Below are 115,343 nucleotides of genomic sequence, written 5' to 3' on the forward strand. Positions count from 1 at the left end.
GCCGCCGTAGATCGGCAGCACGTTGACATTGAGGTGCGACCCGTAGCGGCCGAACGCCTCGGCGACCTGCAGCGCGAGCTCGCGGGTGGGCGCCAGCACCAGGGCCTGGGTGGTCTTGCTGGTGGTGTCGATCTTGGACAGGATCGGGATGGCGAAAGCCGCGGTCTTGCCGGTTCCGGTCTGGGCGAGGCCCACCACATCGGAGCCGTTCAGGATGGCCGGGATGGTCTTCGCCTGGATCGCCGACGGTGACTCATAGCCGACCTCGGTGACGGCTTGTAGCACCGCCGGGTGAATTTGCAGGTCAGCGAAGGTCAGCTCGGCAGCGGGGGTGGATTCATCAGGCAACGTCATTTCATAAGCAGTCTAGAGTGTGTGCGGCGCCACGCCAGAACCGATCGCCGTGCCGGGTACGGTTCGATCTCGTGAGGTGCCCTGCGTTGCGATTTCGAGTTCTGGCGTCCGCTCCCCTTCTGGCACTGGCATTGGTCTCCTGCGGGTCCAGCGACTCGACCGTCTCCAAGACCCCCGACGCGCGCACCACCGAGCCTGCACCGGTCAGTCAGAGCGTCGCGCCCCCCGCGCCGACGGCCCTGCCTGCCGAGACGCCGGCACCCGATCCGTGCGCGGTGAACCTTGCCGCGCCCGAGATCGCCCGGGCGGTGTCCGAGCTGCCGCGGGATCCGCGCAGCAACCAGCCGTGGAACCCGGAGCCGTTGGCGGGCAACTACAACGAGTGCGCGCCGCTGTCGGTCGTGATCGTCAAGGCCAACAGCAACGCCTCCAACGCCAACACCCGTGCGGTGATGTTCCACCTCGGCAAGTTCATCCCCACCGGGATTCCCGACACCTACGGATTCAACGACATCGACGAGACCGTCAGCACCGGCGACACCGTCGCGCTGAAGTTCACCAACGGGGTGCCCGGCCTCGACAGCGTCGTGCGCTTCCGGTGGAACGGCGCCGGCGTCGAACTGATCGGCAACACCGGCTGACACCCCACCCCTGCGCTGGCGAAACTCGCGTACCCGTCGTGCGCCGGCGCGGAAAAGCAACCGGTACGCGAGTTTCGCCACGATCAGGTGGGCCGCGATAGATGGGCCGCGGTGTCGGTCCTCTCCCCTAGCCTGGGTGCGTGTTTGTCGCCGAGGGACGGGTCATCTACAGCGCTTCCGATCTCGCGGCCGCGGCGCGTTGCGAATACGCGCTGCTGCGCTCCTTCGACGCGCACCTGGGCTGGGGCCCGAAGGTCAGCACCGACGACGATCTGCTGGCCCGCACCGCCGACCTCGGCCAGGACCATGAGCAGCGCCACCTCGACGAGATCCGGGCCCGCACCGACGTCACGGTGATCGGCCGGCCCGCCTACACCGTGGCCGGGCTGACCACCGCCGCCGACCAGACCATGGAGGCGGTGCGCCGCGGTGACCCCGCGATCTACCAGGCCGCCATGTTCGACGGCCGGTTCGCCGGGTTCGCCGACTTCCTCACCCTGGAACCCGGCCCGGACGGGCAGCGCTACCGGCTGCGCGACACCAAACTGTCCCGATCGGTGAAGGTGGAGGCGCTGCTGCAGCTGGCCGCCTACGCCGACACCCTGACCACCGCGGGGGTCCCGGTCGCCGACGAGGTCGACCTGGTGCTCGGCGACGGCGCGGTCTCCAGTTACCGCGTCGACGAGTTGCTGCCGGTGTACCTGCCGCGCCGCGCCGCGCTGCAACGCCTGTTCGACGAGCACCTGGCCGGCGGCGCCCCGGTGTCCTGGGCCGACGAGCGGGTGCGGGCCTGCTTCCGCTGCCCGGAATGCAGCGTCCAGGTCAAGGAGACCGACGATCTGCTGCTGGTCGCCGGCATGCGGACCAGCCAGCGCGCCCGGCTGCTCGACGCCGGCATCACCACCGTGCACGAGCTGGCCGCCCACACCGGGCCCGTCCCCGAGCTGCCCAGGCGCACCGTCGCCGCCCTGACCGGTCAGGCCCGGCTGCAGATCGCCGACCGGGTGGACGGCCGGCCGCCGTTCGAGGTCGTCGACCCGCAGCCGCTGATGGTGTTGCCAGACGCCGACAAGGGTGATCTGTTCTTCGATTTCGAGGGCGACCCGCTGTGGACGGTCAACGGCCACGAGTGGGGCCTGGAATACCTGTGGGGCGTACTGACCGTCAACGACGAGTTCACCCCGTACTGGGCGCACGACCGGGCCAGTGAACGCCAGGCCCTCATCGACTTCCTGGACATGGTGCGCAAGCGGCGCAGGCGCTACCCGCGGATGCACATCTACCACTACGCCGCGTATGAGAAGAGCACGCTGCTGCGGCTGGCCGGCCGCTACGGCGTCGGCGAGGACGCGGTGGACGACCTGCTGCGCAACGGGGTGCTCGTCGATCTGTACCCGTTGGTGCGCAAGAGCATTCGGGTGGGTACCGAGAGCTACAGCATCAAGTACCTGGAACCGCTCTACATGGGCAACGAGTTGCGCAACGGTGAGGTCACCACCGCCACCGACTCGATCACCCAGTACGCCCGCTACTGCGCGTTGCGGGAGCAGGGCCGTATCGACGATGCGGAGGTGGTGCTCAAGGAGATCGAGGACTACAACCGCTACGACTGCCGGTCGACCCGCCGGCTGCGGGACTGGATGGTCGCCCGCGCCATCGAATCCGAGGTGCCGCCGCGTGGCCCTCAGCCGGTGCGCCTTGCCGAACCCGGCGGCGCCGCAGAGGTATCCGACGCTCTGCACCGCAAGCTGATGAAGTTCGCCGGTGACGGGGTCGAGGAACGCACGGTCGAGCAGAGCGCGGTCGCGATGATCGCCGCGGCACGCGGATTCCACAAACGCGAAGATAAACCGTTCTGGTGGAGCCACTTCGACCGGGTGAACAACCCGGTCGACGAATGGTCGGACAACTCCGGTGTTTTCGTCGCCGATGCCGCCGAGGTGGTCAACGACTGGCATCAGCCGCCGCGCGCCCGCAAGCCGCAACGGCACGTGCGGCTGACCGGCGAGTTGGCCAATGGTGAACTCGCCCATGACATGTACGCGCTCTACGACCCGCCCGCACCGGCCGGCCTGTCCGACGACCCGGACCGCCGCGCGTTCGGCTCGGTGGCGGTGCTGGAATGCGATGACCCCGAGGTGCCCACCGCGGTGCTCATCTGTGAGCGCCAACCCAAGGACGGCGAGGTGTTCGAGCAGTTGCCGTTCGCGCTGGCCCCCGGCCCGCCGATCAACACCCGGCCGCTACAGGTTTCCATCGAGGCCACCGCGGCCGTGATCGCCGCCGCCCTGCCCGCCCTGCCCGCCGACGCGGTGACCGATGTGCTGCTGCGCCGGGCACCGCGCACGCGCAGCGGCGCCCCGCTGCCCCGCCCGCAGTCCCCGGCCGACAACGCCGAGGCCATCACCGCCGCACTGCTGGACCTGGATGGCTCGTATCTCGCCGTGCACGGGCCGCCCGGCACCGGCAAGACGTTCACCTCGGCGAAGGTGATCGCCGGACTGGTCGACGAGCACGGCTGGCGGGTCGGCGTGGTGGCGCAGTCGCACGCCGTGGTGGAGAACCTGCTCGACGGGGTGGTCGCCGCCGGGGCCGACGCGGCGCGGGTCGGCAAGAAGAAGGCCCGCGACGGCGTGGCGTGGAGCCAGGTCGCCGAGAAGGACTACCCGGCCTTCATCGCCGAAGACGGCGGCTGCGTGATCGGCGGCACCGCATGGGATTTCGCGAACGACGGCCGGGTGCCCCGGCAGAGCCTCGACCTGCTGGTGGTCGAGGAGGCCGGGCAGTTCAACCTGGCCAACACCATCGCGGTGGCATCCGCGGCGCGCAACCTGCTGCTGCTCGGCGACCCGCAGCAACTGCCCCAGGTCAGTCAGGGCACCCACCCGGAGCCGGTCAACGAGTCCGCGCTGGGCTGGCTGGTCGAAGGCCACCACACGCTGCCGCCCGAACGCGGGTATTTCCTGGAGGTGTCCTTCCGGATGCATCCCGCCGTGTGCCGGCCGGTGTCCCGACTGTCCTACGACGGCCGGCTGCAACCCTATGAGAAGGTCAGTGCCGCACGGCGTCTGGACGGGGTCGCGCCCGGCGTGCGGGTGCTGGCCGTCGAGCACAGCGGTAATTCGACGGAGAGCCCCGAGGAAGCCGATGCGATCATCGCCGAGATCGGCGCGCTGCTGGACACCCCGTGGACCGACGAGGACGGCACCGTCGCGCTGGCGCAGCGCCATATTCTTGTGGTGACGCCCTACAACGCACAGGTGGTTCTGCTGCGCCGCCGCCTCGACGCGGCCGGACTGCCCGATGTGCAGGTCGGCACCGTCGACAAGTTCCAGGGCCGGCAGGCCCCGGTGGTGTTCGTGTCCATGACCGCGTCCTCGATCGACGACGTCCCGCGCGGGATCGGCTTCCTGCTGAACCGCAATCGCCTCAACGTCGCGATCAGCCGCGCCAAGTACGCGGCGGTGCTGGTGCGCTCCGCGCAGCTCACCGACTACCTGCCCGGCCAGCCGGACGGGCTGATCGACCTCGGCGCGTTCCTCGCGCTCACCGCATGTGATACACCACCGGGGTGACCGAACCGCCGTCCGCTGCGCTGATCGGGGCGCTCGCCGCGATCGTCGGCGCAAGCCAGGTGAGCACCGATCCCGATGTGCTGGCCGGCCGCGCGGTCGATTACACCGGGCGCTACCGCGGCACCGCCGGCGCGCTGGTGCGCCCCGGCTCGGCCGATGAGGTGGCCGCGGTGCTGCGCGCCTGCCGCGACGCCGGGGCGTATGTGACGGTGCAGGGCGGGCGCACCTCCCTGGTGGCGGGCACCGTGCCCGAACGCCAGGATGTGCTGTTGTCCACCGAGCGCCTCACCGCCATCGAGGCGGTCGACACCGTCGAGCGCCGGGTGCGGGTGGGCGCCGGGGCGACCCTGGCCGCCGTGCAGCGCGCCGCGGGCGAGGCCGGGCTGCTGTTCGGGGTCGACCTGGCCGCCCGGGATTCCGCGACGGTGGGCGGCATGGCCTCCACGAACGCCGGCGGTCTGCGCACGGTGCGCTACGGCAACATGGGCGAACAGGTCATCGGGCTGGACGTGGCGCTGCCGGACGGGACAGTGCTGCGGCGGCACAGCGAGGTCCGCCGCGACAACACCGGTTACGACCTGACCTCGTTGTTCGTCGGCGCCGAGGGCACCCTCGGCGTCCTCACCGCACTCGATCTGCGGCTGCATCCGGTGCCCGCGCACCGGGTGACCGCGGTGGCCGGTTTCGCCGACCTGGACGCGCTGATCAGCGTGGGACGCCGGTTTCGCGACGCCGACGGGATCGCCGCGCTGGAACTCATCGACGCCCGCGCCGCGGTGCTGACCGCCGAACACCTGGGCATCGCGGCCCCGGTGACCGGGGCCTGGATGCTGCTGATCGAACTCGCCGGCGACACCGACCACACCGAGAGCCTCGCCGCGGCGCTCGAGGACGCCGATCTGGCCGCCGAACCGGCGGTCGGCATGGACGCCGTCGCCTCCCAGCGACTGTGGCAGGTCCGCGAATCCGTCGGCGAGGTGCTGGGCGCCTACGGGCCGCCGCTCAAATTCGATGTGTCGCTGCCGCTGGCCGCGATCCCCGGGTTCGCCGGCGCTGCGGTGGATCTCGTCGCCGGGCACGCCCCGGAGGCGATTCCGGTGCTGTTCGGTCACATCGGTGAGGGCAATCTGCATCTGAACCTGGTGCGGTGCGCGCTGGACGGGGACGCCGAGCATGCGCTGTACTCGGCGATGATGGCGCTGATCGCCGAGCACGGCGGCAACGTCAGCTCCGAGCACGGGGTGGGCACCCGCAAAAGGGACTACCTGTCGATGGCCCGCACCGAGGCCGACATCGCGGCGATGCGCGCGGTCAAGGCCGCGCTCGATCCGAGCGGATATCTCAACCCGGCTGTGCTGTTCGGCTGAGAGCCGGCGGCCTAGCCTCGCAGGTATGGCTATCGACGTTCCCGCCGCGCGTCGCTTCATCTACCTGTCCGCCCGGCTGCTGGACCGGCACCGCATGGCCGCGCTGCTGGACGACGGCCCGGTCGAGCCGGTGCTGAAAGCCCTTGCCGCATATCGCAATCCCGACGGCGGTTATGGTCACGCACTGGAGCCCGATGTCCGCGGGCCCAACAGCGAGACGACCTCGACCCTGCACGCCCTGGAGGTCCTCGACGAGGTCGGCGCGCTGTCCCATCCGCTGGCCGCCGTATCGGACTGGGTCACCGCGGTGGCCGACGCCGACGGGGGTGTGCCGTTCGCGTTGGCCGGCTCGGCCGACTACCCGACGGCCCCGTGGATGGCGCCCATCGGCGGTTCGCACCTCACCTTCGGCCTGGCCGCGCTGCTCGGTGCGGCCGGGGACGATTCGACGTGGCTCCGGGCGGCCACGCACTGGTGCTGGCGCAGAACCGAGGACGTCGGCAATCTCGGTGGTTACACGCTGAAGTTCGCGTTGTCTTTTCTGGACCGGGCCGCCGACGCCGACCGCGCGGCGCGGGTGATCGAGACGCTGCGGCCGCTGGTGCGCCCCGACGGTTCGGTGCCGGTACAGGGCGGCACGCCCGACGAGGCGCTGTCCGCGCTGACGCTCTCCCCGCAACCCGGTCTGCGCAGTCGCGCGCTGTTCAGCACCGAGCAGATCGAGACCGGACTCGACGCGTTGGCGGCCGGCCAGCAGGACGACGGCGGTTGGCTCTTCGACTGGGCCGCATGGGCCCCCGCGCAGTCCACCGAGTGGCGTGGGCTGGTGACGTTGCGGGCGCTGCAGACACTGCGGGCCAACGGGCGGATCTGAGGGTCAGTCGCCGCGGGAGTGCCGGCCGCGGGTCCGGCGGGTATGCGAGCCCGCGGGCAGGTCATCCTCGGTGACCGAGGCCGGCGGTTCCGTCGGCTGCAGCCAGCCCTGCTGATCGCTGTGGAATCCGGTGCGGACCGGCTGTTGCTGCTGCGGGCCCAGCCAATCGTCGAGCATGCCGCGCCAGGCCGGCTCCGGTTCGGGTTCCGGTTCCGGTTCCGGTTCCTCGGTGGGGTGTGACCAGGTCTCCACCGGGCCCGGATGCCAGACCTCGGCCGGGGCGTGCAGCGGATGCTCGACGTGGTCGTAGATCCGGTCGGTGATCGGGTCGTCGGTGACTGCCCGGACGATGTCGGTGGGCGGGTCCGCGGCAGGGAGCACGGGCTCCCAGTCGACGGTGTACTCGATGTAGTCGTCCTCTTCGTCCCAGGTTTCGTCGAGGGAATGCTGTTCCTCGACGGGCGGGACCCGCGCCGGCACCGGGGCCGAGGGCGTGGCGAACCCACGCAGGAAGATCGCGCCCGCCACCCCGAACAGCGCGACGAAGGCCGGCAGCAGCAGGGATTGCGACAAGGCCTCGGAGAACGGGCCGAACAGGAAGCGCGGCAGCTCGGGGACCGGCCCCTCGCCGCGCACCGGCGCCCCCGCAGCGGACAGTTCCGCGCCGATCCGGCTGGTCATGAACGCGGCCATGGCCGCGCTGCCGAGCACCGCGCCGACCTGCCGGGTGGTGTTGTACACCCCGGAACCGGCGCCCGCCGACTCCGGGGGCAGGTTGCGGGTGGCGGTCGCCGCCAGCGGCGACCAGACGAACGCCATGCCGACGCCCATGAAGATCAGCGGCAGCACCAGCCGCCAGATCGGGGTGGCCGGCGTCAGGTCGATGGACAGCCACGTCAGCCCGATGGCCAGCATGGAGAACCCGAATCCGATGATGGGTGCGGGATGGGCGCGGTCGACGATCCGGCCGACCAGCGGGGCCAGCGCGCCGGAGGCGATCGCCATCGGCGCGGTCAGCAGCGCCGAACGGGTGAAGGACAGTCCCGCCACGATCGGGGCGAAGAACATCACCGGCAGGATCATCGCGGTGACGGCGAAGCTGATGACCGCCACGCCGACGGTGGACAACGTGAAGTCGCGGTCGGCGAAGATGCCCAACGGGATGAGCGGCTCGCGCGGGTTGACCGACTGCCAGTAGACGAACACCACCATGAGCGCGGCCCCGGTGGCCAGCACCGCCCAGATCCACGGCGCCCAGTCGTGCGACTGACCCTCCTGCAGCCCGAACACGATCAGGAACATCGCCAGACCCGACAGCGCCACCCCGAGGATGTCGAAATGGTGGTTCGTGGTGGGCAGTGCCGGCACCAACCAGTACGCCAGTCCCAGGCCGATGATGCCGATCGGGACGTTGACGAAGAAGATCCACTGCCAGCCCAGCCCGTCGACCAGCAGGCCACCGGCGATCGGGCCGACCAGCGTCGCGACGCCCGCGGTCGCACCCCACACGCTCATCGCCACACCGCGCCCGGCGGCCGGGAAGATCCGGGTGATCAGCGACAGCGTCTGCGGGGTCAGCAGCGCGGCGCCGAACCCCTGCACCACCCGCGCCGCGATCAGCATCTCGATCGACCCGGCCAGCCCGCACCACAGCGAGGCGGCGGTGAACACGGCCAACCCGATCAGGTACAGGTTCTTGGGCCCGAACCGGTCGCCGAGCCGGCCGGCCACCAGCAGCGGGACGGCGTAGGCGAGCAGATAGGCGCTGGTCACCCAGATGACACCGTCGTAGTCGGTGTTGAACACCTCCATGATCCGCTTGTTGGCGACGGCCACGATGGTGGAGTCGACGAGGATCATGAAAAACCCGATCAGCATCGCCCACAGGGCGTGCCAGGGGTTCGCTGAACCGGCCCCTCCGGTCAGCCGGGGAGCCGCGGGCGCGGGTCGATCAGAGCGGTACTCGGACATCAGCTTCGTCATCGGGGAGATCGGCGTGATCGGACAGATCAAGGATCTGCCCGACGGTACGGACCCGCCCGAATCCCGACAAGTCAGAGCCGGTCACATCCCGGCCGCGAAACGCACTCAGGCAGGTTCGGCCAGCGGGTCGCCGAGCGCCTCGGCCTCCGCGAGCTCCTCGGCCGCGTGGGCCGGACCGGAGGAGGTGCCGACGAACAGCATCGCGGCCAATGCGATCCCGGAGCCGACCAGCATCACCAGGGCCAGCGCGAACTCGTCATTGCCCAGCACGCCGACCACCGGCGCGGTCACCGCGCCCAATCCGAACTGGGCCGCGCCCAGCAGGGCGGCCGAGGTGCCTGCGGCGTCGTGGTGCCGGGACAACGCCACCGCGGACGCGTTCGGCAGCACCAGGCCCATCGCGCCCAGGATGACCATCACCGGCGCCAGGAAACCGGCCAGACCGCCGAAGCCGGTGAGTGCGAGCACCACGAAGCCGGCGCCGGCGATGACCGAGACGATCAGCGCCACGCGCAGCACCGCCTGCGGTGAGAACCTGCGCAGCAACACCACATTGGACTGCGTCGCCCCGATCAGGACGATCGCACCGGCGGCGAACACCAGCGCGAAAGCCTGTTGATCCATCCCGTAGTCGCCCTGCAGCACGAACGGGGCCGCGGAGATGTAGCCGAACAGACCGGCCATGCTCAGCGCCGCCACCAGCACCAGGGTGACGAACCGGAGGTCGCGCAGCAGTTCGCCATAGGTCGAGACGATGGAGCCCATGTGCAACGGCCGCCGGCGGGCCACCGGTAGCGTCTCGGGCAGCGCCAGCGCTGCGAGCAACAGCAGCAGCCCGGCGAGCACCACCAGCACCGCGAACACCCAATGCCAGGACGCCTTGAGCAGCACCACCGCACCCAGCGACGGCGCGATGACGGGGGCGATCCCGAGCACCAGGATGAGCCGTGACATCACGGTGGCCGCCGCGGTGTCCACGTAGAGGTCGCCGACGACGGCGACTGCCACCACCGCGGCCGCGGCGGCGCCGAAGCCCTGCACCACCCGGCCCGCGCCGAGCACCTCGATGTTGGGCGCGAACAGGCAGACCAGTGAGGCCACCATGTGCAGCACGATGCCGGCCATCAACGGCAGGCGCCGGCCCAGCGAATCCGACAGCGGCCCGATCACCAGCTGGCCGAACGCCAGCCCGGCGAGGGTCCCGGTGAGCGTCAACTGCACCACCGACGACGAGACCGCGAGGTCCTCGGCGATACGCGGCAGCGCGGGCAGATACATGTCGATGGTCAGGGGGCCGAGCGCGACCATCAAACCCAGAACGGTGATCATCCGGAGCCTGCTGGGCGCCGCTGGCTCGCTCGTCACGCCCAGGGATGTTGCCACGCCTAGGCGCAGCGTCGCACACCGGTTTTTTCTTCCCGGATCGCGCCGTGACCACCGTCACCCCAAGAGGGGTTGACGGCCGGGCACCCGGAGTGGGTACCCGCTCGTTGACGGAGCACTAGCCTGGGTAATCAGGATGCGCCGTGGGAGCCGATCCCGGGGCCGCGAGGGGAGATCGCCATGAACGCTCGTTCCAGCAGGAAGAACCTGCCCGCGGTACGCGACGGGGCCGACGAGGACCCCAGCGCGGTCGCCAGGCTGTTGTCCCACGTCCTCGAGCGCAGTACCCGACTGCAGGGGCCGGCGGTCACCGCCTACATCAACCGGCTGCGCGCCGGCCGGCCCGATGCCACCCCGGCCGACATCACCACCGCGCTGGAGAAGCACTACCTGGCCGCGGTGATGGCCAGCGGGGCGGCGGTGGGTTCGGCCGCGGCGTTCCCGGGCATCGGCACGCTGGCCGCCATGTCCGCGGTCGCCGGGGAGACCCTGGTCTTCCTGGAGGCGACGGCGGTGTTCGCGCTCGCCGTCGCCGAGGTGCACGGCATCCCCGCCGATCATCGCGAGCGCCGCCGCGCGCTGGTGCTGGCCGTGCTGGTCGGCGAGGACAGCAAGCATGCGGTCGCCGATCTGCTCGGCACCGGCCGCACCAGCGGGGCGTGGATGGCCGACGGCGCCGCGACGCTGCCGCTGCCCGCGGTCGCGCAGCTGAACAACCGGCTTGTGCGGTACTTCGTGAAGCGCTACACGCTCAAGCGTGGCGCGATCGCGTTCGGCAAGTTGCTGCCGGTCGGCGTCGGCGCGGTCGTCGGTGGCGTCGGGAACCGGTTGATGGGTAAACGAATCATCTCGAATGCCCGCCTGGCGTTCGGCAACCCACCAACGAGATGGCCGTCCAGCCTGCACGTGCTGCCGTCCGTGCAGCCATGAGAGACGCCCGCTCACGTTCACCTATCTAGATATGTCGGCCGGTAGCTCGAGGCGTTAGCCTTAAGCGGCCGAGTGCGGAAAAACAACAACCAGCGGCGGGTGTGTGTCAGACGAGGATCTGCCGCGACGGACGGAATCGAGGCGAAAAGCTGCTGTGAGCAGTTCACCTTCCCCCTTTGGACAGAACGAATGGCTCGTCGAAGAGATGTATCGCAAATTCCGCGACGATCCTTCGTCGGTCGATCCCAGCTGGCACGAATTCCTGGTGGATTACGCCCCCGAACCGATCGACAACTCGGCAGAGGCGGCCCCTGCCAAGACTTCCGCGCCGGCAGCGCCCGAGGCCTCCCCGACCGGCGATGCCAAGAACGACGCTCCGGCCAAGACGGCCGAGCCCAAGAAGTCTGAGGCGAAGACGGCCGAGCCCAAGAAGCCCGACGCGAAGACGGCCGAACCGAAGAAGCCCGAGCCCAAGAAGCCCGAGGCCAAGCCGGCCCAGCCCGCGGCCAAGGCCGCCACCGACGGCAGTGAGAACGCCGTGCTGCGCGGCGCCGCCGCGGCCGTGGTCAAGAACATGAACGCCTCGCTGGAGGTGCCCACCGCGACCAGCGTGCGGGCCATCCCGGCCAAGGCGATGATCGACAACCGCATCGTCATCAACAACCACCTCAAGCGCACCCGCGGCGGCAAGATCAGCTTCACCCACCTGCTCGGCTACGCCATCGTGCAGGCGGTCAAGAAGTTCCCGAACATGAACCGGCACTTCGCCGAGGTGGACGGCAAGCCCAACGTGGTGACGCCGGCCCACACCAATCTGGGTCTGGCGATCGACCTGCCGGGCAAGGATGGCAACCGCACGCTGGTCGTTGCGGCCATCAAGCGCTGCGACACAATGAAGTTCGGCCAGTTCATCGCCGCCTACGAGGACATCGTGCGGCGCGCCCGGGACGGCAAGCTGACCGCCGAGGACTTCTCCGGGGTGACGATCTCGCTGACCAACCCGGGGACCATCGGCACCGTGCACTCGGTGCCGCGGCTGATGCGCGGCCAGGGTGCCATCATCGGCGCCGGTGCGATGGAGTACCCGGCCGAGTTCCAGGGTGCGAGCGAGGAGCGCATCGCCGAACTGGGTATCGGCAAGCTCATCACCCTGACGTCGACCTACGACCACCGCATCATCCAGGGCGCGGAATCCGGCGACTTCCTGCGCACCGTGCACCAGCTGCTGCTCGACGACGAGTTCTACGACGAGATCTTCACCGAACTCAGCATCCCGTACGAGCCGATCCGGTGGCGCACCGACAACCCCGACTCGATCGCGGACAAGAACGCCCGCGTCACCGAACTGATCGCGGCCTACCGCAACCGCGGGCACCTGATGGCCGATATCGATCCGCTGCGCCTGGACAAGACCCGCTTCCGCAGCCACCCCGACCTCGACGTGCTCACCCACGGGCTGACGCTGTGGGATCTGGACCGCGAGTTCAAGGTGGACGGCTTCGCCGGCGCCGAGTACAAGAAGCTGCGCGACGTGCTGTCGGTGCTGCGCGACGCCTACTGCCGGCACGCCGGCGTGGAGTACACCCACATCCTGGAACCCGAGCAGCAGCGCTGGATTCAGGAACGCGTCGAGACCAAGCACGACAAGCCGACGGTCGCCGAGCAGAAGTACATCCTGTCCAAGCTGAACGCGGCCGAAGCCTTCGAGACCTTCCTGCAGACCAAATATGTTGGGCAGAAGCGCTTCTCACTGGAGGGCGCGGAGACCGTCATCCCGATGATGGACGCCGCGATCGACCAGGCCGCCGAGCACGGTCTCGACGAGGTCGTCATCGGCATGCCGCACCGCGGCCGGCTCAACGTGCTGGCCAACATCGTCGGCAAGCCGTACAGCCAGATCTTCGGCGAGTTCGAGGGCAACCTCAATCCGTCCCAGGCGCACGGTTCCGGCGACGTCAAGTACCACCTCGGCGCGACCGGCACCTACCTGCAGATGTTCGGGGACAACGACATTGCGGTATCGCTGGTCGCCAACCCGAGCCACCTGGAGGCCGTCGACCCGGTGCTGGAGGGTCTGGTCCGCGCCAAGCAGGACATGATCGACTTCGCCTCCGGCGACGAGCAGGACGCGTTCTCGGTGGTGCCGATGATGCTGCACGGTGACGCCGCGTTCGCCGGCCAGGGCGTGGTCGCCGAGACGCTGAACCTGGCGCTGCTGCGTGGCTACCGCACCGGCGGCACCATCCACATCATCGTCAACAACCAGATCGGTTTCACCACCTCACCGCACGACTCGCGGTCCAGCGAGTACTGCACCGACGTCGCGAAGATGGTGGGAGCGCCGATCTTCCACGTCAACGGTGACGATCCGGAGGCCTGCGTCTGGGTGGCCAAGCTGGCCGTCGACTTCCGCCAGAAGTTCAAGAAGGACGTCGTCATCGACATGCTGTGCTACCGCCGACGCGGGCACAACGAGGGTGACGACCCGTCGATGACCCAGCCCGGCATGTACGACGTGATCGACACCAAGCGCGGTGTGCGCAAGACCTACACCGAAGCGTTGATCGGACGCGGTGACATCTCGATGAAGGAGGCCGAGGACGCGCTGCGCGACTACCAGGGCCAACTGGAGCGGGTGTTCAACGAGGTCCGCGAGCTGGAGAAGCACGAGATCGAGCCGAGCGAGTCGGTCGAGTCCGATCAGCAGACCCCGAAGGGGCTGAACACCGCCGTGGACAAGGCGGTGCTGGCCCGCATCGGCGACGCACACCTGGCCGCACCGGAGGACTTCAACGTCCACCCGCGCGTGCAACCGGTGTTGGACAAGCGCCGCGAGATGGCCTACGAGGGCAAGGTCGACTGGGCGTTCGGCGAGCTGCTCGCGCTGGGTTCACTTGTCGCCGAAGGCAAGACGGTCCGCCTCACCGGCCAGGACGTCCGCCGCGGCACGTTCACCCAGCGCCACGCCGTCATCATCGACCGCAAGACCGGCGCCGAGTTCACCCCGCTGGACCTGCTGACCACCGATGCCGACGGCAACCCCAACGGGGGTCGTTTCATGGTCTACGACTCGGCACTGTCCGAGTTCGCCGCGGTGGGCTTCGAGTACGGCTACTCGGTGGGCAACCCGGACGCGATCGTGTTGTGGGAGGCCCAGTTCGGCGACTTCGTCAACGGCGCCCAGTCGATCATCGACGAGTTCATCTCCTCCGGTGAGGCCAAGTGGGGTCAGCTCGCCGACGTGGTGCTGCTGCTACCGCACGGACATGAGGGCCAGGGCCCCGACCACACCTCGGGGCGCATCGAGCGGTTCCTGCAGCTGTGCGCCGAGGGCTCGATGACGGTCGCCATGCCGTCGACACCGGCGAACTACTTCCACCTGCTGCGCCGGCACGCCCTGGACGGCATCAACCGGCCGCTGATCGTCTTCACCCCGAAGTCGATGCTGCGCAACAAGGCCGCCGTCAGCGAGGTGCGGGACTTCACCGAGGTCAAGTTCCGGTCGATCCTGGAGGAACCCACCTACGAGGACGGCATCGGCGACCGGTCGAAGGTGACCCGGGTGCTGCTCACCAGCGGCAAGATCTACTACGAGCTGGTGGCCCGCAAGAACAAGGAGCAGCGCGACGACGTCGCGATCGTGCGGATCGAGCAGCTCTACCCGCTGCCGCGGCGCCGGCTCAACGCCACCCTGGAGCAGTACCCCAATGTGTCGCAGTATTTCTGGGTGCAGGAAGAGCCGGCCAACCAGGGCGCCTGGCCGACGTTCGGGCTCTCACTGCCGGAGTTGTTGCCGGAGAAGCTGACCGGGATCAGGCGGATCTCGCGGCGTGCCATGTCGGCGCCGTCGTCGGGCTCCTCGAAGGTGCACGCCGTCGAACAGCAGGAGATCATCGACGAGGCGTTCGCCCCGTAACCACGCTCCAAAGTGAAGAAGCTCGCGAGATTTCGGTGAAATCTCGCGAGCTTCTTCACTTTCGGCGGGGATTTAGAAGCCCAGCAGCCCCAGCGGGATCGGCGACTCGCCGTTGGCGATCGAGGCCACCGCGCCCGGGCAGAAGGCCGAGATCGCGAAGCCGGTGAACATGGTGGCCGGTCCGAGCGGGCGGCCGATGGTGTCGGCGACGCGGCCGGCGACGTCGGCGGCGTCCTGTCCCCCGTCGGCCAGCATCGGGCACACAGACTGGCCGGCGGAGATCGCGTCGGCCGGGTTGATACCGCTCAGGACGGTGCCGTCGAGGGTGTTCAGGAAGTCACCGGCGGGGTCCGCCTGGGCCGGGGCCGCGGCGAGCAGGCCAGCGGAGAGCGCCGCAGCCGCGGTCACCATGAATCGCATACGCATCATGCTCGGTAAATCGGCCCGCACGCTCGGTCCGTTACCGGGGGTGCGCACACAGTGCACCATCGGGCAGGCAACCCGGTGCGGACATCACTGGCGACCGGGGAGATCGTCGTCACATGATGGTCGACGGGACCCGACCTGTCCCGATACCGGCGGTAACGGCTAAGGTCGATGGCAATCGAGCAACCAGTACGTCATGGAGGAGTGTGCATGGAGGGCTTTGCCGGAAAAGTTGCCGTCGTCACCGGGGCGGGATCGGGCATCGGGCAGGCGCTGGCCGTCGAGCTGGGGCGCTCGGGCGCCAAGCTGGCGATCAGCGACGTCGACACCGACGGTCTGGCGGTCACCGAGGAACGGCTGAAGGCCATCGGCGTCCCGGTCAAGGCGGACCGCCTCGACGTCACCGAGCGCGAGGCCTTCGAGCTGTACGCGGCCTCGGTGAAGGAACACTTCGGCAAGGTCAACCAGATCTACAACAACGCCGGCATCGCGTTCAGCGGCGACGTGGAGGTCACCTCCTACAAGGACCTCGAACGGGTGATGGACGTCGACTTCTGGGGCGTCGTCAACGGCACCAAGGCGTTCCTGCCGCACCTGATCGAATCGGGTGACGGGCACGTCGTCAACGTGTCCAGTGTGTTCGGGCTGTTCGCGGTGCCGGGCCAGGCCGCCTACAACTCGGCGAAGTTCGCCGTCCGCGGGTTCACCGAGGCGCTGCGCCAGGAGATGGCACTGGCCAGGCATCCGGTCAAGGTGACCTGTGTACATCCCGGCGGCATCAAGACCGCGATCGCGCGCAACGCCACCGCCGCCGAGGGCATCGACGTGGCCGAGATGGCCAAGGCCTTCGACACCAAGCTCGCCCGCACCAGCCCGGAGCGCGCCGCCCAGATCATCATGGAAGCGGTCCGCAAGGACCGGGCCCGCGTGCTCGTCGGCGCCGATGCCAAGATCCTGGACGTGATCATCCGGATCACCGGCGCCGGCTACCAGAAGCTGTTCTCGACGGTGGCCAAGGGTCTGATCCCGAAGTAGTCAGTGCCCCAGCGGGTTGGCGTCGAGCCAGGCGGTGGCGACCGCCCCGGGCTCGGCGCCGGCCGCCACCGCGGCGCGCATCTGCGCCAGCGCATCGGTGTCGAGCACCCCGGCCAGCTCGTTGAGCGACCGTAACTGCATCTGGTTCAACGTGTTCCGGCGGAACACCGGCACCACGTTCTCGGCCCGGATCAGTGCGGTCCGGTCCGAGAGCATGGTCAGGTCCTCGGGAAAATCCGGTGCCGCCGTCGACGTCCAGGCGATGTCGACCTTGCCGCTGCGCAGCGCCGCCCACAGCGCGCCGGCGTCGGCGAACTCCCGTGCCGGCCGCGGGGTGCAGGTGCCGAACGACTCCGGTACCCGCGTCCCTTCGGCCGCACCGGGTGTCAGAGCGGCGCACCGCTCGATCAGTGCCGTCACATCACCGGCCTGCCAGTCCCGCGCGGTGCCGGTGGTGACCGCCACGGCGGGCTTGTCCGAGGTGCTGTCGGCGTAGTCACCGGCGCCCAACCCCTCGGGCAGCGCCCCGATCATGGCGCGGTACACCTGCGCCGCCGATCGGGCCGCGGAGTCGGGGGCGAACCGGGTGAGCACCTCGCCGGTGAACGCCGGGGCCACATCGACGTCACCGGAATCCAACGCGCCCAACGGATCCGGGGTGTCCCGCACATGCGCAGGGCTGCCGTAGTAGCGCAGCGCGGCGGCATACAGGTGAGCCAGCAGCACCGACTCGGCGTCGGCGCCGACCACCACCGACGCCGGCACCGGCGGGGACCCGCCGCAGCCGGCGATCAGCAGCGCGGCGAGTACCACCGCCAGCCGGCGCATCGTGGTGCGAACCTCAGACCCCGGACGCCTCGGCCACGGCCTTGGCGACGGCCGGGCCGACCCGCGGATCCAGCGCGCTGGGCACAATGTGGTCGACGGCCAGGTCGTCCCCGACCACCGAGAAGATGGCATGCGCGGCAGCGACTTTCATTTCCTCGGTGATGCGGCGTGCACCGGCGTCCAGCGCGCCCCGGAAGACGCCGGGGAAGGCCAGCACGTTGTTGATCTGGTTCGGGAAGTCGCTGCGGCCGGTGGCCACCACCGAGGCGTACTTGCGTGCGGCATCGGGATGGATCTCCGGATCAGGGTTCGACAGCGCGAAGACGATGCCCTTGGGCGCCATCGTCGCGATCAGCTCCTCGGGCACCAGGCCGGCGGACACCCCGAGGAAGACATCGGCACCGTTGAGCGCCTCGGCCACCCCACCGGACAGGCCGCGCGGATTGGTGCGCTGCGCGAGTTCGGCCTTGAAGGAGTTCAGGTCGCTGCGACCGGTCTCCACGATGCCCTTGCTGTCCAGTACGACGATGTCGTTGATCCCGCTGTTGAGCAGGATGTTGGTGCAGGCGACGCCGGCGGCACCGGCACCGGACACCACCACCTTGAGCGAGGCGATGTCGCGGTCGAGCGCCTTGACCGCACCGAGCAGGGCGGCGAGCACCACGATGGCGGTGCCGTGCTGATCGTCGTGCATCACCGGGCAGTCCAGCGCCTCGATGACGCGGCGCTCGATCTCGAAGCAGCGCGGCGCCGAGATGTCCTCCAGGTTCACCGCACCGAAGGTCGGGCGCAGCCGGATCAGGGTCTCGACGATCTCGTCGGGGTCCTTGGTGTCCAGCACGATCGGGATGGAGTTCAGCCCACCGAAGGTCTTGAACAGTGCGCTCTTGCCCTCCATCACCGGCAGCGAGGCGGCGGCGCCGATGTCGCCGAGGCCCAGCACGGCGCTGCCGTCGCTGACCACGGCCACCAGCCGGTTGGCCCAGGTGTACTTCTTGGCCAGCGCCGCATCCGCGGCGATGGCACGGCTCACCTGAGCTACGCCCGGGGTGTAGGCGATGGACAGCGCGCGCTGGGTGTCCAGCGGCGCTTTCAGCTCGACCGAGAGTTTGCCACCCTCGTGGGCCGCGAAAATCTCCGCGTCGTCGATGACAACCTGAGGGGTCTTTACCAATTCAGCCACGCCGTCACGTTACTTCAACGATGGAACTCACCGGCACCCCCTTCCCCCTGGTGAGAGGTTGGAAATACGACTGACGAGTAACATTCTCCGCACGGGAGACGCGTTTGCGCCCCCCAGATGATGGAGGTCGCGATGCCGTCTTTCCGCCCCCTGCCACCGTCGATGACGAAACCCCCCGGACGCCGGACGGCACACGATCCGGATGCGTCCGGCATCCATGTCCCGGTCTCGCAGGCCATGGTCGACTGCGCGGTCTACTGCGACGGCGCCCGGCTGCCCGGTAAGTACGCCCACGCCGCGGCGCTGGACAAGGTGCACGAGATCGAGGCCCAGGGCAGCTCGGCGTTCGTCTGGATCGGTCTGCATGAACCCGACGACCATCAGATGCAGGCGGTCGCCGATGTGTTCGGTCTGCACGTGCTGGCCGTCGAGGACGCCGTACACGCCCATCAGCGCCCGAAGCTGGAGCGCTACGGCGACACCCTGTTCCTGGTGCTCAAGACGGTGAAGTACGTCGAGCACGAATCGATGGCCAATGCCCGCGAGATCGTGGAGACCGGGGAGATCATGATCTTCGTCGGGCCGGACTTCGTGGTCACCGTCCGGCACGGCGAGCACGGCGGACTGGCCGGGGTGCGTAAGCGCCTGGAGGAGTCGCCGTCACATCTGCGGCTCGGCCCGTACTCGGTCATGCACGCCATCGCCGACAGCATCGTCGACAGCTATCTGGATGTCACCGAGCTCATCGAGACCGACATCGACGCCATGGAGGAGGACATCTTCTCCCCTCTCCAGCAGACCAAGATCGAGACCATCTATCTGCTCAAGCGCGAGATCGTGGAACTGCGCCGCGCGGTCAGCCCGCTGGCCACCGATCTGCAGCGCATCGGCACCGACCACGCCGACATCGTCAACGTCGAGATCCGCCAGTACATGGGCGACGTGCTCGACCACACCATCAAGGCCGCCGACCGGATCGCCAGCTACGACGACATGCTCACCTCGCTGGTGCAGGCCGCCCTCGGCAAGGTCGCCATGCAGCAGAACGTGGACATGCGCAAGATCTCGGCGTGGGTGGCGATCGCCGCGGTGCCCACCGCGATCGCGGGCATCTACGGGATGAACTTCGAGCACATGCCCGAACTCGGCGCCACCTGGGGCTACCCGCTGGTGCTGCTGGTGATGCTCACCGTGTGCACGCTGCTGTACCGGACCTTCCGCCGCAACCACTGGCTGTAGCGTTTTGCGGAGTCTTACCCGCGCGGGTTACGAGGGTTCGGAAGCGCGGCGGCCCGCGTCGAACACGTCCACCCCGTCGGCGCGCCACGCCTCGCGCATCGCCTCGGCGCCCTTGAGCCGCACCCAGGCCGCCTCGGTCGGGGTGATGGGGGTGGCCTGAAGCACCGTCACCGCCGAAAGCGGTTCGGGCAGAACGATATCCTCGACCGGGCTGGGGCCGAGCAGGAATGCGGTGAACGGCGCGGTCCGCGGCCCGCCGGGGGTGTCGACGGAGAACAACGGGGCACTCAGATCGACCAGGGCATCGGGTTCGAGCACCAGCCCCTCCACCGAGGGCGCGGCGGCCAGCACCGCCATCGACCGGGCCAGGCCGGTCGGGCTCGGCGGGCGCAGCGACACGACCAGCTCGGCGCGCGGCCCGAGCTGGGTGTCGGTCACGAAATTCGTCGGGTCGACCATCGGGTAACGCGAACACCCGAGCGTGACAAAGTGGTTCACACCGTCGGCGTCCGGCCCGAAGCGCAGCACCGAGATCCGTTCGGCCCCCAGGAAGGTGACGCTGGCCTCGGCGGGGTCACCGACCACACCGGCCGCAGTGAAGTGCTCCTGCAACCGGTGGCGTACCTCGGCGAGGACGTCAACCACCAGCAGATACTAGCCCGCCGGCGGGATGGACAGATTGACCCCACTGTCGGCGTCGAACAGGATCAGCTTGGAGGTGTCCACCGCCAGCTCCGCCTTCTTCCCGGCGGTCGCCTTCGAATCGGCCGAAACCCGTGCCACGAACTCGTTCTCACCGGCACCGGATTCCGCCGCCAGCTCGGCGAGCTGCGCCGCCTTCGCGCCCGATCCCTCGGTGCGGAAGTGCAGGTACTTGTCGGCACCGAGGGACTCCACCAGGTCGATGTCGACCTCGAAGGTCAGCCCGCGGATCCGGGTGTACGAGTCGATCAGCGTGGAATCGTCGAAATGCTCCGGCCGGATTCCGGCGATCACGTTGGCGGGCTTGGGATGCTGGTCGAGCACCCGCTGGGCCTCGTCGGTGAGCACCACCTCGCCGAACGGCAGCTTGATGCCGCCGTCGGTCAGCGTGGCCGGGAAGAAGTTCATCCCCGGAGAGCCGATGAATCCGGCGACGAACAGGTTCGCCGGGGTGTGGTACAGCTCGTCGGGGGTGCCGATCTGCTGTGCGACGCCGGCCAGCATCACCACCACCCGGTCCCCCAGCGTCATCGCCTCGGTCTGATCGTGGGTGACATACACGGTGGTGGTGCCCAGCCGGTCCTGCAGCCGGGCGATCTCGGTGCGCATCTGCACGCGTAGCTTGGCGTCCAGGTTCGACAGCGGCTCGTCCATCAGGAAGGCCTTGGGGCTGCGCACGATTGCGCGTCCCATCGCCACCCGCTGACGCTGTCCACCGGAGAGCTGGGAGGGCTTGCGGTCCAACAGCTGCGACAGGTCGAGGATCTTCGCGGTCTCCTCCACCTTGCGGTTGATCTCGTCCTTGGACAGCTTGGCCAGCGTCAACGGGAAGGCGATGTTCTGCCGCACCGTCATGTGCGGGTACAGCGCGTAGGACTGGAACACCATGGCGATGTCACGGTCCTTGGGCGCCTTCTCGTTGACCCGTTCCCCGCCGATGCGCAGATCACCGGAGGTGATGTCCTCCAGGCCGGCGATCATGTTCAGCGTGGTGGACTTTCCGCACCCGGACGGGCCGACCAGGATGATGAACTCACCGTCGGCGATGGTCAGCGACAGGTCCTTCACCGCCGTGGCGCCGTTGGCGTAGCTCTTCGACACCCGATCCAGCACGATTTCGGCCATGGATTACCCCTTCACCGCGCCGGAGGTCAACCCGGCCACGATCCGTCGCTGAAAGATGAGAACAAAGATGATGATGGGCACGGTGATGACCATCGCGCCCGCCGCGATCGACCCGGTCGGCTCCTCGAACTGCGAGCTGCCGGTGAAGTTGGCGATGGCCACCGGGGCGGTGATCGCCCGGTCGGTCGCGGTCAGCGACAACGCGAGAAGCAGGTCGTTCCAAGCGAAGATGAACACCAGGATGGCGGCGGTGACGATGCCGGGCGCGGCCAGCGGTGCGATCACCTTCCGGAAGGCCTGCCCGGGCGTGGCGCCGTCCATCTTGGCGGCCTTCTCCAGATCCCACGGGATCTCCTTGAAGAACGCGCTCATGGTGTAGATCGCCAGCGGCAGCGCAAAGGTGATGTACGGAATGATCAGGCCGGGCCAGGTGTCGAACAGCCCGAGCCGGCGCTCGATGTTGAAGATCGGTGTGACCAGCGAGATCTGCGGGAACATCGCGATCAGCAGGGCGACGCCGACCAGAATCTTCTTGCCGGGGAACGCCAGCCGGGCGATCGCGTAGGCGGCCATCCCGCCGATCGCCACCGCGATCACGGTGGTGATCAGCCCGATACCGATCGAGTTGACCAGCGCCGAGGTGAACATGTTGCCCTCGAAGATGGCCTTGTAGTTGGCGAAGGTGATCTCCGACGGAATCAGCTTGCCGTCCTTCACCGTTGACGTCGGCTTCAGCGACAGCGACAGGATCCACAGCACCGGGAACAACGCGTACAGCACGACGAGCACGTTGACGACCGCCCAGCCGGCCGCGCGGCGGGCACCCACGTTGTCCGCCATCTAGCGACCCCCCTCGGCAGTGTCGTCGCTGCCGGGCGCGGCAGCTCCGAAGATCTTGATGAAGATGAAGGCGATGACGGCCACGCACAGGAAGATCAGCACGCTGATGGCCGAACCGAGTCCGAGGTTGAACGCCTTGAACAAGTTGTCGTACCCCAGGATCGACACCGAGCCGGTGTCGTTGGCACCCCCGGTCAGCACGTAGATGTTGTCGAAGATCCGGAACGCGTCCAAGGTGCGGAACAGCAGCGCCACCAGGATGGCCGGCTTGATCAGCGGCAGGATGATCCTGGTCAGCCGCGTCCAGGCGCCGGCCCCGTCGACCTGGGCCGCGTTCAGCAGGTCCTGGGGCACCAGGGCCAGACCGGCCAGCAGCAGCAGGGCCATGAACGGCGTCGTCTTCCACACCTCGGCCAGCACCACGATCGCCAGCGACGGAAGCTGTTCGGTCAGCGGCGCGCTGCCCTCGGGCAACAGATTGGCCAGATAGCCGGTGCCCGGCGTCCACGCGTAGTACCAGCTGTAGGACGCCGCGACGGTCACGATGCCGTAGGGCACCAGGATCGCCGTGCGGACGGTGCCCTTGCCGAAGATGGTGCGGTGCATGACCAGCGCCAGCGCCATGCCGAGCGCGAACTCGATGGCCACCGAGACGATGGTGATACCCAGCGTCACCGCGAACGCCGTCCACCAGTACCGGTCGGTCAGGATGGTGACGTAGTTGTCGAGCCCGACGAACTCGGTGTCATCGGGTGCGGCCAGGTTGTAGCGCTGCATGCTCAGCCACACCGCATAGATGATCGGGTAGGCCGTCACCGCGAGCATCAGCACGACGGCGGGGCTGATCAGCCAGAAGGCGAGCCGCCGCTGCGAGGCGAGGTCATCGGTCTGGGTCGTCGTACTCATGCGCGATCCCGCTTCCCCATGCGCGATCCCGCTTCGCTTTCTCGCTTGGTCACGGAATGAGCCCCTTGCCGTCGATGGCCTTCTGCACCTGCTCGGCCAGCTCGTCGGCGGTGCGCTCGGGGTCGATCTGGTCGATCGGCGCCAGCGTGGCCGAGATGCGGGTCGACACCGACTGGTACACCGGCGTCGCCGGGCGGACCGCGGCGTTGGTGAGCTGCTGCCGGATGATGTCGTACTGCGGGTACTTCTCCTGGAACGCCGGGTCGTCGTACAGCGACGCACGCACCGCGGGCAGCCCGCCCTCCACCGAGGTGTAGCGCTGGTTGTCGACGTTGCGCAGGCACCGGATGGCCTCGAAGGCCTCGGCCTTGTGCTGGGTGTTCTTGCCGACCGCGAGATTCAGCCCGCCGAGCGTCACCCGGGCAGGCTCCCCGTCACGCACACCCGGGAAGGGCGCGAACCCGAACACCTTCTTGCTTGCCTCATAGGCGATGTCGAACTGCTCGTCGGTCGGCGAGAAGCTGCCTGCGTCGTTGATCGCGCCGCCCAGGGCCGGATCCTCGTTGAGCGGCAGGAAGGCCACGCCGCCCTTGACCGCGTTCTCCAGCATCGACGGCAGCACGAACGGCCAGTTGACCTCGAGTGCGGCTTTGCCCTGCTCCAGCGCCAGGCGCGCGGTGCCCTCGTCGGTCTGGGTGATCGAGGGGTCCGCACCCGGCGCGGTGGCAACGTCTTTGATGATCTGCAGCGCCTTGACCGTGGCGGCCCGGTGTTCGGGGGTGTCGGTCAGGGTGACGGTCTTGCCGTCCTCGGAGAGCACCCGACCGCCGGCGCTTTCCAGCAGGGTGTTGAACCACACCACCAGGCCCTCGTACTGCTTGCCCTGTACCGCAATCCAACTGGGGCCGCCCGCGGCGTGCAGCCGCTTGGCCTCGGCCACCGTCTGATCCCAGGTTGTCGGCGGGGCGGCCATCAAATCGGCGCGGTACCAAAGCAATTGGGTGTTCGTGGTGATCGGCGCGGCATACAGCTTGTCTTGCCACTTTGCGGTCTCCAGCGGGCCGGGCAGCGTGTTCTCCGTCGCGTCGGCCTCGGCCTGACCGGCCGGATCGTCGGACAGCGGAAGCGCCCAGCCGGCCTCGGCGAACTCCGCGGTCCAGACCACGTCGAGGGCCATCACGTCGAGCGACTTGTCGTTGCCGGTGAGCCGGCGCGCCAGTTGCAGCCGCTGATCGTCGGCGCCCTTGGGCAACGACACCTGCTTGACGGTGAACCGGCCGCCGAATTCCTCGTTGCACTTGTTCGCCACCGCGGTGAACGTCGCCATCTCGTTCGCCGGGGTGTAGAAGCTGATGACGATGCCGTCGTCGCCGGAGCCGCACGCGGTGGCCACCGACCCGGCCGTCACCGCAGCCATCACCGCAGCACAGAGTCGTCGATTGAGCACTACCGGCCTCCGTCTGCATCGATATCGCCGGGATAACCCCCGCGGGGCAAACCGTAGAGCCCTAAGCACGCAATTTGCAACCGTTTCCCCGGCGCGTTGCCTTTCAGATCGTCAAGCGCGCCAGCAGATCCCGCCCCTGCTCCGCGCTCTGCGGGTCGCAGATCACGTCGTAACGGCCCGCCACCAGCTGCATGGTGGAGCTGAAATCCCTTGTGCCACGGGCCATCGCGTACGGAATGGCCGAGGTGATCAGGCCGAAGAACACGCCCGCGATCAGGCCGGTGGCCAGCGCACCCCAGGGGCTGGGGCTGAAGAAGCCCAGGATCAGGCCGATGAACAGACCCAGCCAGGCACCCGAAAGCACCCCACCGCCGAGTACCTTCGGCCACGTCAGGCGGCCGGTCACCCGCTCCACCTGCATCAGGTCGACGCCGACGATGGTGACCTGCTGGACCGGAAACTGTTGGTCGGAGAGGTAATCCACCGCGCGCTGAGCCTCGGCGTAGGTCGGGTAGGCCCCGATCGGCCAGCCCTTGGGCGGGGTCGGCAAGGCCGCCGGGTTGCGGCCTCCCGTCCGCGCGCCGGGGGTCTGGCGGGGCTGCAATGGTCCGCTCATGACTACTCGTTCTCCTTCGTTCGCGTCGGCGCTGGGCGACGTGCGCAGACGGGTACGCGTCCCTCGGTTTCGATCATCAACCCTAGCCCCAACCAGGCCCGCATGCGGCCAGCCCCGGACACGAATCATGGCGGGGACCAGCACGTACGCTACGTTTGCAGGATGAGCAATCCGGGTGAGGACACAGGCGCGACACCACCATCGGATGAGGGTTCCGGTTCCGAGCCGACCGCCGCCGGGTACGAGGCGCCGCCGATCGAGCAGACCCCGCCGCCCGCCCCGAGTTACCCGCCGCCGCCGGCGTACGGCAACTACGACCCGCCGCCTGCCTATCAGCAGCCCGATCCCGCGCTGCAGTTCCCGCCGCCGGGCCAGGACGCCGCCGGCTTCCCGCCGCCGTTCCCCCCGCCGGGACAGGTCGCACCCGGCTACGGGGCGACCGGCTATCTCCCGCCGCCGCCCGGTTACGGTGCGCCGGGTTTCGGGGCACCGCCGTTCGGCACGCCCCCGGCGCCGGGTTATCCCGCGCTGCCACCGCCCTACGGTGCGACCCCCGGCTACGGCGGTTACGGCCCGCCGCCGCCGTCCGGCACGAATTCGTTGGCGATCGGATCGTTGATCGCCTCGCTCGTCGGAGTCATCTGCGGCATCGGGTCGATCATCGGGATCGTGCTCGGTGTCATCGCCCTCAACCAGATCAAGCAGAGCAACCAGGGCGGCCGCGGCCTGGCGATCGCCGGCATCGCCGTCGGCGGGTTCTCACTGGTGATCAGCCTCGTGTGGGCCTTTTCGCTGCTGTGAGCGACGGCCCGCCGCAGCCCGCACCGGGCGATCCCGGGGGCCCGGTGGAGTATCCGGCCGACGCCGTCCTGCCGCCGCCGGTGTACCCGGGCCCGCCCGGCTATCCCGGTTGGGACCCGTACCGCGCCCCAAAACCGCCGGGCACCAACGGCAAGGCCATCGCCGCACTGGTCTGCGCCCTGGCCGGATTGGCGTTCTGCGGACTGCCATCGGTGGCCGGGCTGGTGTTCGGGGTCATCGCGATGCGCGAGACCAGGCGCACCGGCCAGGACGGTTACGGTCTTGCCCTGGCCGGAGCCGTCATCGGCGGCCTGATCACCGCCGGGCTGGTGCTGCTGACGCTGCTGTGGATCGGCGTGGTCGTCAGCGGCTTCACCCTGGTTTAGGCGGGCGGCCGGTACGGCGCGGTCGTGCGCGACATGCCCGCGGCCCGGCCCTTGCCCGCGACCACCAACGCCATCTTCCGGCTGGCCTCATCGATCATCTCGTCACCGAGCATCACCGCGCCGCGCGCTCCGCCGGCCACCGAGGTGTGCCATTCGTAGGCCTCCAGGATCAACTCGGCGTGGTCGTAGTCGGCCTGGCGGGGGCTGAACAGTTCGTTGCCCGCGGCGATCTGATCCGGGTGCAGCACCCACTTGCCGTCATAGCCCAGTGCCGCCGATCGTCCGGCCACCCGGCGGAACCCCTCGACGTCGCGCACCTTCACGTACGGTCCGTCGATCGCGTTGATGCCGCGTGCCCGGGCGGCGACCAAGATTTTCATCAGCACGTGATGGTGGGCGTCGCCGAGGTCATAGCCCTCGGGTTGCCCACCGACCTCGAGGGTGCGCATGTTCAGGCTGGCCGCCATGTCGCCGGGCCCCAGTACGAGGGCCTGCACCCGCGGGGCGGCGGCGATGGCGTCGACGTTGGTCAGCCCGAGCGCGTCCTCGATCTGCGGTTCGATCCCGATCCGGCCCACCGGCAGGCCATGGATGGTCTCCAGTTGGGTCAGCAGCAGATCGAGCGCATGCACGTGGGTGGCGTCGGACACCTTGGGCAGCACGATGATGTCGAGCACCGAACCGGCGGTGGCAACCACGTCGATGACGTCGGCGTGCGTCCACGGTGTGGTCCAGTCGTTGACCCGCACCCCCTTCAGCGATCCGGCGGACCATCCCGGCTCCATCAGGGCGGCGGCCACCCGGGACCGGGCGTCGGCCTTGGCGTCGGCGGCGACCGCATCCTCCAGATCCAGGAAGACCTGGTCGGCGGCCAGCGTTTTGGCCTTCTCAATCATCTTGTCGCTACTGCCCGGAACCGACAGACACGTCCGGCGGGGGCGATACACGTTGTCCACGCCCCCAGTCTCTACGCTCTAGTTCATGGCGGCGGTAACCAGGGTCTATGCGGCCCGCCTGGCGGGGATGGTCGTCCTCGGCCCGGATGGCGAGTCGATCGGCCGTGTCCGCGATGTGGTGGTGAGCATCAGCATCGTCCGCCAGCAGCCGCGCGTCCTCGGCCTTGTCGTCGAATTGCTCACCCGCCGAAGGATTTTCGTGCCGATCCTGCGGGTCACGGCGATCGAGCCGCACGCCGTCACGCTCACCACCGGCAACGTGTCACTGCGCCGGTTCAGCCAGCGCCCCGGTGAGGTGCTGGCGCTGGGCCAGGTGCTGGAGACCCGGGTCCGCGTCGACGACCCCGATCTGGAGCAGCTGGCCGGACTCGACGTGGTCGTCGTCGATCTCGGCATCGAGCAGACCCGCACCCGGGACTGGGTGGTCACCAAGGTGGCCGTGCGCCCGCAGCGCCGGCTCGGCCGGCGCAGCAACGTCTACGCCGTCGACTGGCAACGCGTCCAGGGCTTGACGCCGTCCGGTCTGGCCATGCCCGATCAGGGGGTGGCCCAGCTGCTGGAGCAGTTCCAGGGTCAGCGCCCCGTCGAGGTCGCCGACGCCGTCCGCGAGCTGCCGCCCAAGCGGCGGTTCGAGGTCGTCAACGCCCTCGATGACGAGCGACTGGCCGACGTGCTGCAGGAATTGCCCGAGGACGAGCAGGTGGCCGTGCTGCGGCAGCTGAAGACCGACCGGGCCGCCGACGTGCTGGAGGCGATGGATCCCGACGACGCCGCGGACCTGTTGGGCGCGATGACGCCGGCCGACGCCGAACAGTTCCTGCGCCGGATGGACCCCGAGGACTCCGAGGATGTCCGACGGCTGCTGAGCCACTCCCCGAACACCGCCGGCGGCCTGATGACCTCCGAGCCGGTGGTGCTGGCGCCGGACACCACGGTCGCCGAGGCGCTGGCGCGGGTGCGCGACCCCGACCTGACGCCGGCGCTGGCCTCGCTGGTGTTTGTGGTGCGCCCGCCCACCGCCACCCCGACCGGCCACTACCTGGGCTGTGTGCACCTGCAGCGGCTGTTGCGGGAGCCACCCGCCACGCTGGTCAGCGGCATCATCGACACCGATCTGCCCAACCTGCGACCGGAAGAGACGCTGGGGGCGCTGACCCGTTATTTCGCCGCCTACAACCTGGTCTGCGGGCCGGTGGTCGACGAGGAGAACCACCTGCTCGGCGCGGTGTCGGTCGACGATGTGCTCGACCACCTGCTGCCCGACGACTGGCGCGAAGGTGAGACCGAGCCGGTCATCACGCCCGCGGGGAAGACGTCATGACCGATAGCCGCCGCATCGACACCCCGCGGGTGTCCCGCCGGCGCTTCACCCCGCAGTTCGACGTGGAGGCGGCCGGCCGCTTCGGTGAATCGTTCGCCCGGTTCCTGGGAACCGGGCGCTACCTGGCGATGCAGACGGTGTTCGTCATCGTGTGGATCCTGCTGAACCTCTCGGCGCTGACCCTGCAGTGGGATCCGTACCCGTTCATTCTGCTGAACCTGGCGTTCTCCACCCAGGCCGCCTACGCGGCGCCGCTGATCCTGCTGGCCCAGAACCGCCAGGAGAACCGGGACCGGGTGGCCCTGGAGGAGGATCGCCGACGCGCCGAGCAGACCAAGGCCGACACCGAATTCCTGGCCCGCGAGTTGGCCGCGCTGCGATTGGCCATCGGCGAGGTTGCCACCCGCGATTACCTCCGCCGGGAACTCGAAGAACTGCGCGAAATGCTGGTCGAGTTGTCGCCGCCGAAGCCCAAGAAGCAGAAGGGCAAGCGGGCGAACGAGGCCGACGGTGGCGAACCCGAACCCGGTCCGGACGCGCCGTGACCGCCATTGCACCCCATTGCCGCACCACGGCGGCAGCCGAGTAGGTATGGTGACCTGGTTCACAAGCGGTCGGGTCCGGCAAATATAGGACGGTTGAGTGGTCAAAGGGGCAGCCTCCGCCCTCGCCGCAGTGCGGCATGGCGCAGGGCGGGTGATGCGTACGGTGGCTGATTCCGCGCCGAGTACCCGGGGTTTGCTGGGTCTCGCCGTCATCAGCCCGTTGGTTCTGACGCTGGGCGTCGGCGCCTCCGCGCCGGTCGCGAAGCCGGTCCTGGAGACGACGGTGACCCCGCTCGCGGCCGTGGTCCCCACACCCGACGGCGAGTCCGGTGTCAGCGTCGTCGCGGCCAAGAAGGTCCCGCGGCCGTTCCAGACCGCGGGCAGCGCGCTGTCCGCCCCGCCGCCGACCGCGGTGGTCACTTCCCCTGGCAGCCTTCGCATTCCGACGGTCGCCCTGAACGCCTACCGCAATGCCGAACGGATGATGGCCGCCTCGGCACCCGGCTGCGGGATGAGCTGGAACCTGCTCGCCGGTATCGGCCGGATCGAATCCATGCACGCCAACGGCGGCGCCACCGACGTCAACGGCACCGCGGTGAGGCCCATCCTGGGGCCGGCACTGGACGGCACCCTGCCCGGCAACGAGATCATCGTGCAGAGCCGCAGCAACGACCGGGTGACCTACGCCCGGGCGATGGGCCCGATGCAGTTCCTGCCCGGAACCTGGTCGCGGTACGCCTCCGACGGCAACGGTGACGGCAAGACCGAGGTGCAGAACCTGTACGACGCGACCCTGGCCGCGGCCCGCTACCTGTGCAGCGGCGGGCTGAGCATGCGTGATCAGAACCAGGTGATGACGGCGATCCTGCGCTACAACAACTCTGTCGCCTACGCCCGCAATGTGCTCGGCTGGGCCGCGGCCTACGCGACCGGTGTGGTCCCGGTGGACCTGCCGCCCATCACCGGGTCGGTTCCGCAGCTCAGGGATGCCAATGTGCATCTGAACAGCGAGGCCGAGGGTCTGGGCCCCGGGCTGCCACTGAACGCGCTCGGATTGCCGTCGACCGACCCGATGGCCGTGATGCCGTTCTTCGACCTGGGCCGGGCCAACGTGGCCGACCGGCTGCCGGTGCCGCCCGGACCGGATCAGCCCGCGGCGGTCCCGAACTGCGCGGTGTTCTGCATCGGGGAGAACACCCCGGCCCCGGCACCCGCCGCGCCGCCGGCACCGTTCAACCCGTTCGCCCCGCCGCCACCCGCGGCACCGCCGGCGCTGTTCAACCCGTTCGCCCCGCCGCCACCGGCGGCCGCGCCTGCGGCGCCGTTCAATCCGTTCGCGCCGCCACCGCCCGCCCCGGCGGCACCGGCGCTGCCGGGGATGACCGGAACCGGCGCGCTGCCCGGCCCCGTGGACTGAGCGTCCGGTACGGCCCCGCGGCCTGAGCGTCCTCCCCGAGAATCCGGGTCCGCGGGCGCGGCCTACACTCGCGGGTGATGTCCTCGCCTAATACCGACCTCGAAGCTGCGGTTCGCTCCGCGCTCGCCAAGGTCGTCGACCCCGAACTGCGCCGCCCGATCACCGAGGTCGGCATGGTCAAAAGCGTCACCATTGCCGACAACCAGGCCGTCGGTGTCGAGATCTACCTGACCACCTCGGCCTGCCCCAAGAAGGCCGAGATCGTGGACAGGGTGACCGCCGCGGTCACCGACGTCCCCGGCACCGGCGCGGTCAAGGTCAGCCTCGACGTCATGAACGACGAGCAGCGCGCCGAATTGCGCAAGCAGTTGCGCGGTGACTCCCGCGAACCGGTGATCCCGTTCGCCCAGCCCAACTCGCTGACCCGGGTCTACGCCGTGGCCTCCGGCAAGGGCGGAGTCGGAAAGTCCAGTGTCACCGTCAATCTCGCGGCCGCACTGGCTGCCCGCGGATTGTCGGTGGGCGTGCTCGACGCCGATATCTACGGCCATTCGGTGCCGCGGATGATGGGCATCGTAGACCGGCCCACCCAGGTCGACTCGATGATCCTGCCTCCGATCGCACATGACGTGAAGGTCATCTCGATCGCCATGTTCACCCAGGGCAACACCCCGGTGGTGTGGCGCGGACCGATGCTGCACCGCGCCCTGCAGCAGTTCCTGGCCGACGTCTACTGGGGCGATCTGGACGTGCTGCTGCTCGACCTGCCGCCCGGCACCGGCGACATCGCCATCTCGGTGTCCCAGCTGATCCCGGGTGCGGAGATCCTGGTGGTCACCACCCCGCAGTCGGCGGCCGCCGAGGTCGCCGAACGGGCCGGCGCGATCGCCCTGCAGACCCGTCAACGCATCGTCGGCGTGGTGGAGAACATGGCCGGGCTGACCCTGCCCGACGGCACCGTCATGCAGATCTTCGGCGAGGGTGGTGGCGCGCAGGTCTCGGCGTCGCTGACCCGGTCGGTGGGCGCCGAGGTGCCGCTGCTGGGTCAGGTGCCGCTGGAGCCCGAACTGGTGGCCGCGGGCGACTCCGGGTTGCCGCTGGTGCTATCGGCGCCGGACTCCCCCGCCGCCAAGGAGCTGCGCAAGATCGCCGACGCGCTCGGCGCCCGCAAGCGTGGGCTGGCCGGCATGTCGCTGGGACTGGATCCCGCCGGGCGTTAGCTCGCGTCAGGTTCGGGCCGACAGGCCTGCGAGCTTCGGGTTTCCCCGCTGGCCGCGGCTCTCGGGAAGACATACCCCGTGCAACTGCTTGGGCGAGATCGACGCCAGGGTTGTTGGTTGTGCACGACGAGCCGCAACATGTGACCCTGCGCTCGATCTCGTCGCGAGATCGACGCCAGGGTTGTCGGTGGGCCCGAAATCCGTGCAGCGGGCGGCCATCAGATCGATCTCGTCCTAGGGATTCGACAGCATGTCCCCAGACTCAGCCGCGCACGAATGCCGGATTCACCGCCTCCGTCGAACGCCACGCCGCAGGCCGTACCTGACGTCCCAGGACGTCAGGTCTAGGTGGCGTCGGCGTCGAAGCGGGTGACCCCGGGCTGAGCCGGGGCCGCGGGACCGGGCGGCGCCGACGGCTCGGCCGGCTTCGGCGCATCCGAGGACACCGGCTTGACCGGCTTGTCGAAGTTGCCGGTCAGGAACGAGTCGTCCCCGTCGAGCAGATGTTTGGTGAGCGCGGCGCGCGGCGTCATGCCCCGCAGCTTCTGCAGCTCGCTCAGCGGTTCCCGTAGGTCCTCGAACTCCGGGCCGAGATCCTGGCGCAGCTGGTTGGTGGCGCCACTGAGGTACTCGCGGGCCTGACGCACCGCACCGGAGGTCCAGCGGATCGCGCCGGGTAGCCGTTCGGGGCCGAGGATGACCAGTCCGGCCACCACCAGCAGCAGCATCTCGCCCCAACCGACGTTCGCGAACATGTCAGGCCGCGCCGTCGCCGATCGGAGTGACGGTCAGGGTGACCCGGCGCCCGTCCCGGACCACCTCGATCGGGGCGGGCTCGCCGATCTTGAGCTGCCGGACGGCGACGACGAACTCGTCGGCGTCGGCCACATCGCGGCCGCCGACCTTGACCACCACGTCGTTCTCCAGGATCCCGCCCTGCTCGGCGGGGCCGCCGGCCTTCACGTCGGCGATCTGGGCGCCGGACGCCAGGTCGTTGCTCACCGACCGCGCGGTCAGACCGAGGGTGGGATGCGAGATCTTGCCGCCTTCGATGAGCTTCTGCACGACGTCCTTGACCTCGTTCACCGGGATGGCGAACCCGAGGCCGCTGGCGCTGTCGGACAACGACTTTCCGGCTGTGTTGATCCCGATGACCTCGGCGGCCATGTTGATCAGCGGGCCACCGGAGTTGCCGTGGTTGATCGACGCGTCGGTCTGCACGCCGTCGATGACGGTGTCGGTGTCCGACCCGTCCCCGGACAGCGGGATGGGCCGGTGCAGCGCACTGATGATGCCGTGGGTGACGGTGCTGCGCAGGCCGAGCGGAGCACCCGCCGCGATCACCTGCTCGCCGACCTGGAGCTTCTCCGAATCGCCGAGGCGGGCGACGCTGAGGTTGTCGACATTGTCGACCTTGATCACCGCGAGGTCGGTCTTGGGGTCACGGCCGACGAGGTTGGCCGGGACCTCCTTACCGTCGTTGAACACCACGGTCATCTTGTACTTGGCCGGGTTGCTCGCGGCCTCGGAGATCACGTGGTTGTTGGTCACGATGTAGCCGCGCCCGTCGATCACCACGCCGGAGCCCTGCGACCCGGACTGGTCGCTGGTCGCCTCGATGGTCACCACCGAATCGGCAACGGCGGCAGCGACTTCGGCGAACTGCCCGGCCGGCTCGGCCGGCCGGTCGCTGGTCTCCAGGGTGACCTTGGAGGTGGTGAAGGCCTCCACCACCTCGGCGGTCTTACGGCCGACGACACCACCGAGGGCGCCGATCACCAGCGCCATGATCGCCAGGACCGCCAGCGCGACGGCCGACACCCGGCGACCGAACAGCACATCGCGGACACCGAGCTTGCCCTGCGGGGCCTGCACGACGACCGGTCCGCTGGGCGCGACGGCCGGGGAACCCAGCGCCGCGGCGGCGGCCGGGTCGCGCCACGGATCGTCGGGTTCGTCGGCGTCGACCTGCCGTTCGGCTTCCAGCGCGCCGGCGTCGGCCGGGTGGCGCTGCAGCGAGTCACCGCCGGCGTAGGGCCGACCGAACGCCTCGGCCAGCACCGGGTCCGGGGACAGGTTCTTGGGGGTGTATTCGCCCTGGTCGCGGTGCTTGTCCGCGCCGAGGAACGACCCGCTCACTCCGTCGGGCCGACCGAAGGCGCGTTGTTGCACCGGGTCGACCGGTGGACGCGAAACCGGACGGGGCGCCAGACGGGGATTACTGCCCGATTGGTCCTGATTGGTCACCCGTGCATCACTCCCCGTTCAAGCGCGCACCAAGAGACGGCACCCGCGACTGATCGTCCTCGCATCAACCCTACCGGCGCTTGCGCCGGGAGCGACCTGCGCCTTCGACGGAATGCTGCGGCGTTTCCTCGGTGGGTGTCACCGGGGTGCGGTCGGGAATCTGGGACAACAAGCCCAGCAACGAGTTGGGCATGGCGATCGGACAGGCCTCCCGCAACGCGGACCGGGCCTGACGCTGCGCGTCCACCTCGCCGGCACACAGCGGGCACAGCGACAGATGGTGCCCGGCACGCAGATGGGCGGTCATCCGCAACTCACCGTCCACGTAGGCGGCGATGGCCTCCGTGGACAGGTGTTCGGTGGAGCCGAACTGACGCGGGCCGACCGGCTCACCGCTCTGCGATGCGAACTGGGTGGGAAGCCAGGAGAACGCACGACGGAACACATCGCCCGGGTCTGCCATTACCCGACTCCTTTCGGACCGCCCCCACTTCGCACTGTTCCCATCTGAATGTAGCGCGGGAACCCGCACCTCACATCCATCATGATCAGGCGGAAGCGCTCAGCTCGTCCGAATGCTTGGCCAGATGCTCACGCAACGCCTGCCGACCACGGTGGATACGGCTGCGGACGGTGCCCAGTTTCACACCGAGGGTGGCGCCGATCTCCTCGTAGGACAGGCCCTCGATGTCGCACAGGACCACCGCGGCGCGGAACTCCGGCGGCAGCGAGTCCAGCGCGGCCTGCAGGTCCGGGCCCAGCCGCGAGTCGTGGTAGATCTGCTCCGGGTTCGGGTCCTCGGCCGGCACCCGGTCGTAGTCCTCGGGCAGCGCTTCCATGCGGATGCGGGTGCGGCGGCGCACCATGTCGAGGAACAGGTTGGTGGTGATGCGGTGCAGCCAGCCCTCGAAGGTGCCCGGCTGGTAGTTCTGCAGCGACCGGAACACCCGGATGAACGTCTCCTGGGTCAGGTCCTCGGCGTCCTGCTGGTTACCGGCGAGGCGGTAGGCCAGCCGGTACACCCGGTCGGCATGCTGGCGGACCAGTTCGTCCCAGGACGGCATGGTGGCCTTGTCGCCGGTGGCGTCGAACACCGCGGTGCCGACCAGTTCGTCGGAGGTCTCCACCCAGTCGCCGTCGGTGTATTGCTCCAGGTGAGGCATCGAGACAGGAGACGCACCGGGGGAAGCGACCGGAATTGCGGGGACAACGAGGGTGGTGATCTTCAGATCCTCCATATCAGGGTGGCAGGCCACGTGAGCGGGCGTCTGCTCGGAGTCGTTGAAAGCGTTGCTCATGGGAACGTGGCCGAGGCCATCCGTATTCCGCGATCGCAAGCTGTCGCCGTGTTCCATGGAAGTACCGTCTCCGACCGGGGTGTGCCTGGCATATGAGCAAACTGAACAGAACCTGAGAAAGTAGATACCCGGTCGGCGACCAGGGAAAACCCGGTGTTTTCGGGTGTGATTTACCCATCATGGGCGGGCGTGTCGCGACTCGGGCGATCCGGGTTCGGCCTACGCTGCGGGCATGGCCAGCACCGACGATTCCGCTCGCGCCCTGTCGATCGTCTCGCACGCGGAGCAGTCGATCAGCGAGGACGAGGTGACGGCCGCCGCCCGTGATCGCGCCGTGGACAGCGGCGCCGGGGCCGTCACCCCGGCCGTCGGGGCGTTGCTCAGCGTGCTGGCCCGGCTCACCGGGGCCAAGGCGGTGGTCGAGGTCGGTACCGGCGCCGGGGTCAGCGGTCTGTGGCTGCTGGCCGGGATGCGCGAGGACGGGGTCCTCACCACGATCGACGTCGAACCCGAGTACCAACGGCTGGCCAAGCAGGCGTTCAGCGAGGCCGGCGTCGGCCCGTCCCGGACCCGGCTGATCAGCGGCCGCGCCCAGGAGGTGCTGCCCCGGCTGGCCGACGATTCCTACGATCTGGTCTTCATCGACGCCGCCCCGACCGATCAGCCGCAGTTCGTGGCCGAGGCGGTGCGCCTGCTGCGCCCGGGCGGCGCCATCGTGGTGCACCGCGCCGCGCTCGGCGGCCGTGCCGGTGACGCGTCGGCCAACGACGCCGAGGTCAGCGCGGTCCGTGAGGCCGCCCGGCTGATCGCCGAGGACGAGCGATTCACCCCCGTGCTGATCCCGCTGGGCGACGGTCTGCTCGCCGCCGCGCGCGACTGACCCTTCGGGGCTCTCTTTTCGCGAGATTGCCGTTGCCGCGGCCTCGTCTCGCGCTTTCTCTCGATATCCGCAATCTGGGGCCGCTGCACCCTTGACCGCCTACTGAACGCGCGTTTAGCGTATTGAACATGCGTTCAGCCCAGGATCTGACCACCACCGCACGGATCCGGGATGCCGCCATCCGGCAGTTCGGGGAGCACGGGTTCGGCACCAGCGTGCGCGCGATCGCCGCCAGGGCCGGTGTCAGCGCCGGGTTGGTCATCCACCACTTCGGCTCCAAGGACGCGCTGCGCAAGGCGTGTGACGACTACATCGCCGAGCAGATCCACGGCGCGAAGGCGGAGACCATCCAGTCCTCCGACCCCGGCACCTGGCTGGCCCAGGTGGCCGAGATCGACGAGTACGCACCGATGATGGCCTACCTGGTGCGCAGCATGCAGGCCGGCGGCGACCTCGCCAAGTCCTTCTGGACCAAGATGTTGGAGAACACCGAGGACTTCCTCGAGGTGGGGGTGCGGGCCGGCACCATCAAACCGAGCCGGGACCCCAAGGCACGCGCGAGATTTCTCGGAATCCTCAGTGGCGGCGGGTTTCTGCTCTACCTCCAACTGCACGACAACCCCTCCGATGTGCGCGCCGTGCTGCGTGACTACGCCGAGGACATGATGCTGCCGGCCCTGGAGCTCTACACCGACGGCCTGATGACCGATTCCACCATGTACGACGCGTTCCGGGCCGACCACGACCGGACCCACCCACCCGACGGAGGAGCACGCCGATGACGCACGCATCCGCACCTGCAGTCGAAATCAGAGACCTGACAAAGAAGTTCGGCCGCCACAAAGCACTGGACGGACTCGACCTGACCGTCTCCCCCGGCGATGTCACCGGGTTCCTCGGCCCCAACGGCGCCGGGAAGTCGACCACCATCCGGGTGCTGCTCGGCCTGCTGCGCGCGGACAGCGGCACCGTACGTCTGCTCGGCGGCGACCCGTGGCGGGACGCCGTGGCACTGCATCGCCGGATCGCCTACGTGCCCGGCGATGTCACCCTGTGGCCCAATCTGACCGGCGCGCAGGCCATGGACTTCCTGGCCCGGCTGCGCGGCGGAGCCGATACCCGGCGCCGCGACGAGTTGATCGAACGTTTCGAACTGGACCCGCACAAGTCGGCCCGCACCTATTCGAAGGGCAACCGGCAGAAGGTCGCCATCATCGCCGCCTTCAGCACCGATGCCGAACTGTACATTCTCGACGAACCCACATCCGGGCTGGACCCGTTGATGGACAAAGTCTTTCAGCAATGTGTCGCGGACGCGGCGGCGCGCGGAGCCGCGGTCCTGCTGTCCAGCCACATCCTCGCCGAGGTCGAAAAACTCTGCGACAACGTCACCATCATCCGGGCCGGGCGAACGGTCCGCTCGGGCGCGCTGGCCGAACTGCGGGACCTGATGCGCACCACGGTCACCGTCCGCACCCGCGGCGACGGGACGGCGCTGCGGCGGCTGCCCTACATCCACGATTTCAGCGAACGGGACGGGCAGCTGAGCTTCTCGGTGGGCCGCGCCGACCTCGATGGCGCCATGGACCGGCTGGCCGCCCTCGGCATCGACGAGCTGTCGGTGGCCCCGGCCTCTCTGGAGGACCTGTTCCTGCGTGAGTACCGGGCGGTGAGCTGATGACGGTCACCGCCCACAGGGCGCCGGCGACCGAGTCACCGATCACCGGCGCCGCGCCCCTGTTGCGATTGGCGTTGCGCCGGGACAGGATTCGGCTCACGGTGTGGATCGCGCTGCTCACCCTGCTGATGGCCTACACCCCCGGCGCGCTGCGAATGGCGTACCCGGGCGAGGAACAGCGCCAGGCCCGGGTCAGCCTGATGCAGACCCCGGCCGGAACCATCATGGGCGGGCCGATGTTCGGGTACAACGAGACGGCGCCGGGCGCCATGCTCGCCAATGAGCTGATGCTCACCATGATCGTCGCCGCCTCGATCCTGGCCATCCTCACCGTCATCCGGCACACCCGTCGCGACGAGGAGAGCGGCGCCGCCGAACTGGTGCTGTCCTCGGTGGTCGGCCGCCACGCGCGCACCGCCGCAGCGCTGATGCTCGTCGCGGCCGTCAACCTCGTCCTCACCGTCACGATGACGGTCACGGTGGCCGCCGCCGGGTTCGATCTCGCCGACAGCGCCGCCATGATTCTCGGGATCACCTGGGTGGCAATGCTGTTCGGCGCAGTCGCCGCCGTCACCGCCCAGCTGTGGCGACAGGCCCGCACCGCCACCGGCGCGGCGATGGGCGCCCTGGCGTCGGCCGCCCTGGTCCGCGGTGTCGGCGATGTCATCGACCCGGCCGGCAGCGCCTTGAGCTGGTGCTCCCCCATCGCCTGGGCACAGCAGATGCGGGCGTTCGTCGACCTGCGCTGGTGGCCGCTGGCTCTGCTGATCGGCGTGACCGCCGCCCTGATCGTGACCGCCGCGGTCCTGGAAGGACGCCGCCAGTATGACGCCGGCATCATCAGAACCACCGGCGAACGGCCCGGCGCCCATCCGATCCCGAATGTGTTCGTCCTGCATCTCACTCTGGCGCGCGGTCAGTTGATCGGTTGGGGCATCGGCCTGTTCCTGGCCGGACTGGCGTTCGGGTCGATGACGAACTCCCTGCTGGATGCGGCGCGCGACAACGAACTACTGGCGCGGATGCTGACGGTCTCGGGCACCGACGGGGTGTACACCACCATGACCCAGTTCCTGGCCGCGACGGTCGGCGGTTACGTGGTCTCGGCCGTGCTGCGCACCTACGCCGACGAGGAGTCCGGGCTGTCCGAACCCGTGCTGGCCGCCGCGGTGTCACGCTGGCAGTGGCTGCTGACCTCGGTGGCCGCCGCACTGACCGGGGCGAGCGCACTGCTGTTGTGCGCCGGGTTGGGCAATGGGTTGGGCGCCGGGCTGACCGTCGGCGAGCCGGGCACCGTCGCGCGGCTGACACTGGCCGGGCTCGCCAACATCGCGGCCATGGCGGTGATGGCGGCGATCGCGGCGTTGGCCGTCGCGCTGCGCCGGCCCTGGATCGGCTGGCTGGCGGTCACCTTCGTGGTGGCCTCGCTGTACCTCGGCCCGCTGCTGCGGCTGCCGCAGTGGCTGCTGGACGCCTCCCCGGTCGGACAGACCACCGCGCCAACCGATTTCCCCCTCACCACGATGGCCGCCATGGTCCTCATCGCCGCCGGACTGTGCCTGGTCGCCGGGCAGATCTACCGAAACCGAGACGCGGTATAGGAGGCGGCGACCGTGAAGCTTGCCGTGCAGTTCATCGCGTCGACACTGGTTGGCCTGGCGTTCTTCGCCGCGGTCCTGTTCGTGCCGGCCGGCACCCTGGACTACTGGCAGGGCTGGGCGTTCCTGCTCGTGTTCATGGTCACCACGCTGGCACCGAGTGCCTACCTGGCGGTCACCGACCCCGCCACGTTGGCCCGCCGCATGCGTGCCGGCCCGACGGCCGAAACCCGTCCGGCCCAACGCATCGCCGCGGCCGGATTCACCGTCGCGGTGACCGTATGCCTGATCGTCAGCGTGCTCGATCACCGGTTCGGCTGGTCGTCGGTGCCGACGGCGGGCGCCATCACCGGGTTGGTGCTGGTGGCGGTCGGGCTGAGCGTGGCCCAGTGGGTGATCTTCCAGAACCGCTATGCCGCAGCCAACATCACCGTGGATGCCGAGCAGACGCTGGTGTCGACCGGTCTGTACGCCGTGGTGCGGCACCCGATGTACACCGCCGTGACGGTGATGATGGTCGGCACACCGCCGGCACTGGGGTCACTGTGGGGCCTGCTCGTCCTCGTCCCCATGCTGGCCGTGCTGGTCGTCAGAATCCTCGACGAGGAGGCGATGCTCACCGAACAGTTGCCCGGCTACCGCGAATACTGCGGGCAGGTGCGCTACCGGCTGTTACCGCACGTCTGGTGAATTCTTCGGCCGGATAGGCTTCGCTCATGACCGCAAGACCGTGCCCGGGTGGCGGGAAGAACTGGACGGTCGACATCGCCGGCAAGCCGATCTGCCCGCGGTGCCGACGCACGATCGCCACCGTCGCCGGCAAGGGGCGCACCCCCCGTAACACGCCGGTGGTCCCGCCGCACGACCGCCCGACCGGTAAGAGCAACCCGCGCCGAAGCTCCTAGGTCCGCGCCACCGGATCGCATACTGACCCCATGGAACTGCTCACCGGGTTCGGGCTGGCGACCGCGGCGGGACTCAACGCCTACATCCCGCTGCTGGCCCTGGGGCTGCTGTCCCGGTTCACCGATCTGGTCACGTTGCCCGCCGGCTGGTCCTGGCTGGAGAACGGCTGGGTGATGCTGATCGTGGCGGTCCTGCTGGTGGTCGAGATCGTCGCGGACAAGATCCCCGCGCTGGACTCGGTGAACGACGCGGTGCAGACCTTCGCGCGCCCGACCGCCGGGGGCATCGTCTTCGGGTCCGGCACCGCCGCCGAGACCGCGGCCGTCACCGATCCCGGGGCCTTCGCCTCGTCGGGACAGTGGATCGGGGTCGTCCTCGGCATCGTCACCGCGCTCGTCGTGTCGCTGACGAAATCCGCGGTCCGCCCGGTCGCCAACCTCGGCTCCGCGGGTATGGCCGCGCCGGTGCTGAGCACCGCCGAGGACGTCACCAGCGTCGGGCTGGTGTTCGTCTCGCTGCTGCTACCGCTGCTGGTGCTGGTCGCGCTGGCACTGGTCGCGTTCGCGGTGTTCCAGGTGTGGCGCCGGCGACGGCGCAAACCGACCGCGACCGGTTAGATCCACACGCCCTTACCGACGGCGACCACACCGCCGGAGCTGATGGAGAACCGCTCGCGGTCCTTCTCCAGATCCACCCCGACCATCTCGCCGGGGCCGACGACCACGTTCTTGTCCAGGATCGCCCGGCGCACCACCGCGCCGCGTCCGATCCGCACACCCGGCATCAGGACGCTGCCCTCCACGATGGCGCCGTCCTCGATCGCGACGTTGGACGACAGCACCGAATTGCGCACCGAGGCAGCCGAGATGATGCTGCCGGCACCCACCACGGACTCCTGCGCGGGTCCGCCGTTGACGAACTTGGCCGGCGCCAGGTTCTCCGCACCGCCGCGGATCGGCCAGCGCTTGTTGTACAGGTTGAACACCGGATGCACCGAGACCAGATCCATGTGCGCGTCGTAGAACGCGTCCAGCGTCCCGACGTCACGCCAGTACCCGTGGTCGCGTTCGGTGGCGCCGGGGACCTCGTTGTCATCGAAGTCGTAGACGCCGGCCATCCCGTCGGCGACCAGCCGCGGAATGATGTCCCCGCCCATGTCGTGATCGGAGTGGTCCTCGTCGGCGTCGGCCTTGATGGCGTCGATGAGCACCTTGGTGGTGAAGATGTAGTTGCCCATCGAGGCGAAGGTCTGTTCCGGGTCGTCCGGGGTGCCGGGCGGGTCGGCGGGCTTCTCCACCCAGCCCCGGATCCGGCCGGACTCGTCGGCGTCGATGCAGCCGAACGCCGAGGCCTCCGAACGCGGCACCCGGATGCCGGCCACCGTCGCGCCGGCCCCGCTCTCGATGTGGTGCTGCAGCATTTGTTCGGGGTCCATCCGGTACACGTGGTCGGCACCGAAGATGACGATGTAGTCCGGGTCCTCGTCGTAGATCAGGTTCATCGACTGGTAGATCGCGTCGGCCGAACCGGTGTACCAGCGAGGGCCGAGCCGCTGCTGCGCGGGCACCGGGGTGATGTACTCACCGGCGAGCCCGGACAACCGCCAGTTCTGCGAGATGTGCCGATCCAGCGAATGCGATTTGTATTGCGTCAGAACGCAGATGCGCAGGAACCGGGCATTCACGAGGTTCGACAGCACGAAGTCGATCAACCGGTAGCCACCGCCGAACGGCACCGCCGGCTTCGCCCGGTCTGCCGTGAGTGGGTAAAGCCGTTTACCCTCCCCTCCAGCCAGGACGATGCCCAGCACATGTGGCGCTTCCCTCATGCTGCCAACCTATCTGGCCTGCCGCAGTGCGGCTAGCCAAACTGCCGATCGAAGTCCCGCCGGTCGCGGTGTAAAAGCGCCGATCGACATGTCCGGGCGCTGATCATGATTCGCGAACTGGATGGGAGGTGCGTTGCGAACGGCCGCCCGTTACCGTGCTCACATGCGCGTGGCAATGATGTCCCGGGAGTATCCGCCCGAGGTGTACGGCGGGGCAGGTGTGCACGTGACCGAGCTCGTCGCACAGCTGCGGCGGTTGTGCGAGGTCGACGTGCACTGCATGGGCGCGCCGCGGGACACCGCGATCGTCGCCGCACCCGACCCGGCACTGGCGGGCGCCAACCCGGCGCTGTCCACGCTGTCGGCGGACCTGGTGATGGCCAACGCGGCGGCGGGGGCGACGGTGGCGCATTCGCACACCTGGTACACCGGGATGGCAGGCCATCTGGCCGCGCTGCTACACGACATCCCGCACGTGCTGACCGCCCACTCGCTGGAACCGATGCGCCCCTGGAAGGCCGAGCAGCTCGGCGGCGGGTACCGGGTGTCGTCCTGGGTGGAACGCACCGCCGTGGAAGCGGCCGACGCGGTCATCGCGGTGAGCTCCGGTATGCGCAACGACGTGCTGGCCACCTACCCGGCCCTGGACCCCGCCCGGGTGCACGTGGTGCGCAACGGCATCGACACCGCGGTCTGGTATCCGGCGCCCCCGGAGTCGGAGGGTTCGGTGCTGGCCGAGCTCGGGGTCGACCCGAACCGGCCGATCGTGGCGTTCGTCGGGCGGATCACCCGGCAGAAGGGCGTCGCTCACCTGATCGCCGCGGCACACAAATTCGATCCCGAGATCCAACTGGTGCTCTGTGCCGGCGCCCCCGACACCCCGGAGATCGCGGCGGAGATCAGCGCCGCCGTGCAGGATCTGGCCGCGGCGCGCTCGGGCGTGTTCTGGGTGCGGGAGATGCTGCCGATCGGCAAGATCCGTGAAATTCTCTCGGCATCAGCAGTTTTCGTGTGCCCGTCGGTGTACGAGCCGCTGGGCATCGTGAATCTGGAGGCGATGGCCTGTTCGACGGCGGTGGTCGCCAGCGATGTCGGCGGCATCCCCGAGGTGGTGGCCGATCACGAGACCGGGCTGCTGGTGCACTACGACGCCACCGACACGGCCTGCTACGAGACCCGGCTCGCCGAGGCGGTCAACACCCTGGTGGCCGAGCCGGAGCGGGCCCGCCGCTACGGCGCGGCCGGGCGGCAGCGGTGCATCGAAGAGTTCTCCTGGGCACACATCGCCGAGGAGACGCTCCGGATCTACAACCTGGTGACGCGCTAGCCGGATCTCCGGCTGGCGCGGCACCGTGGGTGCTGTGCCTAGCTGGTCACATTCTTGAGTTCTTCGCCGAGCGCGGCGGCCTCATCGGGGGTCAGCTCGACCACGAGCCGCCCACCCCCTTCCAGTGGTACCCGCATCACGATGCCGCGCCCCTCTTTGGTCGCTTCCAAAGGACCGTCACCGGTCCGGGGCTTCATGGCCGCCATCGTGTGCTCCCTCCGCTGAGCCGGCCCGCACTGGACGGACCCGATCAAGCCGGCATGTACCGGCACAGAATTGGTACTGAACTTCTCCTATTGTTCCCTATGGGAGCGCTGTGGTGTGAAAAGACCCGGCGAAAGGCCCCGACCGTGACCGGATCGACAGCGGTTACCCCCGTGCCGGGACCCAGCAGGAGGCCGTGTGGTCGTCGACCATTCCGGTCGCCTGCATCAACGCATACGCCGTCGTCGGCCCCACGAAACGGAACCCCCGGCGCTTGAGCTCCTTGGCCATGGCGGTGGATTCCGGCGTGACCGCGGGGACCGCGGACAGCTCCGCCGGCCGCGGCCGGGCCGGCGGAGCGAACGACCACAGCAAATCCGACAGCTCGACATCCAGGTCGGCGATCGCGCGGGCGTTGTTGATCGTCGCCTCGATCTTGGCGCGGTTGCGCACGATCTCGGCGTCCTCCATCAGCCGGGCGACATCCCGGTCGGTGAAGCGGGCCACCTTCTCCACCTCGAAGCCCTCGAACGCGCGCCGGAACCCTTCCCGCTTGCGCAGAATGGTCAGCCAGGACAACCCGCTCTGGAAGGCCTCCAGGCTGACCCGCTCGAACAGCGCCACGGTGCCACGCAGCGGCATGCCCCACTCGGTGTCGTGGTACTCCCGATAGAGCATGCCGTTGGGGCTGGAATCGGTTGGCACCCAGCCGCATCGGATGCGGCCGTCGGGCGCGGCCGGATCGCTCATGATTCGTCCGACCGGGCGTGTGCGGGCGCGTGCTCGGCCGGCTGCTCGTCATCATCGAGCCCGTAGGCGGCCCGCAGCGCGGCCAACTCGCCACGCAACGAGTCGAGTTCGGCGCCGAGCCGGTCCAGCACCCAGTCCACCTCGCTGGTCTTGTACCCCCGCAGGGTCTGGGTGAACTTGAGCTCATCGACGTCGCTGCCGGTCACCCCGGAGGCGGGCAGCACCGTCGCCGTGGTGGCGTGGGGCAGCGGCGGCAGTCGCTCCCCACGGCCGAACAACACACTGCCCAGGGCAAACAACACGGCACCGACCAGGATCAGCACCACCAGGTACAGCAATATCAACGTCACGCTCTCGATACTGCCCTACCGGTCGGACATCGGGATCAGCCAGACTCCGTGCTCGTCGGCACCGGAAGGGTCAGGCCGGCGACGCTATCGCGGCGGTCGCAACGTGTTCATCGGCGGTCGGTCGGCCAGCGACACCGACGAGGTGCGCGCGGTGTAGTCGTCGCCGTCGGCGAAGAACTGGGTGAGACCGACACCGGAGTCCTCGATGCCGCACCGCGACAGCAGCGTGGCGATGACCTGCCGGCTCATCGAGGCCAGTTCGGTCAGCGGCCGGTTGCGGTGTTCGCGCACGCCCAGATTGACCTGGGCGATGCCGTCCAGGCCGTAGCGGTTGTAGGTGTCGACCAGCAGGCCGATCTCGACGCCGTAGGCGGGCGCGAACGGCACCGAGGTCAGCAGCTCCCGGGTGCCGGCGTACTCACCGCCGAGCGGCTGCATCACGCACGTCAGCTCGGGTCGCAGCGCGGCCAGCAGCGGCCTGGCGACCAGTTCGGTGACCCGTCCGCCGCCGCTCTTGTCCTCGCTCCCGCTCACCTTGAGCGGCCGCCGGTAGAACCCCTTGACCAGATGCACACCCTCGGTCGTCAACAGCGGCCCGAGCAGCTTGGGCACGAACATCGGGTCCGGGTCGATCAGGTCGGAGTCGACGAACACCACCAGGTCGCCGGTGGTGGCGGCGAGCGACCGCCACAGCACCTCACCCTTACCGGGGCGCGGTGCCAGCTCGGGCAGCGCCGTCTCGCGGCTGACCACCCGGGCGCCTGCCGCCAGGGCCCGGATCTCGGTGTCGTCGGTGGATCCGGAATCCAGCACGATCAGTTCGTCGACCAGTCCGCCGAGCAGCGGGGAGATGGTCTCCACCACCGAGCCGACGGTCTCCTCCTCGTTGAGCGCCGGGAGCACCACCGAGACGGTGCGGCCCGCTTTCGCGGCGATCAACTCCTCCACGGTCCAGGACGGACGACCGAAACTGTGGTCTGTCATCCAGCGGTGCCCTGTCACCGCGTCAGTGTCGTCGATCTCGGCCAGTTCTGGTGTCAGCTCCGATATCACCGTCATGCCAGTCCCCTTACCGTGCGCGTCGGCGGACGCGATCCGCGGATCGACGCGACCATTTCCAGTACGCGTCGAGTGGGACCGACCTCGTGAACCCGGAACATGGCGGCTCCGTCGGCGGCGGCCAGAGCCGTCGCCGCCAGCGTGCCCTCCAGGCGCTCGGTCAGTCCCACCCCCAGAGTCTCCCCGACAAAATCCTTGTTACTCAGGGCCATCAGGACCGGCCATCCCGTGTTTACAAGATCTTTCACATGGCGCAACAAACTAAGACCGTGGTAAGTGTTCTTGCCGAAATCGTGAGTGGGATCGATCACTATCGCGTCCCGCGGTACCCCGACCGCGACCGCACGTTCGGCCGCCGAGGTCACCTCGGCGATCACGTCGTCGACCACACCGCGTTCGGTGATGCCGTAGTTCACCCGGAACGGCCGGGTCCGCGGAATCGCGCCGCCGGTATGCGAACAGACCAGCCCGGCCTGGAATTCGGCGGCCACCTCGGGCAGCCCCGGGTCGGCTCCGGCCCAGGTGTCGTTGATGAGGTCGGCACCGGCCGCGCAGGCCTGTTTGGCGACGGTCGCGCGCCAGGTGTCGACGCTGATGAGTTGGTCGGGATAGGCACCGCGCAGCCATTCGATGAACGGCACCACCCGGGCGATCTCCTCGTCGGCGTCCACCGTGTTACCCGGGCCGGCCTTGACGCCACCGATGTCGACGATGTCGGCGCCCTCGGAGATCACCCGGTGGGCGGCCTCCTTGGCGGCCTCGTCGGTGAACGTGGCGCCGCGGTCATAGAAGGAGTCCGGGGTGCGGTTGACGATTGCCATGATCAGCGCTCGATCACCCGCCACCGGGCGGCCCAGGAAAGTCGACTGCACGCTTCCAGGCTATAGGCCGCCAGATCCGGTGCATTTTCGCTGCCCAGACCCGGTTGGTGAGCGGCGAAACTCGCGTACCCGTCGCTGCCGAGCCCTTGGCTTCAAGGGGTGGATGCAACAGCACTACTTGAGGAGTGCTGTTGTCTCGGAGATCGCTCAGGTCTGTTCGTGAAGCGTTTTGGGGTCATATCGGTGCCGGCCTGACCGAACGTCAGGCCGCTGTGGCTGCCGGCGTGTCGGTAACGACTGGGGTCACGTGGTTCGCTGACGCTGGCGGGGTGAAACCCCAGTTCACTGCCCCTAGGAAGAACGGTCGGCGACGGCGCCTGGATCTGGCTGATCGGATCCGGATCCAGATCGGCGTGCACAACTATGAATCGCTGAACTCGATAGGGCGCAGCTTGGGCCGGCCGGCCTCGACGATCAAATACGAACTCGACGTCAATGGTGCCATCGCCGCCCACAATGGCGGCAAGTCCGGCTACCGGCGCAAGGAACGCTTCGGGGCCCGCCAGAGCGGTCGCACCACGAGGTTGAAGTACGACGCGTTGCTGGCCCAGGTCCGCTCCGAGCACCGGGCTCGACGCCCCAAGGCGGGCAAGCTGGCCACCAATGCGCGGCTGCGCGATGCCGTGCAGTACCGGTTGGGCCACGAACAGCACAGCCCAGCCCAGATCGCCCACCGGTTACGGTGGGAGTTCCCCGACGATCCGGAGATGTGGGTGTCGCACGAGACGATCTACCAGGCAATCTACGTGCAGGGCAAGGGGAATCTGCGCCGCGACTTGCACACGTGTTTGCGCACGGGTCGAGCACTGCGCAAACCGCAGCACCGCCCCGACCAGCGACGCCCGCGTATCCGGGACATGGTCAGCATCAGTGACCGGCCTGCCGAGGTCGAGGATCGTGCCATCCCCGGCCATTGGGAAGGCGACCTGATCACTGGAACGGAAAACAAGTCCGCGATCGGCACCCTGGTCGAACGCAGCACCCGGTTCGTGATCCTGCTGCACCTACCCGATAACCACGGCGCCCTGGCAGTCCAAGAGGCCATCGTGGCCAAAATCGCCCAGCTGCCCGCGATCATGGCCCGCACGCTGACCTGGGACCAGGGCATCGAAATGGCCAACCACGCCAAGATCGCTGCAGCCACCGATCTCGACATCTACTTCTGCGATCCGCACTCACCCTGGCAACGAGGCACCAACGAGAACACCAACGGCCTCCTGCGCCAATACTTCCCCAAAGGCACTGACCTATCGGTCTTTCCCGCCGACTACCTCGACTACGTCGCCGCCAAACTCAACAACCGACCCCGCCAGACCCTGGGCTGGAGAACACCCGCCGAAGCCCTCGACGCATTACTGTCAGACCCGCCTAAACCACCCGCTGTTGCAACCACGACTTGAAACCGCCGCCTACGACAGCGACCGGTACGCGTGTTTCGCGCGCTACGCGAGGCGCTACTTGGGGCGCTTGCCGTCCTTGACCTCGTCGACGTACTCCGGATAGAAGGGCACGTAGCCCTCGGTCCGGTCGGCCAGCACGTACAGCGGGTCCTCGACGTCCTCGCCGTAGCCCTGCTTGCGCAGATCGACCTTCTGACTCTTGAACGTCGAGGTGTGCGCCAGCTCGGGCACGATCCGGACGAACAGCGGCACCGCATAGGCGGGCAGGTGCGCGAACGCCGTCTTCGCCAGCGCGGCACCGTCGAAATCGACACCCGTCTTGAGCTGCAGCGCAACCATTCCCGCGCGGCCACCGGCACCGGGTACCTCGACGCCGAACACCGCGGCCTCCTCGACCTGCGAATCCCCGGACAGCCCGGCCTCCACCTGGGTGGTGGCGACGTTCTCCCCCTTCCACCGGAAGGTGTCGCCGAGCCGGTCGGCGAAGGCCGCGTGCCCGAAGCCCTGCGACCGCATCAGGTCACCGGTGTTGAACCAGACGTCGCCGTCCTTGAAGGCGTCGCGCACCAGCTTCTTCTCCGACGCCGACTTGTCGGTGTAGCCGTCGAACGGCTGGAAACTGCTCACCTTGGACAGCAGCAGGCCGGGCTGCCCGCGCTTGACCTTGCGCAGTCGGCCGTCGGCGCCGCGCGCGGGTTCGCCTGTCTCCAAGTCGTATTCGACGAACGCGACGGGGCTCGGGCAGATGCCGGTGGACTTCGACACGTTGAACACGTTGACGAACGCGGTGTTTCCCTCACTGGCGGCGTAGAACTCACAGACCCGCGGGATGCCGAAGCGGTCGGTGAACTCGTCCCAGATAGCCGGTCGCAGCCCGTTCCCGCAGATCACCCGGACCTTGTGCTGGCGGTCGGTCGGCTTGGGCGGCTGGTTGAGCAGGTACCCGCAGATCTCCCCGATGTAGACGAACGCGGTGGCGTCGTAGCCGATCACCTCGTCCCAGAACCGGGATGCGGAGAACGACTTCCCCAGCGCCAGAGCGGCTCCCGCGTTCAGCGCCGAACCGACCGCGACGGTCAGGGCGTTGTTGTGGTAGAGCGGCAGGCAGCAGTAGAGGGTGTCGTTGCTGTTCAGCCGCAGCCCGAGACCGCCGAAGCCGGCGAGCGCCCGCAACCAGCGGTAGTGCGTCATGACGCTGGCCTTGGGCATCCCGGTGGTTCCCGAGGTGAAGATGTAGAACGCCTTGTCCTTGGCCAACACCGCGGCGGTGGCCGCCGGGTTGGTGGTCGGTGCGGTGACGGCGGCCTGTTTGAGCTCCTCGAGGGTGATCAGACCGTCGGTCTGCACACCGCTGTCGGTGATCGGCTCGATCAGATCGGACTCGGCGACCACGGCCTTGGCGTCCAGCAGCCCGATGCTGTGGGCGAGCACCTTGCCGCGCTGGTGGTAGTTGAGCATGCCGGCGGTGGCGCCGCACTTGACGGTCGCCAGCATCAGCAGCACCGCGTCCGGGGAGTTGCGCAACATGATGCCGACGACGTCGCCGTGCCCCACTCCCCGGGCCGCGAGCACCGCGGCATACCGGTTGACCGTCTCGTTGGCCTGCCGGTAGGTGATGCGCTGATCCTCGAACTTCAGGAAGATCCGGTCCCCGTACTGGGCGGCGCGTTCCTGGAAGACCTTGCCGATCGAGGTCTCGGCGCTCGGGCGGGCGCCCATGCCGGTGACCACGCCCCGGATGATGGCCGGGATGTCGAACAGCAGACCTGGAATTTTGCCGGCGATGTCAAGCAGGCCGACGCTGGCGCGGGTGAAATCCTCACTCATGCTGACCTAGCCTAGTGACTGGGGCCACATGCGCTGAGAGCCGTCTCAACATCGCTGACCAGTACCAACCGCTCCAGGGCGCGTTCGCCGACGTAACCGGTGTCCACCAGGCTGCGCAACCAGCTCAACAGACCGTCGTAGTGACCGAACGGGTCGAGCATGACGATCGGTTTGTCGTGCATCCCGAGGTAACCCGCGGTCCAGGCCTCGAAGAACTCCTCCAGGGTGCCGATGCCGCCGGGCAGCGCGATGAACGCGTCGGCGCGCTCCTCCATCACCTGCTTGCGTTCCCGCATGGTGTCGGTGACCACCAGTTCGTCGGCTTGGACGTCGGCGAGTTCGCGGTGCACCAGCGCCTTCGGGATGACGCCGATGGTCCGACCGTTGCGCTGACGGGCTCCGTCGGCGACCGCGCCCATCGCCGAGACGTTGCCGCCACCGGAGACCAGGGTCCAACCGCGGTCGGCGATGGCCCTGCCGACAGCGGTGGCGAGTTCGAGCAATTCGGGGTGGGTCGGACCGGATGCGCAGTACACGCAGACGGCCCACGGGCTGGTTTCGGGCGCATCGGACACAGCCCAAACCTACCGCCGGTTTCCCCCTGGTCGCGTCGCCGACCGCCATACACTGCGACGGTGCCCATGCCGCCCAGTCCTGCGGGCGCGGCCGCCGACGCGCTCGGTCGCGGAGACCTCGCGGCCGCCGAGGACCTGGCTCGCGCGGCGTTGCGCGCCGGCGAGTCGTTGCCGGCCCGGTTGACGCTGGCCCAGGCGCTGGCCTGGCAGGGCCGCGGCCGGGACGCCGATGCGGTGCTCGCCGAGGTCGACCCGGGCACCCTCGCCGAGGCGGATCTGGTCGCATGGGCGCTGCCGCGGGCGGCCAACCAGTTCTGGATGCTCGACGAGCCGGAGCGGGCCACCGCCTTCCTGCGGGCCACCCGCGCGCGGCTGCAGTCCGCGACGACGGTGGATGCGTTGCTGAGCACCTTCGCGATGAACGCCGGCAGCCCGCAACGGGCACTCGATCTTGCCGAGGCCGTATTGAGAACACCGGACGCCGAGGACCGGGCCATCGGCTGGGCGGCCTCGACGGCGGCGCTGTCGGCCGCCCGGATGGGCCGGTTCGCGCCGGTGGACTCCCTGGCGATGCGGGCGAGCGCGGCCGGGCACCCCGGGCTGCTGCGGTTCACCTCCGCGTTCGGGCAGACCACCGCGCTGACGATGGCCGGCGAACTGGACCGCGCCGAGTCGTTGGCGCGCCAACTCGCAGCTCCGGCACAGCCGTCGTCGGCCATCGCGCAGGTGTTGCTGGGCGAGGTCCTGCTGACTCGCGGCGAGCTGGACGAGGCGGTGTCGCTGCTGTGGGAGGCGGCCACCGCGCTGTCGGTCACCGGGTACTCGTGGGGACCGTTGGCATGGATGTTGTCGGCCCAGGCGCTGGGCAGGCAGGGCCGGGCGGTGGACGCGGCCAAGGCGTTGGCGCGCGCCGAATCCCGGCACGGCCTGAAGTCGATGTTGTTCGCGCCCGAACTGGCGCTGGCGCGGGCCTGGACCTGCTCGGCACGCCGCGACCCGGTTGGCGCCGTGGCGGCCGCCCGCGATGCAGCGCGTGCGGCGGCACGCGGCGGGCAATCCGCAGTGGCAGTGCGCGCACTGCACGACGCCGCATGTCTCGGCGACAATCGGGCGGGCGAGAGCATCGCCGCGCTCGAAATGGACTGCACATTCGCTGGTTTGGCACTCGAACATGCGCGTGCCCTGGCTGGCCGAGACGACACCCGCCTGGAGTCCGTTGCCAAAAGGCTCGCTGCGTTCGGAATATCGAGAACGAGTCCGGGCGGCCCGCGACCTACCCGGTAGATCGGCCCGCCGGTCCTTGCCACAACGGGCTGCGAACACTCTTGCAACGCCCTAGTGTTTGGTCGTCAATTACATGGGCACGACGGGGAGCAGCACCATCAAGGAACCGGACCAGACCGCGGCCGTTCGGGAGAAGCGCCTCGATATCCAAGGCATGCGCGCGGTCGCCGTCATGCTCGTCGTGTTGTTCCACGCCGAGATCCCCGGGTTCGGCGGCGGCTATGTCGGCGTCGACGTCTTTTTCGTCATCTCCGGATTCCTCATCAGTACCCATCTCCTTGAGTCGCTGCGGAATCGGGGCGGCATCGGCTTCGCGTCCTTCTACGCCCGCCGGGTGCGCCGACTGTTACCGGCAGCCTTCCTGGTCATCCTCGCCACCGTCGTGGCAGCTCGTTTGCTGGTGTCCCCCATCCAGTTCCGCTACGTGGTGCAGGACGCGATCGCTGCCGTCTTCTACGTCCCCAACATGTGGTTCGTCCACAACGCCACCGACTACCTCGCGGAGAAGACCCCGTCGCTGTTCCTGCACTACTGGTCGCTGGGCGTGGAGGAACAGTTCTATCTGCTGTGGCCGCTGCTGCTCGCCCTGCTATTCCGCTTCTTCACAGCGCGCTGGACGATGGCGATCGCGATGTCGGTGATGGTGGTGCTGTCCTTTGTGGTGTGCCTTTATCTCACCACCGCGGCCCAACCGGCCGCGTTCTTCATGCTGCCGGCCCGGATGTGGGAGTTCGGACTCGGTGCACTGGTGGCGCTGGCCCTGCTCGACGGGCGCAGGTTGTTCGCACCGCGGGTGGCGGCGGTGCTGGGCTGGATCGGCCTGGCGGCGGTCCTCGGGTCCGGAATGGTGTTCACCATCAAGACCGTCTATCCCGGTTCGGCGGTGGCGATCCCGGTGCTGGGCGCGGCCCTGCTGATTGCGGCCGGCACCGCGCCGGGTGGCCCGGCGGCCGTGCTCAGCGTGCGACCGGTCACCTGGATCGGCGACATCTCCTACTCGCTGTACCTCGTGCACTGGCCGGTTCTGGTGCTGCCCGTCGCCGCCGGCGCGTACATGGATCAGCTGCCGATGTGGGCGCGGATCGCCTTGGCGCTGGCCTGCCTGCCGCTGGCCTGGCTGTTGTACACCTACGTCGAGGTACCCGGCCAGCGCCTGGAGTGGCTGCGCGCCGCACGTCCGCGCCGCACCTTCGGCGTGACGGCCGGTGCGATGGCGACCATCGTGGCGACCGCCGTGACGGCGGGGCTGCTCATCCAACCGAAACTGGACGCCGGTAAGCCCGCTCCCGACGTGGCGCTCGCCGCGAGCCCGGTCGGCACCGACTACGTTCCGAGCAATCTGATACCGACGCTCGCAGAGGTGGACGACGACAACTCGGTGCTCTATGACAACGGATGCCACCGGTCCCTGCACGACGCCGGCCTCGCCGACTGCGTCATCGGGTCGAATCCGGCCGCACCGCGGGTCGTGCTGTTCGGTGACTCCCATGCCGCACAGTGGTTCCCGGCGCTGCAGCCGCTCGCCGACAGCGGCGCGGTGCGCCTGGAATCGCACACCAAGAGCGGTTGCCCCGCGGCCCCGCCGTCGCACCTGCCCTACGCCAGCTGCCCCGCCTGGGTGGAGGCGGTGGCCGCCAAACTGGCGGCCGACCCGCCCGCGCTGATCCTGCTCGGCAACTTCGGGAAGCGATACCTCGAGGACCTGCCGAACCCGGGCGAGCTCTGGCAACAGGCACTGACCGCGGCGATCGAACGACTCCCCGCCGAATCACATATCGTCCTGCTCGCCGACACCCCCTCCATCGGGGTCACCCCCTCGATCTGCCTGGCCCGTTTCTCCGACGAGGCCGACTACTGCGCGCTGCAACGCCCAGAGGCCCTGAACGAAGAATTGCGTGCCGTCGAGCGAAATGTGGCGGAGCGGTTCGACAACGTCTCCTATGTCGATTTCACCGAGCTGATCTGCAATGACACCAACTGCCCCACCATCATCGGTAACACGCTGGTCTACCGGGACGGCAGCCACATCACCACCGAGTTCGCCCGAGTGCTCTCCGGGGCTGTCACCTCCGCAGTGCAGGGCTATCTACCACCGGTCCCCGGCACGGAATCCGTATCGCCTCCGCAGGACATTCTCACGGTGATGAAGGTCCCGGGCAACCGGTAGCGAAACCAAATCATCTCGGCCTCAACGTAACTCACACATCTCGGGAGTGGTCGGCTCCAGTGAACCTTACGGCGGGCCACAGCGCGCCGTGCGTTTCCAGTCCTACGGTGACCTTGCCAGAAGGAGCCGTCGATGAGACGAACCTCCGCGACTGCAGTTTCGCCATCGCAGCCAACCCACCGACCCGCGGACCGGTGAGTTAGCAAACTCTTTGCGATATCCGAATTTGACTGATCAAACTCAACCCCATCGGGCCTGATTCGACCTGATCATCATTGCCACAACGGTACGACTGTTCTATATGCACAGATAAGGACACCTAAGCACCCCCTCTAGCAGTGTGCTTTAAATTCGGGACACGAGCCGGCGGCGGCTTTCGCATTCGACGCCTACCATGGTCAATGGCTAATTCTTTTGCAGATGGGGCCATGACATGAAAAACATCATCATCGGCGCGGTAGCCGCTGCGATTGCCGCCGGCACACTCATTGCCGCACCAATCGCCGGGGCCGCACCCGCCACCGACCCGACCGTAGACGTCACCGTGGACGGTCCGTTTGCCGGTCCGTTCGAATTTCCGGTCACGTTCCCGCGCCTGATGCGGGAGCCGCGTTATGGCCCGAGGGGGACCGACTTGGGAGTCCGCTCGGTTCGCTCGGTCCACTCGGCCTACTCGATCCCGGCCTCGAACCCGACCGCATAGGGGTCGGCGGCTTCGTACCCGGTGGCACCGCCACCCGGGTGGGTGATCGACGGCCGCAGACACCGAAAACTTCCGCAGAACCCTCCGGCTCCCCCGCCATAGACTTGCTGGGAGCGACGGGGGCACACAGATGACCGATCCACTCTTCGTCCAGACGGACGGCGTGCTGAACTACTCGAAACGCCACGCCCAAGTGGCTGCCGGGCTGTCCGGACTGGCCGGCACCGACGGGGCCGGTGTGCAGAACAGCCACGGCGCCATCGCCTCCGCGGTCAGCACCGCCCTGCACTCCGCGCTTCACGAGCGCACCGGCGCCGTGGGCGCGACGTCCACGTCGGCATCCACCATCTCCGATCTACTGCAGAAGGCGGCCCACGCCTACACCGCCGGTGACGAGGAGGGCGCGTCCCGGCTGCATGCGGCCGTCGCGGCGCTGGAGGGCAGGGCCGGGTCGCCGGATTCCGGCGCGGGTGCGCAGGTCGGTCCCGGCGCCCGGGCGGCAAACGGTGCGGCCGGCTCCCCCGGTGCCGACGCCATGGGTCAGATGGGTCAGATCATGGGTCAGATCGGCCAGCAGGTCGGGCAGTTGGCTCAGCTGGTCACCGCTCCGCTGCAAGGCCTGGCGCAGGGCCTGCAGCAGGTGCCCCAGCAGATCCTCCAGGGAGTGCAGCAGGCCGTCCCCGCGGGCCAGACCGCCTCCCCCGACGCCGGTCCGGATGCCGGGACGCCGGCCGAGAAGCCCGAGGATGACACCGAGCGCGAAGACCGCGCGCAGCGACGCGAGCAGGCCGAACCGGCACCGGAGCGCGAAGTGCGGGCGGGCGGTGACGTCGTTTCGGGTCACGCACCCGTGGCGGCGACCGAACCGGCCCGGCCGGCACCGACGCGCCCGCAGGTCGACTAGGTCGCCAGTAGCGATCCGTCGGCCAGCGTCAGGCGGCGGCTGACCCCGATATTGGCGAGGAAGCTCTCGTCGTGGCTCACCACCACGAACGCACCCCGGTAGGCGCCCAGCGCCGACTCCAATTGAGCCACGCCGGCCAGGTCGAGATTGTTGGTGGGCTCGTCCAGCAGCAGCAACTGAGGGGCGGGTTCGGTGACCAGCACGCATGCCAGGGTCGCCCGTAACCGTTCGCCGCCGGACAGTGCCGAGACCGGGAGATCGATACGGTCACCACGGAACAGGAACTGCGCCAACAGATGCCGACGCCGCGTCACCGAGAGTCCGGGCGCGAATGCCGCCAGGTTCTCGGCGACCGAACGTCGCTCGTCGAGCAGGTCGAGTCGCTGCGACAGGTAGGCGATGCGCCCCTCTCCCCGCTGCACCGTGGCCGGCCCGGGCTCCAGGTCTCCGGAGACGATCCGCAGCAGGGTCGACTTTCCGGCCCCGTTGCCGCCGGTCAACGCAATCCGTTCCGGTCCACGGATGTCGAGCATCACCTCGTCGAAAACCGAAGAGCTCAGCCCGGTTCCGCTGAACACCACCCGGCCCGCGGGCACCTCGGTGTCGGGCAGGTCCAGGGTGAGCACGGCATCGTCACGGACGGCCCGTTCGGCCTCGTCGAGGCGGGCCCTGGCCTCCCCGACACGGCGGCCATGCACATCGTCGGCCTTGGCTGCGGACATCTGGGCGTCTCGTTTCAGTTTTCCGGCAACGATTTTCGGCAGTCCGGCATCCTTGAGATTGCGCGCGGCGGTCGAGGCCCTGCGGTCGGCGCGTTCCCGAGCCTGCTGCATCTGCTGCTTCTGCCGCTTGAGTTGCTGCTCGGCATTGCGCACCTCGCTGTGGGCGAGTTCCTGGGCCGCCCGCACGACGTTCTGATAGTCACTGAATCCGCCGCCGTAGAACTCGACGTCACCGGACCGCAACTCCGCGATGGATTCCATCCGGTCCAGCAGCATCCGATCATGGCTGACCACGACCAGACAGCCGCCGAAATCGTCGAGAACCTCGTAGAGCCGTCGGCGCGCAGCGACATCCAGATTGTTGGTGGGTTCGTCCAGCAGCAGCACATCGGGCCTGCGGAGCAACTGCGCGGTCAGGCCGAGTGACACCACCTGCCCGCCGGACAGCGTCGAAAGACGCCGGTCCAGGTCCAGATCGCCCAGGCCGAGCCGGTCCAACTGGGCGCGCGAGCGCTCCTGGATGTCCCAATCGTCACCGATGGCGGTGAAGACCGCATCACTGACATCGCCTGCGGCCAGCGCGTCGAGTGCGGCGACCACCGGAGTCAGCCCGAGCACATCGGCGACGGTGTGCTCGGCCAGGAACGGCAGGTTCTGCGGCAGATGGCCCAGCACACCGTCCACCGACACCGCACCGGATGTCGGTGTCAGGTCACCGGCGATCAACCGCAGCAGCGTGCTCTTGCCGGCGCCGTTGGGCGCCACCAGTCCGGTGCGGCGCCGGCCGAACGAGCAGGACAGGTCGGTGAACACCGGGGTGTCATCGGACCAACTGAACGAAAGATGGGAACAGACAATGGACATGCGGGAACTCCAGACAGACGCAGAGTGAGTGACGACGCAAGAGATCTCGGGGTGTTACCCGGAGATGTCGTCGATTCCCAGCACGAAATCCATGCTACGGACGGCGTCAAGCGGTTAAGTACGCCCGCAGTGTCTCGGTGGTCGCGGTGATGGCTTCGGTCTCGACGTGCTCGTCGACCTTGTGCGCCAGGTTGGGGTCGCCGGGGCCGTAGTTGACCGCGGCGATCCCCAGCGCGGCGAACCGGGCGACGTCGGTCCAGCCGTACTTGGCGCGTACCTGACCACCGGCGGCGGCGACCAGTGCCGTGGCGGCCGGGTTGGCCAACCCGGGTAACGCGCCGGCGGCGGCGTCGGTGACCTCGCACGACACCTCCAGCCCGTGGAGCACCTCATGTACGTGCGAGATGGCCTGCTCGACGGTGCGGTCGGGTGCGAACCGGAAGTTCACCGTCACCGAGGCGGCATCGGGGATCACGTTGCCCGCGATACCGCCGTCGATGCGCACCGCCGACAACCCCTCCCGGTAGACGCAGCCGTCGATATCGACACTGCGGGCCTCGTACCGGGACAGCCGGTCGAGCACCGCACCGAGTCTGTGGATGGCGTTGTCGCCCAACCAGGATCGTGCCGAATGCGCCCGGGTGCCCGCGGCGCCGACGATCACCCGGATGGTGCCCTGGCAGCCGGCCTCGATGAACCCACCGGACGGCTCGCCCAGGATCGCGACGTCGGCGGTCAGCCAGTCCGGCAACTCACGTTCGATGCGGCCCAGCCCGTTGGCACTGGACTCGATCTCCTCGCAGTCGTACATGACCAGGGTGAGGTCGTGCGCCGGTTCGGCGATGGTCGCGGCCAGGTGCAGGAACACCGCGTCACCGGACTTCATGTCCGAGGTGCCGCAGCCGTACATCAGGCCGCCCTCGACCCGGCTGGGCAGATTGTCCGCAGCCGGCACCGTGTCGGTGTGCCCGGCCAGCAGTACCCGCGACGGGCGGCCGAGGTTGGTGCGGGCCAGCACGGCGTCGCCGTTGCGGATGACCTCGAAGTGCGGGGCCTGGGTGCGCAGGGCGTGCTCGATCTCGTCGGCGATGCGTTGTTCGTGCCGGGATTCGCTGGGGATGTCCACCAGTGCGGCGGTCAGTGCGATCGGATCAGCGCGCAGGTCTAGGCCCATGGCCCTCGAGGCTAGTCCGGTGGGGATGGACCGTGGAATCTGCTCCAGTAACCTAAATCAACGTGACTGCTGCATCTGGTATCGGCCTGGCCACCATCGCCGCCGACGGAACCGTCCTGGACACCTGGTTTCCCAACCCCGAGCTGGCCGGTGACGGTGTGGCCGGCACCACCCGGTTGTCGGTTGCCGAGGTAGCCGAGTCGCTGGCCGCCCTGACCGGCCCGGACGCCGACCGTGACGTCGAGGTGGTGGCGGTGCGCACCACCATCGCGTCGCTGGACGACAAGCCGATCGATACCTATGACGCGTACCTGCGCCTGCATCTGCTGTCGCACCGGCTGACCAAGCCGCACGAGGCCAACCTGGACGGCATCTTCGGTCTGCTGGCCAATGTGGTCTGGACGAACTTCGGCCCCGCCGCGGTCGACGGTTTCGAACTGGTGCGCGCCAAGCTGCGCCGCCGCGGCGCCGTTGCGGTGTACGGCATCGACAAGTTCCCCCGGATGGTCGATTACGTGACCCCGACCGGGGTGCGGATCGCCGACGCCGACCGGGTCCGTCTCGGCGCGCACCTCGCCAGCGGCACCACCGTCATGCATGAAGGTTTCGTCAACTTCAACGCCGGCACCCTGGGTACCTCGATGGTGGAGGGCCGGATCTCGGCCGGAGTGGTCGTCGACGACGGATCCGACATCGGTGGCGGCGCGTCGATCATGGGCACCCTGTCCGGCGGCGGCAAGGAGGTCATCAGGGTCGGCAAGCGGTGCCTGCTGGGCGCCAACGCCGGGCTGGGCATCTCGCTCGGCGACGACTGCGTCGTCGAGGCCGGGCTGTACGTCACCGGCGGCACGAAGGTCAGCACCGCGGACGGACAGACGGTCAAGGCGGTCGAGCTCTCCGGATCGAACAACCTGCTGTTCCGTCGCAATTCGCTCTCGGGTGCGGTCGAGGTCGTCAAGCGCGACGGCACCGGCATCACGCTCAACGAGGCCCTGCACGCCAACTAGCAGCCGACCGCGAAACGCCGGTCAGCGGCGAATTTCGCAATGCGCATTGTCACGGCGCGCCCCGCCGTGACACCGCTCTTTCTCCCTTACGCACAGCCCTGGCAAATTGTTTGCCAGGGCTGTCGCTTTTCCTGGACTGCGACGCCGAACACGGGTCCCGCCGCACCGCCGAATATCAACGCATGGCCTGTTCAGGCGCATGATGGCCGGTTAGGCGGCGCCATCGTCCCGAGACCACCGACGCGGGCAAATATTTTCGTTCGCCAAATTTCGCCATTTGCCGGAGACTTTTATTGACTTATGCGTAAGTTTTGCGCGTAACCGTTATCAAAGGGTTACACGCAGGCCAGCCGGGTTCCCCGCCCACGTCGGAAGGCAACACCGTGCACGTTCACGCCAGTCACCCCGCAGCAGACCAGATGCCGTCGAGCGGTGCGGGATACGCCCGGCATGTCGGACGGATCGGAGCGCTCGCGGTGGCCCTGGGCGTCGGCGCCGCGGTGGCCACCAGCCTCGGGGCGGGCACCGCTCGGGCCGACGACACGGGTTCGGCCGGCGCCTCCACCGCGTCGGACTCGGCCACGTCGACCCCCGATCGGTCCCGGCGCACCGGCGCCGAATCGGTGAAGCGGCCGGCGGACAAGCCGCGGGTCTCCACGCGCACCACCGCGCAGACCGGCGAGCGGGTCAGCCGCGATTCGAAGGTGACCTCGACGACCTCACGTGCGGCCCGGGTCTCCGCCGCTTCGGCCGTGAAGCCCCGCACCACGGCGATCTCGGCGCGGACCGTGTCGGCACCGAAGCGTGTCACCGTCGCCGGGCAGACACCCGCCCCCCAGGCCCAGCCCGCCGCCACCATCACCTCGGACGCCCGGTCCACGCTGGACACCGATTCCGTGTCGGCACCCGAACTGTCCAGGGCCACACCGTCTGTCGAGGTGGCCGAGGCGGTGGCGGCACCGTCGCCGTCGACCGCCGCGGGTGACACCGCCCCGGCGGAATCACCGGCGCTGTGGGCGCTGCTGGCCTGGACCCGCCGCGCGTCCACCGAGAACATCCAGACCGACGGGGCGGTCGCACCGGCGGCCGTGACGACAAGCGAGACCACGGACGTCCCGGAGGACACGGTCGTCAAGGACATCGTCGTCAAGGACACCGAAGCCGTCGGGAACACTGGCGTCGTGGAGAACACCACCGTCAATGGCGACGTCACCGGCGTAGGGAACACCGGCGTCAACGAGTTCATCGGATCCTCCGCACTCGGGCAGACGATCACGGTGTCGCTCGGCCCGGACACGAACGGCGAGTTCACTTTCGATACGCGAGACGTCCTGCCGACCGCCCTTGGACTTTTCTCCCTGCAGGTTCTCGTCGCACCCAGTCACGGCGCTGTGACCGTGTCGAATGACGGAATGGTGACATACAAAGCCGACCCGAAATACACCGGCGAAGACACCTTCACCGTTGGCTACGACGCGCTGGGACTCGGACTCGGACTTGTGGTAGCGGTCGACTTTGAGGTTTTTGTGACGTCGGCCAACCAGGTTCCGTGGGGGTCGTCCCACACCTACCTCATGGTTGCGGGGACATCTCTGACCGGGAACCTACTGCAGTACAGCCATGGCGGTGACGGACCACTGACAGTGAGCCTGCACAGTCAGCCCGGCTCCGGATCGGTGGTGCTGGGTGTCGACGGCACCTTCGTCTACACCCCTCACGCCGGATTCGCCGGGACGGACATCTTCTCGTACACCGTCACCGATATCGACGGAGACAGCGCCATCGGAAAGGTGACCATCCAGGTCCAGGGCAACGCCCCGCTCGCGGCCGACGACACCGCCACCGTCACCGCCGGCGACAAAGTGACCATCGACGTCCTCAAGAACGACCAGCACTCCGGCGGCGAACTGAAGATCGAACTCGTCGACAAACCCGCCCACGGTTCAGTCGAATACGACGCCACCACACGGACATTCACCTATACCGCAGGCCCCAACCAAACCCAAGGCTCCGACACCTTTACTTACTCGATCATCGACGCCCACGGCCAAAGCACCGCCACGGTGACCATCCAGATCGCGGGCAAGCCCCCGCTCGCGACCGACGACACCGCCACCGTCACCGCCGGCGACAAAGTGACCATCGACGTCCTCAAGAACGACCAGTATTCCGGCGGCGAACTGAAGATCGAACTGGTCGGCCAGCCCACCTACGGAAAAGTCGAATACGACCCGAGCACCCGGACTTTCACCTACATCGCCGGGGCAAACCAGACCCAGGACTCCGACACCTTCACGTATTCGATCACCGACGGCAACGGCCACACCAGCACCGCCACGGTCAAGGTCGCGATCCTGGTGAAGCCGACCGGGCCCACCGCCAACGACGACTGGGCCACCACTCCGAACACCTCCCCGGTGACCATCGACGTGCTGGCCAACGATGACGCCCCGGGCGAGAAGCCGCCGACCGTCCGGATCGATTCGCCGCCGCGGTCCGGCAAGGTCGAACTGCTCGACGGAAAGCTCGTCTACACCCCGGATCCCGGCTTCGTCGGGTCGGTGAGTATCGGCTACAGCATCACCGACCCCAGCGGGGTCACCAGTGCCGCCACCGTCACGGTGACGGTCACCGGCAAGGAGTACGCAGAGCACCACTACACCGTCACCCAGGGTGCGACACTGCGCATCCCCGGCTTCGAGGGTCTGCTGAGTGATCCGCGCTATCAGGGCTGGACGGTCAGCATGGCCCAGGGTTCCGGCCGCGGGACGGTGGCGCTCCATCCGGACGGCACCTTCAGCTACACACCCGAGCCCGGGTTCCTGGGCGAGGACAGCTTCATCGTGTACGTCTCCGACGGCAAGACCGAGACGAAGATGAACGTCTACATCAACGTCGTTGAGGCGCCGACCGAGTCCGAACCGCAGCCCGTCGTGCAGCCCGTCGGGTTCACCTCATCGGCGCTCGCACTCGGCGGCGGACGCACCACCGCCGAATGCACCGACTACTACTGGCCCGAGATCGTCGACCCGGACACCGTGTGGCCGACGTGCACGCTGCTCTATGTCCGCGACGACTTCAACCAGGTCCGATGACCTGACCCGGGGGGTGCCGGCCGGTCAGTCGGGGGCCAGGATGCAGAACTCGTTGCCCTCGGGATCGGCCAGCACCACCCAGCTCTGCTCCCCCTGGCCGATGTCGACCGGTGTGGCGCCCAGGCCGATCAGCCGGTCCACCTCGGCCTGCTGATCGTCCGGGGTGAAGTCCAGGTGCAGCCGGTTCTTGACGGTCTTGCCCTCGGGTACCGCCAGGAACAGCCACGGCGGCCCACTGCCCGGCGGCGGGCTCAGCCGCACGTCCCCGTCCGCGTCGGTCTCACTGTGCCACCCGAGCGCGCTCGCCCACCAGGCCCCGAGCGTCGTCGGGTCGTGGGCGTCGATGCAGATTTCGCTGAACCTCAGTGCCACTGCGCCAGCTGCTTCTTGAGTAGTTTGCCCATCGCGTTACGCGGAAGACTGTCCACCATGCGCACCTCCCTTGGCCGCTTGTGCGCCGAAAGCTGTTCGGCGACAAAGTCTATGAGCTGCTGCGGTTCGGCGTCGCCCACTACGAACGCGACGATCCGCTGCCCGAGGTCGTCATCGGGTACCCCGACCACCGCGACTTCCCGCACTCCGGGATGGCCGAGCAGCACGGTCTCGATCTCACCGGCACCGATCCGGTAGCCGCCGGACTTGATCAGGTCCACCGATTCCCGGCCGACGATGCGGTGCATCCCGCCGGCGTCGATCACCGCGACGTCGCCGGTGCGGAACCACCCATCGGCGTCGAACGCCTCGGCGGTGGCGTCCGGCCGGTTGAGGTAGCCGCTGAAATTCGTCGGGCTCTTGATCTGAAGCTGCCCAATGGATTCCCCGTCGTGGGGCACCGGCTCGCCCGTCTCGTCGACCAGCCGGGTCTGCACACCTGCCAGCGGCAGGCCCACCCAGCCGGGGCGGCGCTCGCCGTCGATGCGGGTGCTGATGGTGATCAGCGTCTCCGTGCTGCCATAACGCTCGATGGGCGCATGCCCGGTCAGCCGGACCAGATCCTCGAACACCGGCGACGGCAGCGCCGCGCTTCCCGACACCAGCAGCCGCGCCGAGGACAGGGCCCTGGCCGCTTCGGTATCCGCGGCGATGCGTGACCACACCGTGGGCACACCGAAATACAGGGTGCCGCCGGCCTCCGCGTACGCCTGCGGGGTGGGTTTCCCGGTGTGCACGAACCGGTTTCCGATCCGCAGTGACCCGAGCAGACCCAACACCAGGCCGTGCACGTGGAACAGCGGCAGGCCGTGCACCAGGGTGTCGGAGTCGGTCCACTCCCAGGCTTGGGCCAGCGCATCGATATCGGCGGCGATCGCGCGACGGGTGATCGTCACGCCCTTGGGCAGACCGGTGGTGCCCGAGGTGTACATGATCATGGCCACCGACTCCGGGTTCGGTTCGGCGTAGCGATGCCAGGACCGGGCGTGCATCCGCACCGGGATGTGCGGTAGCCCTTCGTTGTCGGCCGGTACCTCACCCAGCCACGCCTGGGCACCGGAATCGCTGAGCAGGTGCGCGCGTTCGGTGGCGCCGACGTCGGCGGGGACCGGCACGAACGGGACACCGGCGATCAGGCAGCCGGTGACGGCGAGCACCGTCGTCGCGGTGGGGGTGGCCAGGATGGCGACGCGCCGCGCCCGCGCGACGCGTTCGGCGACCGACGTCCCCGCTCCCACCAGATCGCTTCGGCTCAGCGTCACACCGTCGATGCGCACCGCGTCGGCCAGGTCGTGCCCGGCGGCCACCGCGGCCGGGTCCAGCGAGGTCAGCAACGCCTTCAACATCCCTGCGAGGCTACTCTTACGCCATGGCCCCGATCGAGCGGATGTCCAGTCGTGAGGTGTACCGCAACAGCTGGATGACGGTGCGCGAGGACGCCATCCGCCGGCCCGACGGCAGCCACGGCATCTACGGCGTGATCGACAAACCCAGTTATGCGCTGGTGATCGCGCGCGACGGTGACCGTTTCCATCTGGTGGAGCAGTTCCGCTATCCGATCGGGTTGCGGCGCTGGGAGTTCCCCCAGGGCACCGCGCCGGGCCTGGCCGACCTCGATCCGCACGAGCTGGCCGCCCAGGAACTGCGCGAGGAGACGGGCCTGCGCGCGGAGTCACTGATCCGGCTCGGCCAGCTCGACGTGGCGCCGGGGATGAGCAGCCAGCGCGGCTGGGTGTTCCTGGCGACCGGGCTGACCCAGGGCGAGCACGAGCGCGAGCACGAGGAGCAGGACATGCACAGCGCCTGGTTCACCGCGGCCCAGATCGAGCAGATGATCCGCGAGGGCGCCATCACCGATGCCCAGACGATCGCCGCGTGGGCGATGGTATTGCTGTCCGAACGAGACTGACGCGCCGTCCGCGTCACAATGTGGTCTCTAATTGACGCAGCTGCCATGACGATCCGGAGTTTTGTCACACTCCGCGGCTACCGTTGTGACAGCTGATCTTGTGACTGAATAGGGAAAGGGATGTTGGTCCGTCGACTGTGTATTGCGCTGGCAACCGTCCTGGTCGCCGGTCTCGCTCCCATGCCCACCGCCGCCGCGGTCGGGCAGGCGTGGAATGGCCGCTACCACGTCGTGAGCTACGCATCGCAGAAGAACGGCACCAGTGTGGCCGCCCGCCAACCCGAGGGTGATCTGAGCGCGGTCTACACCTTCTCGACGGCGTGCGCCGGCAGTAGCTGCGTCGCCACGGTGCTCGACGGCCCCGCCCCGTCGAATCCGACCATCCCACAGCCGCAGCGCTACAAGTGGACCGGCAGCAAGTGGACCTTCGCCTACAACTGGCAGTGGGAGTGCTTCCGCGGTGAAGGCGTTCCGCGGGTGTTCAGCCCGGCCGAGTCCTGGGTCACCTACACACCCCAGCCCGACGGTTCGCTGGTGGGCAGTTGGTACACCGACATCCTCAGCGGCCCCTGCCGCGGCAATGTGCTGATGCCGGCGGCGGCGTTCCCGCTGCCCTGAGCCGTCAGTCCAGCAGCGCGCGCAAGAAGAACGTCAGGTTGGCCGGGCGTTCGGCGAGCCGGCGCACGAAGTACCCGTACCACTGCGTACCGAAGGGGACGTATACCCGCACGTGGTTTCCGTTGCCGGCCAGCCGCCGTTGCTCGTCATCACGGATGCCATAGAGCATCTGATACTCGAAATCATCGACCCCGCGGCCGAACTCGGCGACCAACCCGGGTACTGCGTCGATGATCGCCGGGTCGTGCGACGCGACCATCGGATAGCCCGAGCCGCACATCAGGATTCGCAGGCACCGCAGGTAGGACTCGGTCACGTCGTCGGCGTCCCGGTAGGCCACCGCGGCCGGTTCGTCGTAGGCACCCTTGCACAGCCGGATCCGGGCACCGAGCGCCGCGAATTGCTCACAGTCGGCCGCGGTCCGTTTCAGGTAGGCCTGCAGCACCGCACCCAGCCATCCGAAGTCCGTTCGCAGGTCCCGCACGATCGACAACGTCGAATCGGTGGTGGTGTGGTCCTCCGCGTCGACGGTCACCCAGATCCCGGCCCGCTCGGCCCGCTCGCAGATGGCTTGCGCGTTCTGTAGCGCGATCTTCTCCCCGTCCCGGGGCAGCGCCTGCCCGAGCGCGGACAGCTTGAGGGAGACCTCCAGCGGGCGCACCGGCGCCGCGGCCTCGGTGCGCGCGGCCAACGCGTCGAGCAGTCCGAGATAGGCCTGCACCGTGGCATCCGCCGCGTCCGCATCGCCGACGTCCTCGCCGAGATAGTCGATGGACACCAGTCGCTGCGTGTCACGCAGCTGGACAATCGAATTCACGACATCGGCGGTGCTCTCCCCCGGCACGAAGCGGTGCACCACCTCCCGGGTCAGCGGTAGCCGCTCCGCGGTGCGGCGCAGGCCGTCGCGTTTGGCCGCGGCCAGGATCGCCGGTCGCGCCACCTTCTGGAAGACACCCATTTCAGGCCTCCATGTGCGGGTATTCGTGGCTGGTGGGCGGCACGAACGTTTCCTTGATGGAGCGGGCCGACGTCCAGCGCAGCAGGTTCAGTAGCGATCCGGCCTTGTCGTTGGTACCCGAGGCGCGCGAACCGCCGAAGGGCTGCTGTCCGACGACGGCGCCGGTCGGTTTGTCGTTGACGTAGAAGTTGCCTGCGGTATCGCGCAACCGGTGTGCCGCGGTCGCCACCGCGGCCCGGTCGTCGGCGATCACGGCGCCGGTGAGTGCGTAGGCGGCGGTGCTGTCGACGACGCCGAGGATGTCGTCGAACTGGCCGTCGGGATAGACGTGCACGGCCAGGATCGGGCCGAAGTACTCCGTCGAGAACGCCTCATCGGTCGGGTCGTCGGACAACAGCACCGTCGGGCGCACGAAATAGCCCTCGCTGTCGTCGTATTCACCGCCTGCGGCGAGCGTGACGCCCGGGGCCCCCTTGGCTCTCTCGATCGCCGCGACATTCTTGGCGAAGGCCCGTTCGTCGATCAGCGCACCGCCGTAGTTGGTCAGGTCGGTGATGTCGCCGAAGCGCAGCGCCTCGGTGGCCGACAGGAAGTCATCGCCCATCCGCTGCCAGACCGAACGCGGGATGTAGGCCCGCGACGCGGCCGAACACTTCTGGCCCTGATAGTCGAACGCACCGCGGATCAGGGCGGTGCGCAACACATCCGGGCGAGCCGACGGGTGCGCGAGGATGAAGTCCTTGCCGCCGGTCTCACCGACCAGACGCGGGTAGGTGTGATACCGGTCGATGTGGTTTCCGACCTCCCGCCACAGGTGCTGGAAGGTGGCGGTCGACCCGGTGAAATGGATGCCGGCCAGCCGCGGGTCGGCCAGCGCCACCTCCGAGACCGCCCGCCCGTCCCCGGCGAGCAGGTTGATCACCCCCGGCGGGAGCCCGGCCTCCTCCAGCAGGGCCATGGTGAGGTGGGCTGCGAGGGTCTGGGTGGGCGACGGTTTCCACACCACGGTGTTGCCCATCAGCGCGGGCGCGGTGGGCAGGTTCCCGGCGATGGCCGTGAAGTTGAACGGGGTGATGGCGTAGACGAAGCCCTCCAGGGGGCGGTAGTCGGTACGGTTCCACACCCCGGGGCCGCTGACCGGCTGCTGGGCCAGGATCTGCCGGGCGAACGCGACGTTGAACCGCCAGAAGTCGACCAGCTCGCACGGCGCGTCGATCTCGGCCTGATACGCGGTCTTGGATTGGCCGAGCATTGTGGCGGCGGCGATCTTCTCCCGCCACGGCCCGGCCAGCAGATCGGCGGCCCGCAGGAACACCGCGGCCCGCTCGTCGAAGGGGAGTGCGGCCCAATCGTTCTTGGCGTGCAGCGCGGCCTCGATGGCGGCGCCTGCATCGGCGTGCCCGGCGTTGGTCATCGTGCCCAGCACCCGGTCGTGATGGTGCGGCGCGACGACGTCGATGCGTTCTCCGCTGCCCATCCGGCGGTCTCCGCCGATGACGTGGGGCAACTCGACGGTGTCGGCGGACTGGGCGTCGAGGGCACTGAGCAGGCGGGTGCGTTCGGCCGAGCCGGGGCGGTAGTCGTGGACCGGCTCGTTGTGCGGCAACGGCACCTGGGTGATTCCGGTGAGTGCATCCATGGTTGAAAGGCTCCCCGTCCGCGGGTCGGTAGGGATTGGCCGTTTCGACAGACATGACCGGTGTGGTTAGTAGACTCGGCCAACATGGCGGGTGTCGGGCTGGGTCGGCTGATCCTGGCATTGGACGCCACCATGGTGCGGCTGGTCGAGGCCCCGCGCGGGCTCGACCTGCCGGTGGCCTCCGCCGCCCTGATCGACGCCGACGACGCGCGGTTGGGTCTGGCGGTCAGCGTCGGTGCGGCCGACATCTTCTTCCTGCTCGGCATCCCCGACCGTGAGGCGCTGCATTGGCTGGACGGGCAGGCGCGCACCCGCGCGCCGGCGGCGATCTTCGTCAAGGAACCGTCCGAAGCGGTGATCACCCGCGCCACCGCCGCCGGGACCGCCGTCGTCGCGGTGGAACCGGCGGCCCGCTGGGAGCGGGTGTACCGCCTGGTCAACTACGTTCTCGAACATCACGGCGACCGCGCCGACCCGCTGCACGACCCGAGCACCGATCTGTTCGGGCTGGCCCAGTCCATCGCCGACCGCACCCACGGCATGGTGAGCATCGAGGACGCCCAGTCGCATGTGCTGGCGTATTCGGCCTCCAGCGATGAGGCCGACGAACTGCGCCGGCTGTCCATCCTGGGCCGGGCCGGGCCACCCGAGCATCTGCAGTGGCTGGCGCGGTGGGGCATCTTCGATGCGCTGCGCGCCGGCCCGGCGGTGGTGCGGGTCGCCGCGCGTCCGGAACTCGGGTTGCGGCCCCGACTGGCAGCGGGAATCCATCGCGGCGGCCGGGATCGGCTCTCCCCCGGGTTCGCCGGCACCATCTGGCTGCAGCAGGGCTCCGCGCCGCTGGCCGAGGACGCCGAGGAGGTGCTGCGCGGCGGCGCCGTGCTGGCGGCGCGCATCCTGGCCCGGTTGGCCGCCATCCCGTCGGCGCACGCCGCACTGGTGGCCGAGATCCTGGGTCTGGGCGACGCCGCCCGGGACGTCTCCGATCTCGCCCGCGAACTCGGGGTGCCCGTCGACGGCAAGCCCACCGTCATCGGGTTCGCCGGCGACCATCCCGAACCGGCGCAACTGGCCGACGTGCTGGCGTTGAGCGCCAGCGCCTTTCGCGCCGACGCCCAGGTGATTCCGCACGGTTCACGGGTGTACGTGCTGTTCGCGCACCCCGGCCGCGCGTCGGTGCCGTCCTGGGTGCGCGGGATGATCCCCACCCTGCGGGCCCGGCTGGGCATCGACCTGCAGGCCGTGATCGCCACCGCCCCGGGCGGACTGGCCGCAGCCGCGCAGGCCCGCGCGGAGGTCGACCGGGTACTCGATAGTGCGGGACGGCACCCCGGCACTCTGGCCGCGGTGACCTCGCTGGCCGAGGCCCGCACCACGGTGCTGCTCGACGAGATCATCACCACCATCGCCGCCGACGACCGTCTGATCGATCCGCGGGTGCGGGCCCTGCGCGCGGACGAACCGGCGCTGGCCCACACGTTGAGCGTCTTCCTGGACCGGTTCGGCGACGTCGCCGCCACCGCCGAGGAACTGCACGTGCACCCCAACACGGTGCGGTACCGGGTGCGCCGCGTCGAACAGGTACTGGAGACCTCGCTGAGCGACCCCGACGCGCGGCTGCTGCTGGCGCTGAGCCTGCGCGCCACGGCCTGAGCGCCGGGGTCCACCATTCGGTTGACCCGAGATTCGACCGGGCAGTCGTCGCGCCCGGACCCCGGAAGCGCGCACCATCGAGTACATGACCCCACCCGTCGTCTCCGAGAACACCGCCCCCGCGGCACCGCTGCGGCCGTCGGCCAACCCGTTCCTGGCCGGCAACTACGCACCGGTCCACGAGGAGGTCACCGTCACCGACCTGGACGTCACCGGCACCATCCCCGACTACCTCGACGGCCGCTATCTGCGCGTCGGCCCCAACCCGCTCACCGATCCGGACCCGGCCAAGCACCACTGGTTCCTCGGCGACGGTATGGCGCACGGCCTACGCCTGGCCGACGGCACCGCGCACTGGTACCGCAACCGCTGGGTCCGCTCGGCGCTGGTGGCCCGTGCCCTCGGCGAGCCCTGGAAGCCCGGGGCCCGCGGCGCGGGGCTCGATTTCGCGGGAAACACCAACATCATCGGCCATGCCGGGCGCACGCTGGTGCTCACCGAGGCGGGTGCGCGGCCCTACGAGCTGACCGAGGAACTCGACACCGTCGGCGGATCGGACTTCTGCGGCACCCTCGTCCACGGGTACAGCGCGCACCCCAAGCACGACCCGGACACCGGTGAGCTGCACGCGGTGTCCTATCACCCCATGCGCGGCAACCGGGTTCGCTACACCGTCACCGGCGTCGACGGCCGGGTCCGCCGAGCCGTCGACATCGAACTGACCGAGCAGACGATGATGCACGACTTCTCGCTGACCGAACACTACGTCGTGCTCTACGACATGCCGGTCGTGCTGGATTTCGGCGGCGGCCCCATCGGCCGGGCCGTGAGCCGTTTCGTGGCAACACATTCCGCACCCGATGCGGTGGTGCGCGCGGTGATGCGGGGATCCGAACGCACCCGGGGCGGCATCAACGCCATGCCGTATCGCTGGGCGCCGGAGAAGCAGGCCCGCATCGGGGTGCTGCCCCGCGACGGGCACAGCGGCGACATCCGCTGGTTCGAGGTCCCCCAGTGCTACGTGTTCCATCCGCTGAACGCCTACGAGGACGGCGCCGGACTGGTGCTCGACGTCGTCACGCACCCGTCGGTGTTCGCCGTCGGCGCCGGGCTGTTCGAGCCCCCGGCGCTGGACCGCTGGACCGTCGACCTGGCCACCGGCCGGGTGTCCTCGGCGCGCCTGGACGACGACCCGCAGGAGTTCCCCCGCGTCGACGAGCGCCGTGTCGGCAAGCCGCATCGCTACGGCTACACCATCGGCAGCGTGATGACCGCGGACAGCTCCACCCCGCGCACCCTGCTGCGCCACGACCTGCACACCGGGCAGACCCGCCGGGTGACTTTCGACGACGACGGTGAGCCCGGCGAGTTCGTCTTCGTCCCAGCCTCGGCCGATGCCGCCGAGGATGACGGCGTGGTGATGGGATTCGTCTACCGCCGCGGCACCGACCGCAGCGATCTGGTGCTGCTCGACGCGCAGACGCTGGAGACGGCGGCCGTGGTGCACCTGCCCTGCCGGGTGCCGCACGGCTTTCACGGCAACTGGGTTCCCGGCACCGGTTAGCATCGGCCGATGGACGGCGGCGGGCCCGAGCACCCGACCTGGCATTGGCTGTGGGATCTGTACATGACCGCGATGTGCGGCGTCACGATCGGCGGCGTGCTGCTGCTCGACGATTCGGTACCGGGCCGCTCGCCCGCCGGCGCCGTGGCCGCGCTGGTCGCGATGCTGGTGTGGCTGACCGTCGTCGGCCGGCGGGTGCCGCGGCTGGGCGGGCTCGGCCCGCGCCCGCTGGGCTACGTCCTCGTCGCGGTGGCGCTGTGGTGCGTGGCGATGTGGTGCGCCCCGGCGGCGGTGGCGGCGATTCCCGCGCTGTTCCCCGTGGTGTTCTCCACGCTGCCGCTCGGCGCCGCGATCGGTGCGGCGGTGACGATCGCGGTGCTCCCGCTGGGGCTGGTGCTCGCGGACTCCGGTGCGTCGTCGCGGTACCTCACCATCGCACTGGCGGTGGCGCTGATGGGGCTGGTCACCGGGCCGATCCTGGGCATCTTCATCGTCAACTCGGTCCGCCAGCGGATGGCGCTCGCACTTCTGGTCGACGAGCTGCGCGACAGCCGGGCCGAAACATCAAGACTGTCAAGGGAAGCCGGTGTCGCGGCCGAACGCGAGCGGCTGGCCGGGGAGATCCATGACACCCTCGCGCAGGGATTCACCAGCATCGTGGCGCTGACCCAGGCGATCGAGGCCGAAATGGGCACCGACCCGGAGGCCGCGGCCCGGCATCTGGCGCTCATCGAGTCGACCGCCCGGGAGAATCTCACCGAGGCCAGGACCATGGTCACCCGGCTGACGCCCACCGCGCTGGACGGTGCGACGCTGCCCGCCGCGATCCGGCGGTTGTGCCTCGCCTTCGAGGCGGAGACCGGGATCTCGGTGCGCGACCGTATCGCCGAGGGCACGCCCTCGGCGGGGATGGCCGGCGACGTGGTGCTGCTGCGCGCCGCCCAGGAGGCACTGGCCAACATCCGGCAGCATGCCGGGGCCGGGTCGGTGGCGGTCACCCTGGACAGCGACACCGACGCGGTGCGGCTGACCGTGTCCGACAACGGGATCGGGCTGACCGAACCGCACACCGACGGATTCGGGCTGCGCGGCATGCGATCGCGGGTGGCCCAGGTCGGCGGCACGGTCACGCTGTCCGCCGGGGCCGCCGAACGTGGCCTGCGACTCGACGTCGAGGTGCCGACATGACCGGCGGGGGCGGGCGTGGCGACGGGAAACACACCGTGCTGCTCGTCGACGATCACCCGGTGGTGCGGGAGGGTCTGCGCGGCATGATCGAAGCCGAGGACGACCTGACCGTCGTGGGTGAGGCGGCGTCGGGAACCGAGGCGCGGACCATGGCGGCCGCGCTGCGGCCCGACGTCATCCTGATGGACCTGCGGATGCCCGACGGCGACGGTGTCACCACCACCGAACGCATTCTGGCCGAACTGCCGCAGACCCGGATCGTCGTGGTCACCACCTACGAATCCGACGCCGACATCCTGCGCGCGGTGGAAGCGGGCGCGGCGGGTTACCTGCTCAAGGACGCCTCCCGCGCCGAACTCGCGGCGGCCGTGCGGGAGGCGGCCGCCGGCAAGACGGTGCTGGCGCCCTCGGTGGCGGGCCGGCTGATGGGCCTGATGCGCGAACCCGCCCCGGCCGCGCTGACCGCCCGGGAGATCGAGGTGCTGACACAGGTGGCCCAGGGCCAGACCAACGCCGACATCGGGCGTGCGCTGCACATCAGCGAGGCCACGGTGAAGACGCACCTGCTGCGGACGTTCTCCAAGCTGGAGGTGTCCGACCGCACCGCGGCGGTCACCACCGCGATGGCGCTCGGGTTACTGCGCTGACCGCTGCACCGCAGCTTCAGCCCAATCGCTGCGCTGCAGCTTCAGCCCAATCGCTGCGCCGCAGCGGCGATACGTTCGTCGGTGGCGGTCAACGCCACCCGCACATGCTGCGCGCCGGCCGGCCCGTAGAACTCGCCCGGCGCCACCAGGATTCCGCGTTCGGCCAGCCAGGCCAGGGTGTCGCGGCAGGGTTCGCCGCGGGTGGCCCACAGGTACAGCCCGGCCTCGGAGTGGTCGATGGTGAAGCCGGCGGCCTGCAGGGCGGGCAGCAGGATCGCGCGGCGGCGGGCGTAACGCTCGCGCTGCACCGCGACGTGCTCGTCGTCCTCGAGGCCGGCGACCATGGCCGCCTGCACCGGTCCGGGCACCATCATCCCGGCGTGCTTGCGCACTGCGAGCAGTTCGGCCACCACCGCCGGGTCGCCCGCCACGAAGCCGGCCCGGTAACCGGCCAGCGAGGAGGTCTTGGACAGCGAGTGGATGGCCAGCAGACCGGTGTGGTCGCCGTCGCAGACCGACGGGTGCAGCACCGACAGCGGTTCGGCGTCCCACGCCAGCCCGAGGTAACACTCGTCGGAGGCGATCAGCACGCCGCGTTCGCGGGCCCAGCCGACCACCTTGCGCAGGTGATCGAGACCGAGCACCTTGCCGGTCGGGTTGCTCGGCGAGTTCAGGTAGATCAGGGCGGGTGTCTGCGGACCGATCTGGGTGAGCGAGTCCGCCGCGAGCACCTTCGCCCCGGCCAACCGGGCGCCGACGTCGTACGTCGGGTATGCCAGCTCCGGGATCACCACGGTGTCCTCGGCTCCCAGGCCGAGCAGGGTGGGCAGCCAGGCGATGAGTTCCTTGGTGCCGATCACCGGCAGCACCGCCGCGGGCGCCACGTCGGTGATGCCGAACCGGCGTGCCAGTGCGGCGTGGATCGCGGCCCGCAACTCCGGGGTGCCCGCGGTGGTGGGGTATCCCGGTGTGGCGCCGGCAGCGGCCAGCGCCTCCTGGATCACCGGGGCGACATCATCGACCGGCGTGCCGACCGACAGGTCGACGATGCCGTCCGGATGTGCGCGTGCGGCAGCAGTGACGTCTGCCAGGGTGTCCCAGGGGAACACCGGCAGCGATGCAGACTTGAGGGGGCTCACTCGCCCTTGGGCTCGAGATCCTTGATGACCTGCGGGTCATTGTCGGTCTGCCCGACCTTCGACGCACCGCCGGGCGAACCCAGTTCGTTGAAGAAGTCGGCGTTGCTCTGCGTGTAGCTGCTCCACTGGTCGGGCACGTCATCTTCGTAGTAGATGGCCTCGACCGGGCACACCGGCTCGCAGGCGCCGCAGTCGACGCACTCATCCGGGTGGATGTACAGCATCCGACCACCCTCGTAGATGCAATCGACCGGGCACTCTTCGATACATGCCTTGTCTTTGACGTCGACGCAGGGTTCGGCAATGACGTACGTCACTGGTGTCTCTCCTGTCCAGGGGGCTGCTGGTCGGGTTTCGTTCCGGGGCGGGACGCCTGGGTGAGCATCCGCACGGGCCAGTATGAATGGCCCGAAACGGGAAGCCTGTCTAAGTGTGCCCTAACTTCGCGCTCCGCCGAATTTGTCGGCGCGTGATTACTGATACTAACCGTCGCAGATACATCTCGCCTAGTGGCACCCGCGCCCGTGTTTCTGTGCAACTTGTTGCATAGGACCAGCGGTACCGCCTAGGCTGCCGACATGGCCCTCCCGCACGCCATCCTGGTGTCGCTGTGCGAGCAGGCGAGCTCGGGTTACGAGCTGGCCCGTCGGTTCGACCGGTCCATCGGGTACTTCTGGTCGGCCACCCACCAGCAGATCTATCGCACGCTGCGGGCGATGGAGAACGACGCACTCGTGCGGGCCGAACTGGTCGAGCAGCGCGGTCGGCCGGACAAGAAGGTGTACTCCGCGACGGCGGCCGGGCGGGCCGAGCTGGCCCGCTGGATCTCCGAACCCCTGTCCGGGCGCGGCAGCACCGTGGCCGACGACCGCACCCGCGACCTGGCGGTCAAGGTCCGCGCCGCCGCCTACGGCGACGTCGACGCCATCCGCGCGCAGGCCGCCGCCCTGCGCGGCGAACGCGCCGCACTCCTGGACACCTACCGCGGTTTCGAAAAACAACAGTTCCCCGACCCTGCCGGCCTGACCGGCTCCGATCTGCACCAGTACCTGGTGCTGCGCGGCGGTATTCGCGCCGAAGAAGGCGCGATCGACTGGCTTTCGGAAGTATTGGAGGTTTTATGAACTATCCAAACCTGTTGTCCCCGTTGGATCTCGGGTTCACCACGCTGCGCAACCGGGTGATCATGGGCTCGATGCACACCGGCCTGGAGGACCGCGCCCGCGACACCGACAAGCTGGCCGCCTACTTCGCCGAGCGGGCCCGCGGCGGGGTCGGCCTGATCATCACCGGCGGGTATGCACCCAACCGGACCGGGTGGTTGTTGCCGTTCGCCGCCGAGATGCGCTCCGCCTCCGATGCCCGCCGTCATCGCCGGATCACCGCGGCCGTGCACGACGAGGGCGCCAAGATCGCGCTGCAGATCCTGCACGCCGGGCGTTACGCGTACCACCCGCTGTCGGTCAGTGCGTCCTCGATCAAGGCGCCCATCAACCCGTTTCGGCCCCGTGCGTTACGCGATGTCTACGCAACGATCGGCGATTTCGTGCGCGCAGCGCTGCTGGCCCGCGACGCCGGGTACGACGGCGTGGAGATCATGGGCAGCGAGGGATACCTGCTGAATCAGTTCCTGGCGCCGCGAACGAACAGGCGCCGTGACGAGTGGGGCGGCAGCCCGGTGAAGCGCCGGCGTTTCCCGGTCGAGATCGTGCGCCGGGTGCGCGAGGCCGTCGGCGCCGACTTCATCATCGTCTACCGGGTCTCGTTGGCCGACTACGTCGAGGACGGCCAGACCTGGGACGAAATCGTCGCGCTGGCAACCGAGATCGAGGCGGCCGGGGCCACCATCCTGAACACCGGGATCGGCTGGCATGAGGCGCGGGTGCCCACCATCGTCACCTCGGTGCCCAGCGGGGCGTTTGTCGGGACCAGCAGTGCGCTGGCCGAGCACGTCGGGATCCCGGTGGTCGCCTCCAACCGGATCAACATGCCGGAGGCGGCCGAACAGATCCTGACCGACACGCACGTGCAACTGATTTCGATGGCACGGCCGCTGCTGAGCGACCCGGACTGGGTCCGCAAGGCCGCCGCGGACACCGCCGATCAGATCAACACCTGCATCGCCTGCAACCAGGCCTGTCTGGATCACGCGTTCGCGCACAAGACCGTGTCGTGTCTGGTGAACCCTCGGGCCGGGCATGAGACCACCCTGGTGCTGGGGCCGACCCGGCTGGCCCGGTCGGTGGCGGTGGTGGGTGCCGGGCCGGCCGGATTGTCGGCGGCGGTGACGGCAGCCCAGCGCGGGCACCGCGTCACCTTATTCGAGGCCGGGTCGTCGATCGGCGGTCAATTCGACCTGGCCAGAAGGGTTCCCGGCAAAGAAGAGTTCAACGAGACGGTGCGCTACTACGCCCGGATGCTGGACGCGCACGGCGTCGAGGTGCGGTTGGGGGTCCGCGCGTCGGCGGACGCGCTGGCCGGCTTCGACGAGGTCGTGCTCGCCACCGGGGTGAAGCCGCGCATTCCGGACATTCCCGGCATCGAGCATCCGATGGTGCTGTCCTATGCCGAGGTGCTGGCGGGCGCGCCGGTCGGGGACTCGGTGGCGGTCATCGGCGCCGGCGGGATCGGGTTCGACGTCGGCGAGTTCCTGGTCACCGACGCCTCCCCCACCCTGAACCGCAAGGAGTGGCAGGCCGAGTGGGGTGCCCTGGATCCGCAGGATGCCCCCTCGGTGCGCGGTGCGCTGGCGACGCCGCTGCCGCTGCCGCCGGCGCGGGAGGTGTTCCTGCTGCAGCGATCCAAGGGCCCTCAGGGCCGCGGGCTGGGCAAGACATCCGGCTGGGTGCACCGGGCGTCGCTGAAAGCCAAAGGCGTGCAGCAACTGTCCGGGGTGAACTATGAGCGCATCGACGACGACGGCCTGCACATCAGCTTCGGCTCCGGCCACTCCGGGGCGCGGGTGCTGGCGGTGGACAACGTCGTGGTGTGCGCCGGCCAAGAATCCGTGCGCGATCTGGAGGACGCCCTGCGCTCGCGTGGTATCGAGCCCCACGTGATCGGCGGGGCGGCGGTGGCCGCCGAACTCGATGCCAAGCGGGCGATCCGGCAGGGCACCGAGCTCGCGGCCCGGCTGTAGTTCACGCCTGCTACGTCTTGCGCGAGCGGGTAAGCACACGATCGCATGCAGCAAATTTCTCAGCGCTCGCCGCAATGCCCTCTATTGAACCGTCCGGTGCACCATGCCCGCGATACTGGTTCCTGATACCCGCACGTGCCACAAGGATTCGCCCGCCCGCCGCAGTCGAGGCAATCTGCCGCCGTAGATCCGCTGATCATCGCTGGTCAACGTGCACAATACCCCGTTCGGCTGACACTGCGTGTCAGGCAAGAGGAGTCATTTGCAGAGGTCTGAGCACAAAGCCCATGAGATACACACGAGCTTATTGACGCTAGCTGCTAATTTCACCGCATTCACGGCCTCGGCCGGCAGCTCCCCTTCGCTTTGGCGACCTTCAGCAAAGGACATGTCATGTCTGCCCCTAGTCCGCGCAAGTCTCATCGGTCGAAGGGCCGCCACCGCAAACAGCAGCAACTTCACGAAGACATCGCTGGGTGGCTTCGCATTGGAGCAGCCACCGTCGGGATCGGCGCGGCGTTCACACTCGGCAGTGGCGTTGCCATCGCTGATTCCAGTACCAGCGGCGACGGCGACTCCTCAAGTTCGGCTTCCGGTAGTGACACCACCGATAAGGGAACTTCGGACTCTGCGGGGTCAGGTGGCACTGATTCGGATCCGGATACCTCTACGAATAGTGACCCGGCCGGGCCGGATGCAGAAGACGAGGACGACCCCTTCGCCGGCAGTACGCCCGTCGACAGCGAGAATACATTTCCTGACGACGATGCCAGCGACGAGACCCTGACGGACGTTGGCACCCAGAATGAGAACGCGGCGGGGCTCACGACACGTAAGACCGGCCTGGAGTCCAAGTGGTCAAGGCGTTCCAGCACACGCGCCATCGATCCGGAAGCTCTCCGCGCAACATCGACTGATGTCAGCAGCGATGTAGAGCAGCAGAATTCGACCAGTCCCAGCGGATCTGACTCAAGCGAGGCCTCTAGCGAAGAATCTCCACAAGCCACGGTGGCAGCAGCACGGGCGGGCACACCGCTAGCCCTCACTAACGCCGCACATGCGAACGCGCCGGGCCTGACCACCGCTGTAGCGAGACCCGCGGTGACAGTTAAGAGCATCTTCGTCGATGTACTGACCTGGATCGGGCTAGGTCCGATCGCCAAGTACGTACCGCTCCCCGCCCTGCCTCTTCCAAACTTCGTCGAAGCGATTTGGATCGGTGTACGGGAGTTCAACCAGCGCTTCAATAATCAGCAGCCGAAGGCGCGGCCCACCATTACAGGGCAGGGAACCGACGGGACGATCACTGGCAATCTCAACGCTGTCGACTTCGACGGCGATACGCTGACGTTCACGGCGGGCGTCGCGAAAAACGGTGGCATGGTCCACGTTGCACCCGATGGGAGCTTCACGTACACCCCAAGCCCAGAGCTGGCGGCGACCGGCGGTGTCGATACCTTCAGGGTCCAGATCAGCGATTCGGTTGGTAACCCATGGCATATGCACGGGTTACTTGGGGCCCTCGGACTCTTGGGGCCGATCACCAAGAAGGTGACCGTGAGAGTGGATAAGGTCACGGGCCCCGTTGACCATTCGCCCGAGGCCCTCGATCCGCCGTACACAATTACCGGTACTGGCTTAGATGGTTCCGTCTACGGCCAAGTCAACGTGAGAGACGCCGATACCGACACCGGCACACTGATATTCGGCCTAGCCGTACCAGTCGATTCCGCAGTGGGAATCGCGATCGTAGGCAGCAATGGAGCATGGACCTTTACTCCAACGCCGCAGGCGCGGTACCACGCATCATTGTCAACCGAGGTCGACATCGTCGATTTCGCGGTCAGAGTTTCCGATGGTACTAGCATCATCACAATCCCTGTGACTGTTCAGATCTCGCCGTTGAGTCCCGACAATGATGGCACTCTCGACCCTGCCGAACTCGAAGACCTCGTAGCAAGCGGACTCGTCGCAGTCATCGAGAACGAGAACGGCACCCTACGAGTGATCGACGGCCGGTTCTCCGATAATGTCGTGCACAGCACGTCCGATGCCGCCGAAGTACTCAACCAGATTTCGGGGTTGCTAGGGGCTAGCCCTGGGTTTGCGTCATCGACCAGTATTGACACTCAAACCGTCACTCAAACGACGGATACAGGCGAAGTTATAGAAACCTTCTATCGCCTGAACCCAGTAATCGATGGAATAGCGGTCTTAGGCAGCCAAGTAGTGCTGTCAACCGACGGTAGTGGCCGAGTCACCGGTGTTATCAGCGGTTACAATCCGGGTCTCGCTCACACCAATACGGTGCCCGACGGAGCAGTCGATGCGGACGCCGCTGTCCGAGCAGCTACCGAAGCCCTACTCCTAGAACTATCCGAACTACTCGACGGATCAGGCACCTCGAGCTTTCTTCAGTCGCTGAGCGTCACACCGGAATTGATTATCTACGCGGCAGACTCTGAAACGCCGCCCCGATTGGCTTGGCAAGTGGTCGTATACACCGCCCCTGCATCCGCGGACGATGAGCTCGGCCAAGAACTTCGCCCCTACATCAGTGCGGTCCTATTCGTTGCTGCCGACGGAAGCGACGCAGGATCTGCATTCGCGAGCCTATCGAGTACCTCCTACGCGTGGACGCCAGATCAAGCAACCTTGCAGGACTTGAATGGCAGGACGCGCACAATCAATGTTGAGCGGGACGGTCTCACCTACCGCCTGCACGATAGTCTTCGCGGGATCTGGACCTATAGCGTCCCGACGAACATAATCACCGGCGTCGGCTCGGCTTCTTACCCGGGCCCGGTAGTTACTAAAAACTGGTACGACCTGGGTTGGAATACTGCAGCCACGACCGCACAGGCGAATGTCGGGGCAGTGTACGACTATTACAGATTAGTTCTTTCCAGGAATTCATATGACAATATGGGCTCCGTTATGAAGATAAATATGAATTTCAATAACGGGAATTGGGAAAAAATACTCGGGGTAGCGATTCCTTCTAAGCAGAACAACGCCGCATGGGACAACGTTGTAAAGCAATTATTCTTCTATGATGGCGTCGAAATGGAACGAGCACTGGACGTGGTTGCGCACGAATTCACGCATGCCGTCTACCAGTCGATCGTCTACAGCGGCAAGTGGGCCGAGAAATCGACTCAAGCTGCGGCGCTAAACGAGGCTTACGCCGATATTATCGGTAGCCTGATCGAGAACAAGAATGGTGACGATCGCTGGATAATCGGCGAAGACATGCGCCTAGATCCCGAATTCAGCAGACTAAATGCCGACTCGGGCGGAAAATTAGAAGCAGCCATCAGGGATATGCGCAATGAGCCACGCAGCGACCTAAGCAACGACTCCACCGACGAACACGCACTGGCCCAGAAATTCAGCCATGCCGCTTACGAAATGATGGCCCAACTAGGTGGACAGGTACCCAAGGATAAATGGTCTCAGATTTTTTATAACTCACTCTATCGGCTACCCACAAATCCCTCCTTTCTGGATGCTCGCGCAGCCGTTATCGGAACGGCCAAAGCGTACAACCTGAGCTCTACTCAAATTAATGTCATCAAGGCCGCCTTTGACAGCGTGGGCATCTCGGATCCAAGCTTTGTCCGGATCGTGTTGCATTGGGGCGCAACTCCCGCTGATCTCGATTCACACCTCACCGGACCAACCACGAACGGCGGCTCGTTCCACGTGTACTACGCAAGTCGGACGTACACGCCATCGGGGACTTCAAAGGCCGCCGCTGAGCTCGACTACGACGACACCTCCTCCTTCGGCCCTGAAACAACCACAATCCGCATCCTGACGCCGGGTGACTATTACTTCTACGTCCACGATTTCTCAAACGGCTCGTCAGATAGCTCTCGGGGCATGGCCTTGTCGGGCGCCAACATCCGCGTGTACAACAGCACCGGGTCCATTAGTCAACGATTCGACATCTCACCGACTAGCTCCGGAACATATTGGACAGCGTTTAAGTTGACGATACGGGCGGACCGGTCAGTTTCAATCACGCCGATTAACCAGTACGGCACGTCTCCAATGCTTCTCTAAGCGCGTTCCGGACCAGCTAGCAACCCAAACGGGTTGCTAGCCGGGCTCGCTCACGCCTGCTTGAGCGCCTCGATCTCCAGTGTGACGGTGACCTTGTCGCCGACCACGGCACCACCGGTCTCCAGCGGCGCATCGAAGTTGATGCCGAAGTCCTTGCGGTTCAACACCACCGTGGCCTCGAAGCCGGCGACCTCGCCGTGGCCCATGCCCGGGTTCACACCGTTGAACTCCAGCTTGAGTGAGACCGGCTTGGTGACACCGTGGAGGGTGAAGTCGCCGTCGAGCACGTAGTCGTCGCCGTCGGCACGTACCGCGGTGGAGACGAAGGACGCGGTCGGGAACTGTTCGGCGTCGAAGAAGTCGGCGGCCTTGAGGTGCGCATCCCGCTGCTCGTTGCGGGTGTTGACCGAGGCGATGTCGATGGTCGCGCTCACCGACGGCGTGCCGTCCTCGGCGACGGTGACCGCGCCGGAGAAGGTGTCGAACGTGCCGCGGACCTTGCTCACCATGAGGTGGCGGACCGAAAAGTTGACCGAGGAATGGATCGGGTCGATGGCCCAGGTGCCGGCGGTCAGGTCGGTGGCTACTGCAGCGGTCATGGTGTCTCCTTGCTCGGCGGGACCGGCCGTCCCGGCCCCCTCGCAAGGACTAAACGGACCACAGTCCGATTTAATTCCCGGCCGCTCAGCCCGCGGCGATGATGCCCCACTTCGCTTCGGCGCCCGTATGACCGATGAGCGCCACGCCGACCACCGCCGACACACCGACGAGCACCGCCAGGATGGCCACCGCGACGTTGAGCGCCGTCCGCTTCGCGGGCTTGCGCGTCTCCAGCCAGTGCTGCACCGCCAAGGCCACGGACACCAGCAGCAAGCCCACCGCGAAGTAGATCATCCACTCGCCGCGCGCCGCATGCAGTTGCAGGATCGGCCGGTGTTCCGACTCCCGGCCGTAGAGCCACTCACCCGCGGACACGGTCAGCGGCGTCAACGCGAGGATGCCCACCGCCAATGCCAGCACCAGCCACACGAACCTCCGACGCGCCGCGGGCCACAGTGCGCACAGCACCTGCAGTGCCGCCGTGAGCGGTACCAGGACGACAAGCCCATGCACGAGTAGGACGTGGGCAGGCAGGCCGAAGATCGTGGTCATGGGGCTCCCGGGCTCGGCGACAACTCACGATACCTACTGCGCGCCCCCGGAGATGAATTGAAATACAAATCGGCGCAACGAAATTAGCGCTTCAGCGGTTAGGAAAGCCTAGGCTTTCTGCCGGTGCTCGCGGGAAGCTGTCACGCCGCCAACGGTGTGTACGTGGTGGTGCGCTGCCGGGCGGGACGCCCGATCCCCTCGGCGATCGCCACGAGTTCCTCGACCGACTTCGACGAGCCGTTCTCCGAACCGGCCATCCGGGAGATGGTCTCCTCCATCAGCGTGCCGCCCAGGTCGTTGGCGCCACCCTGCAGCATCACCTGGGTGCGTTCGATACCCAGCTTCACCCACGAGGTCTGGATGCTGGGGATCCTGCCGTGCAGCATGATTCGCGCCAGCGCGTGCACCGCACGGTTGTCTCGGTGCGTCGGGCCCGGGCGGGCCCCGCCGGCCAGATACAGCGGGCTGGACTGGTGCACGAACGGCAGCGGCACGAACTCGGTGAAACCGCCGGTGCGGTCCTGGATTCCGCGTAACACGTTGAGGTGCCCCACCCAGTGCTTCGGGGTGTCGACATGCCCGTACATCATCGTCGACGAGGAACGCAGCCCCACCTCGTGCGCGGTGGTGATCACGTCGATCCACTCCGAGGTGGGCAGCTTGCCCTTGGTGAGCACCCAGCGCACCTCGTCGTCGAGGATCTCCGCGGCGGTACCGGGGATCGACCCGAGCCCGGCCTCCCGCAACGCCGTCAACCACTCCCGCACCGAGATCCCACTGCGGGTCACGCCGTTGGCGATCTCCATCGGCGAGAAGGCATGCACATGCATCGACGGCACCCGCGCCTTGACCGCGCGCACCAGGTCGGCGTACCCGGTGACCGGCAGTTCCGGGTCGATACCGCCCTGCATGCAGACCTCGGTGGCGCCGGCGACGTGTGCCTCCCAGGCCCGGTCGGCGACCTCGTCGGTCGACAGCGAGTACGCATCGGCGTCGCCCTTGCGCTGCGCGAACGCGCAGAACCGGCAGCCGGTGTAGCAGATGTTGGTGAAGTTGATGTTGCGGTTGACGACGTAGGTGACATCCTCACCGACAACCTCGCGGCGCAGTGAATCCGCCAGTGCGGCAACCGCATCCAGGGCCGGACCGTCGGCGGTGGCCAGTGCCAGGTACTCATCGTCGCTGCAGCCGCCGGGATTGCGCTCGGCCGAGCGCAGCGCGGCCAGCACATCGGTGTCGATGCGCTCCGGGGCACGCGCGGCGAGTTCGGACACCTTCTCCCGGATGGACTCCCAGTCACCGAACGCACTGTCCAGGTCGCTGCGGGTCTCGGTGCGCCGGCCCTCGGAATCGATCGCGGAGTGCAGATCGGTGCGCCCCAGAGACTCCGAGGCTTCGTCGGGTTCCTGCCACGGCCGGCCCGCCGGGTTCACGTCCAGGGCCAGCCCGGTCTCGGGATCGGCCAGGGCGTCCACATGTCCGCGCACCCGCGGATCGATCCAGGCCGCACCGGCCTGCACGTACTGCGGTTGCGCGGTGAGGCGCTGCACCAGGTCGTAGCCCGCGTCGGCGGTGATCGAGGCCAGGTCGTCGAGGTTGGGCCACGGCCGCTCCGGGTTGACGTGATCGGGCGTCAGCGGCGACACCCCACCCCAGTCGTCCACCCCGGCGCCGATCAGCGCCAGGCATTCCTCGCGGGACACCAGGTTCGGCGGCGCCTGGATCCGCATCTTCGGGCCCAGCACCAGGCGGGTCACCGCGACGGTGGCCAGGAAGTCGTCGATACCGGCGTCGGGCACCGTGGCCATCGCGGTGTTGTCCTTGGCCCGGAAGTTCTGCACGATGACTTCCTGCACGTGCCCGAACGCCTTGTGCGATTTGCGGATCGCATGCATGGTCTCGGCCCGCTCGGTCAGCGTCTCGCCGATGCCCACCAACAGTCCGGTGGTGAACGGGACCGAGAGTCTGCCGGCGTCATCCAACGTGCGCAGCCGCACCGCGGGATCCTTGTCCGGGCTGCCGTAGTGAGCCAGACCGCGCGTCTCGAACAGCCGCCGCGAGGTCGTCTCCAGCATCATGCCCATCGACGGCGCAACGGGTTTCAGCCGGGACAGCTCGGTCCAACTCATCACGCCGGGGTTGAGGTGCGGCAGCAGACCGGTCTCTTCGAGCACCCGGATGGCCATCGCGCGGACATAGTCCAGCGTGGAGTCATAGCCGCGTTCGTCGAGCCACTGTTTGGCCTCGTCCCAGCGCGCCTCCGGGCGGTCGCCCAGGGTGAAAAGCGCTTCCTTGCATCCGAGCTCAGCGCCCCGGCGGGCCACGTCGAGGATCTCGTCGGGCTCCATGAACATGCCCTTGCCCTCGGCGCGCAGCTTGCCGGGCACCGTCACGAAGGTGCAGTAATGGCATTTGTCGCGGCACAGATGCGTCACCGGGATGAAGACCTTGCGCGAATAGCTGACCGGCAGCCGGCCGGTGGCGCCGCGGCGTCCGGCCGACTCCAGCCCGGCATCCCGAACCCGGGCCGCGCTGGCGCACAGATCGGCGAGGTCCTCGCCACGGGCGGTCATCGCGATCGCCGCTTCATCCACGTTGAGAGCCACCCCGTCGCGGGCGCGACGCAGTACACGCCGTAGCGCGGATGGACTGGACTTCGGCGGGACCACCGGGCTGGGCAGATCGGAGCCGTGCTGAGGGTTCAGAGCCACTCCCCTGTAACCGCGGCATCGACGCGGATCATCCGCGCGTCTCACTATTTGAAACAGATGCGCCTGGCATAGGGGCCACATTAGCCGCCGCAGGGCGACACCAGTGCGAGCCTCCCGCAGAATGCCGTCCGCAGCCGAAACGCTCACGTAGATTCATGTGCCGTCGGGATCGAGCGGACAGGAGCGAACATGCGGTTCGGCATGCGTCCATATCTGATGGCCGGGGTGGGCATCGTCGCTGCGGGCAGCATCGCCATCCCGCCCTCGGTGGCCCCACCGGGCCACACTGTGCGGCACGAGAGCGTCGCCCTGGCGGCGCACGTCCAGCCGGTGAATCCGCTGTTGCAGCAGGTGCCCGAATACGCGACCGCGCAGGCCGCCGCGGCCTTGCTGCCGCCCGAGGCCCTGACCTCCACAGCAGCGTTGACCGAGACCTTGGACGCAGCCTCGGCGCAGGTGAGCGCGCTGGCGCTGCCCGGCCTGGGCAATGCGATCATCGCCGCCTACGACGTGATCATGCCGTGGGTGGACTGGGCGGTGAACCTCGGCATCTACGCCACCCAGTGGATTCCGATCGTCAACTGGTTCACCCCGCAGATCAGCATCGTCTACTACTCGCTGATCGAACCGATCATCACCAGCGCGGTCTTCAACACCGCCTACTGGGTGGGCGGGGCCATCAGCTTCGGGCAGGGGCTGGCCAACTTCTTCAACGACACCGTCAACGCCGGCATCGGCTTCGTCAACGCCGAGATCGACTGGTTCCTGGGCTTCCTGCCGCCGCTGCCGCCGTTCATCCCACTCGCCGCGCAGGCCACCATGGACATCGTCGGCGCGCGGACCGCCATGCAGGTCGCCGCCCCGACCGCCGTCGGCGAGTCCGACCCCGCGGCAGTCGATACCGACGAGACCGAGTCCGGCGAGCCGGCCGCGCCGCTGCCCGAGGAGACCGAGACGGCCCCGGTCGATGAGGTCGAGGCCGAACCGACCACGCCCGAGGCGCCGGTGGACTCCGAGCCGCAGGACGAGAACGCCTCCGATCTCGAACCCGCGGACGAACTCGACCAGGTCGATGAAGACGTCACCGAAGACATCGACAAGGACTTCGATGACGAGCAGGACTCCGCCGAGGACCTCGCCGACACGTCGGATGACGCCAAGGACGATCTCAAGGCCGACGCCGAAAACGACGCGGAAGACGACCCCAAGAGCGACACCGACAAGGATGCTGAGACGAAGTCCGGCACGGGCTCGGGCAGCCAGACGGACACCAAGTCGGACAGTAAGCCCGGTCCCAGCGAGTGAGCCCAACCAAATGACCGCGGCCCGAACCGATCGGCGCGTAACGTTCCAGGGGCTTACGCACTGACCTGAGAAGGTGCCGCGTCATGAATCATCTACTTCGCCCCTGGGTCTCGCTGGGGGTCGCGGCAACAACTGCCACGGCCATCGCATTCGCACCACCGGTGCCGGATCGTCCGCCGCTGGCCTCGGCACAGAACGTACGGGTGACGTCCCAATCGGTGCGGCTTTCCGCTGCGATTCAGCCGCAGGTCACGGCCGCGGCACTGCCTGATCTGCTCGTCGACTGGGTTGACCGCATCGTCGTTCCGCCGAGCTCCCGTGTGGCCTTCCCGTCGCCGCAGTTCCCGCCGACGGTCGTCGGCAACTCGGTCGGCACGTTCATCGAGAACACCTACAACGCAATCGAACCCTGGGTGCAGTGGGGATTCGAGGTCGCCGCCTACGCGGTGGGCTGGATTCCCTGGGTGGGCTGGCTCTCCCCTCAGATCATGTACTTCTACAACCTCGGTGAACGGATCGTCCGGAGCATCACCTTCAACATCGCCGACTGGATCGACCACGAGGTGTCGTTCGCGCAGGGCCTACGCAACGTCATCGTGGACAGCATCAACTCCTTCATCTACTTCGCGAACGACCAGTTGGCGTTCTGGCTGCCGCCGCTGCCCCCGATCCCGCCGATCGGCGGATCGCTGTCCACCGCGGCCCCGGCCGAGGACGTGAACCTGACCTTGGCCGCGGCCGCCGACACCGAACGGGGCACCGACCCCGAGTCCGCACGCCGAGGCAACGAGGTACTCGAAACGCAGCCTCCCACCGACCACGACACCCTCACGGCACCCGTCGGCACCGAGACGGAAAACGAACCTGACCTCACTGACGGCGAGACCGTCGGTGAGTCTGAACTCGTCGACGACACCGACGCCGACGCCGAACTGTCCGCCGAGGTCGAGCTGGAGACGGAGCCGGAAGCAACCGACGGCCTGGAATCCGCCAAAGACCTCGACGCGGTGGACGACACCAAAGACGCAGACCAGGACGACGAGCACCAGGGTTCCGGCCTGACGTCCGACGACGGCCCCGACGCCGCACCGGAAACGAAGTCCGACACGGGGACCGACACCAAATCCGACCGCAATGCGGACACCAAGTCCGACGCCAAGGCCGGCTCCGGTTCAGACGGCTGAGCCGCGCGCGGCGCGCCGCAGGAGTGCGGCCGCCGGCAGCGCGCCCACCGCGATGAACGGCAGCACCGCGTAGCCCATCACGCCGGCGCCGCCGAACACCAGATCATTGCCCGGCCCGCCGAAGGTCAGCGCGAGCACCGTGGCCAGCCATGTCCACAGCGGCAACGCGGCCACCCGCACCGAGGTCGTCCAATGCAACGCCGCCCACACCAGGGCAGCGTTCACTGCACCGGTGATCAGCATGCTGATGGGAAACGGCACCGAGCCCAGCCGCAGCGGAAGCAGGAACGCCGCAGTCAGAGCGGACAGCACGCCGTCGACGGCGAGCAACGCGAGAACGACGGGCGGCAGCCAGGCCGGACCGTCCGAAGGTTCGGCTGTCAGGTCGGGATGCTGTCGAGCAGGGCGACCAGAGAGCCGACGACCCACTGGAAGTTATCGGCGCGGTCCTGCCAGTGCTGCAGGTTGGGATCCAATTCCGGGTCCATGCGGGGAGCCTACCGCGTAACTACCCCAGATCCAGACCTGCCAGCAGATCCGTCTCCACTCCGTCGGCTCCGCGTTCGCCGGCGGCCAGCACATAGTGCTCGATCCCCCACAGCGGTAACGCGATCTTGTTCGACAACGCCATCGACCGCCCGTCCGGGGCGACCATCACCTGGGTGGCGTGTGCTCGCAACGCGGCCGCCTTGGCCGGCAGCTGCGCCGACGCGTCGATCACCGCATCCACCTGGTCGTCGGGGTAGCCGAAGGTGAAGTCCTCGGCTTTGATCACGACCCAGTCCTCGGGCGGGTCACCGATGTTGCGGAAACCCTCCACGAATCCCGACACCGCCATCACCGTCCAGTAGAACTTCGGCACCGCCCACCCGTGCTGGGCCGACGCGGCCACCGCGGCGGTGGCGACCTCATGGACCCGGATGTGGTCGGGATGCCCGTACCCGCCGTTGGGGTCATACCCGACGACCACATGCGGCCGGAATTCGGTGATGACGGCGACCAACTCTGCGACGGGTTCGTCCAGTGGCGCGTCGACGAACCGCTGCCGGTGCCGCGCGGGCGTGCCCGGCATCCCGGAGTCCCGCCAGCGCCCGGCCCCACCCAGATAATGCGGTTGCCCGGCGCCGAGGGCTGCCAGCGCCCCGGTGAGTTCTATGACGCGGTAGCCGCCCAGCTGGTCGGCTTCGTCGACAGCGAGGCCGGCCCAGCGGTCGCCGATCACCTCGCCCTCTTCGCCCATCGTGCAGGTGACCACCCGCACGTCCGCGCCCATGGCCGCGTAGTGCGCGATGGTCGCGCCGGTGGTCAGGGACTCGTCGTCGGGGTGTGCATGCACGAAGAGCAACCGGGGTGTTTCCACGCCCTCAGGTTTACCCCGGCGAGGCCGGAAGCACGAGGCCACCCTGCGACCTGCGCCTTACGACCCATCGTCTGGCGCGCCAGGAGCAACCCCTATCCGTTGTCAAACACCCGGCATGACGGACAGTGGAATAGTGGAAGTTGTTGTCTGACAACAACACTAGCCGTCACGTTCGGCGCGCTACCACACTCGATCTTGATTTTTCCGGAAACGGGCAAAATTATAACTTGTGTCAATTATGGCAACAGCGCATTACAAAGCGAGTTACTTTCGTCATCGTTAATATTGTTCTGTCCTTGCAAGGGAGACATGATGCAGGTTTCTGTCCGCTCGTACCTGACCGCCGGTGTGGCGTTCGTCGGCGCCGGCGCGATTGCGCTGACGCCGATCCAACCGCTGGAGCGAACCGTCGAACTACGGGCGGCGGTGACCCATTCGGCCAACGTGGCGTTGACCTCGACCCAGAACCCGATCCAGTTGTGGCTGGACGTTCTACAGACCTCCGCCGGCAACGTCGGCGCCTTGGGCCAGGCCGTGCTGGCCGCCCCTGCCCCGGTCCTCGGGCAGGCGATCAAGAACCAGATCGGCTACGGACGCGCAGTATTCGAAGGACTTGAGGCGGGTGCCAACCAAGCGCTGGATGCGCTCAAGACTCTCCCGGCATCTATCCGCGATTCGCTCACGTACTTTGCCGCCGGCAATATCGTGGATGGTGTCCAGTCGCTGCTGAACCCGGTGATGGGGGTCGGCCTGGCCGTGCTGCTGCCGATCGTTCCGATTGTCGAATCCATCAGCGCGATGGCCCAGAATCTGGCCAATATCGTCGGCACGATCGCCAACCCGTCCACCGTCCTGGCATTCGTCCTGTCGATCGGCGGACCGATCCTGTCCGCGGTGAACGCCGTGGTGGAGCAGGCCCAGGATGTGGTCAACGGCCTCAAGACGGGCAACCTCGGCAACGTGATCAAGGCGGTGCTCAACATTCCGGCCGCCGTCGTCGGCGGCATCCTCAACGGCCACGGCAACATCGTCTTCAGTGGCATCCCGTTGCCCGCCGCCGGCCTGCTCACACCGTTCGACAATATTCTGTCGACCGGCATCTTCGGTGCACTCCAGAATCTGCGGGTGGAAATCGGCAACGCGATCAAGCCGCCCGCCCCGGAGTTGATGTCGGTGCTGGTGACCGATTCGGCCCCCGAGGTCGAGGACGCCGGTTCGGCGGACGTGCTCGCGGGTGCCGAATCCGAGGGCACCGACGCAATCGAGGTCGAGGTCGTTTCCGAGGTCACCGAGACCGAGGAACTCTCGACCGAGGACACCGAGACCGAGGCCGTCACCGAAACCGTCGCCCTCGAGGAAGAGTCCTCGGCCGACGACCTGCTCGCCGGTGACGACGAGGAGGTGGCCGAGGACACGCCCAAGTCGATCGCCGACGAGCGTGAAGCCCTGACCGGATCGGACGACGAGGACGAGGACGCCGAGTCCGAGGCCGGTTCCGGATCGACCTCGACCGGCGGTGGCGCAGGTGGTTCGGGCGGTCTGTCCGGCGAAGCGGACGGTGACGCCGATGGTGCCGACACCGACGCCGGCGACTCCGGCGGTGACGCCGGGGGCGATTCGGGTGGCGATTCCGGCTCGTCCGGCGGTGGTTCGTCCGAGTAACCCAGCATGAAAAAGATGGGGCCCGCCGACCGGCGGGCCCCATCTTCGTCTTGCGCTGCTACTTGGGGAGTTTGGCCCATTTCCCGGCGTCACCGACGATTCCGACCGGTACCGCGCCGGTCAGGCTGACCCCGGCCACCCGCGGACCGGCCGCCACGATGGTGGTGTCCTGCAGGATCGGCAGCACCGTCGACAGGTTCCACAGCTTGGGCTCGACGGCCTCGATCACGTCACCGATCTCCTCGGTGCCACGCAGCGCCGCATCGATCCGCGGCTGGATGCTGCGGTCACAGATCCCGGTGAGGTTACTGGGGGCCTGCACCAATTCCCCTGCGCCACCCGGGGGTTGAGGGTCGGCGGCACCGGAGGTGGGCGTGGCGCTCGCCGTCGGCGCGGGCGGCGCCGACGTGACCGTGCTCGACGTCTTCGGCGGCGTGGTGGTGACGGTGACGCTGGGCGCGGGGCTCACGGTGGACACCGGGGTGGCTTCCAGCGCGGGGCAGCCGTACCGGGATGCCAGCGCAGTGGCCAGATCCCCGCCCGCGGCATGCCAGCCGACCACCGCGTCGACCGAATTGTTCACCATCGCTTCGCTGTACAGGATGACCGGGTCCAGCGCCGACACCGACGCGGCGATGCCGACGTTGCGCAGTTGATCGGCCGCGGTGTTGGCCACCGCGATGGAGGTCGGGTCATTGGCCGCCACCCCGAGGACCACCGTGAGCTGTTCACCGTCCTTGACGATCTGGCCGCGGGCCTCGTCCGGTGCGGGACTGCCCGGGGTGCTGGGCTGCGTGGGCGTGATGGGTTCGATCCGGTAGCCGGCGTCGGCGAGCAGATTCAGCGCGGCCTCCCGACTCATCGCCGGCGGCGCGGTGGGCACGTAACCGGGGTCCGAGGGTGAGCGCACCTGCGCCTGCGCCAGCGTCACGGTGTTGTCGGATCCGGCCCCGACGGCGGCCAGCAGGTCCACGTCGAGCAGACCGAACAGCGCCTTGCGGACCCGCAGATCGGCCAGCGCCGGCTGCTGGGCGCGCAGGGTCACCTGCATGACCCGCGGGGTGACGATGCGCGCGGTGCGCACGTCGGGGATCGCCGAGAGCTGCGCGAAGGCCGCCTGCCCGCCGTGCACCTGGGCCACCTGGGTGTCCTCGTTGCGGATCGAATCGGCAAGTGCAGCTGGGGATCCCGCGCGACGGAACAGGATCTGATCCGGCGCGGCGGGCTCGCCCCAGTAGCGGTCGTTGCGGGCCAGCAGGATCTCGTCGCGCTGCGGGTCGATGTTGTCCACCCGGAACTGTCCACCGGTGACCGGTAGCGCCCGGGCCAGGCCGGCGCCGAATCCGCCCGGCACATCTTTGACGATGTGGGCGGGCAGGAGGTCGTTGAACAGTTCCCGCCAGGCCGGGTAGGGCTGGGAGAAGGTCACCACCGCGGTCTTGCCGCCCTCGACCGACTGCACGCCGGTGATCAGGTCGTAACCCGCCGGGTCGACGACACCGGGATGGCTGACCATCTGCCGCCACAGGTACCAGTAGTCGTCGGCGGCGATCGGCGCGTTGTCGGTCCACTGCGCCTCGGGCCGGATCTTGTAGGTGACGGTGAAGGGCTCCTCACCGGTCACCTCCGCCGACACCAGCAGGGTGGGGTCCATCTCCCAGCGCGAACCGGTCGGGGTGTCCGGATCGGCGATCGGACGGAACGAACTCGGCAGCACCAGCGAGGAGATCGCGGCGTTGACCGAGGACTGGTCGGACAGCAGGTGCGGATTGAAGCCGGCGCCGATCGCGTCGATGGCCATGATGACCTGCATGGCCTTCGCCGGGGCCGGCGGCGGCGTCGACACGGTCTCGGTGCTCTGCGGCGCCGGCGGCGGGCTGACGGTGCAGCCCGCCAGAACCAGCGCCGACAGCACGGCCACGGGCACGGTGAAGCGGTGTCGGGCTGTCGGCACGAGGTTCAGGGTATCGGCCCGGTCCAGGCTCAGGAGTTCTGTGCCTTGGCCCGCGACTTCGCCCGGGCCCGCAGGCTGGCGGTGAGTTCGAGCTTGCGCACCCGCACGATCTCCGGGGTGACCTCGACGCACTCGTCCTCGGCGCAGAACTCCATGGCCTGTTCCAGGCCGAGTTCCAGCGGACGGGCCAGCGTCTCGAAGACGTCGGCCGTCGAGGACCGCATGTTGGTCAGCTTCTTCTCGCGGGTGGCGTTGATGTCGAGATCCTCGGCGCGCGGATTGATGCCGACGACCTGGCCCTCGTAGGTGTCCTGGCCGGGCTCGACGAAGAACTGTCCACGGTCGGCGAGCTGGGTCATCGCGAACGGCGTGATCTTGCCGCTGCGATCCGACACCAGCGAGCCGGTGTGGCGGGCCCGGATCTCGCCGGCCCACGGCCGGTAACCGTCGAACACCGCGTTGGCGATGCCGGTGCCGCGAGTCAGGGTGAGGAAGTCGGTGCGGAAGCCGATCAGCCCACGGCTGGGCACGATGAAGTCCATCCGGACCCACCCGGCGGCATGGTTGGTCATGTCTTCCATGCGGCCCTTGCGCGCGGCCATCAGCTGGGTGATCGCCCCGACGAACTCTTCCGGGGTGTCGATGGTCATCGCCTCGAACGGCTCGTGCAGTTTGCCGTCGATGGTCTGGGTGACCACCTGAGGCTTGCCGACGGTCAGCTCGAAGCCTTCGCGGCGCATCTGCTCGACCAGGATGGCCAGCGCCAGCTCACCACGGCCCTGCACCTCCCAGGCGTCCGGACGGCCGATGTCGACGACCTTGATCGAGACGTTGCCGACGAGTTCGGCGTCCAAGCGGCTCTTGACCATGCGCGCGGTCAGCTTGTGCCCGGGCACCTTGCCGGCCAGCGGCGAGGTGTTGGTGCCGATGGTGACCGAGATGGCGGGCTCATCGACGGTGATCCGCGGCAAGGCGTGCGCATGCTCGGTGTCGGCGAGGGTGTCGCCGATCATGATCTCGGGCATTCCGGCGACGGCGACGATGTCGCCGGCGATGGCCTCATCCGTCGGCGTGCGCTCGACACCGACGGTGACGAGTAGTTCGGTGATCTTGGCGTTGGTGACGACGGGGTGACCGTCGACCTCACGCATCCAGGCCACCTGCTGGCCCTTCTTGAGCTTGCCCTTGTAGATGCGGACCAGCGCCAGACGGCCCAGGAACGCGGACGCGTCGAGGTTGGTCACCAGCGCCTGCAGCGGGGCCTCCGGGTCGCCCTGCGGCGGCGGGATGTGCTCCATCAGCACGTCGAACAGCGGGTCGAGGTTCTCCCCGTCGGGGTTCTCCCCGTTGGCCGGCTCGGTGGTGCTGGCGATGCCCGCGCGCCCCGAGGCGTACAGCACCGGCAGTCCGAGCGCGAATTCGGCGGCCTTCTGCGCCTCGTCGTCGAGGTCGGAGGCGACGTCGAGCAGCAGGTCGTGACTCTCGGACACGACCTCGGCGATCCGGGCGTCGGGACGGTCGGTCTTGTTGACCACCACGATCACCGGCAGGTGCGCGGCGAGCGCCTTACGCAGCACGAAGCGGGTCTGCGGCAGCGGCCCCTCCGACGCGTCGACCAGCAGCACCACACCGTCGACCATGGACAGACCGCGCTCGACCTCGCCACCGAAGTCGGCGTGGCCCGGGGTGTCGATCACATTGATCACCGTCATGCTGCCGTCAGGGTTCCGACGATGCACCGCGGTGTTCTTGGCCAGGATGGTGATGCCCTTTTCCTTCTCCAGGTCACCGGAGTCCATCAGGCGTTCGATGGCATCATCGCCACGGTGCGACAACGCACCGGACTGCCGCAGCATGGCGTCAACCAGCGTTGTCTTACCGTGGTCGACGTGCGCGACGATGGCTACGTTGCGAAAATTGGGGCGAGAATCCACAACCATCATTGTCGCAGTGCAGGTACCCAATCACGAAAACGATGAGTCCACCGGAAGGCGGGCGTGAAGAAACTGCTCTCGGCCAAGCCGAAGAAGAAGTGCTGCCGCAGCAAGCCGCGGTGCAAGAAGTGTCCACTGGTCCTGCACAAGGTGCACAAGGCCGCTCATCACGGCATCAAGGGCAAGGAGTTGGAGAAGGTCTACAAGAGGGCCCGAAAGGCGTGATGAGCAGGATCGATACCTGTCGTTGACGGGGTTTCCGGCGTACCGTGGAGGCACCCGCCAGACGGTGGTTGGAGGTATCGATCATGACGGTTTACGAGGCCCTCACGGTGGCGCTGATCGTGGTGCTGGCGCTGGCGACGACACTCGCGATCTACGTCGGTCTGTTCAACTGGTTCGGTGCCGTACACGTCGTTCGGTGTGCCGCATGTCACCATCTGACGGTGGCCTCGGCCCGGGCCGCGCAGAGTTCCTGCCCGCAATGTCGGCACCAGGCCCTGCTGCACCCGATCTACAACGCCCGCCATCCCGACCATCCGGTGCGGGTGGTCGGCGACCGACTCCGGTACTGACGGCACCGTCTCGCGACGGCCCGATGCGTCCGTCGGTGGTTCGTCGCGGCCGTTTCGGCCCCGCGGACCACGAAAAACCTGTGAGTTTTTCTTAATATTCGGCAATTTACCTGTTCGTCAATCTGGGCCCTGAGGAATCCTCAGCCTGCGCCGAGCAAACGCCACAACCGGCCGGAGCAGTTGGTAACGTGGCCCGGCAAGCGACCAGAGCGGTTCGCTGCGACGAAGGGGTTCAACACCGATGCCGTTCAGCACCCGAAACCTTGTACGTTCCGCCACCAAGCTGACCGTCGTGGGCATCGGAACGGCGGCCTTCGCCGCGGCGCTGGTGACCGTCAGCTCCGCCACCGCGAACGCCGACGTCGTCGAGATCAAGCCGCGCCCGAACGTCACCAGCCGCCAGGCCGTACTGGTCGACAAGAACGCACTGCGCCGCACCGGCCAGGGCGTGGTCCGCGGAGCCGGTGCCGAGAACCGCCGCCCCGACAGCGGCGGCGTGATGGCCCAGGGCATCATCCGCGAGGGCATCATCGCCGTTCCGAGCACCTCGTCCGCCCCGTTCGGGGTCCGCGCCAACGGCGAATTCCGCCAGGGCGCCCCCATGGGCAGCTGGTGACCTGACGCCGCACCGGACAGCTACGAAGTCCGCAGGGCCGCAACCAGATCCGGCACCCAGCCGCGGTCGGCCGGTACCCAGGCCAGCGCATCCAACTCCTCGGCTCGCACCCAGCGCAGCGCACGGTGATCATGCGGGTGTGGGCTGCCCGAGCACGCAGTGACCAGGTAGGCGCGCAGCGTCACGGTGGGGCTCAGCGCGACATCGGCACCGAGACGGGCCCCGACGGTGACGGTGACCCCAAGTTCCTCCTGCAACTCGCGCACCAGCGCGTCGGCGTCGCTCTCCCCCGCCGCGACCTTGCCCCCGGGCAGCTCCCACAGCCCGGCCAGCTCCGGTGGCCGTTCCCGCTGGGCGACCAGCAGCGTGCCCTCTGAAACAAGTGCTCCCGCAACGACGATCTGCCCATTCATCGCGGTTGACGGTATACCGTCGAATCCATGGCTGTGTTAACGAACGACCAAGTCGACGCCGCACTGCCCGACCTGTCCGGCTGGGAACGGTCCGACGGGGCGCTACGCCGGTCGGTGAAGTTCCCGACGTTTCTGGACGGCATCGAGGCCGTGCGCCGCGTCGCCGAGGTGGCCGAGCAGAAAGACCATCACCCCGACATCGATATCCGTTGGCGGACAGTGACTTTCACGCTGGTGACGCATTCCGCCGGTGGTATCACCGATCAGGACCTGCAGATGGCAAAGGCGATCGATCAGCTGCTCGGGCAGTAGCTGACCTGCCGGCGCCGGCGAGCCAGCCCAGGGTGGCCAGCGTGGCCACCGGATAGACCAGGCCCGCCCACGCCAGATGCCAGGGCCGGCCGATCTCCCAGATCGTCGGCTGCGCGAAGCTCAGCAGCCACGGCACCCCGATCAGCGCCAAAGCCAGCCATCCCCAGCCCAGCACCCGGGCACCGATCCGCTCCCGCAGCGGGCCGTGCAGCAGCCAGATCATCAGCGGGATCAGCCACACCCAGTGATGGGTCCAGGAGATCGGTGAGAGCACCAGCCCGAACAGCTGCACCGTGACGATGCCGCCGAGGCGGTCGTCGGCGCCGATCGCCCGCCACGCCAACAGTGCCAGCACCGCGGTCAGCAGCAGCGCCGCGATCACGATCGGCCCGTATCCGGCGTCGTGCCCGAGGATCCGCGAGATCGCGCCACGCCAGGACTGGTTGAACGAGGTCCCGATCGGCCCGACGCGGCGGGCGTCGCCGAGCAGATCGGTGAAGTAGTAGCGCGCCTGCTCGCCGACCACCAGTGCCGACACCCCGACGGTGCCGAAAAAGACCACCGCGGAGAACACCGCCACACCCCAGCGGCGCACCCCGACGAAATACAGTCCGGCGATGGCCGGGGTGAGCTTGACCCCGGCGGCCAATCCGACCAGCAGCCCAGAGAGCCACCATCGGCTGCTCTGCACCGCGCACAGCACCGCGAGCACCAGCAGCACATTGATCTGGCCGTAGTCGAAGGTACTGCGCAGCGGCTCGGTCCAGATGCCGACCGCGGTCCACAGCAGCGCCGGCCGCATGTCGGTGCGGCCGAGCAGGCGCAGGCTGATGCGCACCACGCCGTAGAGCGAGGCGAAGATCCCCAGTTGCCAGACGAAGGCCACCACCCCGAACGGCAGCAGGCTCAACGGATAGAACACCACCGCCGCGAACGGCGGGTAGGTGAACGGCAGCGGGAAGTCCGGGGTCTGTTCGGCGTAGACGTAGTCATACAGCGCCCCCGGATGCTCCAGGGTGTCGGCGCCGCCGACGTAGACGTGCAGGTCGACGAAGTTGGCGCCGTTGGGCACGAGGTAGGTCCAGGCGAGCCGCGCGGCGATGCTGACCAAGAACAATAGCGGCGCCCAGCGATAGAGCTGCGCCGTCGGACCGGTGTGGTGTTTGGTGTCTACCGGCCCGACTCTATCGACCCCGCACCCCCGACCCGCTCGGCCGGGCGGGCGGTCACCATCGACGCACACCTCCGTAACGGTTGAATAAACGCCACTCTTGTCACTTGAGTAACACCAGTAACTCCGTACCGTCGGATTCAGACGTGCCGTCAACGAAATGGGGAGTCCCGTGTCACCAGTCAGAAAAGCGTTTGCCGCCAGCATGATTGCCGGAGCAGGCGCCGTCGCCACCGCCCTGATGCTCAGCCCGACCGCCGTGGCCGAGCCGATCCCGGCGCCGCCCGCACCGGCGCCCGCAATGCCCAACCTGCCGTTCGTGAACCAGCTCGCCGGCCTGCCGGCCGCTGCGCCGCAGCTCATCCAGGGGCTCGCCTCGGCGTTCACCGGTGGTGGCGCTGCGACCACCCTGCCGATCGACCCGATCACCCCGGCGCCCACCGCCACCGCATCACTCAATCTGCCGCAGGCCCCGGCCGCTGCCGCCGCGCTGCCCGCCGCTGCGGCCGCCGCGCCGGCGATGGCCGGGATGCAGAACCTGATGCCCGCCGGTCTGGCGTCGCTGATGCCCGCGGGCACCCCGCTGGCCGGTCTGCTGCCGCAGGCCCCGGCGGCCACCCCGGCCCTACCCACGGCCCCGGGCGTGGCTCCGGCCTCGTCGCCGGCCGATGCCGCCGCCCAGTCGCTGGTGCCGATGTTCCTGCCGGTCTCCGCTCTGCCCTGACCGTCAGTAACCGCCCGTCACCGAGAAATCCACCAGGGGGAGTCATGCCATCGATCCGGACAATGCTGACCAGCACCACTGCCTGCGCACTGGTGCTGGGCGGCGGCGTCGCGGTCCCAGCCCACGCCGACCCGGCCGCGCCCGTACCGCTGCCGATCAACGGATTACAGGCTCCGGGGCTACCGGCGATGGAGACGCTCGGTCCGGCGATTCAGCAGGCCGCTGCTGATCCGACCAATGCCGCATCGATGCTCATGGCCGCCGCCGCCGCGTTCGCCGGAAACGCGGCGGCCCCCAGTGATTCGTTGAATGTCGCGTCCGCTGTGAACCAGTTCGTGTCCGAGCCGCAGGCCCACCTGCCTGCGGCCGGCGCGGGCGCCCAGGCGCACCTGCCCGCCGGGGTCGATCCGGCGTACTCGGTCGGCCCGGTCCCGATGGCCGTGCCGAAGGACCTTCCGGCCCCCGCGGCCGCCGTGCCCGCCGCCGATGCACCCGCACCGGCACCCGAGGCTGCGCCCGCTCCGCCGCCGCCGGCCGAACCACTGGCCGCGCCCGCACCCGGACCCGCACCCGCGCCCGCCGGGGCGACCCCGTCGTTCGGCCCGGACGCGCCGACGACCCAGGACTTCATGTACCCGTCGATCAGCAACGGCTGCCTCGCCGACGGCGGCAACGTGCTGGCGACCGCCATCTCGGTGGCCGGCCCGGCCACCATCCCCGCCCCCGGCCCGGCCGCGGGCCAGACCGCCTACGTCTTCACCGCCATCGGCACGCCCGGCCCCGCGGCCGAGCAGAAACTGCCGCTGAACGTGACCTGGGTGAACCTGAGCACCGGCAAGTCCGGGACCGCGACGCTCAAGCCGCAGGCCAACATCAACCCGGAGGGCCCGACCACGCTGACCGCCATCGCCGAGACCGGCTCGGGCAGCATCATGTCGACGATCTTCGGTCAGGTCACCACGACCGAGAAGCAATGCCAGTTCATGCCCACCATCGGCTCGACGGTGGTGCCTTGACAGCCTCAGACGCAAACGCATTCCCGGCCGTCATGGGTAATTCGTGACGGCCGGGAATGCGTTTCTCGGAGCTGCCTCAGTAGGCCATGAACAGGATCATCTCCCGGTCGTATTCACGGCCGGGATGCGAATCCGAGAGGTGCTGCTGCGCCTTCTCCACCAGATCGTCCTCGTCGGTGCCTTGAATCGCTTCGCCACACGGGCAGTTCAGATGTGTCTTCGCCATATGAACACAATCGCATACGAATGACGGTGAGCATGGATATCTACGACGTAATGCGCACAACCGGAGCGGTCCGGGAGTTCACCGGCGAGCCTCTGCCCGACGAGACGCTGACCCGGATCCTGGACAACGCCCGGTTCGCACCCAGCGGCGGCAACCGTCAGGGCACCCGGGTGGTGGTGATTCGTGACCAGGCGACCAAGGAAACGCTCGCCGATCTCTGCGCCACCGGGTTCCGGCGCTACATCGCCCAGCAGCGCAACGGGGAGAATCCGTGGAACCCGCTGCACCCCATGGGCGTGTCGGCCGAAGATCTCGCCGCGGTGCGAGTCCGGCGGCCGGCGCACCTGATCGAGGCCGACGTGGTCCTGGTGGTCTGCGTGGACCTAGGTGTGGTCGCCGCCTTCGACCAGGGTCTCGACCGCATCGGCGTGGTGGCGGGCGCCTCGGTGTACCCGCTGGTGTGGAACATCCTGCTCGCGGCCCGCAATGAAGGCTTCGGGGGCGTGCTCACGACCATGGCGGTGCCCGAGGAGCCCGCGGTGCAGGAATTACTCGGCATTCCCGGCGAGTTCGCCGTCGCGGCGGTGGTGCCGCTGGGGAAACCGGTCAAACAGGTACGCAAGCTGAGGCGCCGCGCAGTGTCCGAGTTCGTCACCCGGGAGCGGTTCGACGGCCCCGCATTCTGACCGTGTCGCGTAGCGACGGTGCAACCAGATCGAGAAATCGCCCCGATCAGCGATCTGAGTGCACCGTCGGCGCCGGCTCAGGCCTTCGCAGCCTTGGCCCGTCGTTGGCTTAGGCCTGCTTCGCAGCCTTGGCGGCGGCCTTCATCTTCTTCTTGTACGCCCGAACCTCCTGCAGCGAACCGGCGTCCACCACATCGGCCACCGACATGTGCGTGCCGGGCTTGCCGTAATCCCCCGCCGCGGCACGCCACCCCTCCGGCGTCACGCCGTACTGCTTGCCCAGCAGGGCGAGGAAGATGCGGGCCTTCTGATCCCCGAAGCCGGGCAGCCGCTTGAGCCGGCGCAGCACCTCGGCCCCGTCCGGGTCGCCGGCGGTCCACAGCGCGGTGACGTCACCGTCGTACTCATCGACGATGGCCTGCGCCAACGCCTGCACCCGCTTGGACATCGACCCCGGGAAGCGGTGGATCGCAGGGGTTTCCGAACACAGCGCGATGAACTCGTCCGGGTTGTAGTCCGCGATCTGACGGGCGTCCACCGCACCGATGCGGTCGGCGATCTTCTTCGGCCCGGCGAACGCCGTCTCCATCGGGATCTGCTGGTCCAGCAGCATGCCGACCAACAGGGCGAACGGGTTGGACTCGAGCAACGCGTCAGACGCTGGATCTTGGGTCAGGCACAGATTCCCGGTCATACCGGCAAGCCTACGATGTGGGTTTCGCCAGAAGCGTTGACGGCAGCACAACTCCTGCCAGACTGAAAAACATGAGCGCGGCCACCGCAGTGCTGCAACGGCTCCCCGATATCCGGTCCTGGCAGGAAGACCTGTATCGGGACCTACACCGGCACCCCGAACTGTCCCACCAAGAACACCGCACCGCGCAGCTGGTCGCCGACCGCCTGCGCGCGGCCGGCTACGAAGTACACGACCGGGTCGGGGGGACCGGAGTCGTCGGCATCCTGCGCAACGGCAGCGGCGGGTCCGTGCTGCTACGCGCCGATATGGACGCCTTGCCCGTCCAGGAGGCCACCGGCCTGCCCTACGCGAGCACCGAGCGAAGCGGCGACGTGCCCGTCATGCATGCCTGCGGCCACGACGCGCACGTCACCTGCCTGCTCGGCGCCGCAACGCTGCTCGCCGAGGGCACCGAGCATTGGTCGGGGACCGCGATCACCGTCTTTCAACCCGCCGAAGAAGTCGGCGACGGTGCCCGCGGCATGATCGCGGACGGTCTGGCCGATCTCCTGCCGCCGGTGGATGTCGCGCTCGCCCAACACGTCTTCCCGATACCGGCCGGGCAGGTCGCCACGCACCGCGGCCCGATGCTCGCGGCCGCCGACAGCATCCGGATCACCGTCTACGGCCGTGGCGCACACGGCTCGATGCCCCAGGCCGGGGTCGACCCGGTGGTGCTCGCGGCGATGATCGTGCTGCGACTCCAGACCATCGTCTCCCGGGAAGTCGCCGCCACCGACACCGTCGTGCTGACCGTCGGCAGCATCCACGCGGGCAGCAAGAGCAACGTGATCGGGGACCACGCGGTCCTGGAAGTCAATCTTCGCACCTACGACGACGCCGTCCGCAACGCGGTACTGGCAGCGATCCGGCGCGTCGTCTCCGCCGAATGCATGGCATCCGACTCCCCGAAGGAACCGGATTTCGAGTTCTACGACCGGTTCCCGCCGACCGTCAACGACGACGCCGTCACCGACCGGGTGAGCGATGCGTTCGCCGGGTTCTTCGGCGAGCGATTCAGCCCGATCGGGGCCGGAGCGGCCAGCGAGGACTTCAGCGACATCCCCCGCGGGCTCGGCGTGCCATACACCTTCTGGGGCATCGGCGGCACCGACGAAAAGCTCTTCCGCAAGGCCGTCGACTCCGGACGCGTCGCCGTGGACATCCCGGTCAATCACTCCCCGACCTTCGCCCCGGTCATCCAGCCCACCTTGGACACCGGAACCCAGGCCCTCGTGGTCGCCGCGCTGGCTTGGCTGGCAACCTAGGCCGCCCCGAACGGCCGGGCCACGTCCTCGGAGAACGGCGAATCCGGGGGCCGGTGTCGGTGCAGTGTGCGAACGTGATCTCCTGACCAGCAGGATCGGCCCGAGGAGATGGCTATGAGACGCATGATCGCCCCTGTCGTTGCGGCTATGGCCGTCGCGATCGCCCTGGCCGGGACCGCTCATGCGATTCCGGAACAGGGCACACCGGCCTTCGACGAGTACATGGGCGGTCTGCAGCGCAACGGCTACAACCTGAACCCCGACACCGCCTGGCGCGCCATGCACCAGGCCTGCGTGGGCGGTCTGCCCGGCTACATCGGTCTGGAACTGGCAGCCCAGGGAGTCATCGGGCCCGGCGCGCAAGAACGGGTGATGGACGTGGCCAGGAAGTACGCCTGCCCGGTCCAGTAACCGATGTCGGGACAGATCGCGCTGACGCTGGCGGTCGCGCTGCTGCTGGCGGCGGTGGCCGCAGTGCTGGTGGTGCGCACCCGCCGTGTCGTGGCCACCCCCACCGAACGGGCCGTGCACGCCGCGCTGCACACCGCCTCGGAGGCCGCGCGCGCGTTGCGCCAGGGGCTGGACGCCGAATCCGCCGCCACCGCAGCACCGTTCCTGCGGGAGCTCACCGGCACCAACGGCGTCGCCCTGTTCGACGGCCACGGTGAACTGCTGGCCGCCGACCCGTCCGACCAACAGATCTGGCAGCCCGACATCACCGAAACCTGCGCGGCGACCGCCGCCGAGTCGATCTCCGGTGAACGCCGGGTCCTCAACGGGGCCCGCACCTCGACCGTGGTGGCCCAGCCCCTGATGACCGAGGCCGGTGACGTACTCGGCGCGCTCGTCGTCGTCACCATCGGCACCCCGGGCCCGGGCATGCTCGGCGCCATCGGCGAGGTCGCCCGCTATGCCGCCGGCCAGATCGAACTCGCCGAACTCGACGCCTCCCGGGCCCGCCTGGACAAGGCCGAGGTGCTGGCGCTGCGTGCGCAGATCAGCCCGCACTTCATCTACAACGCGCTCAACACCATCGCCTCGTTCGTCCGCACCGACCCTGCCCGGGCCCGCGAACTCATCCTGGAGTTCGCCGACTTCACCCGCTACTCGTTCCGGGCGGCCGGGCAGTACACCACCCTGGCCGAGGAGCTGCGCAACATCGACCGCTACCTCACCCTGGAGCGGGCCCGGTTCGGCGCCGCGCTCAAGGTGCGCCTGCAGGTCGCCCCGGAAGTGCTCAACGTGGTGGTGCCCTTCCTGGCGCTACAACCGTTGGTGGAGAACGCGGTCCGGCACGGGCTGGCCGGCCGCGGCGGCGGGTCGGTGGAGATCGTCGCCACCGACGCCGGATCGGACTGCGTCATCACCGTCGAGGACGACGGCTCCGGGATGGATCCCGACGCGCTGCGCGCCGGCCCCGGTGACGCGCTGGCCGACCGACCCGATCCCCCGGTCGCTGCGCCCCAGCCCGCCGGCGCCGCCGAGTCCGCGCATGTCGGCCTGACCAATGTCGACCATCGGCTGCGCGCCGCCTTCGGCAACGACTACGGTCTGGTGGTCGAAACAGCCATCGGAGCGGGTACCAAGGTCATCATGCGAGTTCCCAAGTTCCGCTCGGGCGTACGTGCGGGCGGAGGCGGGTTCGCATGAGCGAGCGTATGAGCGACTCGTGACCGCCAACCTGACCGTGCTCGCCGTCGACGACGAGGCCCCCGCGCTCGACGAGTTGGCGTACCTGTTGGGCGACCATCCCGATATCGGCACCGTGTACACCGCCGGCGACGCCACCTCGGCGCTGCGCGAACTCAACCAGCACGACATCGACGCGGTGTTCCTGGACATCAACATGCCCGGCCTGTCCGGTATCGAACTCGCCGGCGTGCTGCGCAACTTCGCCAGCCGGCCCGCCGTGGTGTTCGTGACCGCGCACGACGACAAGGCGGTCGCGGCGTTCGACGTGGGGGCCCTCGACTATCTGCTCAAGCCGATCCGGCAGAACCGGCTCGACGAGGCCGTGCGCCGCGTCGTGCTGGCGCGGGCCAACGAACCCGAACCGGCCAACGGGGCAGACGCAGTCACCGACACCACCGACTCCGACTCCGATGTCATCCCCGCCGAGCTCGGCGGCATCACCCACCTGGTCCCCCGGGACAGCATCGGCTGGGTGGAAGCCGAGGGCGACTACGCCCGGCTGCATTCGGCGACCGGATCACACCTGGTGCGAATCCCGTTGAGCGTCCTGGAAACACGGTGGCGCGACCGCGGCTTCCAGCGCATCCACCGGTCCTATCTGGTCTCGCTGCGACTGGTGACCGGCCTGCGCACCGCCGACGGCGCCATGCTGGTGCGCCTGCGCCCGAACGGGGACTCACCGGCGGTGGAACTCCCGGTCAGCCGGCGCCAGGCCCGCGAACTGCGCGACCGGCTGGTCCGCGACCCGATGCGCAACCTCAAACCGGGCGGCACCGATGACTGAACGCCCGCAACGCCAACGCGTGGTCCTCGCGCACCGCCGCGGTGCGCGGATGGTGCGTACCCGGGTGGAGGTCCAGGAGCAGACCCACGTCGGTGATGCGCTGGTGCGCGGGCTGGTGCGCGCCCAGCTCGGGCTGGCGCTGCGGCTCGCCGCGGTGGTCACACTGGCGGTCGCCGGGATCCTGGTGCTCAGCGCGACGGCGCCGGATCTCACCCTGTTCGGGATGCGACTGAACTGGCTGCTGCTGGCCGTGTTGCCCTATCCGCTGCTCTACGGCGTGGGGCGACTGTATGTGCGGCTGGCCGAGCAGGGCGAGAAGGACTTCGTCCGGGTCGTCGACAGCGAACCGTGACCGGCTCCCCGCTGACCGCAGCCGCGCTGTTACTGGCCGCCGTCGCGACGGTCGTGATCGGCAGCTGGGGTGTTCGCTTGTCGCGCACCACCTCTGACTTCCTGGTGGCCTCCCGTAGTGTCGGACCCCGCTGGAACGCCGCCGCCATCTCCGGGGAATACCTCTCCGCCGCATCGTTTCTCGGGGTCGCCGGGCTGATCGCGAAATACGGCGCCGACGCCCTGTGGTATCCGGTCGGCTTCACCGCCGGCTACCTCGGCCTGCTGTTGTTCGTCGCCGCGCCACTGCGCCGCTCCGGTGCGTACACGGTGCCCGACTTCGCCGAGTTCCGGCTCGGCTCGGCCCGGCTGCGCAAGGTGGCCATGCTCGTCGTCGTGATGATCTGCCTGTTCTACCTGGCGCCGCAGTACCAGGGCGCCGGGCTGGCCCTGAAAACCCTTCTCGGCATGCCGGTTTGGATAGGTCCGGTGATGGTGGGCGCGATCGTCATCACCAATGTGGTGGGCGGCGGGATGCGGTCGATCACCTTCGTGCAGGCCTTCCAGTATTGGCTGAAACTCACCGCGGTCGCCATCCCCGCGCTGGCACTGCTCGGCCTGTTCTTCTCCGACCGCGGGGACCTGGGCGGCCCGCTGCCCCCGACCGTGGACCGGGACACCACGGTGCAGATCGAAACCGATGTGGTGGTCCGGGTGGTCGACCCGGCCGGGATCCGGGTCACCGGGTTGCTCGACGGAAAAGCCGTGCGCGACGCCGCCTTCGGCGCACCCGGTGAGCACACCGTGGGCACCGGGACCAGCCTGACCCTGGATGCCGGCGCCGCCACGCCCGCGGTGGCCGGGACGCCGAGCACCGGCGCCGAGTGGATCGCCTCCGGCGGCGGCCTCGGTGGCGGGCACCCGCTGTACCAGGTGCTGTCGATCATCGTCGCGACCTTTCTGGGCACCATGGGCCTGCCGCACGTGCTGGTGCGCTTCTACACCAACCGCGACGGCCGGGCGGCCCGGCGCACCGCGCTGGCCGTGATCGCGCTGGTGTCGTTGTTCTACGTCTTCCCCATCCTGCTCGGGGTGTTCTCCCGGCTGTATGTGCCGCAACTGTTGATCACCGGAACCGCGGACGCCGCAGTGCTCCTGGCGCCCGGGTCGGCGATCGGCGGGGCGTTCGGGCAGCTGCTGGCCGCGCTGGTCGCCGCCGGTGCCATCGCGGCGTTCCTGGCGACCTCGTCGGGGCTGCTGGTCAGCATCGCCGGCGCGCTGGCCACCGATGTGCTGCGCGGCCGGGTCCGCGATTTCCGGGTGGCCGCGGTGATCGGCGGCCTGATCCCGATCCCGCTGTCACTGCTGGTATCGGATCTGGAACTGTCCCGCACCGTCGGCCTGGCCTTCGCCGTCGCGGCGTCCACCCTGTGCCCGCTGTTGGTGCTCGGGATCTGGTGGCGCGGACTGACCGTCGCCGGCGCCGCGAGCGGGCTCATCGTCGGCGGGCTGGTGTGCGGCGGGGCGGTGCTGGTGGCCATCACCGGCGGCGTCGACGAGGCGGTGCTCGGCGGTTGGCCCGCAGTGGTGGTCGGCTATCCGGCCGCGGTGAGCGTGCCGGTGGCGTTCGCGACCATGATCGTGGTCAGCCTGTTCACCCAGGCCACCCCCAACGTCGCGCAGATCTTCGCCCGGATGCACGTGCCGGAGCGTCTGGGCATGGGCGTCGAGCGCCTCCCCAAGGGGTAGGCCCGGGCACCGTTCATCGTCGACGACTGACCGTTCACCGCACCTCGCCCTCGTTTCAGCCGTTTCACCTGGGGGAACACTTTCGGTTGTGACCTGAGTCTCAATACGCTTTCAGTCAGTTGCGGTTCACATCGAACAGTCAGGAGCACGCGGTGCCCACCACCGATAGTCGGCCGGCCCCCACCGGCCAAGAGTTCGTCGCCATGCAGGCGAGTCCCGAGTTCCAGGAGTTGCGCAGCCGACTGCGCAGGTTCGTCTTCCCGATGACCGCCTTCTTCCTGATTTGGTACGGCCTCTACGTCCTGCTGGGCGCCTTCGCCCACGACTTCATGGCCACCGAGGTAATCGGCAACGTCAACGTCGGTCTGATCATCGGTCTCGGTCAGTTCCTGACCACCTTCATCATCACCGGTCTCTACGTCCGGTTCGCCAACCGCGAGCTGGACCCGCGCTCCGCGGCCATCCGCGACGAACTGGAAGGGCCCCTGAAGTGAACCTCCTGGCAGCCACCGAAGCGGTCGGCAATCCCGCGGCCAACATCGGCATATTCGCGCTGTTCGTCGTCGTCACCATGGTCGTGGTGATCCGGGCCAGCAAGAAGAACGCCACCGCCGACGAGTTCTTCACCGGCGGCCGCGCATTCTCCGGCCCGCAGAACGGCGTCGCGATTGCCGGTGACTACCTGTCGGCGGCGAGCTTCCTCGGCATCGCCGGCGCCATCGCGGTCTACGGCTACGACGGCTTCCTCTACTCCATCGGCTTCCTGGTGGCCTGGCTGGTGGCCCTGCTCCTGGTGGCCGAATTACTGCGCAACACAGGCCGATTCACCATGGCCGACGTCCTGAGCTTCCGGCTCAAACAGAAGCCGGTGCGGCTGGCCGCGGCCACCTCGACCCTGACGGTGTCGCTGTTCTACCTGCTGGCGCAGATGGCGGGCGCCGGCGGCCTGGTGGCGCTCTTGCTCAACATCAACAGCCGCAGCGGCCAGTCGGTCGTCATCGCCGTGGTCGGTGTGTTGATGATCATCTACGTCCTGGTCGGCGGGATGAAGGGCACCACCTGGGTGCAGATCATCAAGGCCGTGCTGCTGATCGCCGGCGCCGGGCTGATGACCGTCATGGTGCTGGCCAAGTTCGGGCTGAACTTCTCAGAGATCCTGGGATCGGCACAGGCGGCGATCTCCGGCGCGACCACCGAGGGCGTGGCCGGCCGCGATGTGTTGGCGCCCGGCGCCCAGTACGGCGGCTCGCTGACCAGTCAGATCAACTTCATCTCCCTGGCACTGGCGCTGGTGCTCGGCACGGCGGGCCTGCCGCATGTGCTGATGCGCTTCTACACCGTGCCCACGGCCAAAGAGGCACGGAAGTCCGTGGTGTGGGCCATCGCCCTGATCGGCGCCTTCTACCTGTTCACCCTGGTGCTCGGGTACGGCGCGGCCGCCCTGGTAGGCCCGGACCGAATCCTCGGTGCAGCCGGTGGGGTGAACTCCGCGGCACCGCTGCTGGCGCTGGAGTTGGGCGGTGTGGTGCTGCTGGGCGTCATCTCCGCGGTCGCGTTCGCCACCATCCTGGCGGTCGTCGCCGGGTTGACCATCACCGCGTCGGCCTCGTTCGCCCACGACGTCTATGCCAACCTGGTGCGGCACGGAGATCGCGAAGTCACCGAGGCCGAGCAGGTGCGGGTCTCCCGGATCACCGCGGTGGTGCTGGGCATCGTGGCCATCGGTCTCGGCATCCTGGCCAACGGCCAGAACATCGCCTTCCTGGTGGCGTTGGCCTTCGCCGTCGCAGCCGCAGCCAATCTGCCGACGATCGTCTACTCGCTGTACTGGCGACGGTTCAACACCCGTGGCGCGTTGTGGAGCATGTACGGCGGTCTGATCTCCACCATCGTGCTGATCATCTTCTCCCCGGCGGTGACGGGTTCGAAGACAGCGATGCTGCCCAGCATCGACATCGCCTGGTTCCCGCTGGCCAACCCGGGCATCGTGTCGATCCCGCTGGCCTTCGCCCTCGGCATCATCGGCACCCTGACCTCACCGGATGACGAAGATCCGACGGTCGCCGCCGAGATGGAGGTCCGGTCGCTTACCGGAGTGGGTGCGGAGAAGGCGGTAGCCCACTGACCCAGCACACCGGCCACGCGGATTAACCGGACCGGCGGCAGTGTTGTTCACATCCGTGAACAACCGCCGCCGGTCCTTCGCGTTCGCCGCCCTCGCGTACGCCTTCGCCGCCACCATGATCGGCACCACCCTGCCGACGCCGATATACGCGCTCTACGGCGAGCAGATGGACTTCGCGGTGGTCACCACCACGGTCATCTTCGCGGTGTACGCGGTGGGTGTGCTCGCCGCACTGCTGATCGCGGGTGGCTGGTCTGACGCGATCGGGCGCCGGCCGATGTTGATGGCCGGGCTGGGTTTCGCGCTCGCCAGTTCCACGCTCTTCCTGTTCGCCGACAACATCGCGCTGTTGCTGATCGGCCGACTGCTGTCCGGTCTGTCGGCCGGCATCTTCACCGGCACCGCCACCGCCGCGGTGGTGGAGTCGGTCGCGCCGCCGCGGCGGGGGTTGGCCACCACCGTGGCCACCATCGCCAACGTCGGCGGTCTGGGCAGCGGGCCGGTGCTGGCCGGACTGCTGGTGCAGTATGCCCCGCATCCGCTGGTGCTGCCGTTCCTCATCCACATCGTGTTGGTCCTGCTCGCGGTGCCCGCGGTGCTGCTCGCCCCGGAAACCTCCAGCCGGACCGGCCGGATCGCCGTGCAGCGCCTCGCCGTTCCCGCGCAGGTGCGCCCGGTGTTCCTGACCGCGGCCACCGCGGCGTTCGCCGGGTTCGCGGTGATGGGCCTGTTCACGTCGGTGGCCCCGTCCTTCGTGGCCGATGTGATCGGCATCGGCAACCATGCCCTAGCCGGCGCGGTGGCGGCCTCGATCTTCCTGGCCTCGGCCATCGCCCAGCTGGCCGGTCGCCACATCCCGCCGGCCCGCGCGGTCGCCGCGGGTGCTGCACTGCTGGTGATCGGGATGGTGATCTTGGCTGCGGCGCTGGCGTATTCGTCACTGGCCGGCATGCTGGCGGCTGCATTGGTGGCCGGTACCGGGCAGGGCATCAGCTTCAGCCGCGGACTGGCATCGGTCGTCGAACGCGTGCCGACGGCGCAGCGCGGCGAGGTCAGCTCCACCTACTTCGTGGTCGGCTACGTGGCGATATCGGTGCCGGTGGTCGGCGTGGGCCTGGCCGCACAGACCTGGGGTCTGCGCGCCGCCGGAGTGTGCTTCGCGGCCGTCGTCGGGGTGCTGGCGCTGGCCTGTCTGATCGCCATCCTGATTCAGGAGCGCCGGCCCTCCGAGCTGAGCAGTTCTCGCTAACCGCTCTTGCGGCGGAACTCCCGACGGCTGTTGTCGGCGGCACCGTGGGCCCGCGACTGCTTCCGGCCGGCATCGGCGTGCGACGCCCCAGCGTTGGCCTGCGTCTTCTTCCGCTCCAGCGCCTCGCGGAACTTGCGCTTGTTGTCGTCTTCGGGTGTCTCGTCGGCCATGGCGTCAGCCTAGCCCTCACAGCCGCCCGGGCGGCATCCCGTACAGATGCGAGATCGGCAGGGTCAGCAGCACCCGGCGGTCCTCGACCATCGCGCGACGGTAGTCGTCCCAGTCCGGATGCTCCCCCGCGATGTTGCGGTACAACGTGATCAACGCCTCGACGGTGTCGTCGTCGGGTGCCGCGGCAGGCGGGGTCAGCACCGCATGCCCCTCGGCGACGGCGTAGGCCCATCCGTCGTCGGAGGACACGTGGACCGAGGCGCGCGGGTCACGGCGCAGATTGCGGGTCTTGGCCCGCGGTTCGGTGACCGAGACCCGGATCGCCGCGTTGGGCGCGTCGAAGTAGTAGGACACATTGGACAGCTGTGGCCGACCGTCCTTCTTGATGGTGGCGAGCACACCCAGCGAGTTCCCGCTGATCAGTGCCAACAGCTTGTCATCGAAAACCAGGCGCCCCATGCCACGAGCGTACGACTCTACGATCGGGGATATGCGTGGCTTCGGCGGAACCAGCCTGGAAGGGGTGTCCGCGACGACGTTGTGGACCCTGCACAACCGCGGCACCGAGGCCAAGCGGTCCGACGGGGTGATCCGGGATCCGTGGGCGGTGACCCTGCTCGACACGATCGACTACGACTACCGCAAGTTCGGGAAACCCAATCAATCGCACGCGTTGCGGGCCCGCGCCTTCGACGCCGCCGCCATCGAGTATCTGACGGCCCACCCGAAGGCGTCGGTGGTGGCCCTGGCCGAAGGGCTCCAGACCAGTTTCTGGCGGCTGGCCCGGGCCGGGGTCGCCGACGAATTGACCTGGTATTCCATCGATCTGGAACCGGTGATGGAGCTGCGCCGGCGGCTGCTGCCACGCAACGACCGGATCATCGAGCTGGCGCAGTCCGCCCTGGACCGTAGCTGGATGGACCGGGTGAACACCGACAACGGCGTGTTCATCACCGCAGAGGGGTTGCTGATGTACCTGGAGCCCGAGGACTCGCTGAGCCTGATCGCCGATTGCGCGGCCAGATTCCCGGGTGGGCAGATGATGTTCGACTCGATCCCGCACTGGCTCAGTAGGCGCACGCTGACCGGTCTGAAGCTGTCGGACCGCTACCTCACCCCGGCGATGCCGTTCGCGATGACCGCCGACGAGGGACTGGCGCTGGCCGGCACCATCGACGGGGTGCGCAGCGCACGCGACATCATCGTGCCGCCGGGCCGCGGCGTGTGGCGGCTGACCAGCAGTACCGCCCTGGACCGGATCGGCGCGTTCCGGCGGAGCAGGCCGAGCATCACGCTGCTGGAGTTCGGCCGGTGACCCGCTATGCGGCGTTCCTGCGCGGGGTGAACGTGGGCGGGGTGAACCTCAAGATGGCCGACGTCGCCGCGGTGTTCACCGACGCCGGGTTCACCGACGTCAAGACCATCCTGGCCAGCGGCAACGTCCTGCTGGACAGCTCCGCGTCGACGGCCGCGGTGCGTCGCACCGCCGAGACCGCGCTGCGCGACGCGTTCGGCTACGACGCCTGGGTGCTGGCCTATGACGTCGACACCCTGGCCCGGATCTCGACGGACTATCCGTTCGAGCGCGACGTGCCCGAGCACCACTCATATGTCACCTTCGTCAGCGATCCGACCGTGCTCGACGAGCTGGTGACGCTGGCCGCCGACGCGGGTGAGACCGCGGCCCGCGGGGACGGGGTGCTGTACTGGCAGGTCGCCCGGTCGGCGACGCTGAACTCCGCGATCGGCAAGACGATGGGCAAGAAACGCTACAAATCCTCGACCACCACCCGCAACCTGCGGACGCTGGACAAGGTGCTGCGCTGAGCCCGCCGGTACATTCGCCACCATGAGCAACTCCTCCACCAGCAAGGCCGACGGCACCGTCCTGACCGGGGTCTCCGAGACCGCCCTGCTGACACTGCTGGTCCGGGCCACCGAGGCACGCAGGCCCGACGCGATCCTGCGCGACCCGGTGGCCGTCGACCTGGTCGACGCGATCGACTTCGATTTCGCGAAGTTCGGGCACGTCCGGCGCCAGGACATGGCGCTGCGCTCGCTGGCCTTCGACCGGGAGACCACGAGGTATCTGCGTGATCACCCCAAGGCCACGGTGGTGGCCCTGGCCGAAGGACTGCAGACCAGCTTCTACCGCCTCGATGCGTCCGGGATCGGCAACGAGTTCCGTTGGCACACCGTCGATCTCCCACCGATCACAGCACTGCGCGACAAGCTGTTGCCGCACTCGGACCGGATCTCGGTCAGCGCCCAGTCCGCCCTGGACTACAGCTGGATGGACGAGATCGACACCGAGCACGGGGTGTTCATCACCGCCGAGGGACTGTTGATGTATCTGCAGCCCAGCGAGTCACTCGGCCTGATCACCGAGTGCGCCAGGCGCTTCCCCGGTGCGCAGATGATGTTCGATCTGCCGCCGTACTGGTTCGCCTGGTGGGCCCGCAAGGGTCTGCTGCGCCCCTCGCTGCGGTACACGGTGCCGCCGATGCCGTTCAGCCTGACCGTGTCCCAGGCCGCCGACCTGGTCAACATCATCCCCGGCGTGCGGGCCGCCCACGACGTGCCGCTGCCGCCCGGACGGGGCGCGGTGCTCAACGCGCTGATCTGGGCGGCGCACCGGCTGCCGGTGCTGGATCCGCTGCGCGGGGTGACCACCCGACTGCAGTTCGGTTAGATCACCGCGACCGGTACCGCGCTGGAGAACCGCAGGCCGGGATCGGTGACCGGCCCGTTGCGCAGCACCTGGGCGTCGATGGTGTAGTTCATCGTCATCCGCCAGGGGCCGTGCACCCCTTGGCGTGGGATCTCGTCGACGGCGCGCTGCACGTACCCGGCGGCGAAGTCCAGCAGCGGTTTGGTGGCCATCTCCGGATCCTCCAGTTCCGGTCGCACGTGGGCGAATCCGTGCTCGTCCATGTGAGTGAGCAGTCGGCAGAAGTGCTCGCAGAGCAGCCCGACCTTGAGCGTCCAGGACGAGTTGGTGTAGCCGAACGCGAAAGCGAAGTTCGGCACCCCGCTGAGCATGATGCCCTTGTAGGCGACGGTCCGCGCGAAGTCGACCGGCTCTCCGTCCACGGTCAGCGTGATACCGCCGAACAGCTGGACGTTCAATCCCGTGGCGGTGACGATGATGTCGGCGTCGAGTTCGCGGCCGGACTCCAGCCGCACACCGGTCTCGGTGAAGGTCGCGATCCGGTCGGTGACCACCGAGGCGCTGCCGTTGCTGATCGCGTCGAACAGATCGGCGTCGGGTACCGCGCACAACCGCTGATCCCACGGGTTGTACTGCGGGCTGAAATGTTCGTCGACCGGATACCCGGCGGGCAGCTTGGCGGCGTTCACCCGCCGGATCAGCCACCGCGCCGCGGACGGGTATCTCTGGCAGAAGGTGTACACCGCACGCTGTTTGGCGATGTTCTTGCGGCGCGCCAGGGCGTAGCCACGGTCCTCGCCGAGCAGCCGGCGGGCCGTGTTCGCGAAGCCGTCCTTGGCGGGCACCGGCATGACGTAGGTCGGTGATCGCTGCAGCATGGTCACGTGCCCGGCCGTCTTCGCCATCGAGGGCACCAGGGTCACCGCGGTAGCGCCGCTGCCGATGATCACCACCTTCTTGCCGGTGTAGTCCAGATCTTCGGGCCAGTGCTGCGGGTGCACGATCTGCCCGGTGAACCGGTCGCGCCCCGCGAACTCCGGCGTGAAGCCCTCGTCGTAGCGGTAGTAGCCGCCGGCGCAGAACAGCCAGTTGGCGCTGAACCGGAGCAGTTCGCCGTCATGCTCGACCTCGACGATCCACCGGGCGTCGGCGCTGCTCCAGGCCGCGCCGATGACCCGGTGATGGAAGCGGATATTGGACTCGATGCCGTTCTCGTCCACGGTCTCGCGCAGGTAGGCGAGGATCTTGTCCGCGGTGGCGATGGCGTGTTCATCGCGCCAGGGTTTGAACTCGTAGCCGAACGTGTGCAGATCGGAGTCGGACCGAATTCCGGGGTAGCGGAACAGATCCCAGGTCCCTCCGGTCGCACCCCGCGATTCCAGGATGGTGTAGCTGCGGCCCGGATGGTCGCGCTGCAGGTAGTAGGCCGCCCCGATCCCGGAGATCCCGGCACCGACGATCAACACGTCAACTGATTCCATGGCCTGCTCCTGTCCGCAAGGGCGATCGATGTATCGATCGTCGCCCCTCGCGGCCCCGCCAGCCAGGTCAGAACATACCTGTTCAACGCTTCAGTGGTGCAGAGTGCACCACCGGCCTAGGGTGGGGCGATGGCCGAGGAACTTCCGTCGCCACGGGTCAGGGAGTTGATCCGGCAGTGCGCGCAGATTGTGGTCGGCGCCCGCCCGGAATGGCTCGAAGAACTGGACCAGGCGGTGTTGGCGGCGAGCCCGGTGATCGCCGCCGACCCCGAGCTGGCCGCCGCGGTGAGCCGCAGCAATCGCGCCAACCTGTTCTTCTGGGGCACCGCCAACGTCCGCGATCCGGGTGCACCGGTACCGCCGAACACCGGACCGGAGCCGCTGACCA

At 68.4% G+C, this 115,343-nt stretch carries 107 protein-coding genes and 1 pseudogene (2 of these 108 only partly in view); 61 read left to right on the forward strand and 47 right to left on the reverse strand.

Features of this window, described 5'->3' with window-relative positions; all coding sequences use genetic code 11:
- A protein-coding gene (locus K0O62_RS21585; RefSeq protein ID WP_073858355.1) for a DEAD/DEAH box helicase crosses the window boundary here: on the reverse strand, positions 1–354 show its 5' end (the start). Its footprint begins 1,326 nt before the window's first position; only the first 354 of its 1,680 coding nucleotides appear in the window; it begins with the start codon at positions 352–354; its stop codon lies beyond the left edge, outside the window.
- Positions 355–440: 86 nt separating this feature from the next.
- Between K0O62_RS21585 and K0O62_RS21590 the strand changes: the two genes are divergently transcribed.
- The 4 genes from K0O62_RS21590 (at position 441) to K0O62_RS21605 (ending at position 6,811) form a co-directional block, all read left to right on the forward strand.
- Complete coding sequence (locus tag K0O62_RS21590; RefSeq protein WP_073858356.1) at positions 441–995, forward strand: LppP/LprE family lipoprotein; 555 nt, start codon at positions 441–443, stop codon at positions 993–995.
- A 140-nt stretch (positions 996–1,135) separates the two neighbouring features.
- Entirely contained in the window at positions 1,136–4,570 is a 3,435-nt protein-coding gene (locus K0O62_RS21595) for a TM0106 family RecB-like putative nuclease (protein WP_073858357.1), read from the forward strand.
- On the forward strand, positions 4,567–5,937 hold the full coding sequence (locus tag K0O62_RS21600) for an FAD-binding oxidoreductase (protein ID WP_073858358.1): 1,371 nt from the start codon (positions 4,567–4,569) through the stop codon (positions 5,935–5,937). The genes K0O62_RS21595 and K0O62_RS21600 overlap by 4 nt, the downstream gene beginning before the upstream one ends.
- A 25-nt stretch (positions 5,938–5,962) precedes the next feature.
- On the forward strand, positions 5,963–6,811 hold the full coding sequence (locus K0O62_RS21605; RefSeq protein WP_073858359.1) for a hypothetical protein: 849 nt from the start codon (positions 5,963–5,965) through the stop codon (positions 6,809–6,811).
- Between the two features lie 3 nt (positions 6,812–6,814).
- On the opposite strand, the gene K0O62_RS21610 is transcribed toward K0O62_RS21605, so the two are convergent.
- Together K0O62_RS21610 and K0O62_RS21615 are read right to left on the reverse strand one after the other, a co-directional pair.
- The gene (locus K0O62_RS21610; protein WP_165637029.1) at positions 6,815–8,689 is read right to left on the reverse strand and encodes an MFS transporter; all 1,875 of its coding nucleotides are present in this window, start codon (positions 8,687–8,689) and stop codon (positions 6,815–6,817) included.
- A 210-nt stretch (positions 8,690–8,899) separates the two neighbouring features.
- Positions 8,900–10,123 (reverse strand): multidrug effflux MFS transporter, encoded by a 1,224-nt coding sequence (locus tag K0O62_RS21615; RefSeq protein ID WP_079244207.1) that lies wholly within the window; start codon positions 10,121–10,123, stop codon positions 8,900–8,902.
- Positions 10,124–10,357: 234 nt separating this feature from the next.
- Between K0O62_RS21615 and K0O62_RS21620 the strand changes: the two genes are divergently transcribed.
- Both K0O62_RS21620 and K0O62_RS21625 read left to right on the forward strand, forming a co-directional pair.
- Positions 10,358–11,107, forward strand: a complete 750-nt coding sequence (locus K0O62_RS21620; protein WP_073858361.1) for a hypothetical protein — start codon at positions 10,358–10,360, stop codon at positions 11,105–11,107.
- 154 nt (positions 11,108–11,261) lie between these two features.
- Positions 11,262–15,023 (forward strand): multifunctional oxoglutarate decarboxylase/oxoglutarate dehydrogenase thiamine pyrophosphate-binding subunit/dihydrolipoyllysine-residue succinyltransferase subunit, encoded by a 3,762-nt coding sequence (locus K0O62_RS21625; protein WP_073858362.1) that lies wholly within the window; start codon positions 11,262–11,264, stop codon positions 15,021–15,023.
- Between the two features lie 72 nt (positions 15,024–15,095).
- Here the strand turns inward: K0O62_RS21625 and K0O62_RS21630 are convergent, their stop codons facing one another.
- Entirely contained in the window at positions 15,096–15,452 is a 357-nt protein-coding gene (locus K0O62_RS21630) for a DUF732 domain-containing protein (protein ID WP_073858363.1), read from the reverse strand.
- Between the two features lie 207 nt (positions 15,453–15,659).
- Here K0O62_RS21630 and K0O62_RS21635 point away from each other — a divergent pair, with 207 nt between their 5' ends.
- The gene (locus K0O62_RS21635) at positions 15,660–16,484 is read left to right on the forward strand and encodes an SDR family NAD(P)-dependent oxidoreductase (RefSeq protein ID WP_073858364.1); all 825 of its coding nucleotides are present in this window, start codon (positions 15,660–15,662) and stop codon (positions 16,482–16,484) included.
- Here K0O62_RS21635 and K0O62_RS21640 read toward each other — a convergent pair whose 3' ends face one another.
- Together K0O62_RS21640 and K0O62_RS21645 are read right to left on the reverse strand one after the other, a co-directional pair.
- Positions 16,485–17,312 carry a glycine betaine ABC transporter substrate-binding protein gene (locus tag K0O62_RS21640; RefSeq protein ID WP_073858365.1) on the reverse strand — a complete coding sequence of 276 codons (828 nt, stop codon included), beginning with the start codon at positions 17,310–17,312 and terminating at the stop codon, positions 16,485–16,487.
- A gap of 13 nt (positions 17,313–17,325) precedes the next feature.
- A complete protein-coding gene (locus K0O62_RS21645) occupies positions 17,326–18,495 on the reverse strand; it encodes an NAD(P)-dependent malic enzyme (protein WP_073858366.1) in 1,170 nt (389 codons plus the stop codon).
- 132 nt (positions 18,496–18,627) lie between these two features.
- Here K0O62_RS21645 and corA point away from each other — a divergent pair, with 132 nt between their 5' ends.
- Entirely contained in the window at positions 18,628–19,734 is a 1,107-nt protein-coding gene (corA, locus tag K0O62_RS21650) for a magnesium/cobalt transporter CorA (protein ID WP_073858403.1), read from the forward strand.
- 27 nt (positions 19,735–19,761) lie between these two features.
- On the opposite strand, the gene K0O62_RS21655 is transcribed toward corA, so the two are convergent.
- From K0O62_RS21655 to K0O62_RS21680, 6 genes are all read right to left on the reverse strand, one after another.
- Positions 19,762–20,379, reverse strand: coding sequence for a suppressor of fused domain protein (locus K0O62_RS21655; protein ID WP_073858367.1), 618 nt, complete (start codon positions 20,377–20,379; stop codon positions 19,762–19,764).
- A gap of 9 nt (positions 20,380–20,388) precedes the next feature.
- Entirely contained in the window at positions 20,389–21,561 is a 1,173-nt protein-coding gene (locus tag K0O62_RS21660) for an ABC transporter ATP-binding protein (protein WP_073858368.1), read from the reverse strand.
- 3 nt (positions 21,562–21,564) lie between these two features.
- A complete protein-coding gene (locus K0O62_RS21665; protein ID WP_205870680.1) occupies positions 21,565–22,389 on the reverse strand; it encodes a carbohydrate ABC transporter permease in 825 nt (274 codons plus the stop codon).
- A 12-nt stretch (positions 22,390–22,401) separates the two neighbouring features.
- On the reverse strand, positions 22,402–23,307 hold the full coding sequence (locus K0O62_RS21670) for a carbohydrate ABC transporter permease (protein ID WP_073858370.1): 906 nt from the start codon (positions 23,305–23,307) through the stop codon (positions 22,402–22,404).
- A gap of 49 nt (positions 23,308–23,356) precedes the next feature.
- Positions 23,357–24,754 (reverse strand): ABC transporter substrate-binding protein, encoded by a 1,398-nt coding sequence (locus tag K0O62_RS21675; protein WP_097933742.1) that lies wholly within the window; start codon positions 24,752–24,754, stop codon positions 23,357–23,359.
- Positions 24,755–24,857: 103 nt separating this feature from the next.
- Positions 24,858–25,370 (reverse strand): YflT domain-containing protein, encoded by a 513-nt coding sequence (locus K0O62_RS21680; protein ID WP_073858372.1) that lies wholly within the window; start codon positions 25,368–25,370, stop codon positions 24,858–24,860.
- A 162-nt stretch (positions 25,371–25,532) separates the two neighbouring features.
- Here K0O62_RS21680 and K0O62_RS21685 point away from each other — a divergent pair, with 162 nt between their 5' ends.
- Together K0O62_RS21685 and K0O62_RS21690 are read left to right on the forward strand one after the other, a co-directional pair.
- Positions 25,533–26,171, forward strand: a complete 639-nt coding sequence (locus K0O62_RS21685; RefSeq protein ID WP_073858373.1) for a DUF4190 domain-containing protein — start codon at positions 25,533–25,535, stop codon at positions 26,169–26,171.
- A complete protein-coding gene (locus tag K0O62_RS21690) occupies positions 26,168–26,557 on the forward strand; it encodes a DUF4190 domain-containing protein (RefSeq protein ID WP_073858374.1) in 390 nt (129 codons plus the stop codon). Before K0O62_RS21685 ends, K0O62_RS21690 begins: the two co-directional genes overlap by 4 nt.
- Here K0O62_RS21690 and K0O62_RS21695 read toward each other — a convergent pair.
- Positions 26,554–27,513, reverse strand: coding sequence for an HpcH/HpaI aldolase/citrate lyase family protein (locus K0O62_RS21695; RefSeq protein WP_073858375.1), 960 nt, complete (start codon positions 27,511–27,513; stop codon positions 26,554–26,556). The genes K0O62_RS21690 and K0O62_RS21695 overlap by 4 nt on opposite strands.
- 25 nt (positions 27,514–27,538) lie before the next feature.
- Here K0O62_RS21695 and K0O62_RS21700 point away from each other — a divergent pair, with 25 nt between their 5' ends.
- From K0O62_RS21700 to K0O62_RS21715, 4 genes are all read left to right on the forward strand, one after another.
- Positions 27,539–28,834 carry a magnesium transporter MgtE N-terminal domain-containing protein gene (locus tag K0O62_RS21700; RefSeq protein WP_073858376.1) on the forward strand — a complete coding sequence of 432 codons (1,296 nt, stop codon included), beginning with the start codon at positions 27,539–27,541 and terminating at the stop codon, positions 28,832–28,834.
- Positions 28,831–29,379, forward strand: a complete 549-nt coding sequence (locus tag K0O62_RS21705) for a DUF1003 domain-containing protein (protein ID WP_073858377.1) — start codon at positions 28,831–28,833, stop codon at positions 29,377–29,379. Before K0O62_RS21700 ends, K0O62_RS21705 begins: the two co-directional genes overlap by 4 nt.
- 154 nt (positions 29,380–29,533) lie before the next feature.
- Positions 29,534–30,796 carry a lytic transglycosylase domain-containing protein gene (locus K0O62_RS21710; RefSeq protein ID WP_073858378.1) on the forward strand — a complete coding sequence of 421 codons (1,263 nt, stop codon included), beginning with the start codon at positions 29,534–29,536 and terminating at the stop codon, positions 30,794–30,796.
- 77 nt (positions 30,797–30,873) lie between these two features.
- Positions 30,874–32,016 (forward strand): Mrp/NBP35 family ATP-binding protein, encoded by a 1,143-nt coding sequence (locus K0O62_RS21715; protein WP_073858379.1) that lies wholly within the window; start codon positions 30,874–30,876, stop codon positions 32,014–32,016.
- Between the two features lie 344 nt (positions 32,017–32,360).
- On the opposite strand, the gene tatB is transcribed toward K0O62_RS21715, so the two are convergent.
- The 4 genes from tatB to sigE all read right to left on the reverse strand — a co-directional run bounded on the left by tatB (position 32,361) and on the right by sigE (position 35,561).
- Positions 32,361–32,771 carry a Sec-independent protein translocase protein TatB gene (gene tatB, locus K0O62_RS21720; protein ID WP_073858380.1) on the reverse strand — a complete coding sequence of 137 codons (411 nt, stop codon included), beginning with the start codon at positions 32,769–32,771 and terminating at the stop codon, positions 32,361–32,363.
- A gap of 1 nt (position 32,772) precedes the next feature.
- On the reverse strand, positions 32,773–34,263 hold the full coding sequence (gene htrA / locus K0O62_RS21725) for a serine protease HtrA (RefSeq protein ID WP_073858381.1): 1,491 nt from the start codon (positions 34,261–34,263) through the stop codon (positions 32,773–32,775).
- A 70-nt stretch (positions 34,264–34,333) separates the two neighbouring features.
- Positions 34,334–34,726 (reverse strand): anti-sigma E factor RseA, encoded by a 393-nt coding sequence (gene rseA / locus K0O62_RS21730; protein WP_073858382.1) that lies wholly within the window; start codon positions 34,724–34,726, stop codon positions 34,334–34,336.
- An 85-nt stretch (positions 34,727–34,811) separates the two neighbouring features.
- On the reverse strand, positions 34,812–35,561 hold the full coding sequence (sigE, locus tag K0O62_RS21735) for an RNA polymerase sigma factor SigE (RefSeq protein WP_372512877.1): 750 nt from the start codon (positions 35,559–35,561) through the stop codon (positions 34,812–34,814).
- A gap of 232 nt (positions 35,562–35,793) precedes the next feature.
- Between sigE and K0O62_RS21740 the strand changes: the two genes are divergently transcribed.
- The 7 genes from K0O62_RS21740 to K0O62_RS21770 all read left to right on the forward strand — a co-directional run bounded on the left by K0O62_RS21740 (position 35,794) and on the right by K0O62_RS21770 (position 41,240).
- A complete protein-coding gene (locus tag K0O62_RS21740; RefSeq protein ID WP_073858384.1) occupies positions 35,794–36,441 on the forward strand; it encodes an O-methyltransferase in 648 nt (215 codons plus the stop codon).
- Positions 36,442–36,569: 128 nt separating this feature from the next.
- A complete protein-coding gene (locus K0O62_RS21745) occupies positions 36,570–37,223 on the forward strand; it encodes a TetR/AcrR family transcriptional regulator (protein ID WP_073858385.1) in 654 nt (217 codons plus the stop codon).
- Positions 37,220–38,119 carry an ABC transporter ATP-binding protein gene (locus K0O62_RS21750; RefSeq protein WP_073858386.1) on the forward strand — a complete coding sequence of 300 codons (900 nt, stop codon included), beginning with the start codon at positions 37,220–37,222 and terminating at the stop codon, positions 38,117–38,119. The genes K0O62_RS21745 and K0O62_RS21750 overlap by 4 nt, the downstream gene beginning before the upstream one ends.
- Positions 38,119–39,720: an ABC transporter permease gene (locus K0O62_RS21755; protein WP_073858387.1), complete on the forward strand. Its 1,602-nt coding sequence runs from the start codon at positions 38,119–38,121 to the stop codon at positions 39,718–39,720. The genes K0O62_RS21750 and K0O62_RS21755 overlap by 1 nt, the downstream gene beginning before the upstream one ends.
- A 12-nt stretch (positions 39,721–39,732) precedes the next feature.
- Positions 39,733–40,407, forward strand: coding sequence for a methyltransferase family protein (locus K0O62_RS21760; RefSeq protein WP_073858388.1), 675 nt, complete (start codon positions 39,733–39,735; stop codon positions 40,405–40,407).
- A 26-nt stretch (positions 40,408–40,433) separates the two neighbouring features.
- Positions 40,434–40,622 carry a hypothetical protein gene (locus K0O62_RS21765; RefSeq protein WP_073858389.1) on the forward strand — a complete coding sequence of 63 codons (189 nt, stop codon included), beginning with the start codon at positions 40,434–40,436 and terminating at the stop codon, positions 40,620–40,622.
- Positions 40,623–40,652: 30 nt separating this feature from the next.
- Positions 40,653–41,240, forward strand: coding sequence for a DUF4126 domain-containing protein (locus tag K0O62_RS21770; RefSeq protein ID WP_073858390.1), 588 nt, complete (start codon positions 40,653–40,655; stop codon positions 41,238–41,240).
- Here the strand turns inward: K0O62_RS21770 and glgC are convergent.
- Positions 41,237–42,451: a glucose-1-phosphate adenylyltransferase gene (gene glgC / locus K0O62_RS21775; protein ID WP_220045469.1), complete on the reverse strand. Its 1,215-nt coding sequence runs from the start codon at positions 42,449–42,451 to the stop codon at positions 41,237–41,239. The two genes, K0O62_RS21770 and glgC, sit on opposite strands and share 4 nt — an antisense overlap.
- 163 nt (positions 42,452–42,614) lie before the next feature.
- On the opposite strand from glgC, the gene glgA reads away from it, so the two are divergent.
- Positions 42,615–43,778 carry a glycogen synthase gene (gene glgA / locus K0O62_RS21780; protein ID WP_073858392.1) on the forward strand — a complete coding sequence of 388 codons (1,164 nt, stop codon included), beginning with the start codon at positions 42,615–42,617 and terminating at the stop codon, positions 43,776–43,778.
- Positions 43,779–43,816: 38 nt separating this feature from the next.
- On the opposite strand, the gene K0O62_RS21785 is transcribed toward glgA, so the two are convergent.
- The 5 genes from K0O62_RS21785 to folP all read right to left on the reverse strand — a co-directional run bounded on the left by K0O62_RS21785 (position 43,817) and on the right by folP (position 47,013).
- On the reverse strand, positions 43,817–43,984 hold the full coding sequence (locus K0O62_RS21785) for a DUF3117 domain-containing protein (RefSeq protein WP_066857137.1): 168 nt from the start codon (positions 43,982–43,984) through the stop codon (positions 43,817–43,819).
- Between the two features lie 163 nt (positions 43,985–44,147).
- On the reverse strand, positions 44,148–44,732 hold the full coding sequence (locus K0O62_RS21790) for a DNA-3-methyladenine glycosylase I (protein WP_073858393.1): 585 nt from the start codon (positions 44,730–44,732) through the stop codon (positions 44,148–44,150).
- The gene (locus tag K0O62_RS21795; RefSeq protein WP_073858394.1) at positions 44,729–45,082 is read right to left on the reverse strand and encodes a DivIVA domain-containing protein; all 354 of its coding nucleotides are present in this window, start codon (positions 45,080–45,082) and stop codon (positions 44,729–44,731) included. Before K0O62_RS21795 ends, K0O62_RS21790 begins: the two co-directional genes overlap by 4 nt.
- An 84-nt stretch (positions 45,083–45,166) precedes the next feature.
- Positions 45,167–46,066: a glucosyl-3-phosphoglycerate synthase gene (locus K0O62_RS21800; protein WP_205870752.1), complete on the reverse strand. Its 900-nt coding sequence runs from the start codon at positions 46,064–46,066 to the stop codon at positions 45,167–45,169.
- 71 nt (positions 46,067–46,137) lie between these two features.
- Positions 46,138–47,013 (reverse strand): dihydropteroate synthase, encoded by an 876-nt coding sequence (gene folP / locus K0O62_RS21805; protein WP_073858396.1) that lies wholly within the window; start codon positions 47,011–47,013, stop codon positions 46,138–46,140.
- 140 nt (positions 47,014–47,153) lie between these two features.
- Here folP and K0O62_RS21810 point away from each other — a divergent pair, with 140 nt between their 5' ends.
- Complete coding sequence (locus K0O62_RS21810; protein ID WP_207551014.1) at positions 47,154–48,422, forward strand: IS30 family transposase; 1,269 nt, start codon at positions 47,154–47,156, stop codon at positions 48,420–48,422.
- Between the two features lie 54 nt (positions 48,423–48,476).
- Here the strand turns inward: K0O62_RS21810 and fadD6 are convergent, their stop codons facing one another.
- Entirely contained in the window at positions 48,477–50,249 is a 1,773-nt protein-coding gene (fadD6, locus tag K0O62_RS21815; RefSeq protein ID WP_073858846.1) for a long-chain-acyl-CoA synthetase FadD6, read from the reverse strand.
- An 11-nt stretch (positions 50,250–50,260) separates the two neighbouring features.
- On the reverse strand, positions 50,261–50,824 hold the full coding sequence (gene log, locus K0O62_RS21820) for a cytokinin riboside 5'-monophosphate phosphoribohydrolase (RefSeq protein WP_073858845.1): 564 nt from the start codon (positions 50,822–50,824) through the stop codon (positions 50,261–50,263).
- Between the two features lie 87 nt (positions 50,825–50,911).
- Between log and K0O62_RS21825 the strand changes: the two are divergent.
- The 4 genes and pseudogenes from K0O62_RS21825 to K0O62_RS21840 form a co-directional block, all read left to right on the forward strand.
- Positions 50,912–52,108 (forward strand): annotated as a pseudogene (locus tag K0O62_RS21825) (AAA family ATPase); the annotation flags it as partial.
- A gap of 73 nt (positions 52,109–52,181) precedes the next feature.
- A complete protein-coding gene (locus K0O62_RS21830; protein WP_073858843.1) occupies positions 52,182–54,275 on the forward strand; it encodes an acyltransferase family protein in 2,094 nt (697 codons plus the stop codon).
- Positions 54,276–54,708: 433 nt separating this feature from the next.
- Positions 54,709–54,978: a hypothetical protein gene (locus K0O62_RS21835; RefSeq protein WP_073858842.1), complete on the forward strand. Its 270-nt coding sequence runs from the start codon at positions 54,709–54,711 to the stop codon at positions 54,976–54,978.
- Between the two features lie 130 nt (positions 54,979–55,108).
- A complete protein-coding gene (locus K0O62_RS21840) occupies positions 55,109–55,882 on the forward strand; it encodes a type VII secretion target (RefSeq protein ID WP_073858841.1) in 774 nt (257 codons plus the stop codon).
- Here K0O62_RS21840 and K0O62_RS21845 read toward each other — a convergent pair.
- Both K0O62_RS21845 and dapE read right to left on the reverse strand, forming a co-directional pair.
- On the reverse strand, positions 55,879–57,468 hold the full coding sequence (locus K0O62_RS21845) for an ABC-F family ATP-binding cassette domain-containing protein (RefSeq protein WP_073858840.1): 1,590 nt from the start codon (positions 57,466–57,468) through the stop codon (positions 55,879–55,881). The two genes, K0O62_RS21840 and K0O62_RS21845, sit on opposite strands and share 4 nt — an antisense overlap.
- Before the next feature lie 106 nt (positions 57,469–57,574).
- Entirely contained in the window at positions 57,575–58,642 is a 1,068-nt protein-coding gene (gene dapE, locus K0O62_RS21850; protein ID WP_073858839.1) for a succinyl-diaminopimelate desuccinylase, read from the reverse strand.
- A gap of 62 nt (positions 58,643–58,704) precedes the next feature.
- On the opposite strand from dapE, the gene dapD reads away from it, so the two are divergent.
- Together dapD and K0O62_RS21860 are read left to right on the forward strand one after the other, a co-directional pair.
- Positions 58,705–59,649 carry a 2,3,4,5-tetrahydropyridine-2,6-dicarboxylate N-succinyltransferase gene (gene dapD, locus K0O62_RS21855; RefSeq protein WP_073858838.1) on the forward strand — a complete coding sequence of 315 codons (945 nt, stop codon included), beginning with the start codon at positions 58,705–58,707 and terminating at the stop codon, positions 59,647–59,649.
- Between the two features lie 419 nt (positions 59,650–60,068).
- Positions 60,069–62,744 (forward strand): Ig-like domain-containing protein, encoded by a 2,676-nt coding sequence (locus K0O62_RS21860; RefSeq protein WP_073858837.1) that lies wholly within the window; start codon positions 60,069–60,071, stop codon positions 62,742–62,744.
- A 24-nt stretch (positions 62,745–62,768) separates the two neighbouring features.
- Here the strand turns inward: K0O62_RS21860 and K0O62_RS21865 are convergent, their stop codons facing one another.
- Together K0O62_RS21865 and K0O62_RS21870 are read right to left on the reverse strand one after the other, a co-directional pair.
- A complete protein-coding gene (locus tag K0O62_RS21865) occupies positions 62,769–63,116 on the reverse strand; it encodes a VOC family protein (protein WP_073858836.1) in 348 nt (115 codons plus the stop codon).
- The gene (locus tag K0O62_RS21870; protein WP_073858835.1) at positions 63,107–64,522 is read right to left on the reverse strand and encodes an acyl-CoA synthetase; all 1,416 of its coding nucleotides are present in this window, start codon (positions 64,520–64,522) and stop codon (positions 63,107–63,109) included. The genes K0O62_RS21865 and K0O62_RS21870 overlap by 10 nt, the downstream gene beginning before the upstream one ends.
- 23 nt (positions 64,523–64,545) lie before the next feature.
- On the opposite strand from K0O62_RS21870, the gene K0O62_RS21875 reads away from it, so the two are divergent.
- Positions 64,546–65,085: an NUDIX domain-containing protein gene (locus tag K0O62_RS21875; RefSeq protein ID WP_073858834.1), complete on the forward strand. Its 540-nt coding sequence runs from the start codon at positions 64,546–64,548 to the stop codon at positions 65,083–65,085.
- A 120-nt stretch (positions 65,086–65,205) separates the two neighbouring features.
- Positions 65,206–65,703, forward strand: a complete 498-nt coding sequence (locus K0O62_RS21880) for an Rv2253 family sensor-like surface protein (protein WP_073858833.1) — start codon at positions 65,206–65,208, stop codon at positions 65,701–65,703.
- A 4-nt stretch (positions 65,704–65,707) separates the two neighbouring features.
- Here K0O62_RS21880 and K0O62_RS21885 read toward each other — a convergent pair whose 3' ends face one another.
- Both K0O62_RS21885 and pruA read right to left on the reverse strand, forming a co-directional pair.
- Positions 65,708–66,661 carry a proline dehydrogenase family protein gene (locus tag K0O62_RS21885; RefSeq protein WP_073858832.1) on the reverse strand — a complete coding sequence of 318 codons (954 nt, stop codon included), beginning with the start codon at positions 66,659–66,661 and terminating at the stop codon, positions 65,708–65,710.
- A 1-nt stretch (position 66,662) separates the two neighbouring features.
- On the reverse strand, positions 66,663–68,300 hold the full coding sequence (pruA, locus tag K0O62_RS21890; protein WP_073858831.1) for an L-glutamate gamma-semialdehyde dehydrogenase: 1,638 nt from the start codon (positions 68,298–68,300) through the stop codon (positions 66,663–66,665).
- A gap of 84 nt (positions 68,301–68,384) precedes the next feature.
- On the opposite strand from pruA, the gene K0O62_RS21895 reads away from it, so the two are divergent.
- The 4 genes from K0O62_RS21895 to K0O62_RS21910 all read left to right on the forward strand — a co-directional run bounded on the left by K0O62_RS21895 (position 68,385) and on the right by K0O62_RS21910 (position 73,352).
- The gene (locus K0O62_RS21895) at positions 68,385–69,953 is read left to right on the forward strand and encodes a PucR family transcriptional regulator (RefSeq protein ID WP_073858830.1); all 1,569 of its coding nucleotides are present in this window, start codon (positions 68,385–68,387) and stop codon (positions 69,951–69,953) included.
- A gap of 85 nt (positions 69,954–70,038) precedes the next feature.
- The gene (locus K0O62_RS21900) at positions 70,039–71,517 is read left to right on the forward strand and encodes a carotenoid oxygenase family protein (RefSeq protein ID WP_073858829.1); all 1,479 of its coding nucleotides are present in this window, start codon (positions 70,039–70,041) and stop codon (positions 71,515–71,517) included.
- A gap of 9 nt (positions 71,518–71,526) precedes the next feature.
- Positions 71,527–72,705, forward strand: a complete 1,179-nt coding sequence (locus K0O62_RS21905) for a sensor histidine kinase (RefSeq protein WP_073858828.1) — start codon at positions 71,527–71,529, stop codon at positions 72,703–72,705.
- Positions 72,702–73,352 carry a response regulator gene (locus K0O62_RS21910; RefSeq protein ID WP_073858827.1) on the forward strand — a complete coding sequence of 217 codons (651 nt, stop codon included), beginning with the start codon at positions 72,702–72,704 and terminating at the stop codon, positions 73,350–73,352. Before K0O62_RS21905 ends, K0O62_RS21910 begins: the two co-directional genes overlap by 4 nt.
- 41 nt (positions 73,353–73,393) lie before the next feature.
- Here K0O62_RS21910 and dapC read toward each other — a convergent pair whose 3' ends face one another.
- Positions 73,394–74,491 carry a succinyldiaminopimelate transaminase gene (gene dapC / locus K0O62_RS21915; RefSeq protein WP_073858826.1) on the reverse strand — a complete coding sequence of 366 codons (1,098 nt, stop codon included), beginning with the start codon at positions 74,489–74,491 and terminating at the stop codon, positions 73,394–73,396.
- Entirely contained in the window at positions 74,488–74,808 is a 321-nt protein-coding gene (gene fdxA / locus K0O62_RS21920) for a ferredoxin (protein ID WP_073858825.1), read from the reverse strand. Before fdxA ends, dapC begins: the two co-directional genes overlap by 4 nt.
- 261 nt (positions 74,809–75,069) lie before the next feature.
- On the opposite strand from fdxA, the gene K0O62_RS21925 reads away from it, so the two are divergent.
- From K0O62_RS21925 to K0O62_RS21935, 3 genes are all read left to right on the forward strand, one after another.
- The gene (locus K0O62_RS21925) at positions 75,070–75,615 is read left to right on the forward strand and encodes a PadR family transcriptional regulator (protein ID WP_073858824.1); all 546 of its coding nucleotides are present in this window, start codon (positions 75,070–75,072) and stop codon (positions 75,613–75,615) included.
- On the forward strand, positions 75,612–77,630 hold the full coding sequence (locus K0O62_RS21930; RefSeq protein WP_073858823.1) for an NADPH-dependent 2,4-dienoyl-CoA reductase: 2,019 nt from the start codon (positions 75,612–75,614) through the stop codon (positions 77,628–77,630). The genes K0O62_RS21925 and K0O62_RS21930 overlap by 4 nt, the downstream gene beginning before the upstream one ends.
- A 393-nt stretch (positions 77,631–78,023) precedes the next feature.
- The gene (locus K0O62_RS21935) at positions 78,024–81,698 is read left to right on the forward strand and encodes a M4 family metallopeptidase (RefSeq protein ID WP_079244379.1); all 3,675 of its coding nucleotides are present in this window, start codon (positions 78,024–78,026) and stop codon (positions 81,696–81,698) included.
- Between the two features lie 50 nt (positions 81,699–81,748).
- Here K0O62_RS21935 and K0O62_RS21940 read toward each other — a convergent pair whose 3' ends face one another.
- The 3 genes from K0O62_RS21940 to K0O62_RS21950 all read right to left on the reverse strand — a co-directional run bounded on the left by K0O62_RS21940 (position 81,749) and on the right by K0O62_RS21950 (position 85,561).
- The gene (locus K0O62_RS21940; RefSeq protein WP_073858821.1) at positions 81,749–82,297 is read right to left on the reverse strand and encodes a YceI family protein; all 549 of its coding nucleotides are present in this window, start codon (positions 82,295–82,297) and stop codon (positions 81,749–81,751) included.
- An 85-nt stretch (positions 82,298–82,382) separates the two neighbouring features.
- Positions 82,383–82,850: a DUF2231 domain-containing protein gene (locus K0O62_RS21945; protein WP_073858820.1), complete on the reverse strand. Its 468-nt coding sequence runs from the start codon at positions 82,848–82,850 to the stop codon at positions 82,383–82,385.
- Positions 82,851–82,990: 140 nt separating this feature from the next.
- A complete protein-coding gene (locus K0O62_RS21950) occupies positions 82,991–85,561 on the reverse strand; it encodes a bifunctional FO biosynthesis protein CofGH (protein WP_073858819.1) in 2,571 nt (856 codons plus the stop codon).
- 189 nt (positions 85,562–85,750) lie between these two features.
- On the opposite strand from K0O62_RS21950, the gene K0O62_RS21955 reads away from it, so the two are divergent.
- Together K0O62_RS21955 and K0O62_RS21960 are read left to right on the forward strand one after the other, a co-directional pair.
- Positions 85,751–86,866 carry a hypothetical protein gene (locus K0O62_RS21955; RefSeq protein WP_073858818.1) on the forward strand — a complete coding sequence of 372 codons (1,116 nt, stop codon included), beginning with the start codon at positions 85,751–85,753 and terminating at the stop codon, positions 86,864–86,866.
- Between the two features lie 83 nt (positions 86,867–86,949).
- On the forward strand, positions 86,950–88,050 hold the full coding sequence (locus K0O62_RS21960; protein WP_131817457.1) for a hypothetical protein: 1,101 nt from the start codon (positions 86,950–86,952) through the stop codon (positions 88,048–88,050).
- Here the strand turns inward: K0O62_RS21960 and K0O62_RS21965 are convergent.
- Positions 88,039–88,479, reverse strand: coding sequence for a hypothetical protein (locus K0O62_RS21965; RefSeq protein ID WP_073858816.1), 441 nt, complete (start codon positions 88,477–88,479; stop codon positions 88,039–88,041). The genes K0O62_RS21960 and K0O62_RS21965 overlap by 12 nt on opposite strands.
- 79 nt (positions 88,480–88,558) lie before the next feature.
- On the reverse strand, positions 88,559–89,410 hold the full coding sequence (gene mshB, locus K0O62_RS21970) for an N-acetyl-1-D-myo-inositol-2-amino-2-deoxy-alpha-D-glucopyranoside deacetylase (protein WP_073858815.1): 852 nt from the start codon (positions 89,408–89,410) through the stop codon (positions 88,559–88,561).
- Positions 89,411–89,605: 195 nt separating this feature from the next.
- On the opposite strand from mshB, the gene K0O62_RS21975 reads away from it, so the two are divergent.
- Positions 89,606–91,072, forward strand: coding sequence for a hypothetical protein (locus K0O62_RS21975; protein ID WP_220045470.1), 1,467 nt, complete (start codon positions 89,606–89,608; stop codon positions 91,070–91,072).
- 58 nt (positions 91,073–91,130) lie between these two features.
- Here the strand turns inward: K0O62_RS21975 and K0O62_RS21980 are convergent, their stop codons facing one another.
- Together K0O62_RS21980 and typA are read right to left on the reverse strand one after the other, a co-directional pair.
- Positions 91,131–93,026: an ABC transporter family substrate-binding protein gene (locus K0O62_RS21980; protein WP_073858813.1), complete on the reverse strand. Its 1,896-nt coding sequence runs from the start codon at positions 93,024–93,026 to the stop codon at positions 91,131–91,133.
- A 29-nt stretch (positions 93,027–93,055) separates the two neighbouring features.
- Positions 93,056–94,960: a translational GTPase TypA gene (gene typA / locus K0O62_RS21985; protein ID WP_207551004.1), complete on the reverse strand. Its 1,905-nt coding sequence runs from the start codon at positions 94,958–94,960 to the stop codon at positions 93,056–93,058.
- A gap of 63 nt (positions 94,961–95,023) precedes the next feature.
- Here typA and K0O62_RS21990 point away from each other — a divergent pair, with 63 nt between their 5' ends.
- From K0O62_RS21990 to K0O62_RS22000, 3 genes are all read left to right on the forward strand, one after another.
- Complete coding sequence (locus K0O62_RS21990; RefSeq protein WP_097933606.1) at positions 95,024–95,185, forward strand: hypothetical protein; 162 nt, start codon at positions 95,024–95,026, stop codon at positions 95,183–95,185.
- Positions 95,186–95,268: 83 nt separating this feature from the next.
- Positions 95,269–95,535 carry a hypothetical protein gene (locus K0O62_RS21995; RefSeq protein WP_073858856.1) on the forward strand — a complete coding sequence of 89 codons (267 nt, stop codon included), beginning with the start codon at positions 95,269–95,271 and terminating at the stop codon, positions 95,533–95,535.
- Positions 95,536–95,827: 292 nt separating this feature from the next.
- The gene (locus K0O62_RS22000; RefSeq protein ID WP_131817456.1) at positions 95,828–96,151 is read left to right on the forward strand and encodes a hypothetical protein; all 324 of its coding nucleotides are present in this window, start codon (positions 95,828–95,830) and stop codon (positions 96,149–96,151) included.
- A 20-nt stretch (positions 96,152–96,171) separates the two neighbouring features.
- Here K0O62_RS22000 and K0O62_RS22005 read toward each other — a convergent pair whose 3' ends face one another.
- Entirely contained in the window at positions 96,172–96,564 is a 393-nt protein-coding gene (locus tag K0O62_RS22005; protein WP_073858811.1) for a (deoxy)nucleoside triphosphate pyrophosphohydrolase, read from the reverse strand.
- Between the two features lie 27 nt (positions 96,565–96,591).
- On the opposite strand from K0O62_RS22005, the gene K0O62_RS22010 reads away from it, so the two are divergent.
- Entirely contained in the window at positions 96,592–96,876 is a 285-nt protein-coding gene (locus tag K0O62_RS22010; RefSeq protein WP_073858810.1) for a 4a-hydroxytetrahydrobiopterin dehydratase, read from the forward strand.
- On the opposite strand, the gene K0O62_RS22015 is transcribed toward K0O62_RS22010, so the two are convergent.
- Positions 96,821–98,203, reverse strand: coding sequence for a mannosyltransferase (locus K0O62_RS22015; RefSeq protein WP_073858809.1), 1,383 nt, complete (start codon positions 98,201–98,203; stop codon positions 96,821–96,823). The genes K0O62_RS22010 and K0O62_RS22015 overlap by 56 nt on opposite strands.
- A 49-nt stretch (positions 98,204–98,252) precedes the next feature.
- Here K0O62_RS22015 and K0O62_RS22020 point away from each other — a divergent pair, with 49 nt between their 5' ends.
- Positions 98,253–98,771, forward strand: a complete 519-nt coding sequence (locus K0O62_RS22020) for a hypothetical protein (protein ID WP_234800253.1) — start codon at positions 98,253–98,255, stop codon at positions 98,769–98,771.
- 44 nt (positions 98,772–98,815) lie between these two features.
- Entirely contained in the window at positions 98,816–99,787 is a 972-nt protein-coding gene (locus tag K0O62_RS22025; RefSeq protein ID WP_073858807.1) for an Rv1157c family protein, read from the forward strand.
- 76 nt (positions 99,788–99,863) lie between these two features.
- On the opposite strand, the gene K0O62_RS22030 is transcribed toward K0O62_RS22025, so the two are convergent.
- Positions 99,864–100,013: a DUF1059 domain-containing protein gene (locus K0O62_RS22030; protein ID WP_073858806.1), complete on the reverse strand. Its 150-nt coding sequence runs from the start codon at positions 100,011–100,013 to the stop codon at positions 99,864–99,866.
- 32 nt (positions 100,014–100,045) lie between these two features.
- Between K0O62_RS22030 and K0O62_RS22035 the strand changes: the two genes are divergently transcribed.
- Entirely contained in the window at positions 100,046–100,699 is a 654-nt protein-coding gene (locus K0O62_RS22035) for a nitroreductase family protein (protein ID WP_073858855.1), read from the forward strand.
- A gap of 109 nt (positions 100,700–100,808) precedes the next feature.
- Here the strand turns inward: K0O62_RS22035 and K0O62_RS22040 are convergent, their stop codons facing one another.
- Positions 100,809–101,393: an HhH-GPD-type base excision DNA repair protein gene (locus K0O62_RS22040; RefSeq protein ID WP_073858805.1), complete on the reverse strand. Its 585-nt coding sequence runs from the start codon at positions 101,391–101,393 to the stop codon at positions 100,809–100,811.
- A 71-nt stretch (positions 101,394–101,464) separates the two neighbouring features.
- Between K0O62_RS22040 and K0O62_RS22045 the strand changes: the two genes are divergently transcribed.
- The 9 genes from K0O62_RS22045 (at position 101,465) to K0O62_RS22085 (ending at position 110,632) form a co-directional block, all read left to right on the forward strand.
- Positions 101,465–102,703, forward strand: coding sequence for an amidohydrolase (locus tag K0O62_RS22045; protein ID WP_073858804.1), 1,239 nt, complete (start codon positions 101,465–101,467; stop codon positions 102,701–102,703).
- A gap of 108 nt (positions 102,704–102,811) precedes the next feature.
- Positions 102,812–103,114, forward strand: coding sequence for a DUF732 domain-containing protein (locus tag K0O62_RS22050; RefSeq protein ID WP_073858803.1), 303 nt, complete (start codon positions 102,812–102,814; stop codon positions 103,112–103,114).
- A 3-nt stretch (positions 103,115–103,117) separates the two neighbouring features.
- Entirely contained in the window at positions 103,118–104,353 is a 1,236-nt protein-coding gene (locus K0O62_RS22055) for a sensor histidine kinase (protein WP_073858802.1), read from the forward strand.
- 19 nt (positions 104,354–104,372) lie between these two features.
- Entirely contained in the window at positions 104,373–105,179 is an 807-nt protein-coding gene (locus tag K0O62_RS22060) for a LytR/AlgR family response regulator transcription factor (protein ID WP_073858801.1), read from the forward strand.
- Entirely contained in the window at positions 105,172–105,531 is a 360-nt protein-coding gene (locus K0O62_RS22065) for a hypothetical protein (RefSeq protein WP_073858800.1), read from the forward strand. The genes K0O62_RS22060 and K0O62_RS22065 overlap by 8 nt, the downstream gene beginning before the upstream one ends.
- Complete coding sequence (locus K0O62_RS22070) at positions 105,528–107,258, forward strand: sodium/solute symporter (protein ID WP_073858799.1); 1,731 nt, start codon at positions 105,528–105,530, stop codon at positions 107,256–107,258. Before K0O62_RS22065 ends, K0O62_RS22070 begins: the two co-directional genes overlap by 4 nt.
- A 203-nt stretch (positions 107,259–107,461) precedes the next feature.
- Complete coding sequence (locus K0O62_RS22075) at positions 107,462–107,752, forward strand: DUF485 domain-containing protein (protein WP_079244521.1); 291 nt, start codon at positions 107,462–107,464, stop codon at positions 107,750–107,752.
- Positions 107,749–109,383 (forward strand): monocarboxylic acid transporter, encoded by a 1,635-nt coding sequence (locus K0O62_RS22080; protein ID WP_073858798.1) that lies wholly within the window; start codon positions 107,749–107,751, stop codon positions 109,381–109,383. Before K0O62_RS22075 ends, K0O62_RS22080 begins: the two co-directional genes overlap by 4 nt.
- A 55-nt stretch (positions 109,384–109,438) precedes the next feature.
- On the forward strand, positions 109,439–110,632 hold the full coding sequence (locus K0O62_RS22085; RefSeq protein WP_097933616.1) for an MFS transporter: 1,194 nt from the start codon (positions 109,439–109,441) through the stop codon (positions 110,630–110,632).
- On the opposite strand, the gene K0O62_RS22090 is transcribed toward K0O62_RS22085, so the two are convergent.
- Both K0O62_RS22090 and K0O62_RS22095 read right to left on the reverse strand, forming a co-directional pair.
- Positions 110,629–110,802, reverse strand: coding sequence for a DUF5302 domain-containing protein (locus K0O62_RS22090; RefSeq protein ID WP_097933602.1), 174 nt, complete (start codon positions 110,800–110,802; stop codon positions 110,629–110,631). The two genes, K0O62_RS22085 and K0O62_RS22090, sit on opposite strands and share 4 nt — an antisense overlap.
- 16 nt (positions 110,803–110,818) lie before the next feature.
- Positions 110,819–111,262, reverse strand: a complete 444-nt coding sequence (locus tag K0O62_RS22095) for a PPOX class F420-dependent oxidoreductase (protein WP_073858796.1) — start codon at positions 111,260–111,262, stop codon at positions 110,819–110,821.
- Between the two features lie 31 nt (positions 111,263–111,293).
- Between K0O62_RS22095 and K0O62_RS22100 the strand changes: the two genes are divergently transcribed.
- The 3 genes from K0O62_RS22100 to K0O62_RS22110 are packed head-to-tail and all read left to right on the forward strand — an operon-like array spanning position 111,294 to position 113,495.
- Positions 111,294–112,118 (forward strand): class I SAM-dependent methyltransferase, encoded by an 825-nt coding sequence (locus tag K0O62_RS22100; protein WP_073858795.1) that lies wholly within the window; start codon positions 111,294–111,296, stop codon positions 112,116–112,118.
- On the forward strand, positions 112,115–112,630 hold the full coding sequence (locus K0O62_RS22105; protein ID WP_073858794.1) for a DUF1697 domain-containing protein: 516 nt from the start codon (positions 112,115–112,117) through the stop codon (positions 112,628–112,630). Before K0O62_RS22100 ends, K0O62_RS22105 begins: the two co-directional genes overlap by 4 nt.
- 22 nt (positions 112,631–112,652) lie before the next feature.
- The gene (locus tag K0O62_RS22110; RefSeq protein ID WP_073858793.1) at positions 112,653–113,495 is read left to right on the forward strand and encodes a class I SAM-dependent methyltransferase; all 843 of its coding nucleotides are present in this window, start codon (positions 112,653–112,655) and stop codon (positions 113,493–113,495) included.
- On the opposite strand, the gene K0O62_RS22115 is transcribed toward K0O62_RS22110, so the two are convergent.
- Positions 113,492–114,955 carry a flavin-containing monooxygenase gene (locus K0O62_RS22115; RefSeq protein WP_073858792.1) on the reverse strand — a complete coding sequence of 488 codons (1,464 nt, stop codon included), beginning with the start codon at positions 114,953–114,955 and terminating at the stop codon, positions 113,492–113,494. The genes K0O62_RS22110 and K0O62_RS22115 overlap by 4 nt on opposite strands.
- 129 nt (positions 114,956–115,084) lie before the next feature.
- On the opposite strand from K0O62_RS22115, the gene K0O62_RS22120 reads away from it, so the two are divergent.
- Positions 115,085–115,343: the start of a PucR family transcriptional regulator gene (locus tag K0O62_RS22120; protein WP_073858791.1), read on the forward strand. The gene runs 944 nt beyond the window's last position; the window shows 259 of its 1,203 coding nt (coding positions 1–259); it begins with the start codon at positions 115,085–115,087; its stop codon lies beyond the right edge, outside the window.

The organism is Mycolicibacterium diernhoferi (assembly GCF_019456655.1).
GTDB lineage: Bacteria > Actinomycetota > Actinomycetes > Mycobacteriales > Mycobacteriaceae > Mycobacterium > Mycobacterium diernhoferi.

Coding starts and splice junctions, on each gene's coding strand:
- K0O62_RS21605 (WP_073858359.1), top strand. CDS start 5,963: ATGGCTATCGACGTTCCCGCCGCGCGTCGCTTCATCTACCTGTCCGCC.
- K0O62_RS21610 (WP_165637029.1), bottom strand. CDS start 8,689: ATGCTGATCGGGTTTTTCATGATCCTCGTCGACTCCACCATCGTGGCC.
- K0O62_RS21615 (WP_079244207.1), bottom strand. CDS start 10,123: ATGATCACCGTTCTGGGTTTGATGGTCGCGCTCGGCCCCCTGACCATC.
- K0O62_RS21620 (WP_073858361.1), top strand. CDS start 10,358: ATGAACGCTCGTTCCAGCAGGAAGAACCTGCCCGCGGTACGCGACGGG.
- K0O62_RS21630 (WP_073858363.1), bottom strand. CDS start 15,452: ATGATGCGTATGCGATTCATGGTGACCGCGGCTGCGGCGCTCTCCGCT.
- K0O62_RS21635 (WP_073858364.1), top strand. CDS start 15,660: ATGGAGGGCTTTGCCGGAAAAGTTGCCGTCGTCACCGGGGCGGGATCG.
- K0O62_RS21640 (WP_073858365.1), bottom strand. CDS start 17,312: ATGCGCCGGCTGGCGGTGGTACTCGCCGCGCTGCTGATCGCCGGCTGC.
- corA (WP_073858403.1), top strand. CDS start 18,628: ATGCCGTCTTTCCGCCCCCTGCCACCGTCGATGACGAAACCCCCCGGA.
- K0O62_RS21660 (WP_073858368.1), bottom strand. CDS start 21,561: ATGGCCGAAATCGTGCTGGATCGGGTGTCGAAGAGCTACGCCAACGGC.
- K0O62_RS21670 (WP_073858370.1), bottom strand. CDS start 23,307: ATGAGTACGACGACCCAGACCGATGACCTCGCCTCGCAGCGGCGGCTC.
- K0O62_RS21680 (WP_073858372.1), bottom strand. CDS start 25,370: ATGAGCGGACCATTGCAGCCCCGCCAGACCCCCGGCGCGCGGACGGGA.
- K0O62_RS21685 (WP_073858373.1), top strand. CDS start 25,533: ATGAGCAATCCGGGTGAGGACACAGGCGCGACACCACCATCGGATGAG.
- K0O62_RS21700 (WP_073858376.1), top strand. CDS start 27,539: ATGGCGGCGGTAACCAGGGTCTATGCGGCCCGCCTGGCGGGGATGGTC.
- K0O62_RS21705 (WP_073858377.1), top strand. CDS start 28,831: ATGACCGATAGCCGCCGCATCGACACCCCGCGGGTGTCCCGCCGGCGC.
- K0O62_RS21710 (WP_073858378.1), top strand. CDS start 29,534: ATGCGTACGGTGGCTGATTCCGCGCCGAGTACCCGGGGTTTGCTGGGT.
- K0O62_RS21715 (WP_073858379.1), top strand. CDS start 30,874: ATGTCCTCGCCTAATACCGACCTCGAAGCTGCGGTTCGCTCCGCGCTC.
- tatB (WP_073858380.1), bottom strand. CDS start 32,771: ATGTTCGCGAACGTCGGTTGGGGCGAGATGCTGCTGCTGGTGGTGGCC.
- rseA (WP_073858382.1), bottom strand. CDS start 34,726: ATGGCAGACCCGGGCGATGTGTTCCGTCGTGCGTTCTCCTGGCTTCCC.
- sigE (WP_372512877.1), bottom strand. CDS start 35,561: ATGAGCAACGCTTTCAACGACTCCGAGCAGACGCCCGCTCACGTGGCC.
- K0O62_RS21740 (WP_073858384.1), top strand. CDS start 35,794: ATGGCCAGCACCGACGATTCCGCTCGCGCCCTGTCGATCGTCTCGCAC.
- K0O62_RS21745 (WP_073858385.1), top strand. CDS start 36,570: ATGCGTTCAGCCCAGGATCTGACCACCACCGCACGGATCCGGGATGCC.
- K0O62_RS21750 (WP_073858386.1), top strand. CDS start 37,220: ATGACGCACGCATCCGCACCTGCAGTCGAAATCAGAGACCTGACAAAG.
- K0O62_RS21755 (WP_073858387.1), top strand. CDS start 38,119: ATGACGGTCACCGCCCACAGGGCGCCGGCGACCGAGTCACCGATCACC.
- K0O62_RS21765 (WP_073858389.1), top strand. CDS start 40,434: ATGACCGCAAGACCGTGCCCGGGTGGCGGGAAGAACTGGACGGTCGAC.
- K0O62_RS21770 (WP_073858390.1), top strand. CDS start 40,653: ATGGAACTGCTCACCGGGTTCGGGCTGGCGACCGCGGCGGGACTCAAC.
- glgC (WP_220045469.1), bottom strand. CDS start 42,451: ATGAGGGAAGCGCCACATGTGCTGGGCATCGTCCTGGCTGGAGGGGAG.
- glgA (WP_073858392.1), top strand. CDS start 42,615: ATGCGCGTGGCAATGATGTCCCGGGAGTATCCGCCCGAGGTGTACGGC.
- K0O62_RS21785 (WP_066857137.1), bottom strand. CDS start 43,984: ATGGCGGCCATGAAGCCCCGGACCGGTGACGGTCCTTTGGAAGCGACC.
- K0O62_RS21790 (WP_073858393.1), bottom strand. CDS start 44,732: ATGAGCGATCCGGCCGCGCCCGACGGCCGCATCCGATGCGGCTGGGTG.
- K0O62_RS21800 (WP_205870752.1), bottom strand. CDS start 46,066: ATGACAGACCACAGTTTCGGTCGTCCGTCCTGGACCGTGGAGGAGTTG.
- fadD6 (WP_073858846.1), bottom strand. CDS start 50,249: ATGAGTGAGGATTTCACCCGCGCCAGCGTCGGCCTGCTTGACATCGCC.
- K0O62_RS21830 (WP_073858843.1), top strand. CDS start 52,182: ATGGGCACGACGGGGAGCAGCACCATCAAGGAACCGGACCAGACCGCG.
- K0O62_RS21835 (WP_073858842.1), top strand. CDS start 54,709: ATGAAAAACATCATCATCGGCGCGGTAGCCGCTGCGATTGCCGCCGGC.
- K0O62_RS21840 (WP_073858841.1), top strand. CDS start 55,109: ATGACCGATCCACTCTTCGTCCAGACGGACGGCGTGCTGAACTACTCG.
- K0O62_RS21845 (WP_073858840.1), bottom strand. CDS start 57,468: ATGTCCATTGTCTGTTCCCATCTTTCGTTCAGTTGGTCCGATGACACC.
- dapE (WP_073858839.1), bottom strand. CDS start 58,642: ATGGGCCTAGACCTGCGCGCTGATCCGATCGCACTGACCGCCGCACTG.
- K0O62_RS21860 (WP_073858837.1), top strand. CDS start 60,069: ATGCCGTCGAGCGGTGCGGGATACGCCCGGCATGTCGGACGGATCGGA.
- K0O62_RS21870 (WP_073858835.1), bottom strand. CDS start 64,522: ATGTTGAAGGCGTTGCTGACCTCGCTGGACCCGGCCGCGGTGGCCGCC.
- K0O62_RS21875 (WP_073858834.1), top strand. CDS start 64,546: ATGGCCCCGATCGAGCGGATGTCCAGTCGTGAGGTGTACCGCAACAGC.
- K0O62_RS21880 (WP_073858833.1), top strand. CDS start 65,206: ATGTTGGTCCGTCGACTGTGTATTGCGCTGGCAACCGTCCTGGTCGCC.
- K0O62_RS21885 (WP_073858832.1), bottom strand. CDS start 66,661: ATGGGTGTCTTCCAGAAGGTGGCGCGACCGGCGATCCTGGCCGCGGCC.
- pruA (WP_073858831.1), bottom strand. CDS start 68,300: ATGGATGCACTCACCGGAATCACCCAGGTGCCGTTGCCGCACAACGAG.
- K0O62_RS21895 (WP_073858830.1), top strand. CDS start 68,385: ATGGCGGGTGTCGGGCTGGGTCGGCTGATCCTGGCATTGGACGCCACC.
- K0O62_RS21900 (WP_073858829.1), top strand. CDS start 70,039: ATGACCCCACCCGTCGTCTCCGAGAACACCGCCCCCGCGGCACCGCTG.
- K0O62_RS21905 (WP_073858828.1), top strand. CDS start 71,527: ATGGACGGCGGCGGGCCCGAGCACCCGACCTGGCATTGGCTGTGGGAT.
- K0O62_RS21910 (WP_073858827.1), top strand. CDS start 72,702: ATGACCGGCGGGGGCGGGCGTGGCGACGGGAAACACACCGTGCTGCTC.
- K0O62_RS21925 (WP_073858824.1), top strand. CDS start 75,070: ATGGCCCTCCCGCACGCCATCCTGGTGTCGCTGTGCGAGCAGGCGAGC.
- K0O62_RS21930 (WP_073858823.1), top strand. CDS start 75,612: ATGAACTATCCAAACCTGTTGTCCCCGTTGGATCTCGGGTTCACCACG.
- K0O62_RS21935 (WP_079244379.1), top strand. CDS start 78,024: ATGTCTGCCCCTAGTCCGCGCAAGTCTCATCGGTCGAAGGGCCGCCAC.
- K0O62_RS21940 (WP_073858821.1), bottom strand. CDS start 82,297: ATGACCGCTGCAGTAGCCACCGACCTGACCGCCGGCACCTGGGCCATC.
- K0O62_RS21945 (WP_073858820.1), bottom strand. CDS start 82,850: ATGACCACGATCTTCGGCCTGCCTGCCCACGTCCTACTCGTGCATGGG.
- K0O62_RS21955 (WP_073858818.1), top strand. CDS start 85,751: ATGCGGTTCGGCATGCGTCCATATCTGATGGCCGGGGTGGGCATCGTC.
- K0O62_RS21960 (WP_131817457.1), top strand. CDS start 86,950: ATGAATCATCTACTTCGCCCCTGGGTCTCGCTGGGGGTCGCGGCAACA.
- K0O62_RS21995 (WP_073858856.1), top strand. CDS start 95,269: ATGACGGTTTACGAGGCCCTCACGGTGGCGCTGATCGTGGTGCTGGCG.
- K0O62_RS22005 (WP_073858811.1), bottom strand. CDS start 96,564: ATGAATGGGCAGATCGTCGTTGCGGGAGCACTTGTTTCAGAGGGCACG.
- K0O62_RS22010 (WP_073858810.1), top strand. CDS start 96,592: ATGGCTGTGTTAACGAACGACCAAGTCGACGCCGCACTGCCCGACCTG.
- K0O62_RS22020 (WP_234800253.1), top strand. CDS start 98,253: ATGATTGCCGGAGCAGGCGCCGTCGCCACCGCCCTGATGCTCAGCCCG.
- K0O62_RS22025 (WP_073858807.1), top strand. CDS start 98,816: ATGCCATCGATCCGGACAATGCTGACCAGCACCACTGCCTGCGCACTG.
- K0O62_RS22030 (WP_073858806.1), bottom strand. CDS start 100,013: ATGGCGAAGACACATCTGAACTGCCCGTGTGGCGAAGCGATTCAAGGC.
- K0O62_RS22035 (WP_073858855.1), top strand. CDS start 100,046: ATGGATATCTACGACGTAATGCGCACAACCGGAGCGGTCCGGGAGTTC.
- K0O62_RS22040 (WP_073858805.1), bottom strand. CDS start 101,393: ATGACCGGGAATCTGTGCCTGACCCAAGATCCAGCGTCTGACGCGTTG.
- K0O62_RS22045 (WP_073858804.1), top strand. CDS start 101,465: ATGAGCGCGGCCACCGCAGTGCTGCAACGGCTCCCCGATATCCGGTCC.
- K0O62_RS22050 (WP_073858803.1), top strand. CDS start 102,812: ATGGCTATGAGACGCATGATCGCCCCTGTCGTTGCGGCTATGGCCGTC.
- K0O62_RS22055 (WP_073858802.1), top strand. CDS start 103,118: ATGTCGGGACAGATCGCGCTGACGCTGGCGGTCGCGCTGCTGCTGGCG.
- K0O62_RS22065 (WP_073858800.1), top strand. CDS start 105,172: ATGACTGAACGCCCGCAACGCCAACGCGTGGTCCTCGCGCACCGCCGC.
- K0O62_RS22075 (WP_079244521.1), top strand. CDS start 107,462: ATGCAGGCGAGTCCCGAGTTCCAGGAGTTGCGCAGCCGACTGCGCAGG.
- K0O62_RS22090 (WP_097933602.1), bottom strand. CDS start 110,802: ATGGCCGACGAGACACCCGAAGACGACAACAAGCGCAAGTTCCGCGAG.
- K0O62_RS22095 (WP_073858796.1), bottom strand. CDS start 111,262: ATGGGGCGCCTGGTTTTCGATGACAAGCTGTTGGCACTGATCAGCGGG.
- K0O62_RS22100 (WP_073858795.1), top strand. CDS start 111,294: ATGCGTGGCTTCGGCGGAACCAGCCTGGAAGGGGTGTCCGCGACGACG.
- K0O62_RS22110 (WP_073858793.1), top strand. CDS start 112,653: ATGAGCAACTCCTCCACCAGCAAGGCCGACGGCACCGTCCTGACCGGG.
- K0O62_RS22115 (WP_073858792.1), bottom strand. CDS start 114,955: ATGGAATCAGTTGACGTGTTGATCGTCGGTGCCGGGATCTCCGGGATC.